Below are 112,400 nucleotides of genomic sequence, written 5' to 3'. Positions count from 1 at the left end.
CGTCAGCGGAAGTCGGCTGAGGAACTCGTCAGGAAGCTCCGCACCGACGTCGGTGGTGACGACCACCCAGACCCGGTCTGTGTCCTTGGCGAACGCGTCCAGCCGGTCGAGCACCGCAGCACGTGCGGAGTCAGTGAACAGCTCCACGTGACGGAATACTGCGGTGCCTCCAGAGAGGCCTCGGTCGGCGCGGCACCGAGCGGCCACGTCGTCGGTGGGCTCGATCACGGTGAACGCCTTTTCCGGCGCGTACCGGTAATGGACGGCGCGGGCAAGCGCCAGTTTGCCCGTTCCCGGCTCGCCCTCGAGAAGGACGTTGCTGAACGCCTGGCGGTGCATCGCCAACTCGGCGCAGACATCGGCGAACAAGGGTGAGGTACCCGCCAGCTTCAGATCGGCGGGCCTGATCCGCGATCGGGGACGCGTCCTGGACGTATCCATGACGGACAGTCTGACCACGGCGCTGTGCTCGTCCACTGGGTGGCAGCGAATCGTGACCGGTTCACCACCGGACAGCACGACATCAGTCGCGCGCTCCTTGCCTGCGCGCAACAACTCGGTTACCGCGTCGCGCACGATCGAGTGGTCGGACGGTCGCATGAACGAGGTGGCCCGCTGATTCGCGATGACAAGATCGTCCGCGACAGCCACGATCGCCTGACCGTGGTAACGCTCGGCAGTCCTGAACTCCTCGAGGAGCGTCCGCTGGCGCCTGGAGCCGAGTTCCATGAGCCGCACCTCGATGTCCGTGGCAGCACCGCAGACCACGGCGGACATCAGCGGGCCGTCACCAGGGGACCAGCACGTGATGTCCACAAGTCCCACCAGCCTGCCGCTTCTTCGATCCCTGATGGGAGCGGCGGCACACGACATCTCGTGCAACGGCGCGGTGAAGTGCTCACTTCCGTCCACGAAAGTGAGGCAGCGCGTCGCACGCGCGGTCCCGATGCCGTTGGTGCCGACATGCTCCTCGGCGTAGCTGAACCCTGGAAGCAGCCGAAGATGGTCGAGCGTTCGCTGGAGGGAACCGTAGGGCACTCGGCGATCGAGCACCCGAGCCCGGGCGTCGGTGAGGATCACGCTCACCGGAGCATCTGACAGTGTCTGCTCCAGCTGGTCCAGCACCGGCTTCGCGGCGCGCTCAAGGCTGCCTTCGGCGTCGATGTCGTCGAAGTAGGGCGGGTCGAGGTCGTCACAGCTGACTCCGGACCAGCGAGAACGGAGCCAGGACTGCACGATTCCATGACGCACCGGCACCACGGGCACGGCCCCGGTTTCCAGAAAGTACGTGCGTGCCCGCGCGATACACGCAGCCGCTCCTGCGCTGTTGGCCATCTCGCAACCTCCCTACGGGCTAGTTAGCGATATGGCACATACAGGATCCAGCCTACGCCGCCCCCCTGGTCCGCCTCAGTCAGCGCCGTCAGGCTTGATGCCGCCGTCCCGTCCCAGGCCGCATGACACTAGTGGCGCCGCTCGACGAGGGTGAGCAGGGCGTCGGCGACGCGTTCGCGGCCGTGGCCGTCGACCAGGCCGCGGGCGCGGCTGCCGAGGGCGGCGCGGGCGGTGGGGTCCGACAGCAGGTGGGCCAGCGTGGCGACGGCGGTGGTGTCGGGGGCCGGGCCGAGGCCGGCCGCGACCCCTCGGTCGACCAGTTCCTCGTAGCCGAGCAGCTGGTTGTCGGCCACCCAGCTCAGCGCCGTGGGCACGCCGAGGTGCAGCAGCTCCCACACGGACGAGCCGGCCGCGGTGACCACGAGATCGGCCCCCGCCATCAGCCGCGGCAGCCGGTCGGTGGGCCGGATCACCGTGATCGACCCGCCCCCCTCGAACGGCTCGGGGCTGACGACCGTGCCGCGGAACGGCCGCCCGGTCGCGCGCAGCGCCTCGGCCCAGGCCGGGACCACGCCGGCGCTGTCGGTGCCGCCGAAGAAGCACAGCACCCGTGGCACGCCGCCGTCCCGGGGCACACCACCGTCCCGTGGCACGCCCACGTCCCGTGGCGCCCGGGCGAGCGTGCGGACGCTGTCGCGCAGCAGCACGTAGCGGGCGCCCGCCAGCCAGTCGCGGGGCGGCGTGCGGCGCTCGGCGCCGAGGTTCTGGTCGAGATAGAGGTCGGCCTCCTGGCCCAGCGGATCGCCGTCGACGATCGCGAGCACCGCGAGACCCTGCTCCCTGAGCGTCGCCCCGGTGTGGCGCGGCAACGCGTACGAGTCGAGCACCACCGCGGCGAGGCGCAGCTCGCGGGCCAGCCCGGCGAGCCGCGACGGCTCGGCGGGCGCCGGCACCAACGGCAGCCCGCGCCGGCTCAGCTGCGCGGCGGCCCACGCCGAACCCCGGATCTCGCCGAGGAACACCACCTCGACGCCGCGGGCGCGCAGCTCCTCGGCCAGCGCCACGCAGCGCACCAGGTGGCCGACGCCGGCACGCACCCCGGCGTCGCACCGGAACCCGGCCCGCAGCACGGGCATCACGCCTCCTGCAAAGCCTTCTGCCGGACGTGGGCGTTGAGCCCGGACACCTCGGGCCGCTCGCGCAACCAGCCCACCAGAGTGCGGGCGGGGACGCAACGGTCGCCGAACGCGTCGGCCACCGCCTCGATGAGCCGCCAGTCGTCCTCGGTGTCGAGCGTGACCCGCAGGTCGTCGGCGACCGGCTGGTGGGCGAGGCCCAGCAGCCGCGCCTCGCCAGGATGCGCGTAGATGTGCGAGGTCACGTGGGTGCGGTGGAACGCGGTCGCCTCCTCGTCGGCCCGCAGCAGCGCGGCCCGGCCGGCGATCTCGACGTCGAGCCCGCGCGGCAGCGTACGGGCCAGGCTCGTGCTCAGGTAGTCGAGCCCGGGGACGGCGCGGTAGACCAGCGCCGCCTCCCTGATCAGGGCGGGGTCGAGCAGCGGGCAGTCGGCCGTGAACCGCATCATGGCGTCCCACCGCCTGCCCTCGAGCGCCTGCATGAACCTGGTGAGGACGTCGTCGACCGGCCCGCGGTGCCAGGTGACCCCGAGCCGCCGGCACTCGTCGACCACCGCGTCGTCGGCCGCCTCGGTGGTGGTGGCCACGAGCAGGTCGTCGAGCACGCCGGACTCCCGGGCGGCGCGGACCACCCAGCCCAGCACCGAACGGCCCCGCAGCTCGCGCAGCACCTTGCCCGGCAGCCTGGACGAACCCATACGGGCCTGAATGATTCCGACGATGCGCACCCGAAGCCCCAATCCCCCAGTGTGACCGAACGTGCACAACCGATCGCGCTATGCTACCGGCTGCTCGGACGACAACAGCGCGCATTTCTGCGCGATCTCAGGGGGCCACGTGAGCATTCTCAGTGGATCGTCGGTTCTGGTCACCGGGGGGACGGGGTCCTTCGGGAAAGCGTTCATCCGCCACGCGCTCGACTCCCTCGGGGTCCGGCGCCTGGTCGTCTTCTCCCGCGACGAGCTGAAACAGTACGAGACCCGCCAGCTGTTCGGCGACGACGAGCGGCTGCGCTGGTTCATCGGCGACGTGCGCGACCGCGACCGGCTGACCCGGGCCATGCACGGCGTCGACCACGTCGTCCACGCGGCGGCGCTCAAGCAGGTCGACACCGCCGAGTACAATCCGTTCGAGTACGTCCGCACCAACGTCGCCGGGTCGCAGAACGTCGTCGAGGCGGCCATCGACTGCGGCGTCCGCAAGGTGGTCGCGCTCTCCACCGACAAGGCCTCAAGCCCCATCAACCTGTACGGCGCCACGAAACTGGTCGCCGACAAGCTGTTCGTGTCGGCCAACCACTACGCCGCCGCCCACGAGACCCGCTTCGCCGTCGTCCGCTACGGCAACGTCGTCGGCAGCCGGGGCTCGGTGGTGCCGCTCTTCCAGCGGCTGGCCGAGCAGGGCGACAGCCTGCCGATCACCGACAAGCGCATGACCCGATTCTGGATCACCCTCGACCAGGCCGTCACGTTCGTGGTCGACTCGTTCGAGCTGATGCGGGGCGGCGAGCTGTACGTCCCGCGCATTCCCAGCATGCGCATCACCGACCTGGCCGAGGCCATCGCGCCGCACAGCCCGGTCTACGAGATCGGCGTACGGCCCGGCGAGAAGCTGCACGAGGAGATGATCGGCCCCGACGACGGCCGCAGGACGCTGCGGCTGGCCGACCGCTACGTCGTCCAGCCGACGATCGCCACCTGGGGATACGTGCCGCCCGACACCGGAGAGCTGCTGCCCGAGGGCTTCTGCTACCGGTCCGACACCAACGACCAGTGGCTCTCGGTCGACGACCTGCGCGCCATGGTGGCCGGCTGATGCTCCCCTACGGACGGCAGTCGGTCGACGAGTCCGACATCGAGGCGGTGACCGGAGTGCTGCGCGGCGACTGGCTGACGACCGGGCCGGCGGTGGCGGCTTTCGAGGCGGAGCTGGGGCGCTGGACGGGCGGCGTCCCGTGCGTGTCGGTCACCTCGGGCACCGCGGCGCTGCACGTCGCCTACGCGGCGGCCGGGGTGCGGGCGGGCGACGAGGTGGTGACGACGCCGCTGACGTTCGTGGCGACGGCGGCGACCGCGGCGCTGCTGGGCGCGAAGGTGGTCTTCGCCGACGTGCAGCCCGACACCGGCAACCTCGACCCCGATGCCGTCGCGGCGCTGGTCACACCGCGGACGCGGGTGATCACCGCGGTCGACTACGCGGGCCATCCCGCCGACCACGACGAGCTGCGCGAGGTCGCCGGCCGGGCCGGGGCGCTGCTGGTCGACGACGCGGCCCACGCGATCGGGTCGTCCTACAAGGACCGTCCCGTCGGGTGCCTCGCCGACCTGACGACGTTCTCGTTCTTCCCGACCAAGACCGTGACGACCGCCGAGGGCGGGGCCGTCGCGGTGGCCGACCCCGAGCGGCTGCGGCGCGCGGCCCGCCTGCGCAACCACGGCCTGGTGCGCGACTCCGCCGAGCAGCGTTTCCCCGACGAGGGGGGCTGGCACCAGGAGGTGCACGAGTTCGGGCTCAACTACCGGCTGCCCGACGTGCTGTGCGCGCTCGGCATCAGCCAGCTGCGCCGGCTCGACCGCTTCCGCGCGCGCCGCGCCGAGCTGGTCGCGCGCTACGACGCGCTGCTGCGCGACGTGCCCGGCCTGACGCTGCCCTCCCGGCGCGCCTACGTGCGGCCGAGCTGGCACCTTTATCCCGTACGCGTGCGTGACGGGCGGCGGCGCGAGGTCTACGAGCGCATGCGCGCCGCCGGCATCGGGGTGCAGGTCAACTACCTGCCGGCGTACTGGCACCCGGTGTTCGCGGACCTCGGCTACCGCCGCGGCCTGTGCCCGCGGGCCGAGGCGTACTACGGCGAGCAGCTGTCGCTGCCGCTGTTCCCCGGGCTGTCCGACGCCGAGCAGGATCGCGTCGTCGAGACGCTGGCGGGCATCCTGCGCTGACCGCCGTCCCGGATCACCGTTCGGCGACGAGCAGGCAGCCGTCCTCGCCACGGTCGACGAGGAAGCGTCGCTCGGCCACCGTCGTCACCGCCCGGTGGGTGCCGCGCACCAGCGGCCGGATCGCCGTGCCCTGGTCGATGAGCACCTCCCAGCACGACTCCCTGCCCACCCGCGCGTCGATGTCGGCGAGCGGCACGCGGGCCCGGAAGTCGTGGCCGGTGAGGGCGACGGGGAAGTACATCTCCTCGCCGTCGATCCTGCGGCGCAGCCGCACCACCGGCTCTTCGTCGCCCAGGTCGGACAGCACGCCCGCGAACACCAGGTCGCCGCCGTCCAGCTCGCACTCCCCGATCACCGCCCGCGCGTGGCGCAGGCGCAGCCCCCAGGCGCCCTTGACGTTGCGTACCGGCACCACCCACACGCTCGACCGCCGGCGCGGCGGCGGGATGAGCGGCGGCAGCCAGCGCTGGCCTGCGATCCGGGTCTCCAGCCGCAGCCCCTGGCCGCTGACCCCCACGTACATGTCCCACTGGCCGTGCCGGGCGAGCTGCGCCTTGGTCAGGGTCTCGAGGTCGAAGGCGAACCTGAACGGGAACACCTGCTCCTGCACCGAGGTGCCGTCCGCCTGCCTGACGTCCTCCACGACGGGGGCGCTGCCGTTCTCGCAGAGCGGGATGACCTCTCCCCTGCCGCGCTCGCGCAGCCACACACGCAGCCGCACCCGGCGCAGGTCGCCGATGTCGAACCTGCCGACGGCGGCCCGGCCGACCCCCGACAGCACGGTCTCGCGCCAGTCGAGGGTCAGCAGCCGGCTGTCCAGCTGCAGCTGGTGGGACACGTCCGACATGGCCGCCGGCAGCGCGGGGTGCCGGCCGCGCCAGCGCCTGCGCAGCAGCCCGGCGGTGGCGAGCTTGGGCCGCAGGCGGCCCGCCGCCGTGTCGGCGACGGCGCGCGCCAGCTCGTCCAGCCGGCGCCGGTGCAGCAGGTGGACCTGCAGGCGCTGCTCGTACGGGATGCTCTGCCACGCCTCGGACGACACGCCGTCGAGGTAGCGGACCGCCAGGTCGACCAGCTCGGGGTCGGCCGCGGAGCCCATGGCCGCCAGCGCCTCCACGGCCACGCTCATGTCGATGTCGAGGGTGTCGCGGTCGAAGTCGGCCCGGAGCTTCGGCGCGCCCTTGTCGAGGATCTCGGCCGTGAGCAGCACCGAGAGCAGGCGGTCGCGCAGGTTGCCCGGCTCCAGGCAGCGCTGCGTGATGGACGACTCCGGCTCGTCGCGCTGCCGCCAGTGGTAGACGACCCTGGCCACTACGTCGACCGAACGGGCTCCGACGTGGGCCGCCATGGCGACGGGCTGGTCCTCGTACATGCGCTCGGGGAAGCTCAGGCCGAGGCCGTCCCAGAAGGAGCGGCGGTAGATCTTGTTCCACAGCATGCGGTCGCGGATCAGCAGCGGGTGGCGGGTGATGTGCGTGCCCCGGAGCGGCTTGGTGAACGCCTCCTTGTGCGCCCACGACGGCAGCAGCGCGGTGCCGTACAGCCGCTTGACGTTGCCGCAGGCCAGGTCGGAGCCGGTGTCCTCCAGCGAGGACACCAGACGCTTGAACGCGTCGCGCGGCACGACGTCGTCGCCGTCGACGAAGGCGAGATAGCGGCCGGTGGCCAGGCCCACGCCGACGTTGCGGGCGTGGCCGACCCCCTGGTTGGCCTGCCTGACGAACCTGATCCGCGGGTCGGCGGCCACCTTGGCCTCGACGACGGCCGGGCCGCCGTCGGCGCTGCCGTCGTCGATGCAGATCACCTCCAGATCCGTCAGGGTCTGGGCGGTTATGGAGTCGAGGCAGGGTCCGATGTACTTCTCGACATTGTAGAACGGGACGATCACCGACAGGACCGGCACGAGCACTCCTCTTCGTTCCGTCAGCCGGACAGCAGGCGCATGACGCGGCGGGCGACCTTGCGGGGACGGGAGAGCCGGCGGGTGAGGCGGTATCCGAGCGACCTGCGGTAGGCGCCGGCCTTCCGCCGGCTCCTGCGCAGCCTCGCCTTGGTCTTGACCAGTTCCCGCTCACGATAGGTGAGCTTCGTCTCCAGGCGTGCGATCCGCGCCAGCGCGGCGGCGAGCTGGTCGGCCAGGCGGTCACGACCGCGCAGCAGGTCGCGGTACGTGGGCGTGTGCTCGGCCAGCTCGGCGGGCCGGCCCAGCTCGACGTCGAGCTTGCGGGCCTGGTCGACGTCCTTCTGGTCGCATTCGCGCCCCGCCATGGCGCAGAGCGTCAGCGTGAGCTGGTCGGCCTCCAGCGGCCACGGCCACGGGTGGTGGTGACCGGCCGCGAGCAGCCGCACCGCGAACCGCCGCAGGATCCGGCAGAGCGCGACCTTCGGGTCGGGTCGTTCCGGCAGGTCGGCCGGGCGGGCGATGGCGGCGAACCGCGCGCCGTCGTGGACCAGGCTGTCGGTGCCCGCGGACGGGTCGCCGTCCTCGTCCTCCAGCCAGGTGGCCAGGGCGGAGAGCAGTTCGCGGACGGTCGCGACGTCCTCGCGGGCGCAGGCGTCGACGAGGATCTCCTCGACCACCCGGCCCCCGGGGATCGGCTGCTCCTCGCCGTCGGGCAGCCGCCGTACGCCGGCGGGCAGGAGCTCGTACAGCCCCGCCCCTTCCTCGAAGAGGCCCAGCGGCAGCTCGGCCGCGCCTCCCGGCTCCTCAGCGGCACTCACCTCGGTCGCCGAGGAGGTGACCATCTCCTCGGCGGGCGGCTTCTCTGTGGCCGGAGGGCGGGTGGCGATGGCGAGCCACATCGGGGCCAGCTGGTCGCCCAGGCGGTGGCGGAAGACCAGGCGGGTGAGGCGGAGCGGGTCGGCCGCGAGCATGCGCTCGTCCTCCCTGGCGCTCAGCGTGAAGGTGAGCGCGTCCGGCAGGTCCTCCCGCAGCGCCTCCCTGGACATCAGCGCGCGCGGGGCCTGCCGGTCGGGGTAGGCGGCGTAGCAGCGGAGCAGGTTCAGCCCGGCCGCCTCCAGACCGCGGTCGAGGTCGTCGGGACCGCCGGGGTAGCTGGGGTCGAAGCCGTGCGGCGCCCACTGGTCGTCGCCGCACTCCCGGTCGGCGGGCCGCGCCTCCAGGGAGCGGTCGACGCCGAGGTCGTTGCGCACGCCCAGCACCAGCCGCCCGCCCGGCGCCACGAGGCCGGCCAGCGCCGCCAGTGACTGCCGCCACGCGGAGGCGGGCGCCTCGGCGGAGTGCGTCCGCATCAGCCCGTCGAGCGCGAGGACCAGGTCGTACGGCTCGCCCGCGTCGAACACCTCCAGCCGGCCGCAGTACACCGCGAGGTCCGGGTGGCGCTCGCCGAGCGCGCAGGCGTCGGGATAGGAACGCAGCAGCACGGCGGCCGTTCCCGCGGCCTCGGCCACCTCGTCCACCAGCGGCTGCGGGTGCGGGCCGACCAGCAGCACACGGCCGCCCGCCGGCATCAGCCGCCTGATCAGTTCCAGCGCCACGTCCCGCCAGTCCGTGACGCCCGCCACGGCGGACATGTCGGACCACAGCAGCATCTCGCCGCCGATCAGGCTCACGTTCCCTGGCGCCTCGTTCGTGCGTACGCTCACGGCCGCACTCCGCGTGGCTGGCCCTGCCGTACGGATGCCGCTCTGGGCGCCCGGTCGCCGCGCCGCTCGCGCGGCTGCGGGTCCGCGGGGTCGCGGCGGGCGGCCCTGTCCTGGCGTCTCGCGAGCGCCGTCCCCGAGCCGGACGGCGTCGCCGCCGCCCGCGCCCGTCTCCATCCGAACATTCGCCGTAGCTCCTCCGGTGTCGCCTGATACTCGAATCCCAGCTCGCGCCGCGTGATCTCGGCCGCCAGCCCGGGATCGACGCTCGTGCCGTGCAGCTCGGGCCACAGCCGCTTGCGGCGCTCGGTGCCGCCGTACTCGGGGCGTTCGTCCTCGAACTGCATCGGGTCTCCGTACACGGCCACGTCGCAGCCCACCGACGCGCCGTAGAACAGGGCGCTGCCGAGCCGATTGGAGGCCACCCTGCGGTGCCGCCGCAGCTCGACGAGCTGCTTGCGGAGGAAGTCGCGGCCCTTGCCGTCCCAGCGCGATCCGCGGTCGCCGTGGCAGATGACGCGAAAACCCCGCGACTTGTACGCCTGCCGAATGTCCGGGTTCGCGAATTCCAGCCAATACAGGCAGACCGTCACCGGGCCATTCTCGACATCTCGGATTTCGTCGGCGAGTCGCCCGTGATCCCCGCTTACGGAGGATTTCTCCCAGCCGTGGAAGGGATACCAGATCGTGCCCTTGCGCTCTGGACGGACGCCCAACTCCGGCTCCAGTTCGAGCAGATAGATCCAGGGGGCGCCGATCAGGTAGTGGCCCCGGCGGCCCATCGACCAGCCGCGGCGGCGCAGCACGTCCGACCAGATGAAACGGGGATAGCCGGGGCAGCACCACTGGTCGTTCGGGGGGAATCCGTGCAGGTAGTTCCACCCGTGCTGGAGGTAACCCTGGATGCGCCGAGGCGTTTCGTCCGGGATATCGCAATATCTTCCGAGTATGTGGGAGTGCCCGTACCAGTGATTGGATTCGTCCATCATTCCCCCCGTACGGCGGCCGTGTCGTTGCCGACGTTCTCAGTCGCCAACGCGGGGCACGCATCTTTATACGGTTCCATTACTCAGGACGGGTGCTTGGTTTCTCCTCTCGGTCGAATGCCGCTACACTTCGACGTGGTCCGAGCACAGAGAGTGAGTGATCATGAATCATCTCGATCGCCTGCGGGCCGTCTTCCGCATGGCGCTCAACCTTCCCGCCGACGCCGACGTCGACGGGCTGGAATATCGAGCCGTCCCGCAGTGGGACTCCTTGGCCCACATGGCGCTGATCGCGGCCATGGAGGACGAGTTCTCCGTGATGATCGACACCGACGAGATGATCGACATGGCCTCGTTCGCCAAGGCGGCCGAGCTGCTGGAGAAGCATGGCATCGGCGCCACCGCGCTCTGACCCCCGGATCGCGCTCGTCACGGGCTCGACGACCGGCATCGGCCGGGCCGTCGCCGAGACGCTGGCCGCGTCCGGCCACACGGTCGTGATCCACGGCCGCGACGAGGAGCGCGCCGCGAAGGCCGCCGCCGAGACGGCCGCCCTCAGCGGCTGCCCGGCCGACTCCGTCCACGGTGACGTGGCCGACCCCGCGCAGGTCTCCGCCATGATGCGGCAGGTCTTCCAGCGGCACGGCAGGCTCGACGCCCTCGTGGTCAACGCCGGGGTGCACGAGGCCGGGCTGCTCGGCATGACCGGCCACGCCGCCGTCACCCGGCTCTTCGAGGTCAACGCCATGGGGGCGGTCCACACGCTCCAGGGCGCGCTCCGGCTGCTGCGCCGGGGTTCGTCCCCCGCCGTGGTGCTCGTCTCCTCCGTCATGGGCCGCGCCGGAGGCGCCGGCCAGGCGGTCTACTCGGCGACCAAGGCCTCCGTCATCGGCCTCACCCGGGCCGCGGCCAAAGAACTCGGGCCCACGGGCGTCCGGGTCAACGCCGTGGCCCCCGGCTACATCGAGACCCGCATGCTCACCACACTCGACGACCAGTCGCGCGCCGCCACCGTGGCGGCCACCCCGCTCGGCCGCCTCGGCCGGCCCGACGACGTGGCCCACGCGGTCGCGTTCCTGCTGTCGCCCGCGGCGGCGTTCGTCACGGGGCAGGTCCTCGGCGTCGACGGCGGGCTGGTCCTGTGATGTTCCCGCACCCGCAGGCCCGGGTCTTCGCCGCAGGAACCGCCGACGACCTCACCGCGCAGGCCCTGACCGATCGCATCGAGCACGTGGCGGAACGACTCGCCACGCTGCCGCCTGGGCCGCTGTTCTGCGGCATGCGCAACGACCTGGTGTCCGTCCTGCGCTACCTCGGCGCGTGGCACTCCGGGCGGCCGGTCGCGCTGCTCGACCCCGAGCTGCCGGGCGCCGTGCTGGCCGACCTCGCGCGGCGGTTCCGTCCGGCCGCGCTGCTCGGTTTCGCGAACGCGCCCGACGGGCCGCTGCGCCGGCCCGCCGACGGGCCGGCACCGCATCCCGACCTCGCGCTGCTGCTGGCCACGTCGGGCTCGACGGGCGACCCGAAGCTCGTCCGCCTGTCGCGCCGGGCCGTGCTCGACAACGCCGCCGCCATCGCCTCGGCGCTGTCGATCGGGCCGGGCGTCGTCTCGCCCACGAGCCTGCCGATGCACTACAGCTACGGCCTGTCGGTGCTCAACAGCCACCTGATCGCGGGGGCGGCCGTGGTGCTGACCGACGACTCGCTGCTGCAGCGGTCGTTCTGGAACGACGTCGACGCCTATGCCTGCACGTCGCTGGCCGCGGTCCCCTACCAGTACACGATGCTCCAACGGCTGCGCTTCGACCGCGCGAACCACCCGACGCTCACGACCCTCACCCAGGCCGGGGGTCGGCTCGACGAGGCGCTGGTGAAGGAGTTCGCCGCCCAGGCCGACCGCTTCTACGTCATGTACGGGCAGACCGAGGCCACGGCCCGCATCGCCGTCCTGCCGCCCGACCGGCTCGCCGACAAGCCGGGCTCCGTCGGCGTGACCGTGCCGGGCGGGCGGCTCTCCGTCGAGGCCGGAGAGGTCGTCTACCACGGGTCCAACGTGATGATGGGGTACGCCCACACCGCCGCCGATCTTGCACTGGGCGACGAGCTGGGCGGGGTGCTGCGCACCGGCGACCTCGGCGAGCTCGACTCCGAGGGGTTCCTCACCATCACCGGCCGGCTGCGGCGGATCGCGAAGGTCTTCGGCATCCGGGTCAACCTCGACGACATCGAGCGGCTGCTGCACGACGCCGAGCCCGCGGCGGCCACCAGCGGCGACGACCGGGTCACGGTCTGGACGGAGGGGCTCGCCGCCGCCGACCGCGCGGCCCTCGCCCGCCGGCTGGGGGCCGAGCTGCGGGTGCACTGGAGCGCCTTCGACGTACGCAGCATCGACCGCCTGCCGCTCCTGTCCACCGGCAAGATCGACTATCGCGCCCTGGAGTCCCTCACATGACCCACCGAAGGACGCCCGCGGCATGACCGGGCACCGACCCGACCACGGCGGGGCAGCGTGCACAGACGCCACACCATGGCGCGAGACGACGAAGGGCGAGCACCGGCGGCGATGTGAGCGCGCGCGGGCGGCGTACACAGGCGCGCCACCGTGGCGCGAGGTGGCGAAGGGCGAGTGCCGGCGGCGATGTGAGCGCGCGCGGCCGGTGCGTGGTGGGGGTTGCAGGTGAGCGTGTTCCGTCTCACGGCGGCTGAGAAGGAGGCGGTGCTGCTGCCCGAGCTGGTGGAGTTGACCGAGCATCACCGGGCGGCGTGCCTGCCGTACCGGCGGATTCTCGACGCCGTCGGCGCGGCGCCGCCCTACGAGCGGGTCGCCGACCTGCCGTGGCTGCCCGTGCGGCTGTTCAAGACTCACGAGCTGCGCAGCGTCCCCGAGGACCAGGTGTTCCGGGTGCTGACGTCGAGCGGCACGACCGGTCAGCGGCCGAGCCGCGTCTACCTCGACCGGGCGGCGGCCGCCGCGCAGACCCGCATGCTGGCCGCCACGCTGCGCGAGGTGCTGGGCGAGCGGCGGCTGCCGATGCTGGTGGTCGACAGCCGCTCGGTCACGCGCGACCCGACGCTGAGTGCGCGGGGAGCCGGCGTGCTCGGCATGATGACGTTCGGCCGCGACCACACGTTCGTCCTCGACGAGCAGGGGCGGGTCGACGCCGAGGCGGTCAAGGGCTTCCTCGCCCGCCACGGGCACGAGCGGTTCCTGGTGTTCGGGTTCACATTCCTCGTCTGGGTGCACCTGCGCGCCCTCGGGGCCGACCTGTCGCGCGGGGTCCTCGTCCACTCGGGCGGCTGGAAACGGCTGGCCGACCAGGCGGTCGGCAACGCCGAGTTCCGGCGGCGGCTCGCGGACGAATGCGGGCTCACCCGGGTGCACAACTTCTACGGCATGGTCGAGCAGATCGGCACCGTCTTCCTCGAGGGCCCCGACGGCGACGGGCTCTACTGCCCCGACTTCGCCGACGTGGTGATCCGCGACCCCAACACCTGGCAGGAGGCCCCGACGAGCGTGCCCGGGCTGATCGAGGTGGTCAGCACGTTGCCGACGTCCTATCCGGGCCACGTCCTGCTGACCGAGGACCTCGGCGTGGTGCGCGGCGTCGACGACGGCGGCCTGCCGGGCAAGCGGTTCGAGGTCCTCGGCAGGCTGTCGCGCGCCGAGGCGCGCGGCTGCAGCGACACCGCCGGTGACACAGTGGGGCAGAGCTGATGCCGCACGACGCCACCACGCACGACGCCACCGGGCAGGACGCCACCACGCACAGCAACACCACGCACAGCAAGACCACGCACGACGTCACCAGGCACGACAGCGCCTTTCTCGACGACGCCATGCTCGACGTCAGGTTCCCTGCCGACGGCCGGGTGCCGGTCGCGGAGCTGCTCAGCCGGGTCAGGGGTTCGCTGGAGGTCGGCGACGAGCGCGTACGCGACTTCCTGACCGCGTTCGGGCGGCGGCTGCTGCGGCCCGCGCTGGCCCGCCGCCACCCCGAACTCGGCTCGCTCGGGTTCTTCCTGCGGCCCAGCGAGCTCGCCCGCACCGTCGAGAGCCTCGACCGCGAGCACGTACGCGTCCCGCGCGGGCTCGTCCTCCACATCCCGCCCGCCAACGTCGACACCGTCTTCGTCTACTCCTGGGCCCTGTCCGCCCTGATGGGGAACCGCAACGTCGTCCGCCTGTCGCCGCGTTCCGGCGCGGTGTCCGAGGTCATCGTGCGGACGCTGCGCGAGACGCTCGGCGATGCCGATCCCGTGGTCGCCGCGTCCCAGGCGATCGTCTCCTACGAGCGGTCCGACGCCGTCACCTCCGCCCTGTCGGCGGCCTGCGACCTGCGGGTGGTGTGGGGCGGCGACCGTACGGTGACCGAGATCAGGCGGCACCCGCTCGCGCCGCACGCGCGCGAGCTGACCTTCCCCGACCGCTCGTCGTTCGCGGTCGTACGCGCGGCGGCGTGGCTGTGCGCGCCGCGCCCGGCGCGGGTGACGACCGCGGAGGGCTTCGTCAACGACACCTACTGGTTCGACCAGGCCGCCTGCTCCTCGCCCCGCACCGTGTTCTGGGTCGGCGACGAGCGCGACTGCGAGTCGGCGCGGGCCGACTTCACCGACCACGTGGAGCGGGCGGTGACCGCGCGCGGGTGGGGGGTCGACGCGGCGATGGCCGTGGAGAAGCGGGTGTCCACCTACGGGCTGGCCGCCGACGGGCTGGCCGAGAGCGTCGAGTTCCGCGGCAACGCGCTGGCGAACGTGCGCCTGTCGGCAGCGGCGGCGGCCCCGCGGCGCTGGCTCGGCGCGGGGACGTTCGCGCACGCCCGGCTGGCGACGCTCGCCGAGCTCGCGCCGCTGGTGGAGCGGCGCGACCAGACGATGACCCACTTCGGCTTCGGCCGCGAAGAGCTGGAGGAGCTCGCCCGCGGCCTCGCCGGGCGCGGCGTCGACCGCATGGTGCCGGTCGGCAGCGCGCTGAGCTTCCACCGGGTGTGGGACGGCGTCGACCTGCCGGCCGAGTTCACCCGGTTGGTGACCGTCGTCCGATGAGGTTGCCCGCGGGGGTCGTCTGCGCGGTCGCCGTCGTCGCCTTCCTGTCGACCGGGGTCACGGCCCGTGACCTGGCCGTCTTCGCGGCCTACCTCGGGGTCGGGGTGATGCTGCCAGGGACGCTGCTGTGGCGGGCGTTGACCGGCGGACGGGCGCCCGGCGGCCTCGCGGCGGGGCTCGCGTTCGGCTACGCGGTCGAGGTGCTCGCCTACATCCCCGCCAGGGCTGCGGGGATGCCGATGCTCGTGCTCGTTCCGCCCGCCGCGGTGCTGGCGGCGTTCGCCTGCGTGCCGGGGCTGCGGCGGCACTGGCGGGGGGACGCCGGCCGCGACCGCATGCCGGTGTGGTGCGCGTGGACGGTCGCCGCGATCGTCGGCTACCTCGTCGTGTGGAGCACGCTGTTCCTCTACCGGGTGCCGGTCGCCAGGGCGTACGTGGACATGCCCTACCACCTGGCGCTGGTCGGCGAGCTGCGGCGGCACGTCCCGCCGACGCTGCCGTCGGTACTGGGCGAGCCGCTGCCGTACCACTGGTTCGTCTACGCCGAGATGGCCGCCACCAGCCGGGTGACCGGGATCGCCCCCGAGACGCTCGTCTACCGGCTGTCCACGCTGCCGATGGCGGCGGCGACGGCGGTGCTCGTCGTGCTGCTCGGACGGCGGCTGGGCGGGAGCTGGGGTGCGGGCGCGGCGGCGGCCGGGGTGACGTACTTCCTGTTCGGGCCGGTGCTGGTGGACGGCGTCGTGTTCAGCACGCGGTCGATGTTCACGGTGTGGGCCAGCCCCACGCAGACGTTCGGGGCGCTGCTGTTCGTCCCCGTGGTGCTGCTGCTCGGGGAGCGGACGCGGGGCGGCTGGGTGGCGCTCCTCGTGCTGCTGGCGGCGCTGAGCGGGGCCAAGGCGACGTACCTGCCGTTGCTGCTGGCCGGGCTGGTGCTGGTGGTGGCGGTACGCGGGCTGGTGGAGCGGCGGCTGCCCGGTGCGTGGCTGGGAGCGGCGGCGGTCACGCTGGGGTTCCTGGTGTTCGCGCAGGGCGTGCTGTTCGCGGGTGGGTCGCAGGGCACGGTCGTGGCGCCGTTCGCGACCGTGCGGCAGCTGTGGGGGGCGGTGGCGGGCGTACCGACCGCGGAGCTCGCGCCGCTCGTCGTGCTGGCGGGGGTGCATCTGTTCTGTCTGGCCTGCGTGTGGGGCGGGGTGGCGGGGCTCGGCCGACGGGCGCTGGAGCCGTCGATGCTGCTGGTGCTCGGCATCGGCGCGGCGGGGGTCGGCGCGGCGCTGCTGCTCGGGCATCCGGCGGGTTCGCAGCTCTACTTCCTCGAAGGGGCCCGCCCGTACCTGTCGATCGCCGCCGTGTGCGGAGTGCTCGCGGCGGCGCGGGTGTCGTGGGCGCGCGTGGCAGGAACGGTGGGCCTGGGGGTGGGGGCCGCGCTGCTCGTCCCCGTGTTCGGGATCGGTGGCGGGCCGCTGCCGCGGGTGGTGGCGCCGTACGCGGTGCTCGCGGCGCTCCTGGTCGCGGTGGTGGTTGCCGCCAGGTGGCGGCGCGGGGGCACGGTGGCGGTGGCGGTCGCGCTGCTCGCCGGGTACGCCGCGCCGTCGTCGGCCGTGGAGGTGGCCGGGCACGTGCTGCCGCTGGAGCGCAGCGAGCGGCTGATCCCTAAGGGGGCTCTCGCGGCGGCGCGGTGGCTGCGCAGGCACTCCGCGCCCCGCGACGTGGTGGCCACCGACCTGCACTGCCTGCATCCTCGCTGGATCGAGTGCGACAGCAGGCACTACTGGGTGTCGGCGTTCACGCAGCGGCGGGTGCTGGTGGAGGGCTGGGCGTACGCGGAGAGCACCCTCGGGCGCGCGCGGCTGTTCGGGACGCCGTACCTGACGCTGCCGTACGCGGACCCGGCGCGGTTGGCGGCGAACGACGCGGCGTTCCGCGAGCCGTCGGCGCACAACGTCCGGGAGCTCGCCGTGAAATATGGCGTGAAATGGCTGTTCACCCGGATAAATCCGGAGCTGGAGGTCTTTGCCCGGCTTCGGTATCGGAACGCGGCCTTCTCCGTGTACGAGATTCCGCTGGACCCCGCTGATACGCGCCCGGCTCTTTGACGGGTTCCGCGCCCCCTCCGCGACCGGGGTGACCCCGCGACCGACTCGGTGATCGGCACTGTGGTGGTTCCGTGGGTGGATCCGTGGTCACCACGGATGTCCGGGTGGTGCGCCGCGGGACACACTGTGCGTACACGTTGACGAGCACTTGAGGAGCACACCATGACCGGCTCCCCCACCCACGGGACGAGGCACCGATGAGCGCGGACCTCCCTCCGGCCCGCCCGATCGGCCGGCGCGTCCGCGACACGCTGGACCGGCTGGAGCGCGACGTCGACGCCTGGTTCGCCACCGCGGGCCAGGACGGATCGCCCTGCATGGTGCCGCTGTCGTTCCTGTGGGACGGTCGCACCCTGCTCATCTCCACGGCCAGGTCCAACCCGACGGCCAGGTTCCTGGAGGCCACCGGCAAGGTGCGGATCGCGCTCGGACCGACGCGCGACGTCGTCCTCATCGACGGCGAGCTGCGCGAGGTCACGCCGGCCGCCGAGATCCCGGCCGAGATCGGCGACGCCTTCGCCGCCAAGACCGGCTTCGACCCGCGCCGTCTGCGCACGTCGTACCCCTACTTCCGCATCGAGCCGCTCCAGGTGCAGGCCTGGCGCGAGGTGAACGAACTCGCCGGGCGCGACCTCATGGTCGACGGAACCTGGCTCGCCGACCCCCATCACGACTCCGAAGGAGACCTGTCATGAGCAACACCTACGAGGGATTCACGGCCGAGGAGCGGGCCGCCATGAAGGACCACGCCGAGGAGGGCAAGAAGGCGGCCCGCCGCAGCTCGCGCGCGGACAAGGCGGCGCAGGAGGCGCAGGACGTCCTCGCGAAGATCGCCGAGATGCCGGAGTCGGACCGGGTCATGGCCGAACGTGTCCACGCGGTCATCACCTCCGCCGCCCCGGAGCTGGCGCCGAGGCTCTGGTACGGGATGCCGGCCTACGCCAGGAACGGCAAGATCGTCTGCCACTTCCAGGCCGCGGCCAAGTTCAAGACCCGCTACGCCACCCTCGGCTTCAGCGACCAGGCGAACCTGGACGACGCCACCATGTGGCCGGTGGTCTTCGCCCTCGCCGAGGTCACCCCCGACGTCGAGGCGCGGATCGCCGCTCTGGTGAAGCAGGCGCTGGGCTGAGTCCCGAGGCGGGGCCCGGCGCCCTCAGGCAAAGCCTGGTCCTGCTTCGCGGAATATTGACGGGAAATCGTACGCGCCCCTCTGGACCCCGCCGTCACGATGCTCGGTGAACCCGCCCGTGCCGAGCATCCCAGGGGAGTCCATGGACACGCGTGTCGCCACCGAGCCGAGCCCCCGTCTCCCCGCTCCCCGCCTCGGGCTCGCCGACGTGGACATCGTGATCCCCGTGCTGAACGAGGAACGCGCCCTGCCGGGCTGCGTCCGTACGCTGACCGCGTTCCTCGACCGGGAGTTCCCGCTGCCGTGGCGGGTCACGATCGTCGACAACGGCAGCACCGACGCCACCTGGCCTGTCGCCGCCGCGCTGGCCCGCGAGCACGAGCAGGTGCACGCCCGCCGACTCGACGTCCGGGGGCGTGGCGCCGCACTGCGGGCGGCGTGGCGCGACAGCCCGGCCGACATCGTCGCGTACATGGACGTCGATCTGTCCACCGACCTCGGTGCGCTGTTCCCGCTGGTCGCCTCGGTGGCGAGCGGGCACTCCGAGATCGCGCTCGGCTCCCGGCTGGCGCACGGCGCGCGCACCCAGCGCACGCTGCGCCGCGAGATCGTCTCGCGCGCCTACAACCTCCTGCTCAGGTACGGCTTCGGCGCGCGCTTCAGCGACGCCCAGTGCGGCTTCAAGGCCGCGCGGGCCGACGTGGTCAGGCCGCTCATGGCCAGGGTCGAGGACGACTCCTGGTTCTTCGACACCGAGCTGCTGCTGCTGGCCGAGCACAACGGGCTGCGCGTGCACGAGGTGCCGGTCGACTGGATCGAGGACGCCGACTCGCGTGTCCGGATCTTCCGTACCGCCGTCGACGACCTGAAGGGGCTGGCACGGGTCGCCTGGTCGATGGCGAGAGGACGCGCCCGCGTCGCCGTGGCGCGGCCCGAGCCGATCCCGACGCATCCCGACGCGGTGCTCCCGCGACGGGGGACTGCGACGGCGGCGCGCGTGGCCTCGCTCGCCGCCGTCGGCACGCTGTCCGGCCTCCTGTGCGCTCTCGTCTACCTGCCGCTGCGTCAGCTGTGGCCGCCGTCGGTGACGAACCTCGGCGCGCTCGCCCTGGTCGGGCTGCTCCACGCCGGGGCCGGACGCCGGTGGCTGTCCCGGCCGCGCGCCACCCCGTACCTTCGCGCGGCGGCGCTCTTCGCGACCGGGCTGCTCCTCACCTCCGTGGCGGTGCTCGCGCTACCGCCCGGCGCGGGCCGCCCGGCGGAGGCCGGGGTGGTGGCGTTCGCGGTGGCCGCCGCGTACCTCCTGCTCACCCTTCTTCCCGCCCGTACGAGGAAGTGATCGATGGACGGCTCCGAGATCCGCCGCCTCACCGCGCTCGAAGGCACCCACTGGTGGTACCGCGAGCGGCGGGCCGTCCTGCGCCGGGAGCTACGGCGGCTGGGCCGTGCCGGACGGGCGCTGGACCTCGGCGCGGCCGGCGGCGGCAACACCCGGGTGCTGGTCGAGGAGGGCTGGGACGCCGCGGCGACCGACTTCTGCGAGACCGCGGTCGAGGTGGCCAGGGAGCGCGGGCTGAACGCGGTGCGCGCCGACGCGCGGGCGCTGCCGTTCGAGGCGGACAGCGTGGACCTGGTGACCGCGTTCGACGTGCTGGAGCACATCGAGGAGGACGACCTGGTCACCGCGGAGATCGCCCGCGTGCTCTCGCCGGGCGGGCACGCGCTGCTCGCCGTGCCGTGCGACATGGCGCTGTGGTCGGCTCACGACGACGCCGTCGGGCATGTACGCCGCTACGAGCGTGAGTCGCTGACCGTCGTGGTGGAGAAGGCGGGGCTGGAGGTGGAGCGGGTGTGGAGCTGGAACGTGCTCCTGCGCCCGGTCGTCGCCCTGCACCGCCGCCGCTCGCGGGGCAGCGACCTACGACGGACGTCGCCGCTGGTCAACACCGCCCTGACGGCGATCATCCGCACCGAACGCCACCTCCCCACCACCACGCTCAAAGGCGTCACCCTCTTCCTGCGAGCCCGCCTCCCCCACTGACCGAGGGGCAGGACCCCCGCTGACTGAAGGCCCTCTCCCGAAGAACCACCGCCTTCACGGGACACCCCGATCTTGACGAAAGCTTTGCCGTTAGGCTTCGCCTGTGGTTATTCATGCCCTTCTCGCGGCCACGCTGGCCCTGACCTCTGTCCCCGCCCAGGCGAGCACGACCGCCGCCACGGCGAGCGTCGACTGCAGCCGGGTGAAGTGCCTGGCCCTCACGTTCGACGACGGCCCGGGCCCGTACACGAACGCCCTGCTCAAGACCCTCGCCAAGGCGAAGGTCAAGGCGACGTTCTTCCTGGTCGGCAAGCGGGTCGACCAGCATCCCGAGATCGCGCGGCAGATCCTCGCGAAGGGCCACGCGATCGGCAACCACACCTACTCCCACGCCCGGCTCCTGTCGCTGCTCGACAGCGAGGTCCTCACCGAGCTGAAGGCCGGCCAGGAGTCGATCGAGAAGGCCACGGGCGTGCGGCCGAAGATGTACCGCCCGCCGTACGGGCACACCGACCAGCGCGTGCTCAGCATCGCCGACGGTCAGGAGCTGGCGGAGATCATGTGGACGGGCAGCACCCTCGACTGGGACCTGCGCGACACCAAGAAGATCAAGGCCGCGGTGATGCGGCTGGCCAAGCGCGACGGCGCCATCCTCATGCACGACGTGGTGCCGCAGACGGTGAAGGTCATGCCCGAGATCCTCAAGGAGCTCAAGAAGCAGGGCTACCATCTCGTCACGGTCCCCACGCTGCTGGGCGGCAAGGGCCCGAAGGCCGGCACGAGCTACTTCCACCGCTGAGGCGCCAGGAGCCACGCGGCCCGGCCGGGCCGTAGCCAGGACCCCAAGACGGGCAAAAAGGAGCGTCACGGGGGCCGCGTGGCTGCGCCGCTGACGGTACGGGCATGCGGCAGGCTGCCTGCCAGGACGTAGTACGCCGCCCGGCAGCCCGAGGTCGCAACCATGACGAGTGACAGCAGGCCCAGGGGCGCCCTCACGATCTTCCTGGTCGTCCAGGCGATCCTGGCAGTCTGGTGGGCGGCCTTCCACCCCGGCCTGTTCAGCCGCGACTCCGTCCTCTACCTGAGCCACACCATGGCCGGGCCGTGGGTGAGCGACCATTCGGTGGTCTACGACGCGCTGATGTGGCTGAGCTTCACCGTGACCGGCGACCTCGGGGCCGTCACGTTCGCGCAGACGACGGCCATGGCGGCCGCGCTGACGTATCTGGCGCAGTCGCTGAAGGCGCTGGGCGCGCCGCGCGCGCTGACCACCGTGGTGGCCCTGCTGATGCCGCTGGCTCCGCCCGTCGGCGCGTTCACGGTGACGCTGTGGAAGGACGTGCCGTTCACGATCTGCGCGGTCGCGGTGGCGGGAGTGTGCGCCCGCGTGGCGGCCCGCCGCGCCGTGACCGTGCCGGCGCTGCTCGCGCTCGGGGCGCTGTTCGCGGCGCTCGGGCTGTTCCGCGCCAACGGGTTCCTCGTGACGGGGCTCGCCGTGGCGGCGCTCGCGGTGGTCGTCCGTACGGCTCGGGTGCGGCTGCTGGTCGTCGGCGGGATCGCCGCCGCGCTCCCGCTCGCCCTCAACACCATGCTCTTCCCGCGCCTCGGCATCGCGCCCGCGTCGAACACGTACGTCTACCACACCGCGTACGGCGACATCGCGGTCGCCTACCGGGAGCGGCCCGAGCTGTTCACCGGCCCCGACCTCGCCCTGCTGGAGTCGGTGGCGCCGCTCGCCCACTGGCGCGACAGCGGCACGTGCCACACCGTCAGCCCGCTCATCTGGCGCAACGGCTTCAGCTGGACGCAGGCCGACATGCGCGCCTCCGAGCTGCTGGCCCTGTGGCGGCGGCTGCTGGTGACCGACCCGGCGACCGTCGTGGCGGCCCGGTGGTGCCGGGGCGCGATCGCGTGGCGTCCCGAGCAGAGCGGCGTGACCTACCGGTTCTCGCTGCAGCCGGACGCCGACGCGTACGTCGGGCCGGGCAAGGTGGCCGACTTCCCCGGCAGGGAGGTGTTCTCGCTCCGGCCGCTGAACGCGGAGCTGCACCGAGCGGCCGACAGGTGGCTGACCGCGACCCTGGAGCCCCGCTACGACTGGATGCTGTGGCGGGGGGCGTCGTGGGCGTACCTGTGCTACGCGGCCGCGGCGCTCGCGGCGTGGGCGCTGCGCGACCGCGTCGTGCTCGCGGTGGCGGCGGTGGTGGCGGGTCAGCAGGTGGCCGTGCTGGTCAACATCTCGGCGCAGGACTTCCGGTACATGGCCGCGCCGATCGTCATCGGGATGCTGATGGTGCCGCTGCTGCTGGGCAGTGCCGGCTCGCTGCTCGCGCAGGGCGTACGCGCGCTGTGGCGGCGGCTGCGGCCCGCGGCCACACCGCCGGCGGAACGCGAGGACGACCCCACGGACCCCCTGCCCGAGCCGGTGCCGGGTGTCGCGGATCCGGAGGACGAACCGACCCAACCGCTGGAGGAGATCACACAGCCGATCCCGGCGCTGCCGCACCCGCGGATCGACCAGGACGGCTAGGCGGTGGGCTCGTCACCACCGGCCGCGGAGACGCGACCCGGCAGGCGCACCACCGTGACGAAGAACTCGTCGATCTGCCGGATGACCGTCATGAACCGGTCGAGGTCGACGGGCTTGGTCACGTAAGCGTTGGCGTACAGCTTGTAGCTGCGCAAAATGTCCTCCTCGGCGGAGGACGTCGTGAGGACGACGACGGGGATCGCGCGCAGCTCGGGATCGCCCTTGATCTGCTCCAGCACCTGGCGGCCGTCGTACTTGGGCAGGTTGAGGTCGAGCAGGATGAGGTCGGGACGCGGCGCGCCGGCGTGGACGCCGCGCTGGTAGAGGAAGTCGAGCGCCTCGAGGCCGTCACGCACCACGTGGAGGTTGTTGCGGATCTTGTTGTCCTCGAACGCCTCGCGCGTGATGAGCTCGTCACCGGGATCGTCCTCGACGAGAAGCACTTCGATGGGATGCCCGGTCGTCATGGGTCGGTTCCTTCGTGGTCGGTGCCCGCAGGCTCGGGCCGGGACCGGTGAGTGCCGGCCGGCAGCGTGAAGCACAGGCGCGCGCCGCCGGTGCGGGCGGAGTCGAGCCAGATTCTGCCGTCGTGATTCTCGACGATTTTCTTGCACATCGCCAAGCCGATACCCGTTCCGCTGTAGGCCTCACGGCTGTGCAACCGCTGGAAGATCACAAAGATCTTGTCGGCGAACTCGGCCTCGATGCCGATGCCGTTGTCCTCGACCGAGAACAGCCAGCCGTCGTCGGCGGGCTCGCAGCCGACGCGGATCACCGGCGGGCGTTCCTGATCGCGGAACTTGATGGCGTTGCTGACGAGGTTCTGCCACAGCAGGCCCAGCATGGTGGGGTCGCCCATCACCTCCGGCAGCTCGTCGGGGCGCTCGATCGTGGCGCCCGACTCCTCGACCGCGGCCGACAGGTCGTCGATCACCTTGTCGAGGGTGCGGCCCAGGTCGACGGGACGGCGGTCGCCGTGCAGGCGGCCCACCCGCGAGAAGCTCAGCAGGTCGTTGATCAGCACCTGCATGCGGGTCGCGCCGTCGACCGCGAACCGGATGTACTGGGTGCCGCGTTCGTCCAGGGACGAGCCGTACCGCTTCTCGAGCAGCTGGCAGAATGTGGCGATCTTACGCAGCGGCTCCTGCAGGTCGTGCGAGGCGACGTACGCGAACTGCTCCAGCTCGGCGTTCGAGCGGCGCAACTCCACCGCCTGGGCGTCGAGGTCGTCGGCCTGCCGGCGCAGCTGGAGCTGCTGGCGGCGCGAGTCGTCCAGCGCATCGACGATCCTGACGCGCATCTGCTCGACGTCGCGCGCCACCTCGCGCAGGTCGGCGGGGCCGCGTTCGGGGATGGCGTAGGCGAAGTCGCCCGCGGAGATGCGGCGGGAGGCCCTGCGCAGCTCGTCGAGCGGCCGCCCGACCGCGCGCCGCAGCAGCACCGTCATCGACAGCGCGGCCAGCGGGAAGATCACGATCATGGCGATGAACGCGCCGTTACGGGTGCGCTCGGCCCCCTCCAGCTGCTCCTGGACCTGCGCGCGCTGCTCCGACAGCCGCTGCTGCTGCCGCTGCAGGAGCGCCCTGATGCCGTCGAAGGCCCGCTTGCCCGCCTCGACCTGCCCGGGGGGGACGGAGCCGTCTGTCCGGCGCCGCTCGGTCAGGGGCTCGGCGTAGTCCCTGCGCCAGGCCTGCGCCCGCTCCCTGATGGCGGCCAGGTCGGCGAGCAGCTCGGGGTTGCCGGACACGAGGGCGGTCAGCCGCGCGTCGCTGCGCTGCTCGGCGGCCAGGCCGTCGGCGTACGGCTGGAGGAACTCAGGGGTACCGGTCAGCAGGTAGCCGCGCACCCCGGTCTCCTGGTCGACCAGGGCCTTCTGCAGCTGGCCCGCCGCGATGCCGGCCGGCGAGACCCGCATGGTGAGCTCGTCGGTGAGCTGGTTCGTCCGGTCGAGGGTGACGGCGCCGACCCCCGCGCACACCACGACGAGGATCATGATGGCGGCGAAGACGACGACGAACCACCCGTGCACGGTCAGCCGCCGCCAGGAGCCCACTTCGTTCACGACCGTCCCTTCCAGCGCAGGTGGACCACGGCGAGGTCGTCGGCGGCGGCCTCGGGCGCGGTGACCGCCTCGACGTCGGCGAGCAGCGCGTCGAGGAACCCCTCGGCGTCGAGATGAGCATGGCGGCGGGCCAGGTCGGCCAGGCCGTCCTCGCCCAGCCATCGCGACCGGCCGCCGGGCAACCGGCGTTCGAAGAGCCCGTCGGTGTAGAGCGTGAGGCCGGCGCCTTCCGGCAGCTCCAGCACCTCCTGAGGCCAGTCGGCCTCGACGGGCAGCCCGAGCGCGAGGCTCGGCCCGAACTCGGCGAGGGTGACCTGATCGCCGTCGTGCAGCAGCAGGCCGGGATGCCCCGCCCGCCACAGCCTCACCGTACGCTGGTCGGGCTCCAGCAGCAGCGTGGTCATCGTCACGAAGATCTCGGCTCCCGGCCGCTCCGCCTCGTGAATGCGTTCGAGGCGGCGCAGCAGGGCGGCCCCGGTCACGCCGCTGAGCACCAGCGCCCGCCAGGCGATGCGCAGGCAGACGCCGAGCGCCGCCTCGTCGGGGCCGTGGCCGCACACGTCGCCGATCACCACGTGCACGCACTTGTCGTCGGACTCGACGACGTCGAAGAAGTCGCCGCCCAGCGTGGCGGAGCCCCTGCTCGCGCGGTAGCGGGTGGCGACCTCGATCGGCATCGACTGCAGCAGCGGCGTCGGCAGCAGGCCACGTTCGAGGCGGGCGTTCTCCTCGGCCCGCATCCGCGCGGCGTGCAGCGCCACGACCGCCTGCTCGGCCTGCTTGCGCTGCATGGCGTAGCGCAGCGTACGGCCCAGCCACTCGGGCTCGACCCGGCCCTTGACCAGGTAGTCCTGGGCTCCGGCGGTCACCGCCGCGAGCCCCGCGCGCTCCTCGGCCAGGCCGGTGAGCACCACCACGGCCGCGTCACCGGCCGCCTCCAGCACCGCCGACAGCGCCGAGAACCCGTGCGCGTCGGGCAGCCCGAGGTCGAGCAGGACGCACTGGGGGCGCAGGCGCGGCAACGCGCGCCTCGCCGCGTCGACCGACCGCACCCACTCCAGCCGTACGGAGAAGCCGCTGTCGGCCAGTAATTCCTCGACGATCAGCGCGTCCTGGGGGTCGTCCTCCACGAGCAGCACCAGTGGCCGCCCGCCGTCCTCACATCCGTGGGCCATGCGGGACCCGCCGCCCTTCAGGACCGTGCACGCCGAGCACCTGACCATCCTTCCGATTTCTCACCGTACGCGGTGTGCGCCGGCGACGGGGGACAGCCTCTCTTCCCCGCTTCGCAACCTCCATGCGTGGACGGGCGCGATCACGGAAGGGGTATGGCCGAGATCACTCCCACTCGATGGTGCCCGGGGGCTTGCTGGTCACGTCGACGACGACGCGGTTGACGTCGCGCACCTCGTTGGTGATGCGGGTGGAGATCTGCGACAGCACGTCGTACGGCACCCGCGCCCAGTCGGCCGTCATCGCGTCTTCTGAGGTCACCGGGCGCAGCACGATCGGGTGACCGTACGTGCGGCCGTCACCCTGCACGCCGACCGAGCGGACGTCGGCGAGCAGGACCACCGGGCACTGCCAGATCTGCCGGTCGAGACCGGCGCGGGTCAGCTCTTCGCGGGCGATCGCGTCGGCCTCGCGCAGGATCGCCAGGCGGTCGGCGGTGACCTCGCCGACGATGCGGATGGCCAGGCCGGGGCCGGGGAACGGCTGGCGCCAGACCATCGCGGGCGGCAGGCCGAGCTCTTCGCCGGCGCGGCGGACCTCGTCCTTGAACAGCGCGCGCAGCGGCTCGACCAGCGTGAACTCGATGTCGTCGGGCAGGCCGCCGACGTTGTGGTGCGACTTGATGTTGGCCGTGCCGGTGCCGCCGCCCGACTCGACCACGTCGGGGTAGAGGGTGCCCTGGACGAGGAACTGCACCGGGCCGTCGGCCATGATGGCGCGCTGCTCGTCCTCGAAGACGCGGATGAACTCGCGGCCGATGATCTTGCGCTTCTCCTCCGGGTCGGAGACGCCCGACAGGGCCTTCAGGAAGCGCTCCTCGGCGTCGACCACGCGCAGCTTGACCCCGGTGGCGGCCACGAAGTCGCGCTCGACCTGCTCGGCCTCGCCCTTGCGCAGCAGGCCGTGGTCGACGAAGACGCACGTCAGCCGGTCGCCGATGGCCCGCTGGACGATCGCCGCGGCGACCGCCGAGTCGACGCCGCCGGACAGGGCGCAGATGGCCCGCCCGTCGCCCACCTGGCGGCGCACGGCCTCGATGGAGTCTTCGACGATGTTGAGCATCGTCCACGACGGACGGCAACCGGCGACCTCGAGGAAGCGCTTGAGCACCGCCTGGCCGTGCTCGGTGTGGAGCACCTCGGGGTGGAACTGCACGCCGTACAGGCCGCGCTCGGGGCTCTCGAACGCGGCGACCGGCGTCTCGCGGGTGGACGCCGTGACCGCGAAGCCCTCGGGGGCCGCGGCGACGCTGTCGCCGTGGGACATCCAGACCGTCTGGCTGGCGGGCAGGCCGGTGAAGATGACGCCCTGGTCGAGCACCTCCAGCGGGGTGCCGCCGTACTCGGCCACGCCCGTGCGGGCGACCTCGCCGCCCAGCGCCAGCGCCATGGCCTGGAAGCCGTAGCAGATGCCGAACGTGGGCACGCCCGTGTCGAACAGCCCGTGGGGCACCGGCGGGGCGCCCTCGGCGTAGACGGACGACGGGCCGCCGGACAGGATGATCGCCTTGGGGTTCTTCGCCATCATCTCTTCGACCGGCATCGACGAGGGCACTATCTCGGAGTAGACATGGCACTCACGGACGCGCCGGGCGATGAGTTGCGCGTACTGAGCGCCAAAGTCGACCACGAGCACTGTGTCGAACTCAGACACGGAAGGACCCTCCCAAAGGCGAATGCGGTGGCCCCAGTCTATCGGGTCCCGCGTCTTGCACCTGGCCCGCCCGAGGGCTGACGTGCTAACACAGAACGATGGATCTTGTCTGGCCGGTCGCGGCGTGGGCGCTCTGGGTGGCCGCGCTGGTCGCCGCCTTCAAGCTGTCCGACCGCGGCGGCGACGCCGAGCCGGCCGCTGATCCCGCCGTACCGGCGCCGGTGGCGGAGTTCTTACGCGGCATGCGCGCCCAGGACGTGTTCCATTCCACCCTGCTCGACCTGGCCGGACGGGGCCGGCTGGCGATCGACGGCGACCTTCTCTCCCTGACCGGTGCGGAAGAACCGGCGCCGGCGCCGTACGAGGAGTGGGCGCTGGAACGCGTGCGCGCCAGGATGGCGGGGGCGCGGCAGGCGCCCGTGGTCGCGCTCATGCCGGGCGGCGCCGCCCTCGACGCCGACTTCGTGCCCCTGGTCAGGCAGGCCGCCATCGACCTCGGGCTGGCCCGGCGGCGCTGGCCGACCATGGCCGTGCCGCTGCTGCTCGCGGTCACGCTCGTCGTCCCCTGGTACTGCACCGTGGCGGCGTCCGGCATCGCCTGGCCCGGGATCATCGCGACGGCGGTGTCGCTGGTGGCCGGGATCGGCCTGCTCATGGGCGGCCGGGGCTTCCTGCTGACGGCGCGCGGGCGCGAGGTCAGCGCGCCGGGCCCGGTGCCGGCCGACCCCCAGCAGGAGTGGATCTTCACGGGCAGCGGCTGGCGGAGCGGCGAGATCGACCCCGCCGTGCCGCCCGCCACGGACCGGCTGGAGGTCACCGGGCACGTCGTCAAGCGCTGGGCCGACCTCGCGCCCGGATCAGCGCCCCGCTACTACGTCGCCCTGCACGACGGTGCCTCGGCGCGGGCCACCGCGTACGAGGTGGGGCCCGGCGTCTACCGCGACGTGCTGCCGGGTGACTCGGTCCGGCTGCTGGTCAAGCCCGGCAGGGGCGCGGCGGTGCGGGTGCTGGCCCACGACCGCCACTGGTAGCCGTCACCGGCGGCCCGGCAGGTCGCCGGCGAGCAGCGCCTCGGCCTGCTCGCGCAGCAGCGCCGCGTCCGAGTGGTCGGTCAGCACGAGGAACCGTTCCTCGCGGATGGCCCGCACCACGAGGTCGGCGACCTCGGACGGCTCCACGCCGTGCTCGGCCGCGCTGCTGATGGCCTGCCTGGAGGCGAGCTCGTCCTGCGTGGCCCGGCCGGCCGGGCCTGGCGGGCGGGCCCGGTCGGACTCGGCGATGCGCGTCCGTACGGGCCCCGGGCACAGCGCGGTCACCCGCAGCTTCGCTTCCGTCGCTGCCAGGTCCTGGGCGAGCGCCATGGACGCGGCCAGCGCGGCGTGCTTCGTGACGAGGTAACCGCCGGTGCCTGGCGTGGCGAGCAGCCCGGCCGCGGAGATCGTGTTCACGACGTGGCCCTCGGTGTCCTGCCCGATCATGCGCGGCACGAACTCGTGGACGGCGTGCAGCACGCCCCACAGGTTGACGCCGAGCAGCCAGGCGAAGTCGTCCTCGTCGCGCGTCCACATGTGGCCGCCCTGGAAGACGCCCGCGTTGTTGCAGAGCACGTGGACGGCCCGCAGCTCGCCGAAGCAGCGGTTGGCCAGGTGACGGACGGCCGAGGCGTCGGAGACGTCGGTGATCTGGGTGAGCACCTCGGCGTCGCCGGCCATGGCCGCCGTCTGCGCGAGCCCGCCGCGGTCGACGTCGGCGAGCATCAGCGTCATGCCCTCGGCCGCCAACCGCAGGGCCAGGGCGCGCCCGATGCCGCTGGCGGCGCCCGTCACCACCGCGACCTTGCCGGAGAGCTCGCGCACCGGCCACCTCCCTGGCGTGATCAGGCTGTCGTGAAGGACTTTCCCCGATCCGGCCGTGACCCTACAGAACCGCGCCGATCAGGCCGAGAGGCGGCGCGCCGAGGTCGAGCAGGGCCTTGTGGAAGCGCTGCACGGTGAAGCCGGCGCCCCACTGCGCACGGGCCTGCTCCCGCAGGTCCATGATGAGCAGCTTGCCCCAGGTGTAACGGCCGTACGTCGGGTCGAACGACGCCCGCCGGGCCTCCGACAGCGCCGCCGGGCCCGCGATGTGGGTGTCGGACGCGAAGCGCCGGGCGCCCTCCTCGACCGTCATCTGGCCGGTGTGCACGCCGATCGCGCACGCCAGGCGGGTGACGCGGATCAGCGCCTCCACCCAGACGCCGATCTCGAAGCGCGGGTCGTCGGCCTCGAAGCCCTCCTCGACGCACAGCTCCTCGGCGTAGTGGGCCCAGCCCTCGATGAACGCCGACGACTGCAGCAGCCTGCGGACGTCCGAAGGGGCCCGCCGCAGCGCCCTGGAGTGCGAGAAGTGGCCGGGGGCGACCTCGTGCACGTTGATGGCGGGCAGCGTCGCCCGGCTGAAGACCTCCAGCCACTCCTCCTGCTCCTCGCGCGGCCAGGAGGAGTCGGGCGGGGTCACGTGGTACCAGGACGGGCCCTCCGGCTCGCCGGGCGCGTTCCACGCCATCATGGCCATCGCCCAGCGGCGCGACTCGGGCGCGGGGCCGACCAGGCACTCGCCGTCGTGGTAGGGCACGAGGTCCTTCTCGCGGGTGAAGGCGATCGCCTTCTCGGTGCCGATGCGGGCCGCCTCGATCACGCCGTCGGCGTCGGGGTGGTCCTTGACCAGCTCACGTACGACGTCGAGCGGCGCGCGGTCCTTCTCGCCCAGCTTGGCGCACGACTCGGCGAGCAGCCCCATGAGCCGGTCGCGCTCGGCGTCGGCGCGCTCGGCCAGCCTGCCGAGGTCGACGGGCAGGCCCTCGGCGCTGCCCATGAGCCTCGCCAGCGCCTCGCCGCCGAGCGCCGCGTCGGGGTCACCTTCGGTCGTGGCCCGCTCGACGTGGGCGACGAGCCGCTCGTGCGCCTTCAGCGCGGCCTCGTCGGTGACGCCCGCCGACAGGCCCTTCACCGCTCCGATCAGGGACGTGGCGACCGGGGCAGGCACCTGGTCGAGCGAGGCGATCGCCTGGTCGACGGCTTCGGGCCAGAGCGCGAGATGGGCGGCCTTGGCGGCCACGCGCTCCTCCTCCGGCGCGTAGTCGCGGTCGTAGCAGGCCAGTTCGAGGTTGTTCAGGTGCACCATGGGGTTCTTGCGGTGCAGTTCGAGCTCGCCGAACTGGTAGCGCAGGCTCTCCTCGAACACCTCGAGGTGGCGGGCGTCGTGCGCGTCGCCGGGCAGCGGCCCGTCGCCGAGCCCGGCCAGCCCGGCGCGTACGCCGTCGGGCGACAGATCCTGGATCTTCCCATCGTACTCGTGCCTGCCACCGCCCTCACGGGCCTCGGCCGCGATCAGGTCGATGACGGCGCGCAGCCTCGCGTCAAGTTGTGTCATGCGCCGACGCTAGCGCACGTGCCTGCCGGTGAAACAGGGCATTTGTGCGGTCAGGACAGGGTGACGCTCTCCCCCGGCGACAGCAGGCTGAGGCGTTCGCCGAAGCCCTCGAAGGCCCGCTCCAGCGTCTCCCGGCCGTGGGTGAAGTGCGCCCAGTGCTCGAAGTGCAGCGGCACCACGTGCCGGGCCCCGAGGAGGTCGGCCGCGACCGCCGCGTCGTCGCTGGTGAGCGTCAGGTAGCCGTCGACCAGCGGGGTCCGCGCCCCGCCGGCGAACAGCACGGCCACGTCGATCCGGCCGAACCGCGCCGCCACCGTGCGGACGACGTCGAGCGAGGCGTTGTCGCCGCTGACGTACACGGTCGGCAGGCCCTCGCCCGACAGGACGAACCCGGTCACCTCGCCCACGAGGTGCTCGGTGCCGTCGGGCCCGTGCTGGGCGGGCACGCCCGTCACCCGTACGCCGCCGACCTCGACGGACTCGCCGTCGGGCAGCGCCCGCACCGGCGCGCCGAGCCGCTCGGCGGCGGCTCGTGTCGACAGCACCAGCGGCACGCCCGACAGGTACGCCCGCCCGGCCCTGTCGAGGTTGTCGGGGTGCTGGTCGTGCGACAGCAGCACGGCGTCGACCCGCCCCACCTCGGCGGCGCCGAACGCGGACACCCCGGTCTTCGTGAGCTTCCTGGAGCCGATCGGGTAGTCGCCCGGCTCGTCGAACGTCGGGTCGGTCAGCAGTCGCACTCCGCCGAGTTCCAGGACCGCCGTGGGCCCGCCGGCGTAACGAATCCTCATGCGCTGCAGGCTATTCCCCCGGTGTCCCGAGTGCGGCGGGGGCGTCCGGCGGCACGGCCGGGCTGCGCGGGGCGACCGCCTCGATCCGTACGTACGGCGAGCCCAGCGGCGGACGCGGGTCAGGGTCGCCGGCGTTGGGCCAGAACGACAGCGCCCGCTCCGCCTGGGCGGTGATGGTCAGTGACGGGTTCACCCCCAGGTTCGCCGACACCGCGGAACCGTCGACGACGTGCAGCCCCTCGTGGCCGTACACCCGGTGGTAGGCGTCGATCACGCCCGTGCGCGGCGAGTCGCCGATGGCGCAGCCGCCGAGGAAGTGGGCCGTGGTCGGGATGTCGAACAGGTCGAGCCACGTGCCCATCGGCACGCCGCCGATCTCCTCCGCGCCGAGACGCACGGCCTCGTGCGCGGCCGGGATCCACGTGGGGTTCGGCTCGCCGTGGCCCCGCGCCGCCCGCAGGCCCCACCGGGTGCGGCGTACGGTGATCGAGTTGTCCTTCGCCTGCATGACCAGGGCGATGAGGCTCCGCTCCGACCAACGGCGCACGTCGAGCAGCCGCAGCACCCGCCGCGGGTGCGCGGCCAGTTCGCGGGCGAAGCCGCGCAGGCGCGAGCCGCCGCCGTCGACCAGCAGGGTGCGCAGCAGCGCCATGGCGTTGGAGCCCGCGCCGTAACGGACGGGCTCGACGTGGGTCTCGTCGTCGGGATGGAAGGACGAGGTGATCGCCAGGCCCTCGTTGAGCCGCTCGCCCTCGACCGAGTCGCGCTCGAAACCGACCAGCGCCTCGGAGTTGGTACGGGTCAGCGCGCCCAGCCGCGGCGACAGGCGCGGCAGTGTGCCGTCGGCGCGCAGCCTGTGCAGCAGCCGCTGGGTGCCGTACGTGCCGGCCGCGAGGACCACCTGCCTGGCGGTGAACGTACGGCGCCGGTGCGGCGACCCCGTCCGGCCCGCGAGCACCTCGTAGCCGCCGGACGGCAGCGGACGCACCCGGGTGACCGTGCACTCGGCGTACACCTGCGCGCCGGCCCGCTCGGCGAGGTACAGGTAGTTCTCGGTGAGCATGTTCTTGGCGCCGTACCGGCAGCCGGTCATGCAGGCCCCGCACTCGACGCAGCCCCGCCGGGCGGGACCCGCGCCGCCGAAGTAGGGGTCGACGCCGTCCTCGCCGAAATAGACGCCCACGGGCGCGAGGCGGAACGTGCCGGCGACGCCCATACGTTCGGCGATCCTGCGCATGACGGCGTCGGCCGGGGTGACGGTCGGGTTGACGACCGCCCCCAGCATCCGCCTGGCCTGGTCGTAGTGGCCGGCGAGCTCAGCCTTCCAGTCGGTGATCGAGGCCCACTGCGGGTCGGCGAAGAACGGGTCGAGCGGCTCGTACAGCGTGTTGGCGTACACGAGGGAGCCGCCGCCGACCCCCGCGCCCGCCAGTACCAGCACGCGGGTGCCGCGCTCGCCGCGCAGCAAATGGATGCGCTGGATGCCCTTCAGCCCGAGGCGCGGCGCCCACAGGAAGTCGCGCAGCCGCCACGACGTGGCGGGCAGCGTGGCGGCGTCGAAGCGGCGGCCCGCCTCGAGGACGCCCACCCGGTAGCCCTTCTCGGCCAGCCGCAGCGCCGTGACGCTGCCGCCGAAGCCCGAGCCGATGACGATGACGTCGAAGCTCACAGGCGGTCACTCCTTGGCGTTACCGAGAGGTGCTTTTGACGCGGCCCGACCTGAGGCCAGAATCTTGGCATGCCGTCTTACGCTCCGCTCCGGCCAGGTGACCCGCGGCAACTGGGGGGCCTGGCGCTGCTCGGCCGGCTCGGCGAGGGCGGCCAGGGTGTCGTCTACCTCGCCGAAGACTCCTCCGGCGCCCGGGTCGCCGTCAAGTGGCTGCGGCCCGACCTGTCCGGCGACCGGGTGAGCGCCGAGCGGTTCCTGCGCGAGGTCCAGGTCGCCCGGCAGGTCGCGCCCTTCTGCACCGCCGCGGTCCTCGGCACCGGCGTCGAGGACGACCGGCCGTACATCGTGAGCGAGTTCATCGAGGGCCCGCCCATGAGCGTGGTCGTGCGGGACGAGGGCCCGCGCACGGGCTCGGCCCTGCACCGGCTGGCCATCGGCACGGCGACCGCGCTGGCCGCGATCCACCAGGCCGGCATCGTCCACCGCGACTTCAAGCCGGCCAACGTGATCCTCGGGGGCGACGGGGCCCGGGTGATCGACTTCGGCATCGCGCGGGCGCTCGACGCCAACGCCACGATCAGCGGCGCGATCGTGGGGACCCCGGCGTACATGGCCCCGGAACAGATCATGGGACGTCCGGCGGGGCCGGCGGCCGACATGTTCGCGTGGGCGGGCACGATGGTCTTCGCCGCCACGGGGCATGGGCCGTTCGGCGGCGACACGATGCCCGCGGTGCTCAACCGCGTCCTCAACGAGCAGCCCGACCTCGGCCCGCTCGACGGCGTCCTGCGTGACGTGGTGGCCGCCTGCCTGGCGAAGGACCCCGCGCTCAGGCCCACGGCCGAGCAGGTCATCAAGCGGCTGCTGCAGGGCTCGGCGTCCGGTTCCGGCATGCTCGCCGAGGCCGCCTCGTTCGCCTCCGCCACGGCGCCGGCGCCGCGCAGGAGGCGCGGGCCGCTGTCGGCCGGGCTCGCGGTGGCGGCCGCGCTGGTGGTGGTCGCCGGGGTGTTCGTGGCCACCCGTACGGGCCCCACCTCCGGTGCGGGGCCCACGGCGGCGGCGTCCGCGACGTCCGTCCGGCCGTCGGCGCAGCGGGCCGTGCCGTCCTCCGGCACCCGCGCGACTCTCCCCGGCGGCGCGCTCCACCTGTACGAGAACCCCGCCGACGCCATCACCCTGACCTCGTACGAGATCTACGACGAGGACACGAAGGACTGGGTCGACTACGCCAGGGACTCGCTGGACGGCGCGTTCCGGCGCTACGGCGACAACTTCGAGACGACCGTCTCGCCCGACGGCCGCTACCTGGCGGCGCGGAGCAAGAGCTACAGCTCCGACGACTTCGACTTCGTCGTCCTCACCGACCGGCGGACGGGCGACCGTACGACGGTGAAGACGGTCAAGAAGCCCCTGTCGGCCAGCATCCAGCGGTGGTCGCGGGACAGCTCCACGATCCTGCTGAACGTCGAGCGCAAGGACGGCGACGGGAAGTGGGTCAACCCCGGTTACGTGCTGGTCGACGTGGCGGCGCGGAAGGCGACCACCGTCAACGTGTCCGACACGGCCGTCCGTGCCAACACGTTCGGCTTCGACGACCGCGACGAGGGCGCGGTCAACTTCTTCGGCGACGAGGATCACCGGCGGCTGCGCTTCTTCGGCACCGACGGGCAGGCGAAGCGGTCCACGGCCGACATCGGCACGCTGCCGTCCGGCGCCCAGGACCTGTTCTCGCCGTCCGGGCGGATGTTCGTGAGCGACTGCCCGAACGGCGGTGACGGCACCCACTGCCTGTGGGACACCGCGACGGGCAAGCGGCTGCGGGAGTTCATCTCCGACTGCGACGAGGTTCTCGGCTTCTACGACGAGGACCACCTGTACTGCTGGGAGGAGGACAACGCGGCCGCCGACGAGATTCACGTCGTCGACTACAACGGCAGGTTCGTACGCAAGCTGCTGGAGAAGACGGATGACCTCGACGTGCTGCCGATCTTCACCCGCCACCGCGCCGGAGGCTCATGAGACCTTCCCGTAGCAGGATGGACAGTTGGGTTTTCCAGCATCCTTTATGGACTTTTCCGGACAAATGATGAAAACTTTACCGACAGGGAGCTGTCGAATCAGGCGGCGCACCTGCGCTCCCGCCTGCGACAAACCCTGAAAGCCATCCGGGAGCGGGCGGTCCGCGGACCCCGCAGCGCCGCGGGCCGCCCACACACTCACTCGGGTTGCTCCTCGGGGCCGACCACCGGGACGATCTCCGGGGCGCCCAGCCTGATCGCGTCGGCCTCCTGGTCGGAGTCCTGCTCCTGTGAGCGGCGTTCGGCCTCCACCCGCTTGGCGTAGTACTCGACCTCCCTCTTGACCTGCTCGCCGTCCCAGCCGAGCGGCTCGGCCATCAGCTCCGCCACCTCCTGCGCCACCGCGAGCCCGCGGTGGAAGGTCTCGATGGAGATCCGCGTACGCCGCGTCAGCACGTCGTTGAGGTGCCTGGCCCCCTCGTGGGTGGCCGCGTACACGATCTCGGCCCGCAGGTAGTCGTCGGCCCCCGACAGCGGCCGGCCCAGCGCCGGGTCGCGCTCGATCAGCTCCAGCACCTCGTCGATCAGCGAGCCGTGCCGCTGGAGCAGGTGCTCGATCCGCGCCACGTGCAGCCCGGAGCTCTGGGCGAGGCGGTGCCTGGAGTTCCACAGCGCCTGGTAACCCTCGGCGCCCACGAGCGGGACGCTGTCGGTGCACGAGTGCGGCACCCGCTGGTCGAGCCCGTGCGCGACGGCGTCCACGGCGTCCTTGGCCATGACCCGGTACGTCGTGTACTTCCCGCCCGCGATCATGACCAGGCCCGGGACGGGATGGGCCACCACGTGCTCGCGGGACAGCTTCGAGGTCTGGTCGGACTCCCCCGACAGCAGCGGACGCAGCCCCGCGTAGACGCCCTCCACGTCGTCGCGTGTCAGCGGCACCGACAGCACCGCGTTCACGTGGTCGAGCAGGTAGTCGATGTCCGCCCGGGAGGCGGCGGGGTGGCCCTTGTCGAGCTTCCAGTCGGTGTCGGTGGTGCCGATGATCCAGTGCCTGCCCCACGGGATCAGGAAGAGCACCGACTTCTCCGTACGCAGGATGATCCCGGTCAGCGAGTGGATCCGGTCGCGCGGCACCACCAGGTGGATGCCCTTCGAGGCGCGCACGTGGATCTGGCCCCGGCCGCCGACGAGCTCCTGGATGTCGTCGGTCCAGACGCCGGTGGCGTTGACCACCTGCCGGGCGCGCACCTCGAACTCGCCTCCCGCCTCCAGGTCGCGCACGCGGACGCCGGTGACCCGCTCGCCCTCGCGCAGGAACCCGACCACCTGCGCCCTGGGCGCGACGTGTGCCCCGTACGTGGCCGCGGTGCGCAGCAGCATCATCACGTAGCGGGCGTCGTCGACCTGGGCGTCCCAGTACTGGACCGCACCGGTGAAGGCCGACTTCTTCAGCGCCGGAGCCAGACGCAGCGCCCGCGACCTGGACATGTGCCGATGGCCTGGCACGCCCCGGCTGAGCCCGGTGGCGAAGCCGAGCGTGTCGTAGAGCGCCACCCCGGCGCCCACGTACGGGCGCTCCCAGGCGTAGTGGGTCAGCGGGAACAGGAACGGCACCGGCCTGACGAGGTGCGGCGCGATCCGCTTGAGCAGCAGCGCCCGCTCCTGGAGCGCCTCTCGTACGAGTTCGAAGTTGAGCTGCTCCAGGTAGCGCAACCCGCCGTGGATCAGCTTGGACGAGCGCGAGGAGGTTCCGGAGGCGAAGTCACGCGCCTCGACCAGCCCCACGTCGAGGCCGCGCGTCGCGGCGTCGAGGGCGATCCCCGCCCCCACCACGCCACCGCCGACGACGACCACGTCGAGTTCCTTCGCGACCATGCGCTCCAGCGCCTCGGCGCGCTGCGCGGGCCCGAGCCGGGCCGCGCCCCTTCCGGACGTCATAACTCCCCCTGGGACGGCAATGTCGCCTGCCCTCCCATACCTACCGCCAGAACCTCGACACGTAACGCCGGTTCCGTGACCTTACGTCCGAATTGCGGTTAGGCCCGTATGACCTTCACGCCCGCGTCGGCGAACCTGGCGGCCGACTCGTCCGGCAACCGCGCGTCGGTGACCAGCGTGTCGATCTCGTCGATCGGGCAGATCCGGGCGAACGCCCGCTTCCCCAGCTTGGACGAGTCGGCCACCACCACGACGTGCGCCGCCCTGCTGACCAGCTGATGGTTGACGCCGGCCTCCCCCTCGTGGTGGGCCGAGGCGCCCCACTCGACGTCGAGCGCGTCCACCCCGAGGAAGGCCACGTCCAGGGTCACCTGCTCCAGCACGCCGCCGGCCAGCGGCCCGATCAGCTCGTACGACTGCTGCCGCGCCACCCCGCCGGTCACCACGATCTTGACGTGCTGCCGGACGGTCAGCTCGGCGGCGATGTTGAGCGCGTTCGTGACGACCGTGAAGCCGCTCTCCAGCGTCGCCAGCGTGGCGAGCGCGCGGGCCAGCTCGGACGTCGTGGTGCCGCCGTTGAGCCCGACGACCGCTCCCGGTGTCACCAGTTCGGCCGCCGCGGCCGCGATGCGGTGCTTCTCGTCGGCGTGCCTGGCCGTCTTGTAGCGCAACGGCAGGTCGTAGCTGACGCTCTGCGCCACCGCGCCGCCCCGCGTACGCATGAGCATCTGCTGCTGGGCCAGCTGGTCGAGGTCGCGCCGGATCGTCGCCGTGGAGACCTCCAGCGCCCGCGCGGCCTCCTCCACCGACAGCCTGCCCTCCCGGACCAGCAGCTCCATGATGGCGTTCCAGCGGTCGTAGCGGGACACGTCGGCCTCCCTTGGGTCGAGGTCGAAGCAAGCGTGGCACAACCCCGCACACTGAGCGAAAACTGCCCATTTTTGCTCCTACATGCTATAAAAAGAGCAGAAACGCTCAAATATGCGGAGGTAAGCGGTGACCAGCCACACCGAGGCCGAGATCGCGTCCCAGCCGTCGTGCTGGCGGCGCGCCGTCGCGAACGTGCCGGCCGACGCGCTGCCCCGCCCCGGCGAGCGGGTCGCCGTCGTCGGCTGCGGCACCTCGTGGTTCATCGCGATGGCGTACGCCGTGCTGCGCGAGCGCGCCGGGCACGGCGAGACCGACGCCTTCGCCGCCTCCGAGTTCCCCGCCGGACGGCCGTACGACCGCGTGCTGGCCCTGTCGCGCTCGGGCACCACGACGGAGGTGCTGGAGCTGCTGGCCAGGACCACCACCAGGACCACGGCCATCACCGCCGACCCCGAGACGCCGATCATGACCGCCGCCGGCGAGGTCGTCGTCCTCGACTACGCCGACGAGCGCTCGGTCGTGCAGACCCGCTTCGCCACCACACAGCTCGCCCTGCTCCGCGCCGGCCTCGGCGAGGACCTCACCCGTGCCGTCGCCGACGCGGAACGGGCCGTGGCCGAGCCCCTTCCCGCCGAGCTCGTCGACGCCGAGCAGTTCAGCTTCCTCGGCACCGGGTGGTCGGTCGGCCTCGCCCAGGAGGCCGCGCTGAAGATGCGCGAGGCGTCCCGCTCGTGGACGGAGGCGTACCCGGCGATGGAGTACCGGCACGGCCCGATCAGCATCGCCGCCCCGGGACGCGTCACCTGGATGCTGGGCGCCGCGCCCGAAGGGCTGCGCGCCCAGGTCGAGCAGGCCGGCGGCACGTTCGTCGAGTCGGACCTCGACCCCATGGCCGAGCTGATCCGGGCCCAGCGGGTGGCCGTCGCCCGTGCCCACGCCCGCGGCCTCGACCCCGACCAGCCGATGCACCTCACGCGTTCGGTGATCCTCTCGCCCACCGAGTGATCCGAGTGAGCGGGACGCACCGATCACGTGTCACGGCACCGCCAGTATCCTGCGGCGCAGTGCCGCGTCACCTCCCCAAGGCTGTGGCCCGCGGTCTCCACGCACGAGGAGAATGAGATGAGCCTTACGCTTGCCGACGCCCGGCTCGTGACCCCCGCGGGGGTCCACGAGGGGTGGCTGACCATCGAGGACGGCCGCATCACCCACGTCGGCCACGGATCCGCTCCCGGCCCCGGCCTCAGCCTGGGCGGACGGCACGTCGTGCCCGGGTTCGTCGACATCCACAACCACGGCGGCGCCGGCGGCTCGTTCCCGACCGGCGACCTCGGCAAGGCGCGCGACGCCGTCGAGCTGCACCGCAGGCACGGCACCACCACGATGGTCGCCAGCCTCGTCACCGACTCGATCGACGGGCTGAAGAGCGCGGCCTCGTCGCTCGCGGAGCTGTGCGAGGAAGGGCTGCTGGCCGGCATCCACTTCGAGGGCCCGTACATCGCCAAGGCCCGCTGCGGGGCGCACGACCCGACGCTGCTGCGCGAGCCGACGCCCGGCGAGCTCGCCGAACTGCTGGAGGCAGGACGCGGGCACGTCCGCATGGTCACCATCGCGGCCGAGCTGTCCGGGGCGCTCGACACGATCCGGGCGGCGGTCGCCGAAGGCGTCATCGCGGCCATCGGCCACAGCGACGCCGACTACGACCAGACGATCGCCGGCATCGAGGCGGGCGCGAGCGTGGCCACCCACCTCTACAACGCGATGCCGCCGCTCGGCCACCGCGCGCCCGGCCCGATCGCGGCCCTGCTGGACGACGAGCGGGTGACGATCGAGCTGATCAACGACGGTGTCCACGTCCACCCGGCCATGCTGCGGCTGGCGTACGAGGTGACCGGTCCCGGCCGTACGGCGCTGATCACGGACGCCATGTCGGCCACCGGGCTCGGCGACGGCGACTACGTGCTCGGCCCCATGCGGGTGCGCGTCGAGGGCGGGGTGGCACGGCTCGTCGAGGGCGGCTCGATCGCGGGCTCCACGCTCACCATGGACGTCGCCTTCCGGCGTAGCGTGCGCGAGGTCGGCATGTCGCTGGCCGACGCCGTCCAGGTCGCCTCGCTGACGCCCGCGCGGGTGCTCGGCCTGGCCGACCGCATCGGCTCGATCGCCGCAGGAAAGGCGGCCGACCTGGTCGTCCTGTCGGACTCCCTGGAGGTGGACGGCGTGATGAAGGACGGCCACTGGATCACGGAGCCGCGTTGATCCTCACCGTGACGCTCAACCTCGCCCTCGACGTGACGTACGAGGTGCCGCGCGTCGACTGGGACGGCGTCAACCGCGTCGGCGCGGTGCACCGGCGCGCGGGCGGCAAGGGCGTCAACGTGGCCCGCGTCCTCGCGGCGCTCGGCCACGACACACTGGTGACCGGCCTCGCCGGCGGCCGGACCGGCCACGCCGTGGAAGCCGACCTCCGCTCGGCCCCCCTCCGCCACGCCCTGACCCCGGTGGCCGGTGACTCCCGCACCACCCTGACCATCACAGAACCCCACACCCACCCCCACGAACCGGGGCGCTCCGGGCGGACCGCGCTGTTCAACGAGCCGGGGCCCCACGTGACGTCCGGGGAGCTCACCGCCTTCACGCGGCGCTACGAGAAGCTGCTGTCCGGCGCCGGCGCGGTGGTGCTCGCGGGGAGCCTGCCGCGCGGCGTCCCCGCCGGGTTCTACGCCACCCTGGCCGCGATCGCCGCCGCCCGTGGCGTCCCGGCCGTCGTGGACGCCGACGGCGAGCCCCTGCGCCACGCCGCAGAGGGCCGCCCGGCCGTCGTCAAGCCGAACGCCGACGAGCTGGCCAGAGCCGTCCCCGGCGGCACCCTGACCGAGGCCGCCGGGGCACTGCGGGAGAGGGGCGCCGGAGCCGTCGTGGTCTCCATGGGAGCCGACGGCCTACTGGCGGTCACCGGCGAGGGAACGTTCAGGGCACGGATGCCGTACACCGTGCACGGCAACCCCACCGGCGCGGGCGACGCGCTCGTGGCCGGGCTCGCGCTGGCCCTGGTCGAACGGACCCCGTGGCCCGACACGCTCCGCCGCGCCGCGGCGCTCGGCGCGGCGGCCGTCGCCACGCCCGTCGCCGGGGAGATCGACCCGGACGTGTACGCCGACATCCACCCCCAGATCACCGTCTCGTAAGGAGCCGCGCCATGCCTTTGACCGCCATCGGCGACATCGTCCGGCAGTCCCCCGGCGGGGTGGGCGCGTTCAACGTGATCCAGCTGGAGCACGCCACCGCCGTCGTCACCGGCGCCGAGGCGGCAGGCCGGCCGGTCGTCCTGCAGATCAGCGAGAACTGCGTGCGCTACCACGGCGCGCTGGAGCCCCTCGCGCTCGCCTGCCTGGCCGTCGCCCGCCGCGCCGAGGTGCCGGTCGCCGTCCACCTCGACCACGCCACCGGCCGCGCGCTCGTCGAGGAGGCGGTGGCGCTGGGCATCGGCTCGGTGATGTACGACGCCTCCGCCCTGCCCGACGAGGACAACGTCCGCGCGACCGCCGAGGTGGCGGCGTACTGCCACGAGCGCGGGGTGTGGGTGGAGGCGGAGCTGGGCGAGGTCGGCGGCAAGGACGGCGTGCACGCGCCCGGCGCCAGGACCAGGCCGCACGAGGCCGTCGACTACGTGGCCAGGACCGGCGTGGACGCGCTGGCCGTGGCGGTCGGCACCTCGCACGCGATGACGACGAAGGACGCGGTGCTCGACCTCGACCTCGTCGCCGGCCTGCGGGCGGCCGTACCGGTGCCGCTGGTGCTGCACGGGTCGTCCGGCGTGCCGGACGACGTGCTGCGCGAGGCCGTACGCCGGGGCATGAAGAAGATCAACATCGCCACCCACCTGAACCAGGCGTTCACCGGCGCGATCCGCGACTACCTGACCGGCGACGAACGCGTGGTGGACCCCCGCAAGTACGTCGCGGCGGGCCGCGACGCGATCGCCCGCGAGGTCACCCACCTGCTCGGGGTCCTCACCGGCTGAACCTCACCCCAGGACGGCGAGGGTGCGCTCGACCTGGCGCCGGAAGGTCCCCGGCGGGTTGCGCGGCCCCTCGTGCGACAGCAGGAACAGCCAGACGAGCGCCTGCAGCCTGCGGCACTCCAGCAGGCGGCGGCTCTCCAGGGGGTCCAGCTCGAACAGCTCGGCGATCCCCACCTCGCCGTCCACCCACATCGACACGTGCTCGGCCAGCTCGGCGAGCTCCCACGCCCGGTCGCTGCTCCCTGAGTCCTCGAAGTCGACGACACGGACGCGGAACCCGTCCCACAAGAAGTTGGAGAGGTTGCCGTCACCGGCCCCGAACACCGGCGTGACGCCCGCCTCACCCGGCCTCCAGCTCTCCAGCCACCGCAGCCCTTCCCGCACCGCCCGGTCGGCCTCCGGGTCACGCGGCAGCCAGCCGGCCGCCCGCTCCCGCACCCACACGGCCACGGCGTCGACCTGCCACGGCCGTACGGGGAGAGTGCTCAGCACCTCGGACGGCACCGCCGCGTGCAGCTCGGCCAGGGCCTCGGCCAGCGCCGTCAGCGGGACCTTCAGCGGCGACAGCCCGCGCAACGACTCCCCCGGAAGCCGCGACATGGTCACCGCGCCGCCGTCGAAGGCGATCGGTTCTGGCGCCAGCCCGGGCGCGTACCGGGCCAGCAGGCCGAGCGCGCGCCACTCGCGCTCGGCCGCGCCCGCCTTGCCGTCCACGAACCGCTTGACGACCCGCGACCCGACGTACGTCAGCTCGTGCGTGTGCTGAAGATCGGCCATCCCGGCATGCTAGACGCAAACAGACCGCCGTCCGCGAGGACGGCGGCCTGGAGCGAGCAGAGCGTCAGCGCTGGGTCGGCGCGACGACGACCTCGACGCGCTGGAACTCCTTGATGTCGGAGTAGCCGGTCGAGGCCATGGTGCGCTTGAGCGCGCCCATGAGGTTCATCGAGCCGTCGGCCACGCTGGACGGCCCGTGCAGGATCTGCTCCAGCGTGCCGACCGAGCCGAACTCGACCCGCCGGCCCCTCGGCAGGTCGGGGTGGTGGGCCTCAGAACCCCAGTGGAACCCGCGGCCAGGCGCCTCGACCGCGCGGGCCAGCGGCGAGCCCACCATCACGGCGTCGGCGCCACAGGCGATGGCCTTGGCGATGTCGCCGGACGTGCCCATGCCACCGTCGGCGATCACGTGCACGTAGCGGCCGCCGGACTCGTCCATGTAGTCGCGCCGCGCCGCCGCGACGTCGGAGATCGCGGTGGCCATCGGCACGGCCACGCCGAGGACGTTGCGCGTCGTGTGCGACGCGCCGCCGCCGAAGCCCACCAGCACGCCCGCCGCGCCGGTGCGCATGAGGTGGAGGGCCGCGGTGTACGTGGCGCACCCGCCCACGATGACCGGGACGTCGAGCTCGTAGATGAACTGCTTGAGGTTGAGCGGCTCGGCCCGCCCCGACACGTGCTCGGCGGAGACCGTGGTGCCGCGGATGACGAAGATGTCGACACCCGCGTCGATCACGGCCTTGTGGTACTGGACCGTACGCTGCGGCGACAGACGCACGGCGGTGGTCACGCCGGCGGCGCGGATCTCCTCGATGCGCCGGCCGATCAGGTCTTCCTGGATCGGCGCGGCATAGATCTCCTGCAGCCGCTTGGTGGCCGCCTGCTGGTCGAGCGCCGCGCACTCCTCCAGCAGCGGCTGCGGGTCCTCGTAGCGCGTCCAGAGCCCTTCGAGGTCGAGCGGGGCCAGGCCGCCGAGCCGGCCGATCGCGATGGCGGTGGCCGGCGAGACCACGCTGTCCATAGGAGCGACGACCACGGGCAGCTCGAACCGGTAGGCGTCGATCTGCCAGGCGATCGAGACCTCTTCAGGATCACGGGTACGCCGCGAGGGCACCAGACCGATCTCGTCAAGCGAATACGCCCGCCGCCCGGTCTTCCCCCGGCCGATCTCCACCTGCTGAGTCATGAACTTACCTTCTGTGATAGTTCGGAGATTCCACGGTCATCTGGATGTCGTGGGGGTGACTCTCCTTGAGGCCTGCCGCCGTGATGGGCATGAGCTCGCAGTCGGTGTGCATCTGCTCGATGGTGCGGCAGCCCGCGTACCACATGCCCTGGCGCAGACCGCCGACGAGCTGGTGAGCGACGGCCGCGACCGGGCCACGGAAGGGCACCTGACCCTCGATGCCCTCGGGGATGTACTTGTCCTCGCCGCCGACGTCGGCCTGGGCGTAGCGGTCCTTGCTGAAGGACTCGCCACCGCGCTCGCGGTTGCGTACGGCGCCCAGCGACCCCATGCCGCGGTAGGACTTGAACTGCTTGCCGTTGATGAAGATGAGCTCACCGGGCGACTCCTCGCATCCGGCCAGCAGCGAGCCGAGCATGACGGTGTCGGCGCCGGCCGCGATGGCCTTGACGATGTCGCCGGAGTACTGCAGGCCGCCGTCGCCGATCACCGGCACCCCGGCGGGAGCACACGCCTTCGAGGCCTCGTAGATGGCGGTCACCTGCGGCGCGCCGACCCCGGCCACGACCCTGGTGGTGCAGATCGAGCCCGGCCCGACGCCCACCTTGACCGCGTCGGCGCCCGCGTCGACCAGCATCTGCGCGCCCGCCCTGGTGGCGATGTTGCCGCCGATGACGTCGACCTTGGCGTTGGCCTTGATCTTGGCGATCATGTCGGCCAGACCCCGGGAGTGACCGTGGGCGACGTCGACCACCACCACGTCGACCCCCGCCTCGATCAGCGCCTTGGCGCGCAGCTCGGCGTCACCGCCGACGCCCACGGCCGCGCCGACGATGAGCCGGCCGTCGGCGTCCTTGGTGGACAGCGGGTACTGCTCGCTCTTGGTGAAGTCCTTGACGGTGATCAGACCGCGCAGCCGGCCGTCGTCGTCGACGAGCGGCAGCTTCTCGATCTTGTTCTTGCGCAGAAGGGAGAAGGCGTCGTCGCGCGAGACCCCGACCGGCGCGGTGACGAGCGGCATCCTCGTCATGACCTCACGCACGGGCCTGCTGTGATCGGTCTCGAAGCGCATGTCGCGGTTGGTCACGATGCCGACCAGCTTGCCCGACTCGTCGGTCACGGGAACCCCAGAGATCCGGTACGTCGCACACAGCCGCTCGACGTCGGCCAGCGTGTCGTCGGGGCTGCACGTCACCGGGTTGGTCACCATGCCGGCCTCGGACCGCTTCACGAGGTCGACCTGCTGGGCCTGCTCCTCGATCGACAGGTTGCGGTGCAGGATGCCGATGCCGCCCTGGCGGGCCATGGCGACCGCCATGCGGGCCTCGGTCACGGTGTCCATGGCGGCGGAGATCAGCGGGATGGACAGCGTGATGCCGCGTGACAGCCGGGACCCGGTGTCGGCCTCGCCTGGTTGCAAGTCTGAATATGCGGGCACCAACAGCACATCGTCAAAGGTCAGACCCATCTCGGTGAACTTGGACATGCTGCGGCCCCCTCCTGCCGTTGCGCTGAATGCCCCTAAGTCTAGGGCCTGCCTCCAAAACCGAACCCGCGCCCCACCCGCGCTCATCCCAGCACTCGTCCAGCGCAGATCCAGGCCCTCATGCGGCGCTCACCCCGCCGCTCGCTCGGCGCTCATCCTGGCGCTCGCTCGGCGCTCGTCCCGGCGCGCGTTCGGCGCGCGGTCGGCGCGTGTTCGGTGGTGGCGGGGGCGACCCCGGCGCCCGGCGCCGGAGTCGGTGCCGTGGGCGGTGCCGGGGGCACAACGACCCCCACGGTCCGTCGTGGCCCCCGGCACGAGAAAGCGCCGGGGGACGAGACCGTCGGTGATCAGTCTCGTCCCCCGGCCACCGGCATCGGGCGCGGCGGCGTGGCGCCACCGAACCCCCCTCCGCGTCCGGATGGACCGCGGCCGCGCCCTCGATGCCGACGCTGGGTAAAGCGTGCGTCACTCAACGACGTCGCACAAGGTGCAAACGTGCAGTTGCACCAAGTTGCACCTCCGCGAACCCCCGTCCGGGGAAGCGAACGAGTCCCCGAAAGTGAGGGACAGCGGCCTGAAGCGGAGTTATCCTCGCGACACGCCCGTGTCCCCCCGACGGAGCCGCCCGCATGCGCAACGAGCCGCACATCGCGTCCGATCCCTTCGAGATCCTGGGCCTCGATCCGGCACAGACCGCGCTCTACTCGGCGGTCCTCCGCCTGCACCGAGCGACGCGCAAAGAGCTCGCACAGGCGATGGACGGATCCGTCGAGACGGTGGGCCGGCAGCTCGACGACCTCGTCAGGCTGGGCGTCGTCGACGAGCAGTCCGGCCACTACCAGCCCCGCCACCCCGCCGCCGCGCTCGGGCGGCTGATCGCCCGGCGTCTCGACCGGCTCGCCGAGGAGAGCCGCAGGATCGACTCGGCGCTCGGCTCGATCCGCAACCTGATCCGCGACTACGACGCCGGCCGCGACTACCGCAGCGGCCCCTTCACGGTGGAGATGGCGAGCGGCGCCGACGTCCTGTACGAGAGCGTGCTGGGCATCGCGGTGCAGGCGCCGCCGATGCGCTTGGTCACCGCGGTCCCGGACGAGCGCACGCTGATCGACTTTGTGCGGAAATTTGCGGATCCGTGGATCGACGCGCAGGAGCGCGGCCTGCTGAGCGTCCACGTGATCGTCCCGGTCTCCACGCTCTCCCTGCCCGGCGTACGCGACCAGCTGACCCGCATGGCCGAGACCGGCGGACGGGTGCGCACCCTCGACCGGTTGCCGAGCTGGTTCATGGCCGCGGGCGACGAGGTGGCCGGCCTGCCCGCGCACTGGGGCGGCAACCTGCCCGACCACGCCTACAACTTCTACCTGGTCCGCACCCCTGTCGTGGTGGGCATGCTGCGCACGCTCTTCGAGGAGCTGTGGTCCCGCGCCGTACCGATCATGCACGGCCGCAGGGGCGAGGGCATGCTGCAGGTGCTGCGACTGGCCGCGCAGGGCATGAGCGACGAGTCCATCGCCCGCCAGCTCGGCGTGTCGGTACGCACGGTCCGCGGCCGTTTCGCCGACGCGATGACCGAGTTCGGCGCCCAGTCCCGCTTCCACGCGGGCGTGGAGGCGGCCCGCCGCGGCTGGCTCACCTGAGCGCGCCCCACAGCCACAGAGCCACGCGCGGCCTGCCGCGCTTCCGAAGAGGCGCAGAACTGCCCCAACCACGCCCTCAGGCAACCACCGCCACTCCGGCCCCCGCGTTCACACAGGCGTGAAACCCGCCCGCCATGGTCGGCAGAGGTAATACCCGCCACGCGGGCCGCTTCGGTCATATGGTGGGAAGGTGCTGGAAGACGTCCCCCGCGATCCGTTCGCGGACGACCCCAACGACCCCTCGTCGGCGATGGGGGATCTCGACGACGCCGAGCCGCTCACCGCGGCCGAGCGCGACGAGGCCATCACCGATCTCGCCGATGTGGAGGTCTTCCGTACCCTGCTCGAACCGCAGGGCGTGCTGGGGCTCGTACTCGACTGCCCCGAGTGCGGCGAGCAGCACTTCTTCGACTGGGAGCTGCTGCGCGGCAACCTCAAACAGATGATCGAGAAGGGCCGGCCCCAGGTGCACGAGCCGGCTTTCCAGCCCGACCCGGCAGACTACGTGAGCTGGGACTACGCGAGGGGCTACGTCGACGGCGTCATCGACACCGAAGAACGCCACTGACTCACGTCGTCGAGCAACGCGGCCAGCAGCCGCGCGGCCGGATCGAACGCATCAGTCATCTCGCCACGGCCGAGCGCGTCGAGCAGCGCGTCGGTCTCCTCCTCAGGAGTCAAGCCGACTCCAGCTCGGCCATCTGCCGCAACCTCGCCAGCGCCCGATGCTGGGCGACGCGAACCGCTCCTGGTGACATGCCGAGTACATTACCGGTCTCCTCCGCCGACAGCCCCGACACCACCCGCAACAGCAGCAACTCGCGCTGGTTGTCGGGCAGCTTGGCCAGCAGCCGCCGCGCGTGCTCCACCTCGATGTAGCGGACCACCGTCTCCTCGGGCCCGGGGCCCTCGTCGGGCCCGTCGGGCAGATCCTGAGTCGGTACGGCCGAGCGCACGGAACTCCGCAGCGCGTCGGCCACCTTGTGCGAGGCGATCCCGAACACGAACGACGCGAAAGGCCGCCCCATGTCGCGGTATCGCGGCAGCGCGGACAACACCGCGATGCACACCTCCTGGGCGACGTCATCAGCAATGTGATATTGCCCTGAAACCCTGCCCAGCCGGGCGCGACAATAGCGCACCACCATCGGACGCAACTCCCCGAGCAGGGATTCGATCGCACTGCGATCTCCCTGCACGGCGAGGCTCGTCAGTTCCCTAAGGTCGGAGTCATCCGTCCGTGCCGGAAGTCTCGACGCGAGCCTTACCCCAATTTTGGCGTCGGCGACGCTTCCCTCGCTCACGATAGGCATGATGCCCGCACTGATCCGGCCTGTCGTCATAGCGAACGGCTACGGATTGGTCACATTGACGCTTCGATAACCAGGCGTAATCGGATGACCACACTAAGGCTGATGCACTGACATAATGTTTCAGCCCTTTACCCTGAATGCGCGATATATGCCAGACCTCGGACGCTTATCACCTCGCCACGGTTTACCGCCATAAATCCAACTTTTCCCCCACATCCACTCACCACCCGAATCCCCCACGAACGAGCCCCTCAGGCCGTGGCCCGCCCACCACGCTCCCCAGGACGAGAACCTGGAGGCTGGAGGCGCGCCATCTGCCGCGCTCCCCGAGGGCGAGCGCCTGGAGCCTCTGGGCATCTGCCGCGCGGACTACTCGCCCCGTACGTCGAGAAGGTCCAGGTAGCCCTGCACGGCCTCCCACAGATGGTGCTCGGGGTGGCGGGACAGCCCGCGGTGCTCACGCCGCCATTTCCGGTCCCAGTACGCCGCGTGCACGGCACGCAGGTGCTCCAGAGCCGTACGCAACTCCCCCTCGACGTCGGCGGGCTCCGCGGGGGTCTCCGTGGCGGGCCGGCGAAGGTCCTCCTGGCGTCGGTGCTCCAGCGCCTCCAGCACGGACTCGTCGATGCCCTCCAGCGACCAGAAGCGCACCGGGTCATGGATGCGGTGATTCGCCACCGGGTCACGACGCGAACGCCACCGGTACGCCACCCCGCCCTTGTCCAGCTCCAGGAAGTCGACCAGCCACGCGGTGCCGGGCGGCTGCGTCCCCCAGGACACCTCCTCCGGTGGCAGATTCAGCACGAGGACGACCTCGATCTGCTCGACCGGGTCGGCCCCCGCCACAAGATCGCCGAAGACGTACGCCTCCCGCAGGAACGGCTCGTCCACCGGGACACGCCTCGTCTGATCGCACGCCCGGGCCAGCATCCGAAGCCGCTCCACCGCCCGCCGGTACCGCACCGGCCCACCTCCCGCCCGTCGTCCGCGCCCAGGGTACGACCGTCCCGGCCCGGACGCTCACCCGCGGTGATCCTCCATCCGCCGCACAAGAAATCTATTGCCGCCGCAGTAGACATTCGCCGCCGCGGGCGCTACGGTTTCTCACATCGCAAGGAACGGATCCGCCGGGCAGCAGAAGCAGTTACTGGCATGACGACGAACTGCCCGGAGCACGCTGAAGTTGGAGGCAGAAGGTCGGACGTGACGGGCCATCGCAGTAGTCAGAGGCCCTGACCGTGGACGCGCTGCCGAAGGTGAAGTTGGACAAGAGGTCCGGAAGAAAAAGATGAAGGGAGTGCTGACGCCATCAGGATCGCCCGTTGCCGGCTGAGTCTCGCCGCTCGGGTACCGCAGCTCCACAGATAGGAAGGTGGTCTACGGTCACGCATCCGCGATCCACGCATCATCGCCGCTCAGTACGGCGGGTGCGGAAAACAGTAAGCCGGCCGGATGGCCGGTAGATGGTGTTGAACTCTTCGGGGCCCCGGCGCACAGGCGCCGGGGCCCCCTGTGGCGTGATGAGAAAGGAATGTATGGATCAACGTCGCTCGGCTGCCGAGGGTGACTCGCTCACTCGTGGCAGGATCAAGGAAACGGCCGGGCTCACGGCCGAGGACCGGTTCGACGATGAGGACTATCCCGCCTACAGCATGGGCGCGGCCGCCGAGATGCTCGGCGTCACCCCCACGTTCCTGCGGGCGCTGGGCGCCGCCCATCTGATCGAGCCGAAACGTTCCAGCGGCGGCCACCGCCGCTACTCCCGCTACCAGCTCCGCCTGGCGGCGCGTGCCAGGGAACTCGTCGACCAGGGCACCCCCGTGGAAGCTGCCTGCCGGATCATCATCCTGGAGGACCAGCTCGCAGAAGCGCTGCGCATCAACGCCGAATACGAACGCGAGAGCGCGGCAGGGCATTGACACCGGCGGCCTGGTCCACGCGGTCAGGACCAGGCCACACCGCTTCCGGAAACCACCTACGGAGTCCGCGCAGCGTGCGGATGCGGGCTCCCCGCCGCTGGAACGTCAGGCGCGACACGCCGCGGCGCATGCGCAGCAGGCTGACGGTGTGCTACCTTGAACAAGTTGCAGTTGTGGTACCCATAAGAACTTGTGTGCACCTGACGGTATGTAGCCTCGGGTGCACTTTTTGTTTTCCGGTTTCCTCCGGGTGTGGTCCTATCGCGCAGCGACGCGAAATTCGTCCGATGCGGATTTCGGCTATGCACCTATCTAGAGGAGATCAACATGGCTTCCGGCACCGTGAAGTGGTTCAACGCGGAAAAGGGCTTCGGCTTCATCGAGCAGGACGGCGGCGGCGCCGACGTCTTCGCGCACTACTCCAACATCGTCTCCCAGGGCGGCTACCGCGAGCTGCACGAGGGCCAGAAGGTCGCCTTCGACGTCACGCAGGGCCAGAAGGGCCCGCAGGCCGAGAACATCGTTCCCGCCTGACCAAGCACCGCCACTGATCAGGGCTCGCACCTTCACGGGTGCGGGCCCTGATTCGTTCCCGGCCGCCGCCTCGCGCACGTGCGCGAGGCGGCGGTCAGGTAGACGGCCACGCGGAAGTCCTCCGGCAACGAGCGCAGGTTCATCAGGACGCTGTCAGGCAGCCGGTCGAGCGCCTCGATCTCGGCGCAGCCTGCGTGGCTGGGAAGCCGCAGGCGCCGCGCCGGCGCGGGCTTCGCCCATGACCTCAGTCGGGCGCTCCGCTTGCGCCTGCTTCGCCCGTCCCGGCCGCTGATGGCTGTGAAGCGAAACACTCATCCGCCCGCAGGACGGACGGCCTCAGGAAAGCCGAACGGCCCGCACCCTTCGTGGGGGCGGGCCGATGCGGTCGAACCAGCGAGGGGTCAGTGGCCGTGGCCGTGACCGTGGCCCTGGCCGGCGGCCGGGGCCTCCTCCTCGGGCTTGTCGACGACGAGCGCCTCGGTGGTGAGGAGCATGCCCGCGATCGAAGCCGCGTTCTGCACGGCCGAGCGGGTGACCTTCACCGGGTCGATGACGCCCTGCGCGATCAGGTCGCCGTACTCGCCGGTGGCGGCGTTGAGGCCATGACCGGCGGACAGCTCGGTGACCTTGTGCGTCACCACGTAGCCCTCGAGACCGGCGTTCTCGGCGATCCAGCGGGCCGGCTCGACGAGGGCGCGGCGCACGATGCCGACACCGGTGGCCTCGTCGCCCGACAGACCGAGGTCGTCGAGGTCCTTGGAGACGTGGATGAGCGCGGAGCCACCGCCGGAGACGATGCCCTCCTCGATCGCGGCGCGGGTCGCGGAGATCGCGTCCTCGAGGCGGTGCTTCTTCTCCTTCAGCTCCACCTCGGTGGCGGCGCCGACGCGCAGCACGCACACACCGCCGGCGAGCTTGGCCAGACGCTCCTGCAGCTTCTCGCGGTCCCAGTCGGAGTCGGACTGCTCGATGGCAATCTTGATCTCCTTGACGCGGTCCTCGATCGCCTGCGCGTCACCGGCGCCGTCGACGATGGTCGTGGCGTCCTTGGTGACGACGACGCGGCGGGCCGTGCCGAGCACCTCGAGACCGACGTGCTCGAGCTTGAGGCCGACCTCCTCGCTGACGACCTGGCCGCCGGTGAGGATGGCCATGTCCTGCAGCATCGCCTTGCGGCGGTCACCGAAGCCGGGAGCCTTGACGGCCACGGAGGTGAAGGTGCCGCGGATCTTGTTGGTGACCAGGACGGCCAGGGCCTCGCCCTCGACGTCCTCGGCGACCACGAGCAGCGGCTTCTTGGTCTGCGCGATCTTCTCCAGCAGCGGCAGGAAGTCGGCGATGGAGGAGATCTTGCCCTGGGTGAGCAGGATGTAGGCGTCCTCGAGGACGGACTCCATCCGCTCGGGGTCGGTCACCATGTAGGCCGACAGGTAACCCTTGTCGAACTGCATGCCCTCGGTGAACTCGAGCTCCATGCCCATGGCGTTGGACTCTTCGACGGTGAGGACACCGTCCTTGCCGACCTTGTCGAACGCCTCGGCGATCAGGCCGCCGATCTGGGCGTCCTGAGCGGAGATCGTGGCGACGTTGGCGATCTCGTCCTTGCCCTCGACCGGACGGGCGCTGGCGAGCAGGCGGTCGCTGACCTCCTTGGCGGCCTTGTCGATGCCGCGCTTGAGCGACAGCGGCGAGGCGCCGGCGGCGACGTTGCGCAGGCCCTCGCGGACCATGGCCTGGGCCAGGACGGTCGCAGTGGTGGTGCCGTCACCCGCGACGTCGTTGGTCTTGGTCGCCACTTCCTTGGCGAGCTGGGCGCCGAGGTTCTCGTAGCGCTCCTCCAGCTCGATCTCACGGGCGATGGTCACACCATCGTTCGTGATCGTCGGAGCACCGAACTTCTTGTCGATGACGACGTTGCGGCCACGCGGGCCGAGGGTAACCTTCACGGCGTCCGCGAGAGCGTTCACACCGCGCTCGAGCGCGCGGCGGGCGTTCTCGTCGAACTCCAGGATCTTCGCCATTTTGCTGAAAGTCCTCTCTAGCGTCAAAGGCCCCGGCCGCCCCTAAGAGCGCCCGGGGCCCGACACGTCCGGCCTACTTCTCGATGATCGCGAGAACGTCGCGGGCGGAGAGCACGAGGTACTCCTCGCCGCCGTACTTGACCTCGGTGCCGCCGTACTTGCTGTAGAGGACGATGTCGCCCTCGGAGACGTCGAGCGGAATCCGCTTGTCGCCGTCCTCGTCCCAGTTGCCGGGGCCCACCGCGAGGACCTTGCCCTCCTGCGGCTTCTCCTTGGCGGTGTCCGGGATGACCAGGCCGGAAGCGGTGGTCTGCTCGGCCTCAAGCGGCTGAACCACAATGCGGTCGCCGAGCGGCTTAACGGGAACCTTGGTGGCGGTCGTCACGATCGGACCTCCCCTTCAGATTTGAATGATCAGAAGAGGCGACCAGCTGGGCCTGCCGTCGCGGGTGTCAGACCTGCCTCGTCGCACGTTGGCACTCTCAAGGGGAGAGTGCCAACAGGAAACATATGCAAGCGGGGCTTGACAGTCAACACGAACGCGTTTGCTGTGAGCGATCAGACCCGTGTTCGCGGCTCGATCAGCGACGATGTCCCCGTCCCCGTAGGCTCTTGCGTGCCCGGTGGCCTTCCGCACGAAACCTGGAGGAAACCGGGCGCGGCGTCCCGGCATCGCGAACGCGGCCACAGCGCGGGGCCACAGAGGCGACCACGGCCACGGACGCGGGCCGACGCCCGGAGGGATCGCTGGGGGCGCTAACGTCGGGTGGCGTGGACCTTGACGCCTTCACCGAGCTGCTGACACCGCGCGGGCAGCGGGCACTCGCGGAGGCCGGGGAGCTCACCGGCGCCGACCCGGTCGCCGCCGCCACGAAACTGCGCAGGTCGTACGACGCCGCCCTCACCTCCGCCGCCCTCACCCAGGCCGCGCTCAGGGAACGGGCCAAGGCGAAGTTCGGCGCGGACGCCGCCCTCATGTACTTCACCCCGCACGGCCTGGAGCAGTCCACCCGGGCGGAGGTCGCCGCCCACCGCGCCAACCGGCTCCTGGCGCTCCACCGCGAGACCACCGGAGCCGCGGACCCGCCGCGCGTGGCGGACGCCTGCTGCGGCGTCGGCGGCGACCTGCTCGCGCTCGCCCGCGCCGGCTGCGCGGTGGACGCCGTCGACACCGACCCGCTGACCGTGGCCGTGGCGCGGGCCAACGCCGAGGCGCTCGGGCTGGCCGACCTGGTGACGGTGACCGTCGCCGACGCGGCAGGCGTCCGTCCCGAGGACTACGACGTGCTGTTCGCCGACCCGGCCCGCCGCTCGGGCAAGGGACGGACGTTCGACCCCATGGCCTACTCGCCGCCGTGGCCGGTGGTGCTCGACCTGGTCTCCAGGTCGAGCCTGGCGTGCCTGAAGGTCGCCCCCGGCATCCCGTACGAGTTCATCCCCGAAGGGGCGCAGGCGGAGTGGGTGTCGTACAAGGGCGAGGTCAAGGAGGCCACGCTCTGGACCGGGGGCGGCGGCGGACGGCGGGCCACGCTGCTGCCCGGCGGGCACACCCTCACCGCCACCGGCGCGGTGGCCCCGGTCGGCCGGCCCGGCCGCTACGTGTACGAACCCGACGGCGCGGCCGTTCGCGCCCATCTGGTGGGCGAGGTGGCCGAACTGGTCGGCGGCCGCCTGCTCGACCCCATGATCGCCTACATCACCGCGGACGACCCGGCGGAGACCCCGTGGGCGACGAGATATGAGATCGAGGACGTTCTTCCGTTCTCACTGAAAAAGCTGCGCGCCGCTCTCCGCGCACGGGACATCGGCAATGTGACCGTCAAGAAGCGCGGCTCTGCTGTCGATATCGAGCGTCTCCGCACCGATTTGCGGCTCAACGGCCGAAATTCGGCTGTCGTCATTCTTACCAGGGTCGGCGACAGGCCTCTTGCCCTGATCTGCCACCCCCTCTCACCTGCCTGAACCCACGAATACGGGCAATTAACCCGTTAACCGTGACCTTTCACTTCGCGGCTGTCCGACCTTGTTTCAAGGGCTAAGGTGGGCGGGCGGGAGTTCTCCCCCTAATGCGGTTACCCGCGTTCTCGCTCTTTCATCAGCAAACCGGACCTACCCCACCGCTGCGCGGCAGACCGTCGGCGAGCGAAGGAGCTTTCGGTGGACCATTCCAACCACACCACCCTTCTTCAGGCAGGCGGGCATTCCGCCATCTCCGAGAGGATGCGCGACCTGCTCGCGCGCGCCGCGCAGGACCATGTGTACGAACAGCGCACGCAGGGCGCCGTCCTCGACGAGATCCGCCAGCGGCTCGAGGGCATGGAATGGCTGCTGCGCGAGGTACGCGAGCGGGAGCTGGGCGGCCTCAGCGGCACGCTCGAGTCGGTCAGCGGACGGCTCGACGAGATCTCCGTCAAGCCGCCGATGTGGGCCGAGAGCCTGGCCCAGCACGTCGAGGCCGTACGCGACCACGTCGACTCCGTGGGCGACAAGGTCGGCGAGATCGACAGCCAGGTGTCCCCGGTCAGCGAGCTGCCCGCCCTGCAGGCCGATCTCGGCACCGTGGGCGAGAACGTCGACAAGGCGCTCAAACGCCTGCAGTCGGTGCTCGACAGCACCGACGGCATCACCAGGAACATGTCCGACTTCGCGGCCAAGCTGGCCGTACTCAACTCGAGCATGGAGGCCGCCGCGGGCCGGTTCACCCGGCTCGACAAGTCGGTGGCCGACCTCGCGACCCGTACCGACCGGGTGGAGGACGTCGTCACCGGGCTGTCGGAAGGCGTCGGCGAGCAGGTGTCCGACGCGGTCGGGGCCGCCGAGCAGCGCTTCACCACCAGGCTCGACGAGACCGACAGGCGCGTCACGGCCCGGCTCGACGAGACCGACCAGCGGCTCGCCACCGCGCTGGTCGAGGCCGACGAACGCCTCGTACGCCGCCTCAAGGACGCCGACGAGCAGCTCACCGGCCGCCTGTCGGCCGTCGAGCAGCGCCTCGCGAGCCGGCTCGACGAGACCGACCAGCACCTGTCCGTCCAGCTCGGCGAGAGCGAGCAGCGCCTGACGGCCCGGCTCAGCGGCGTGGACGCCCGCCTCGAGCGGGCCGAGGGCCGGCTCGCCGCCCTCGACACGCGGCTCACCGGCTTCGACAGCCGGCTCGAGTCCGCCGACGAGTGCCTGGCCGACATCGACACCCGGCTCGACGGCGTCGACGGCCACCTGGGCGGCGTCGACAAGCGGCTCTCGTCCGTCGACCACCAGCTCGGCGCGGTCGACAAGCGCCTCGGCGCCCTCGACGGTCACCTGGGCCGCCACGACGACCGCTTCGACGCGCTCCACTCCCGCATCGACAGCCGCTTCAACGCGCTCGACGAGCGCGTCACCGCCACCGACCAGCGCGTCGGCGACAGCGCCGTCCGCGGCGAGGGCCGCTTCAACAAGCTCGACAGCCAGATGGACGCCATCGACGAGCGGCTGACCGAGGCCGAAGAGCACATCAGCAGCCGCTTCGACACGATCGACAACCGCTTCGACGGCCTCGACACCCGCGTGAACGGCCTCGCCACCCGCACCGAGCAGGCCGGCACACATCTGGAGGCGGTCGACGAGCGCATCGAGGCCGTCAGCCGGAGCGTCGACGAGCTGCCCGCCGCTCTGGCCCTGCCCGAGAAGGTCGACGAGCTGATCCGGTCGCACACCGGCGAGCAGGCCGAGCGGCTCGCCACGGCCGCCGACGCGCTCGGCGACCTGGTACGGGCGCGCCCCGACCGCGACGAGCTGGTCGAGACGGTCACCGAGATCGTCGAGCCCGCCACCCACGACCTCACCAAGCGGCTGGGCGCGCTGGAAGAGACCATGCTGGCTCTCGCCGAGGCCCTCCTGCGTCCCGCCCGTACCAAAGACTGATACACCGGCCGTGCGGCGGGTAGACGACAGGGATGCCGCTGACGGCGGGAGCCCTGCGCGAGATGCGGCGGCTGGCGGAAGAGACGCCGGCCCGTCGTGATCGCCATGTCGACCTGCTGCGCGCCGTCGCGATCGGCGCCGTGGTCCTCGGGCACTGGCTCGTGACACACGTCGCCTACGACGGCCGCCTGCACGGCGGCAACGCGCTCGACCTGGTGTCCTGGACAGCGCCGTTCACCTGGCTGTTCCAGGTGATGCCGCTGTTCTTCCTGGTCGGCGGCTACTCCAACGCGTCGTCGCTGGCCTCCCACCGCGGCCGTGGCGGTGACACCGCCGCCTGGATGCTGCGGCGCACCGACCGGCTGCTCCGGCCGACCACGCTGCTGCTGGCGGTGCTGACCGCGGTCGCGGTGTCGGGCAACGTCGCCGGCGGCGATCCCGGCATGGTGGGCATGGCGGTGTGGCTTGCCGGGATACCGCTGTGGTTCCTGGCCGCGTACCTGGCGGTGGTGGTGCTCACGCCGGTGACGCACGCCGTCCACCGCCGGTACGGGCTCGCGGTGCCGGTCGTGCTGGCCGTCCTGGTCTGCGTGGGCGACGCGGCCCGGCTCACCGGGTGGGCCCCGGCCCTGGGACAGGCCAACTACCTGTTCGCCTGGCTCGCCATGCACCAGGTGGGCTTCGCCTGGCAGGACGGACGCCTGCCCGCCCGGCCGCGGGTGGGGCTGCCGCTGGCGGCCGTCGGGGCGACGCTCCTGGTGCTGCTCACCGTGCTCGGCCCCTACCCGCTCAGCATGGTGGGGGCGAACACCTCGCCGCCGACCCTGGCGCTGCTGGCGCTGGCCACCACGCAGATCGGGCTGGGACTGGCCGTGCACGACGCCTCCTGCCGGTGGCTGCGGCGGCTGCGCCCGTGGACCGTCGTCGTGGCGGTCAACGCGGTGATCATGACGATCTTCCTGTGGCACATGACGGCGGCCCTGATCGGCGCGGTGCTGCTGTACCCGTCGGGGATGCTGGCCGCTCCGCCGCCGGGCACGCCCCTGTGGCTGCTGCTGCGCCTGCCCTGGCTGGTGGCGCTGGCCCTCGTCCTGCTCGGCCTGGTGGCCGTGTTCGGGCCCGTGGAGCGGCGCTCCGGCCCCTGCCCCGCGGCGGGGGCGCGCGCGGGGACCGTCGCGGGCGTCCTCGCCTGCTCCGGCATGGCCGTCGCGCTCGCGGGGCTGCTCGGCATCGCCATGGCCGGGCCCGGGGACCACGGCGTCACGGGCATGCCCGTCGTGGCGGTGGCCGGCTATTTCGCGGGTGCCACGACGCTGCGTCTCACGCGTGCCCGGTCTAGACGTGCACAGTCGTGATCGGCAGCGAGGAGTCGGCGGGGATCTCCAGCGTCGACGGCGTCACACCGGCCGCCACGAGGTCGGAGCCGAGGGCCGCGACCATGGCGCCGTTGTCGGTGCACAGGCCAGGACGGGGCACCCGCAGCCGCACGCCGGCCGCGTCGCAGCGTTCCTGGGCCAGGGCGCGCAGCCGCGAGTTCGCCGCCACGCCGCCGCCGATCAGCAGGTCGTGCACGTCGTACTTGCGGCAGGCCTGCAGCGCCTTGCGGGTCAGCACGTCGACCACGGCCTCCTGGAAGGACGCGGCGACGTCGGGCACGTGGATCGACTCGCCCTGCGCCTCGCGGGCCTCGACCCAGCGGGCCACGGCCGTCTTCAGGCCGGAGAAGGAGAAGTCGAGCGTGCCGTCGTCGATCTTGCCGCGCGGGAACGTGATCGACGTGCCGGAGCCGTCGCGGGCGGCCCGGTCGATGTGGGGGCCGCCGGGGAACGGCAGCCCGAGCACCCGCGCCACCTTGTCGAAGGCCTCACCGGCCGCGTCGTCGACGGTGGAGCCGAGCGAGACGACGTCGGAGGCGACGTCGGGCACGAGCAGGAGCGAGGAGTGGCCGCCGGAGACGAGCAGGGCCACGCACGGCTTGGGCAGCGGCCCGTGCTCCAGCTGGTCGACCGCGACGTGCGCGGCCAGGTGGTTGACGCCGTAGAGCGGCACACCGAGGCCCAGCGCGTACGACTTGGCCGCGGCCACTCCGACCAGCAGCGCCCCGGCGAGCCCAGGACCGGCGGTCACGGCGACGGCGTCGATGTCGGAGAACGTCAGCCCGGCAGCGGCCAGCGCCGCCTCCACCGTGGGTGTCATGGCCTCCAGGTGGGCGCGCGAGGCGACCTCGGGCACGACCCCGCCGAAGCGCGCGTGCTCGTCCATGCTGGAGGCGATGGTGTTGGCCAGCAGCGTGTGGCCCCTGACGATGCCGATGCCGGTCTCGTCGCAGGACGTCTCGATGCCGAGGACCAAAGGTGCGTCAGCCATCAGATCCTCCCGAGGGGACCGTCGCCTTGAGGCGACGGGGGAATCGGGAGCGGGAGGGCCGTCAAGGCCCGAGCGTGCAGTGACAGAACCTCGGAAATTGTCGCCACCTCCGGATACGATTGCTTTCGTGCTTTCGGGCATCGGTCAGGGCTTGGCCGTCGTCTCCCGCGCGAGCGGGGCGAGAAGCCGCTCTCTTCAGGGAGCGGAGGAGTCACCCAGTTTCCTTCTCATGATGATCGCGTCGGTGCCGTCGTCGTAGTAGCGGCGGCGCAGGCCGATCTCCTCGAACCCGAAATGCAGGTAGACCGCCTGCGCGTGCGGGTTGTCGGCGCGCACCTCGAGGAAGATCTCGCGGGCGCCGCGCCGGCCGGCCTCGGCGAGCAGCGCGTTGAGCATCGCGCTGCCGACGCCGGTGCCGCGGTGATTCTCCAGCACCGCGATCGTCTGCACGTCGGCCTGGTCGGCAGCGGCGGCGATACCGGCGTAGCCGACGATCCGGTCGTCGATCAGGGCCACCACGTAGTGGCGGGTACGGGGCATGTCGGCGAGCTCGCCGCGCATCATGCCCTCGCTCCAGGCGTCGAGCGGGAACGTGGAACGCTCGATGTCCATGACGGCAGGCAGGTCGTCGCCGGTCATCGGCCGCAGCTTCACGCCGTCACCCTCTTCGGCGCGCCCGGCACGACGGCGTCGGGCCTGCGCAGGTAGATGGGCCGCGGCGGGTCGAGCGGCGTGCCCGCGGCCAGCCGCTCGGCCGCCAGGGCCGCGAGAGCGCCCGCGTACGGGTAGGGCGGCGCGCCGTGGCCGTCGCCGAGGAGGTCGGGGTAGAGCTCGGCGCCCGCGCCCACGACCGGCAGCCCCTGCACGGGCACGTCGGCGGGACGGTCGACGGACGGCCCCGCCACGCGGGTGCGCAGGTCGGAATACCGCGCCCAGAACACCTCTTTACGGCGGGCGTCGGTGGCCGCGATGAACGGCCCGGTGCGCCCGCTGCCGTACGCGACCGCGTCGAGGCTGCAGATGCCGTACGCGGGGACACCGAGCGTGGTGGCGAGCCCCTGCGCGGTCATCAACCCGACGCGCAGGCCGGTGTAGGGGCCGGGGCCGCTGCCGGCCACGATGGCTGTCACGTCGCGCAGCGGGACTCCTGCCTCGCCGAGGACGTGCTCGATCGTCGGGACGAGCAGCTCGCCGTGACGCCGGGCGTCGATGGTCGTGCGCTCGGCGAGCACCCGCGTTCCGTCGTGGAGCGCGGCGGTGACGGCGGGCGTCGCGGTGTCAAAGGCCAGGACCAGCACGACTGGTTAGCCTACCCGCCGCCGGGGTCAGGCCCAGCCGGTACGCCGCTTCAGCCAGTCGAGGGCCACGACACCCTGAGCCCGCTGGAAGGCGCGTACCGTGGGCAGGCCGGGCGGATCGGGCAGGCGCGACTGCCGCAGGAAGTAGCCGCAGAAGGCGGCGATCACGGCGGTAGCGCCCAGGTCGGGGTCGGCGAACAGCTCGTGCGGCGGCGGCCCGCCCTGCATCCCGACCGACGGCAGCATGGCCAGCCGGTCGAACCAGGCAGCGCCGAGGCACGCGTACGGCCAGTCGACGAAGAACACGCGGTCGCCGGCGAGCAGCACGTTGTCGGCCCGCATGTCGCCGTGCACCAGGCTGTCGCCCGCGGCGGCCTCCGCCCATCCCGACTCCAGCTCGGCGAGCGCGCCCAGGTGGCGCAGCGCCCACGGGTCGAGGCCGGTCGTGTCCTCGTCGAGCAGCCGCCGCCAGCCGCGGAAGGAGTCACCGAACATCTCGCCCACGGTCGGCACCGCGAGCGGCGACGGGGTGAGCGCCGCTGCCTTCTGGTCGAGGGCCGCGAACACCAGGTCGAGCTGGTCGCGCCGCCACGGCTGCGCGGGGTGCTCGCCTTCGACGTCCTCGAAGACCAGGGTGACCCAGCCCTCCGTCTCGAAGCCGGTGAGCAATTTGGGTGCGGGCACGTGATCGGGCAGGGCGGCGGCGACCCGCAGCTCGTCGCGGTAGAGGGTGACGCTCAGCGGGTTGGGCTCGGGGCCGACGGTCTTGACGAAGGCGCGCCTGCCGTTGCCGGCGCGCAGCCGGGCGGCGCACGCGGGGGAGAAACCGCCGGTCTGTGTGACGGCCTCGACCACCTGCCCGCCGAGGAAGCCCTCCACCTCCGCGCGTACCTTGGGGTGCACCGCGTGCCAGGGCACGCGGACCCCGCTCGCGGGCGGGTTGTCGACGCTCATCCCGTCTCCTTGGGTCAGACCAGCAGTGTCAGGCCAGCAGGAGGACGCCGCCCGCCACGAGGGCGAGCACCTTGACCAGCTCCAACGCCAGGTACGCCAGATGCGCCCGCGACCGGGGCACGTCGGCTCCGGCCAGCACGGCGTCGGAGCGCCTGGTCAGCAGGGGCCGTACCAGGGCCAGCTGGGCCAGCAGCACCGCGATCGCGACGGCCGTGGCCGCAGACGCCGGCGCGCCCGGCCCGCCGGCGACGGTCGACACCGCCAGCACTGCCGCGAGCACCAGCTCACAGCCGTTGAGGGCGCGGAACACCAGCCGGCCGATGCCCAGACCCAGCGGCACCGTGATGCCAGGGGCCCGGAACTTCAGCGGCGCCTCCATGAACGAGATCGCCAGCACCATGCCGAGCCAGACGAACGTCACGGCGACGGCGACCGAGAGCCACCATCCCATCAGACCGCTCCCTCCGCCGCGACACCTTTTCCACCACCCCAGGCGCTTGCCCGTGAAGCGGCCCGCTCAGACCTGCGAGGCGTACACGATGATGTTGTCGAGGTATTCGCCCTTGGCGTAGTCGAACTTGCCGCCACACGTCACCAGCTTCAGCCCCTCGTCCACGTACACCCGCTTGGTGGGGAAGTGGTCCTTGTGCACCTGTTCGATGGATTCGACCTTGTACTTCACCACCTTGCCGTCGCTGCGCTCGACCTTGACGGTCTCGCCCTTGCGTAACTGGCGCAGCCGGTAGAACACGGCGGGTGCGGTCTTGGTGTCGACGTGCCCGATGATCACCGAGGCGCCCTTCTCACCGGGCACCGCGCTGCCCGCGTACCAGCCGGCCAGCTCGGGCTTCTCGTACGGCGGCAGCTCGACCTCGCCGTTCTTGAGCAGGCTGAGCTTCATCAACGAGGCCGTGACGTCGATCGACGGGATGTCGATGCTCTGCGGCACGACGCTCTTGGCGGCCGTGGTGGTCTTCTGGGTCTGCTGCAGACTGTTGCCGAACATGACGAGGGCGAGCCCCGTCAGCGCCCCGGCGAGCACGACCCGTCCTGGACGGGCCATCGCCTATGCCCGCGAACGCCGCTTGATCGCGATGCCCACCCCGGCCGCCAGCGCCAGCGCGATGAGTGCGCCCGCCGGGCCGAGCGGGATGGACGACTCGTCTGCGGCGTCCTGCGCGTACGTGCCGCCGCCGCCCGCCCGCGGCGCCCTGCTGGGCAGGCCGGTGGGCACGTCGTCGTCGTCGCGAGGCGGCGCGACGACGCGGAGCGTGGCGCGGCCCAGGTCGTTGGTGCCGTCGCACTTGACGTCGACCCGGTAGCTGCCGCGCCGCACGGTGCCGGACACCTGGGCCTCGCCGCGGACCCACGGCGAGGCGCCTGCGGGCGAGGCCGTCGGCGACGGCGTGACCGAGGCCGCGGGCACCGGGTCGAGCGTCACGCCGTTGACGAACGCCTTGGACGTGGCCGTACCGGTGTGGTCTGGCCCGCCGGTCGGCACCGGGCAGTGGGCGAGGATCCACACGCCCGTCGTCTCACCGGCGGGGACGCGGTCGGGGTTGAGCTGCACCGAGATGGTGGGCCTGGAGGCTGCCGGGTCGGGGCTTCCCGTGCCGCTCGCGGTGGCGGTGGGGACCGCCGTGCCGCTCGCGGCGGGGGTGGGGGACGCTGACGGGTCGGACTCGGCCGAGGCTGTGCACCCGGTCAGACCGACCATGACGATGGCTCCCGCGTACGCGACTCGCCTGACCCTGAGCACCGGCCGCACCCCACTTTGCCGTCGTACACCCAGCATCCACCGAATCGTGGATGTCGCCCTCGGTGATACCCAGAAAATCTGGGCGAATCCCTGACCAACGATCATGTTTCAGATCGCCGTCCGGTTACGTCAAGGGTGCCAGCTCGACCAGTGCTTTACCGTCCTTTTACTCTTCGCGCGGATCAGACGGCGTGTCGGCCCACCGCGCGCCCACGCCCCGCAGGGTCACGACGCGGGCGTCGTCGCCGCCCTCGCGGTCGATGTGGATCTCCAGGCGGTCTTCGGCCAGGCCCTCCACCAGCCCCTCGCCCCACTCGACGACGGTGACCGACTCGTCCAGTGAGGCGTCGAGGTCGAGGTCGTCGACCTCGAGATCGCCGCCCAGCCGGTAGGCGTCGGCGTGCACGAGCGCCGGCCCCTGGCCCAGCGACGGGTGCACGCGGGCGATGACGAACGTCGGCGAGGTGATCGGGCCGCGTACCTTCAGGCCCTCGGCGATGCCCTGCACCAGCGTGGTCTTGCCCGCTCCGAGCGGGCCCGACAGGATCACCAGGTCTCCGGCGCGCAGCGTGGCCGCCAGGCGGGCGCCGTAGGCCCTCATGTCGTCGGGAGTCGCGAGCCTCGTCACAGGTCCACCCTCTTCACCAGGTCGCGCAGTGCGTCGTTGACCACGCCAGGCCGTTCGAGCTGGATGAGGTGCGAGGTGTCGGGCACCTCGGTGAGCTGCGCCTTGGGCAGCGCGGCGGCCATGGCCTTGCTGTGGTCGGGCGGGGTCAGCCAGTCGCTGTCGCCGACCAGGATCGCGGTGGGCACGGGGTCGAGGATGTGCAGAGCGGCGAGCTTGTCGTGGTTCATCAGCGCGGGGTAGAAGTCGGCGACCACCTCGGTGGGGGTCTGCCTGATCATCGACTCGGCGAAGTCGACCACGGTGGGGCTGACGTTGCTGGAGTCGCCGAAGCCGAAGTAGCGGGTGACGAGGAAGGCGATGTCGCTGCCGGCGTTGCGGGTGCGGTCGATCAGCGCGCCGCGCTTGCCGAGCATCGAGACCGTGGTGGGGGCCAGCTTGTGGACGACCTTGGAGAGCATCGCGGGCAGGCCCAGGGTGAGTTCGGCGAGCTTGCCCGCCGAGGTGGCGATGAGCGCCACCGCGCGGATCTTGTCGCCGAACAGCTGCGGGTGGCCGTCGGCCAGCGCCATGATCGTCATGCCGCCCATGGAGTGGCCGACCAGCACGCACGGCCCCGGCACGAACTCCGCGATCACCTCGGCGAGGTCCTCGCCGAGCCGGTCGATCGTGCTGCCGTCGGCTCCGGCCCGCTGCGAGCGGCCGTGGGAGCGCTGGTCCCACAGCACGAGACGGTAGTTCTCGCGCAGGTCCTTGCGCTGGTAGTGCCACGATTCGAGGCTCAGGCAGTAGCCGTGACAGAGCACGACGGTCAGGGGGGCGTCGTCGGGCCCGTCGACCACGACGTGCAGCGCCTTGCCGTCGGAGGTGACGAGCGTGTGCTCCCTGCCCCCGAGTTCGCCGAACGGCTCGCTGACCTCGGGGTCGTGGCGCAGCCTGATGCGGCCGACGGCGTACCGCTTGGCCAGTGCCACCGCCGCCACACCGGCGGAGGCCGCACCGACGAGCGCTCCGGCGATGCCGACCCTGCGCCGTGTTGTCGTCGTCATCTCCCCGATCCTCTTACCGCTCATGGCCGCCGCGCGCCTGCCGTCACTCCGTGCTCCTCTGCTCGTGGACCCGCGGCACCCGCGAGCCGATCCTGGTCACGATTTCATGCGTGATCGTGCCGAGGGTATCCGCCCACTCCTGCGCGGTAGGTTCGCCCTGGTCGCCGGGGCCGAACAGCACCACCTCGTCGCCCGCCGACAGCTTGTCGTCACCCATGTCGATCATGAACTGGTCCATGCACACCCGGCCGGTGACGCGCCTGCGGCGTCCGCCCGCCAGCACCTCGGCCCGGTCGGTCGCGTGCCGCAGGACACCGTCGGCGTAGCCCAGCGGGACGACGGCGACCGTCGTCTCGCGGTCACAGACGTGCAGGTGGCCGTAGGAGACGCCGGACCCCTCGGCGACGCGCTTGACGAGCGCGGCCCTGGCGACCAGCGTCATCGCCTGGCGCAGGCCGAAGTCGCCCAGCTCGGGGATGGGGCTCAGGCCGTACATGCCGATGCCGGCCCTGACCATGTCGTAGCGCGCCTCGGGGAGCGTCACGATCGCGGCCGAGTTGGAGATGTGCCTGATCACGTGCGAACCGGCCGCTCCGGCCTGCTCGGCCAGCTTCAACGCCGATTCGTACGCCTCCAGCTGCCGCCGGATCGACGGATGGCCCGGGATGTCGGCGCAGGCGAAGTGGGACCAGATGCCGGTGATCTCGATGGCGCCCTCGGCCTGCAGCTTCATGGCTCTGTCGAGCAGCCCGGGCCAGTCGGTCGCCGGCGCGCCGCCCCGGCTCATGCCGGTGTCGGCCTCGAGGTGGGTCTTCGCGGTGCGGCCGGTGCGGCGCGCGGCCTCGGCGATCTCGTCGAGCAGCCGTACGTCGGAAGCCGACAGCTCGATGTCGCGGGTCAGCGCCTCGTCGAGCGGCTCGTCCGGGGTGATGAGCCAGGTCAGGATCGGCGCGGTCACCCCGCCGTCACGCAGCGCCAGGGCCTCGCTGATCACCGCGGTGCCCAGCATGGCGGCCCCGCCCTGGAGCACGGCCTGCGCGGTGGGCAGCAGGCCGTGACCGTAGGCGTCGGCCTTGACCGCGCCCAGGAGCTCCGTGCCGCCCGCCAGCTCTCTGAGCCGCGCCACGTTGCTCCTGACGGCGGCGAGGTCTACACGTGCCTGCGCGGGGGTGGCCATCGAGGAGTACATCCTTCCAGTCTGGCAGCTGACACACGTGGTCGAGCGCGGTTCTCACCGCTCGCGGCTCCGCGAAGGAAGATTTTCCGCGAGTGTGGATCCGCTGGTCACCGTACGGATGGCGGCCGGAACCGCCGTCGCCACCCCTGCCGCGGTGAGGGGCGCGCCGTCGGCGGCGAGCCGCCCGGCCAGCCCGTGCACGTACGCGCCGCACGAGGCCGCGTCGTACGTGCTTAGCCCCTGGGCGAGCAGCGCGCCCGCGATGCCGGACAGCACGTCGCCGGTGCCGCCGGTCGCGAGCCACGAGCTGCCGGTGACGTTGACCCGCGCCGCGCCCGACGGCTCGGCGACGAGTGTGGTGGAGCCTTTCAGCAGCACGGTCACGCCGAGTTCTGCCGCCGCCGCGCGTACGTGCCGCAGCCGGTCGGCCTCGATGTCGGCGCGGTCGGCGCCGGTCAGCCGGGCGAGCTCGCCGGCGTGCGGGGTGAGCAGCACCGGCGCCGTACGCCGCAGCAGGGCGCTGTCGAGGGCGAGGAGCGTCAGCCCGTCGGCGTCGACGAGCACGGGCACGTCGGAGGCGAGCACCGAGGCCGCGAGCTCGTGCGCCCACTCGTCGGTGCCGAGCCCCGGCCCGAGCACCCATGCCTGCACCCGGCCCACGTCGTCGACGGACGGCCGCCGCAGCTGCGTGATGACCGCCTCCGGCCAGTGCGCGCGTACCTGCGCGACGGGCTCCTCTGCGCCGGCGTAGCGGACCATGCCGGCGCCGGCGCGCAGCGCGCCGCCCACGGCCAGCACGGCCGCGCCCGTGTAGAGGTGGCTGCCCGCCGCGACGCCGAGCACTCCCCTGCGGTACTTGTCGGACTCGGCGCCCGGCCGGGGCAGGAGCCCGGCCACGTCGTCGCGGCCGAGCGCGGCCACGTCGGGTTCCGGCAGGTACGGCGCCAGCCCGATGTCCACCAGCTCGACCCGCCCGGCGAACTTCGCCCCCGGATCGACCAGCAACCCCGTCTTGTACGCCCCCATGGTCACGGTGACCGTGGCGCGCGCGGCCGCCCCTTCGACCCGTCCGGTGGAGGCGTCGACCCCGCTCGGGACGTCGACGGCCACCACGAGCCCTGGAGCGGCCCCGGCCTGCTCGGCGAGCCGCGCGTACGGCTCACGCAGCGCTCCAGACGCCCCGATGCCGACGAGCCCGTCGAGGATCAGGTCGGCCGCGTCGATCTCTCGTGTGTCGCCCGGCCCGGCGACCCGCCCGCCCGCGTCGAGCAGCGCGCGCAGCCCCGCCTCGTGCGTCTTCGACCCGGCGAGGACGGCCACCACCCGGGCGCCGCGCCTGGCCAGCCGCTGCCCCGCGTACAGGGCGTCGCCGCCGTTGTCGCCGCTGCCGACGAGCAGCACGACGCGGCTGCCGTAGACCTGGCCGAGCAGGTGGGCGCAGACGGAGGCGAGCCCGGCCGCGGCCCGCTGCATGAGCGTGCCCTCGGGCAGCCGCGCCATGAGCGTCCGTTCCGCGCCGCGGATCTGGTCAGCGGTGTAGGCGGTGCGCATGATCCGACGCTATCCCTCCGCGATCACATAGGCCACGGCGACGCCCGCGTCGTGGCTGAGTGACACATGCCAGCGCTTGACCCCGAGGCCGTCGGCGGCCTCGGCCGCGCGGCCCGACACCCGCAGCCTGGGCCGGCCCAGCTCGTCGCGGCACACCTCGGCCTCGCGGTGCCCGAGGCCGGCCGGCGCGCCGAGCGCCTTGGCCACGGCCTCCTTGGCGGCGAACCTGGCGGCCAGCGACTGCACCGGAAGTTCCCGTTCGGCGTCGGTGAACAGGCGGTCCCTGAGGCCGGGGGTGCGTTGCAGCGCGGTCTCGAAGCGGGCGATGTCCACGACGTCGACGCCGATGCCTAGGATCATCGCCCCAGCGTACTCAGGGAGTCCGTCCACAGGGTGTGGACGCACGGGACCCGATCGACGTCCGGTATGTGATACATCGCTACGCTGCCCAAGTGAACAACGGCTACGTGGAACTGAGCAGGGAGCAGTGGAGTGAGCTCCGCAAGAACACGCCCTTGACTCTCACCGCAGACGAGCTGGAAGAGCTGCGCGGCGTCGACGACCCCATCGACCTGACCGAGGTCACCGACATCTACCTCCCCCTGGCCCGGCTGCTCAACCTGCACTTCACCGGGTCGAAGCAGCGCAGCAGCGTACTGAGAGCGTTCCTCGGCAAATCCGAGCGGCGCGTGCCGTACGTGCTGGGTCTGGCGGGCAGCGTCGCGGTCGGCAAGTCGACCACGGCGCGGCTGCTGCACACCCTGCTGGCTCGCTGGCCCGAACATCCGCACGTGGAGCTGGTCACCACCGACAGCTTCCTCTACCCCAACGCCGTCCTCGAGTCCAAGAAGATCATGCACCGCAAGGGCTTCCCCGAGAGCTACGACCGGCGGGCGCTGGTCAGGTTCGTGGCGGCGGTCAAGGCGGGGACGGCCGAGGTGTGCGCGCCGGTGTACAGCCACCTCGAGTACGACATCGTCCCCGGCGCTGCACAAGTAGTGAAAAGTCCGGACATCTTGATTCTCGAAGGGCTCAACGTCCTCCAGCCCGCCCCACCCACCTCCCTCGCCGTCAACGACTACTTCGACTTCTCCATCTACGTCGACGCCAAGGTGGAGGACATCCGTAGCTGGTACGTCGAACGCTTCCACAAACTCCGACGCACGGCCTTCGAGGACCCGAAGTCGTACTTCCGGCACATCGCCGCCATGTCGTACGACGAGGCCACGAAGTTCGCGGTCAACGTCTGGCGCGACATCAACGAACGCAACCTCGTCGAGAACATCGCCCCCACCCGAGGCCGCGCCGATCTCGTCCTCAAGAAGGGTGCGGACCACTCGGTGCAGAAGGTGCTGCTCCGCCAGAGCTGAACGCCTCCTCGAACAGGAACCGGGCGAACCTGCCCCGGCACTCCTGGTCGTCCACGGCGGCGAACCAGCAATCCTCGCCGTGGTCGTGGCACATGAACCCCATCATGAGCGGAAGTTTCGCGCTTTCCGGTCAAAGTGCCATCAACGTCCGATCGACAACAATGACCTAGTGCTGCACCTACGACTGATCGTTCCTCCGGCGCGCACCGGGGAGGCGATGACGGTCCTGGCCGACTGCCCCGGCGTCACCAACATCGTCGTCCTCCCCGGAGCCGCCCGCGAGCCCGCGGGTGACGTCGTCCTGTGCGACGCGGCCAGGGAGTCGGCCAACGAACTGCTCGGACGGCTCGGCTGGCTGCGGACCGAGGGCTCCATCGCGGTCGAGCAGGTCGACCTGTCGATGTCCGAGGTCGCTGCCGACGCGATCGAGGCCGCCCCTGGAGAACCCGACGACGCGGTGGTCTGGGAGGAGCTCGCCCAGCGCCTCCACGCCGAGACACGCGTCACCTGGGCCTACCTCGTCTTCTTGATCATCGCCACCCAGCTCAGCGGCATCGCCGTAGTGCTGGACTCCCCCGTCCTGATCGTCGGGGCGATGGTGCTCGGCCCCGAGTTCGGCGCGGTCGCCGCCGTCTGCTTCGGCCTGCTGCACCGCAAATGGGACCTGATCGCCACCGCGTTCCGGACGCTGGCCGTCGGGTTCGCCGTCGCCGTCGCCGTCACGTTCGCGTGCGCGTTCGTCGCCGCCCTGCTCGGCTGGATCGGCGACGCCAACCTCGCCACCAACGAGGAGATGCAGTTCATCGTCAAACCCGACCGCTGGTCGTTCATCGTGGCGCTGCTGGCCGGCGCGGCGGGCGTGCTGTCGATCACGGCCGGCAAGTCGTCGGCCCTCGTCGGCGTCTTCATCTCGGTGACCACCGTGCCCGCCGCCGGGTACGCCGCCGTCGCGCTGGCACTGGGCCAATGGTCGGAGGTCGGACACGCCGCCCTGCAGCTCGCCGTCAACGTTCTCGGGATGGTCGTCTCCGGCACCGTCGTCCTCACGGTCCAGCGCGCATTCTGGCCTCAGGTCGGACGTCGTTCATCCTCGTGGACGAGGCCACCGCGGCACCCCTACGGGTAGGGTCCGGCACATGCACATCCTCGCCACCGAGGGGCTGACCAAACGCTTCCCCACCGTCACCGCGGTCGACCAGCTCACGGTCGCCGTGGAGCCCGGCGTCACCGGGCTCGTCGGGGCGAACGGCGCCGGCAAGTCCACGCTCATCAAGATGCTGCTCGGCCTGCTGCCGCCGAGCGGCGGCCGGGCGCGGGTGCTCGACCTCGACATCGTCTCCCAGGGCGCCGAGATCCGCCGTTTCGTCGGCTACATGCCCGAGCACGAATCCCTGCCGCCCGACGTCTCGGCCACCGAACTGGTCGTCCACCTGGCGCGGATGTCCGGCCTGCCACGCGTCGCCGCCCGCGAACGGGCCGCCGACGTGCTGCGCCACGTGGGCCTCGCCGAAGAGCGCTACCGGCCGATCGGCGGCTACTCCACCGGCATGAAGCAGCGGGTCAAGCTGGCCCAGGCCCTCGTCCACGACCCCAAGCTGATCTTCCTGGACGAGCCCACCAACGGCCTCGACCCCCGCGGCCGTGACGAGATGCTCACCCTGATCAGGCGCATCGGCACCGAGTTCGGCATCAGCGTCCTCGTCACCTCCCACCTGCTGGGCGAGCTCGAACGCGTCTGCGACCACGTGATCGTCATCGACGGCGGCCGGCTGCTGCGCTCCTCGGCGATCGGCGAGTTCACCCAGGCCACGCAGACCGTCACGGTCGAGGTCGACGAAGGCCTCGACGACCTGGCCGAGCGGCTCACCGCCGGTGGGCAGACCGTCTCGCCGCAGGGCCGCATGCTGGTGGTCAAGGTCCTCGGGCCCGAGACGTACGACGCCGTCCGCGACGCCGCCGCCGACCTCGGGCTCTGCCTGATCCGCCTCGAACAGAACCGTCACCGCATCGAGGACGTCTTCAGGGAGGAGGCGAGCACCCGTGTCTGAGATCTACGACATCGGTTACCGCCATTACGACGGCCCCCGGCTCGGCCGGGGCCACACCGTCCTCGCGCTGACCGCGCACAGCCTGCGCGGCGTCTTCGGTCTCGGCCGCCCGGCGCGCAGCAAGATCGTGCCGTTCGCGCTGGCCGGAATCATGCTGCTGCCCGCGATCGTGACCGTCGCGATGATGGCCCTGATCGGCCAGCGCGGCATGGAGTACAGCGGGTTCGCGGTCGTCATGCAGGCCGTCGTCGCGATCTTCCTCGCCGCGCAGGCCCCCACGGTCGTCGCGCCCGACCTACGCCACCGGGTCCTGCCGCTCTACCTGTCGCGCCCGCTCACGATCGTCGAGTACGTCGGCGCGAAGGTCGCGGCCATGACCGTGGCGGTGTTCGCACTGGTGGCGACCCCGCTCGTGGTGATGTACCTGGGCGAGCTGGTCGTCGACATGCCGGGGCCGCCCGCCACCGGCGAGTTCCTCGGCAGCCTGCTCATGGCGCTGGTGCTGGCGGTGCTGCTGTCGGCGTTCGGGCTGGCCCTCGCGTCGTTCACGCCGCGGCGCGGGCTGGGGGTGGCCTCGGTGATCACCGTGTACCTGCTGTCGTCGGCGTCCGTGCCCCTGCTCTACGGGATGATGGTCAACACCGGCAACGACGCGATCGCGCCGTGGGCCTGGGTGCTCAACCCGTTCTGGCTGGTCGACTCCGTGCAGTCGTGGCTGTTCGGCACACCGCCCCACTCCATCGAGAGCGCCGCCTACCCCAGCGGCGCGGGCTCCACGGCGTTCCTGCTGGTGCTCATCGCCGTCGGCCTCGGCGCGCTCGCCCTGCGCTACAGGAAGGCGGCCGCGCAGTGAAGATCGAACTGTCGGAGGTCTCCCGCTGGTACGGCAACGTGGTCGCCGTCAACGACGTCACCATGACCATCAGCGCCGGCGTCACGGGCCTGCTCGGCCCCAACGGCGCCGGCAAGTCGACGCTGCTGCACATGATGGCCGGCTTCCTCGCCCCGTCGAACGGCACGGTCACGCTGAACGGCTCCCCCGTCTGGAAGAACCACCGCGTCTACCGCGACATCGGCCTCGTCCCGGAACGCGAGGGCGTGTACGGCTTCCTGACGGGCTGGCAGTTCGTGCTCTCGGCCGCTCGCCTGCACGGCCTGAGCGACCCCGAGGAGGCCGCGCGCAAGGCCCTGGCCACCGTCGAGATGGAGGAGCCGAAGGACCGCCGCGTCGAGACGTACTCGAAGGGCATGCGCCAGCGAGTGAAGGTCGCGGCGGCGCTCGTCCACGACCCGGCGGTGCTGCTGCTCGACGAGCCGTTCAACGGCATGGACCCGCGCCAGCGGCTGCACCTGATGGACCTCATCCGCGGGATGGGCGCCGCGGGCAAGACGATCCTGTTCAGCTCCCACATCCTGGAGGAGGTCGAACGGGTGGCCCAGCACATCGAGGTGCTGGTCGCGGGACGGCACGCGGCGTCCGGCAACTTCCGCGAGATCCGGCGGCTGATGACCGACCGCCCCCACCTGTTCATGATCCGCTCCAGCGACGACCGCAAGCTCGCCGCCGCCCTCGTGCGCGACGCGTCCACCGGCGGCATCACCCTGCGCCCTGACAGTCTGGAGGTGCAGGCGACCGAGTTCCGCCGCTTCGCCACGCTGCTGCCCCAGGTCGCCCGCGAAGAAGGCGTACGCCTCCACCAGATCTCCCCCGCCGACGAAGACCTCGAAAGCGTCTTCTCCTACCTCATCAACCGGAGCGGCGCATGAACCACCACCGGCCGCGGCACGACAGCGACGACCGCGCCCGCCTCGCCCGGCGGGGCCATGAGCAGGGAGCGTGGCGATGAACGCCGTCGTGGCCGGCATCACCTACCGGGCCCTGCTCGGCCGCCGCCGGATCATCCTGCTCCTGTTGCTGCCCCTCGCCCTCATCGGGCTCGCGGTGCTGCTGCGCATCTTCGACGGCGACGACCAGGCCACGACCGTCACGCTGATGCAGACCTTCGCCATCAGCACGATGCTCCCGCTGCTCGGCCTGATCGCGGGCACCGGTGTCATCGCCCCCGAGATCGACGACGGCACGATCATCCACCTGATGTCGAAGCCGATCTCCCGACCGGTCATCGCCCTGACGAAGTTCGTGGTGGCGGTCACGCTGCTCGCGGTCTTCGCCGCGCTGCCCACGTACGTCGCCGCCTGGATCCTGGTCGGCAACGAGGACAACATCGCGGCCGGCTTCGCCGTGGGGTCGCTGGCGGCCGGCGTCGCGTACGCCGCCGTGTTCCTGCTGCTCGGCGTGGTCACCCGGCACGCGGTCACGATCGGCATCCTCTACGCCCTGGTCTGGGAGAGCCTGGTGGGCAACCTCATCACGGGCGCCCGTACGTACTCGATCCAGCGCTGGGGGCAGGCGATCGCCGACCAGATCTCCACCTCGGCGTTCTTCGAGTCGGACGTCAGTCTGAGTTTCGCCGTCCCTGCCCTGATCGTCGTCACGATCGCCGCCGTCCTCTACGCCGGCCGCCGCCTGCGGGCCTTTTCTCTCACCGGGGACGAATAAATCCCTGTTTGTTTTGCCGGAAAATAACGACAACAAAGCCCCCACCCGAACGGGTGGGGGCTCGTCCGGCGAAAATCAGGAGCAGGTGTACGTGCTGGGAGCCTTGTCGAACTTGACAGGCCAGCTGGTCTTGCCCCGCAGAATCACGGACTTGCTGGTCTTCACCGCGAGCACGACGCCCGAGGAACCGGCGCGGACCTTGTTGTCACCGACAACGAGAGCCTGCTTGCGACGACCCGACTGGTAGTAGTACCGGACGCCGGTGGCCGCCGGGACCTCGATGTGCGCGTCCTTGTCGGTGCAGCGCGGCTGCTTGAACGTCGGAGCCTGGGTGCGCGAGCTGCAGAAGGTCTTCACGTCCACCGTCACCGGGGCGAGGAACCACCTCTGCTCGGGGCCCTGCTGCAGCCAGTACGACACCTTGTGCGTGCCGGACATCGCGCGGAACGGCACCTCGACGGTCTTGGAGCTCTTGGCGGCCACCTTGACCTGGTTGTAGCGCCAGCCGAACTTCTTGCCCTCGTACGGGCCTTCCTTGATCACCTGGTTGGACACCGGCGGGTACTTGGCCCGCTGGTTGTCGACGCGGTAGTCGAAGGTGTGCTCCCAGTTGGTGGGGTTGGTGAAGGTCAGGGTGACCTTGCCGCACTCCGCCGTGTGCTGCGCGGTCGGCACCGTGGAGACCGGCGCCTTGGCCGCCTCCTGCTGCTGCTCCTGCGAGGCCGCAGGGGTGGTGGTGGCGGCGGGCTCGGGGGTGTCCGCGACAGCGGCCTGAGCCGTCGCGGTGAGGGTCGCGATCGCGAGAATGCCCGCGGCCACGACAGTCTTGGTCTTCAAGGGACTGGCCTTTCTGAGGGTTTGGCTACGGAAACGAATACGCGCCGCTCAAACGAGAAAAGGCTGCGGCGCGCTGACCAGTTATACACCAATAGCCACACATAGGCGCCATTTTCGCTGACGTTGTATTTGGTAACTCACATACCGTTATTTACCAATCGACTCTGACTTCTTGTCAGATACTCGTGTGCGTCAGCATTTGTCGGCATTTTCGTACCTAGGCAGGAAGATAAACCGCACGCCATTCCCCACCCCGCCCTACCAGGGAAAACGCGGAACACCCCGCGGATCCGCACCAGGCGCGGTCCCGCGCACCACCCGGGATCCGCACGCCCCCACCCGCCGACCGGACCACCGGAAGGCGCGCCGTACCCGGACACGCTCGTCACGGACGGCGACCCCCCGCACCACCACGCGGGCACAAAAAAAGATCGGGTACGACGCCACCCGGCGCCGTACCCGATCCGGTGAACTCTCTAGATGCAGGCCTTGCGCACCACGTCGGCCAGCCGGCCCGCCACCTGGGTGGCGTGCTCCTCCGACGCGGCCTCGACCATGACCCGGATCATCGGCTCGGTGCCGCTCGGCCTGATCAGGACGCGCCCGGTCTCACCCAGCTCCGCCTCCGCCTCGGCGACGGCGGCGAGCAGTTCGGGAACCGTGGCCTTGCCCTTGTCGACGTCCTTGACGTTGATCAGGATCTGCGGCAGCGGCGTCATCACCGAGGCGAGTTCCTTCAGCGACACGCCCGACTTGGCGATCACGCCCAGCAGGTGCAGCGAGGTGAGCAGGCCGTCACCCGTGGTGGCGTGGTCGAGCATGATCACATGCCCCGACTGCTCGCCCCCGAGGTTGTAGCCGTCCGCCTTCATCCGCTCCAGCACGTAGCGGTCGCCCACCGCGGTCTCGACCACGGTGATGCCCGCCTCGCGCATCGCGAGCTTGAAGCCCAGGTTGGACATCACGGTCGCGACCACGGTCTCCTTGACCAGCCGGCCCTCGCCGTGCATGGCCGCGGCCAGGATGGCCATGATGTGGTCGCCGTCGATGATCGCGCCCGTGTGGTCGACCGCGAGGCAGCGGTCGGCGTCGCCGTCATAGGCCACGCCCAGGTCGGCCCCGCGCGACACGACGATCTGCTGGAGCTTGTCCAGGTGCGTCGAGCCGTGCTCCGCGTTGATGTTCAGGCCGTCGGGACGCGCCCCGATGGCCTCCACCCGGGCCCCCGCGCGCAGCAGCGCCTCCGGAGCGACCATGTGGGCCGCGCCGTGAGCGCAGTCGACCACGATGTTCAGCCCGTCGAGCGAGTGGTCCATCGTGGTCAGCACGTGCGAGATGTACCGGTCGGCCTCACCGTAGGCGTCACGTACGCGACCGACGCCCGAGCCCACGGGGAAGCTCCACTGCTCACCCAGCCGCCGTTCGATCTCGTCCTCGACCGAGTCGGACAGCTTGAAGCCGCCGCGGGCCAGGAACTTGATGCCGTTGTCGGGCGCCGGGTTGTGCGACGCCGACAGCATCACCCCGAGATCGGCGCCGAGCGCCGCGGTGAGGTGGGCGACGGCCGGGGTGGGCAGTACGCCGAGGCGCAGCACATCCACACCAGACGCCGCAAGGCCGGCGACCACAGCGGCCTCCAGGAATTCACCTGAGGCACGCGGGTCCCGGCCTACGACCGCCACCGGACGGCGTCCGGTGGCGGAGAAAGCGCCTGCATCGCCGAGGACGTGCGCAGCCGCCACGGACAGGTCCATGGCGAGCTCCGCCGTGAGGTCGCGACCAGCGACCCCACGTACCCCGTCGGTGCCGAAAAGGCGCCCCAATTTAGCGCTTGCTGTACTGCGGAGCCTTGCGGGCCTTCTTGAGGCCGTACTTCTTCCGCTCCGTGGCGCGGGCGTCACGGGTGAGGAAGCCGGCCTTCTTCAGCGGCGGCCGGTTGACCTCGACGTCCAGCGTCGCGAGGGCGCGGGACAGACCCATGCGCAGCGCGCCGGCCTGGCCGGTCACGCCGCCGCCGTCGATGCGCGCGATGACGTCGAACGCCTCTTCGGCACCCAGCACGACGAACGGCTCGTTGACGATCTGCTGGTGGACCTTGTTCGGGAAGTACGTGTCCAGCGAACGACCGTTGATCGTCCACTTGCCGCTGCCCGGGACGATGCGCACGCGGGCGATCGCCTCCTTACGGCGGCCCGTGCCGTACGAGTTGCCCGTGGTGACGGGCTTCCGCACGGGAGCGTCGGCGCTGGCGGCGGACTCGGTGGTGTACTCGGACGGGAAGTCCTCGCCGGAGTACTCCTCCAGCTCGGCCTCGACGACCGTCTCGACACCGGTGGGCTCAGCCACGGTTCTCCTCTAACTCTTTCGAACTACTACTGGGCGATCTGGGTGATCTGGAAGGGCACCGGCTGCTGGGCCTGGTGCGGGTGCTCGCTACCCGCGTAGACCTTCAGCTTCTTGGCCATCTTCCGGCCGAGGGAGTTCTTGGGAAGCATGCCCTTGACGGCCTTCTCGACGGCCTTGTCCGGCCGCTTCTCCATGAGCTCGCCGTACGAGACGGAACGCAGACCGCCCGGGTAGCCCGAGTGGCGGTACGCCCTCTTCTGCTCAAGCTTGTTGCCAGTCAGCGCGATCTTGTCCGCGTTGATGACGATGACGAAGTCACCGGTGTCGACGTGGTTGGCGAAGATCGGCTTGTGCTTGCCGCGGAGCAGGGTCGCGACGTGGCTGGCCAGCCGGCCCAGCACGACATCGGTCGCGTCGATGACGTACCACTGACGCTGGACGTCGGCGGGCTTCGGTGAGTACGTGCGCACGGTCGTAGCCTTCTTTATGCTCGCGTCTTCGGCGCTGTCGGATGCGACAGCTACATGGGTTCGGTCGGTGCGGGCACACGACGGCCCGGACCTTCCGTCTCCGCAGCATGGGAGATGACGCCGGACGCGCCGCGCATTGGTCACGGGGACCTATGCACACACGAAACGAGAGGCTACCCGCCCGAAGGCGTCCTGGTCAAAAGACCGGTAACCTCGAACGATCCTACCTGATCGCAGAACGGTTCCATTTCGTTTCCCTGCGGCCCCTTCAATCCCACGGCTCCCGATCCCTATCGTTGATTTCGGCATGTGGCAGAGCTTTCACTCCCTGCGGTCCCAGCGGGGTCCTCGGCGCCGGGGTCACCTGGGTGTGCTGGGCTGCCTCACGCTGGCGGCGCTGTTCACCGGCGTGCTCATCGGCCGCCTGGACCACGACCCCGGGCAGGCCCGCCGCGTCTACCTCGAAGAGACCGTCCCGCCCCCCGCCGCGGCGACCCGGCCCGCGCCACCGTCCGAGCGCAAGTCCCGGCCGCTGGCCGAGAAGATCCCCCGGCAGACCACGCCCGAGAAGGCCGCCCGCGCCACCCCCGGGACGGTCCGGACACCGTCCGGCCTGGTGCAGGGCTTCGACGTGCCCGAGGACCCACTGCTCGGCGACCACAGCGAAGGCGTGCGCGTGCTCGCCGGCATGGCCGGCCGGGTCGTCTCGCTGACCAACGCCGCGCGCTCGCGTCACGGCTGCCGTCCGTTGCGGGTCGACGACGGTCTCACGCGCTCCGCCCGCAGGCACTCCCTGGAGATGGCCCGTACCGGCAAGCTGGTCCACAACTCGCCGAACGGCTCCTCGCCCTGGGCCCGGATGGAACGTGCCGGTTATTTCTGGGGGGCCGCCGAGAACATCGGCGCCGGCTACACCACCCCGGAAGCGGCCGTCGACGGCTGGCTCGACCGACGTGACCACCGCAGGAACATCCTCAACTGCCGGCTCAAGGCCATCGGCGTGGGCGTCGCCTCCGGCCCAGGAGGCCCGTGGTGGACGCAGGACTTCGGAACCCGATGACGCGCGTCACGGTAATGTCGCCGCATGGGTTTTCCCGACGAACGTGAAAACGGCATGGGCGGCGCGCCGTTCGGCGGCGCCCCCTACGGGATGGCGCCCGCCCCCAAGACCGCCGGCGACCCTTTCGCTCCTTTCGGTGAGCAGCCTCTCGGTCAGCAGCCTCCCGGTCAGCAGCCTCCCGGTCAGCAGCCTCCTGGTGAGCCGCCGGCACCCGCGCCGGAGGGCCGCGCGCCCCGCCGTTCCCGCAAGCAGCGCAACGCCTCGCCCGACCCGGCGGCACCGGGCGAGCCCGACGCCTCCCCCGAGATCGAGTACGTGCCGCAGAGCAGGGTCGGGTGGAGCCCGTACGACGAGGGTCCACGCTCGCGCGCCCCGATGTGGGCCGCGATCGGCGGCGTGCTGGTGCTCGGGCTGTTCGGCGGGGGCCTCGCCGTGATGTGGAACGCCGACGCCCCCACCCCCGACCAGACCACCACGGCCCGCCAGACCTCGGCGCCGCTGCCGTCGGTGCCGTCCGGCAAGTACGGCTTCGCCGCCGACCGCACCACCGACCCCGACTCGATCTCGGTCAAGGAGATCTTCGGTACGAACAAGAAGTTCTCCGTCTCCGGCCGCGACTACGAGATGACGATCACCAGCAAGGACAAGAAGTGCACCGACGGCGCCCAGGGCGACAAGCTCCAGAAGGCGCTCAAAGCGGCCAAGTGCACCCAGTTCGTCCGTGCCAGCTTCCGTGACAAGGACGGCAAGGTGATCGGCACGGTCGGCGTGGGCAACCTCAACACCAGCAAGTCGGCCGGCAAGGTGGCCAAGGCGGGCAACACCGAGAACTACGTCAAACCACTGGCCGGGAAGGACGAGGTCACCAAGCACCTCGGCGCGGGCAGCGGCGGCGCGAAGATCCTGACGTGGGGCCACTACGCGGTGCTGGTCTGGTTCCAGAACAAGGACGGCACGAAGCCCGACTCCAAGGGCTCCAAGCGCATCAGCCAGGCGATCGACGACATCACCAAGGCCACGGTGTTCAAAGCCATGGACCACCGTTCCCTGACGGGAAGCAGGCTGAGCTGAGTCGCTTTGTGTGACAAGTGGCCACAAAAAGGACGCCTGATGCGTCCGGGAACACCCATACCGGCCTAACGATCTCGATCCTCTCGCTAGGCTCCAGCTATGCGTGGCCAGGAACCCGGGTCTGAGCACGATCGCAGGGCGGCCGACAGCTCGGCCGCTCCGGCGGCCCCACCGCCGAGCTTCGGCCAGACCGACAGCCAGGACGTACCACCGGCGTTCCCCCGAACCCACGGGGCGGCCGAGGCCGAGCCACGGCCCGCCGCCCCCGTCTTCGGCGACTCCCCGATCGCCCCACCACCAGGCGCGCAACCCTGGGAAGTCCCCGCCGACGACACCTACGACTGGTACGCCGACCCCACCAACCCCCCGGCCATCGTCGACGGCGTGATCGGCACCGCGCAGGCCGGCACCACCGACCTGTCCGGCGCCAACGGCCCGCGGCCTGGCGGCCCGGTCGGAACCGACGGGCTGATCGGTGCGGGCGACCCGATCGGGCCCGGCGGCCTGATCGGAGCCGACCGTCCGACCGGAGCCGACGGGCTGATCGCGACCGACGGCCCGTACACGAGCACCGACGCCAGCGCCACCGCCGTCCACCACACCCAAGCCGTCACTGCGCCCGCCCCCCAACGCATCTCCCCCCAGAACCCCACCGCGCCGCCCACCCACCCGGACACCCCCCACATCCACACGTCCGGCACCCCCGCCCACCCGCACGGGCCCGGCTCCCAAACGGCAGGCACCAGCCCGGCACATCCGCACGCCTTCGGCTCCCCAGCGCCCGGCGCCAGTCCGGCGCCGCCCGGCTCCGGGCACGCGTTCGCCGGGCCGCCCCCGCTCGGCGCGCCGAGCGGCCCGCACCCGAGCGCCCACCCGCACGACGCAGCCGTCCCCCCTGCCTACGCGCACGGCACGGCCGTTCCTCCGGAGCACCAGGCCGCCACCGACCCGAACGGCACGGTCGTCCACCCGGGCATGACCAGCACCGACCCGCACGGCACCGCCGTCCACCCGGCGTCTCCGTACGGTTCGAGCCACTCGGCTCCTGGCCCCGCCGGATACCCCGACGCTTCGAGCACCGCCGACCCCACGGCCCCCCACCCAGGAGCGTTCGGCGCACCGACCGCCCAGGGCCACCCCGGCGCGCAGGGCGACCACCAGCAGCCGTGGAACGACCAGAACCCCCACGGCCGGCCCTGGGGCCGGCAGAGCCATCACGAACAGCCGTGGAACCACCAGAACCAGCACGGCCGGCCCCGGAACCAGCAGAGCAACCAGGACCAGCCCCCGCCCCCACACGCCCAACCATGGGACGGCCAGGGGCACGGACAGCACTGGAACAGCCCCGCACCCGGCCAGGGACAGCCCTGGGACGGCCGGCAGCACGGGCAGCGCCGGGAGGGCCAGGGGCACGGGCAGCAGCCTGGTCACTGGACCGGGCAGCCGGTGGTGCCGGGTGCGCCGCCATGGGAGCCGCCGCCCGCGTTCACCGCCGCCGCGGCGGGCATGCCGGTGTGGCCCGTGCCCGTCTCCGACCCGACCGCCCTGCCCCCGTGGCCGGCCGCGACCGGGGAACTCGTCGCCGAGCCTGACGAGCCGAACCGCCTCCCGCCGTTCGACCCGAACGCCACCAACCCGGAAGGCATGACCCGTCCGGCACGTTCGCACCCCACGGACAACGGCCCGCAGCCGCCGGCTCATGGCCCGGCCCACGCCGGTCCTGGTACGTCAGCGCCGAACGAGCCGGCCCCAGGCGCCCCGGACGACACCCGCCCCGTGCCCGCCTCCGACCTTGGCGCCCTCCACCCGAACGCCGACCACGGACGCGCCACCCAACCGGACCAGGGCCCGCACCCGGCCACCCCGAACACCGGCCACCCGCCTACGGCTCACGGGACCACCCACCCGCACGCCGCCCAGGGAACCCCGTACACGGACGCCGGCCACACAGCCGCCCACCCGGACATCGCGCACGTGGGTTCCGCGCACGGCACCGCGCCGGTCGACGGCATCCCCACTCCCCCTGACCCACCGGGCGGCCACCGTCCCGACGCCGTCCCCGGCGACCACCTCGGACCCGCCACGGACCCGACGGCCCAGGCCGTAGAAGCCGTGTCGCGGCCCGCGCCGGAGCACCAGGAGGCGGCCCAGCCGTACGAGGAGGCAGCGCCCGGCGTCCTCGCCGCCCCGGTGGACCAGCTGGAGCACACCGCCCTCACGACCCCCCACCAGAGGCCGGAAGACCTCGGCACACAGCCGTTCGCCGTGGAGGACGACACCCCGGGCGCCGCTCACGGAGCGCCGCAAGGCACCGCTCACGACGCAACACAAGAGCCCGCTCACGGCGCGACGCACGACACCGCACCCGACGCGACCCCCGACACCGAAGCCACCCCTGACGGCACGCCCACCCCGCCCCACGAGCCCGGCGACGTCCCCGTATGGCCCCCCACGCCCCCAGCCGGTGAGAAGCTGCCGGACCTCCCGTTCGCCAAGGACACCTGGGGCCAGAAACCCCCGATGAACCTGCCGGTCCCCCGTCAGGGCACGCCCATGTTCCCCCCAGGGGCGTTCAAGCAGCCTCCGTTCCAGACCCCGCCCCCACCACCGCCACCTCCCAAGAGCAAGCGAGCCCTGTTCGTGACGCTCGGCGCGCTGGCGCTGGCCGGCGTGGCGACCGGCGGCTTCTTCGCCTACCAGGCGGTGAGCGCCCAGGGCCCGTCCACGGCCGCCGCCGGACTCCCGAGCGCGTCCCAGCCCCCCGTCTCCGCCGAGGCGGCCCCGTCCGCCGACGCGCCCAGCACGTCCGCCCTCGACTCCGAGCAGAGCGACCCGCAGAAGATGGCCCTGTCGGAAGCGTTCCCGAAGAAGAAGGTGACGGCGTCGGGCGCCACCTTCACCCGGGTCAAGGCCACCCTGGAGACGTCCTGCGACAAGGCGGCGACGGGCGCGTTCGCCACGGCCCTGAAGGAGCACGGCTGCAGCCGCGTGCTGCGGGCCACGTACGTCGACGGCAAACGCCGCTACGCGGTCACGACCGGCATCGCGGTCTTTCCCGACAAGGACTCCGCGTCGGCGGCCGACCAGGCGAAGGACCTGTCGCGCAACGTGTGGTTCCGTCCGCTGCCGGGCGCGGAGGGCTCGGGCAGCGAGAAGGTGCACATCGCGGGCGGTTACGCGGCCGGGCTCGCGTGGGGACGCTACATCGTCTTCAGCTACGCCACCCACGCCGACGGCCGCACGCCGGGTTCCGACGAGAAGACGCTGCCCGAGGTCAGCGGCGCGTTCCGCGACGAGACGTCACTGGTCCTGGAGCGTCGCGCCACCAGCGACTGACCCAGGAGCCGGCAGGGTGCGGACTCGCCGCGTGGCCTCGGCCCGCGCGGCGAGTTCCGCCTCCGCCGGGTAGCCGACCTCCTCCAGGCACAGCCCGTGCGCGGGCGCCACGTGCACCCCTGAGTCGCGTACGGCGCGGGTCAGCACCTCGCCGGGCCACTCCGCCGTCCGCCGTCCGTCTCCGGCCGCGAGCAGCGACCCCACCAGCGCCCGCACCATCGAGTGGCAGAACGCGTCCGCGACGACGGTGGCCACAAGCACGCCGTCCGCCTCGCGCGCCCACTCGAGCCGCTGCAGTTCCCTGATCGTCGTGGCGCCTTCGCGTTTCTTGCAGAACGCCGCGAAGTCGTGCTCGCCGAGCAGCCGCGCGGCCGCCACGTTCATCCGGTCGAGGTCGAGCGGCCGGTTGTGCCAGACGATCTCGCGCCGTCGCAGCGGGTCGACGCCACCGGCCGCGTCGCACACCCGGTACGCGTAACGCCGGTACAGCGCCGAGAAACGGGCGTCAAAGCCCTCAGGAGCCACGCTGACCCGCCGAACCCGTACATCCAGCGGCAAGACCCCACCAAGCCGTCTCACGAGCGCAGCGAGCCGCTCGTCGACGCTCAGCGGCCCACGGTTGCTGTCGAGCTCGGCCAGCGTCTCGTCCGTCACGTCCACGTGCGCGACCTGCCCGCGCGCGTGCACGCCGGCGTCGGTACGTCCCGCCACGGTGAGGGTGGGAGGCGTGGCCATGCGCAGGATGCGGCCGAGCGCCTGCTCGATCTCCCCCTGGACCGTACGCCGCCCGGGCTGGCCGGCCCAGCCGGAGAAGTCGGTCCCGTCGTAGGCGAGATCGAGACGGAGCCGTACCACGATGATCCTCCTTGTACGAAAACGGGCCCGGACCCCCGTGAGGGGGCCGGGCCCGGCTTCAACCAGCCTGAGAGATCAGGCCTCGTCCTTCTTCGCCTCGGCGGCCGGAGCCTCTTCGGCAGCAGCCTCCGGAGCCGTCTCCTCGGCCTTCGGCTCCGCGGCCTCGACCTCGGCGGCCTCGGTCGCGGGCGCCTCGGTCTCCTCGGCGGCCGGCGCCGGAGCGGCGGCAGCGGCGGGAGCCGCGGTGCGGGTGGTGACGGCGTTCAGCGGCTCGGCCACCAGCTCGATGACCGCCATCGGGGCGTTGTCGCCCTTCCGGGCACCGATCTTGGTGATGCGCGTGTAGCCACCGGGACGCTCGGCGAACGTCGGAGCGATCTCCGTGAACAGGTGGTGCACGACGCCCTTGTCCCGGACGACGGTCAGCACCTGGCGACGGTTGTGGATGTCGCCCTTCTTCGCCTTGGTGATCAGGCGCTCGGCCAGCGGGCGCAGGCGCTTGGCCTTCGCGACCGTCGTACGGATCTTGCCGTGGCGGAACAGATCGGTGGCGAGGTTCGCCAGGATCAGCCGCTCGTGCGCCGGGCTACCGCCAAGGCGTGCACCCTTGGTGGGCTTGGGCATGGTCTGTCTCCTCCAGGGTTAACCCGCCCCGGCCGTACCAGGTACCGGAGTCGGGCCGGCGCCGCGGATGCGCGGCGCCGTTACGTTGCCCCGCGGACACCCGCGGGGACGATCTCAGTACTGCTCGGTCTCGACGTACGCGCTGTCGTCGTCGTCGTAGCCGCCGCCGGCCACCGCGCTCGGGTCGAACCCGGGCGGGGAGTCCTTCAGCGCCAGCGACATCTCGTGCAGCTTCTGCTTGACCTCTTCGATCGACTTGGCGCCGAAGTTGCGGATGTCGAGCAGGTCCTGCTCACTGCGGGCGACGAGCTCACCCACGGTGTGGATGCCCTCGCGCTTGAGGCAGTTGTAGGAGCGGACGGTGAGGTTGAGCTCCTCGATCGGCAGCGCCAGGTCGGCCGCCAGGGCGGCGTCGGTGGGCGACGGGCCGATGTCGATGCCCTCGGCCTCGACGTTGAGCTCACGGGCCAGGCCGAACAGCTCGACGAGAGTCTTGCCGGCGGAGGCCACCGCGTCGCGGGGCTTCATCGCGGGCTTGGTCTCGACGTCGAGGATGAGCCGGTCGAAGTCGGTGCGCTGCTCGACTCGGGTGGCCTCGACCTTGTACGTGACCTTGAGCACCGGGGAGTAGATCGAGTCGATCGGGATGCGCCCGATCTCCTGGCCCGGCTGCTTGTTCTGCGCGGCGGACACGTAGCCGCGACCGCGCTCGACGGTCAGCTCCATCTCGAGCTTCGCCTTGCTGTTGAGCGTGGCGATGCGCAGCTCGGGGTTGTGCACCTCGACACCGGCCGGCGGCGCGATGTCGGCGGCGGTGACCTCACCCGGGCCCTGCTTGCGCAGGTACATCACGACAGGCTCGTCGTGCTCGGAGGAGACGACGAGTTCCTTGAGGTTGAGGATGATGTCGGTGACGTCTTCCTTGACCCCGGGAACCGTCGAGAACTCGTGCAGCACGCCCTCGATACGGATGCTCGTCACGGCCGCGCCCGGAATGGACGACAGCAGTGTGCGGCGCAGCGAGTTGCCGATGGTGTAGCCGAAGCCCGGCTCCAGCGGCTCGATGACGAACCGGGACCTGGTGTCGTCGATCGACTCTTCGAGAAGAGTCGGACGCTGAGCGATCAGCATGTGTGGGTTCTCCCCTTTTTCGTGTGGCGCCCGCTATATGACGCCACTCCGATAAACAGCCTAGTCCGGGTACGGCATGCCGTACCCGGACCGAGCGAGTGACTACTTACTTCGAGTAGTACTCGACGATGAGCTGCTCCTGGACCTGGGTGTCGATCTGCTGCCGAACCGGCAGCTGGTGCACCAGGACGCGGAGCTTCTCCGGCACGACGCCGAGCCAGGCGGGAACCGTGCGCTCACCGGCGGTGGCGCGGGCCACCTCGTACGGCAGCATGTTGCGCTTGGTCTCGCGGACCTCGACGATGTCGTGCTCGCGAACGCGGTACGACGGGATGTCGACCTTCTTGCCGTTCACCAGGATATGGCCGTGGCGCACCTGCTGGCGGGCGGCGTCACGCGACTGGGCGAAGCCGGCGCGGTAGACGACGTTGTCGAGACGGCTCTCCAGGATCTGGAGGAGCACCTCACCCGACTTGCCGCTCTTGCTGGCGGCTTCCTCGTAGTAGTTGCGGAACTGCTTCTCGAGGACGCCGTAGATACGACGAGTCTTCTGCTTCTCGCGAAGCTGAAGCTGGTACTCGGACTCCTTGGGGCGTCCGCGGCCGTGCTCACCCGGCGGGTAAGGACGGATCTCGATGGGGCACTTGGCGGACTCACACTTGCTGCCCTTGAGGAAGAGCTTGGTCTTCTCGCGACGGCAGAGCTTGCAGTCCGCGCCCGTGTAACGAGCCATTTCTCTCTATCTCCTGGGCTTGGTCAGACGCGGCGGCGCTTGGGCGGACGGCAACCGTTGTGCGGAACCGGGGTGACGTCCTGGATCGAGCCCACCTCGAGGCCGGTGGCCTGCAGCGAGCGGATCGCGGTCTCACGGCCGGAGCCGGGACCCTTGACGAAGACGTCAACCTTGCGCATGCCGTGCTCCATGGCGCGGCGGGCGGCGTTCTCAGCGGCCATCTGCGCGGCGAACGGGGTGGACTTACGAGAGCCCTTGAAACCCACGTGGCCGGCGCTGGCCCAGGAGATCACGTTCCCGTTCGGGTCGGTGATCGAGACGATCGTGTTGTTGAACGTGCTCTTGATATGGGCGTGCCCGTGAGCGACGTTCTTCTTCTCCTTGCGGCGCACCTTCTTCGGCGCACCCTGACGGCTCTTAGGAGGCATTCTGTGCCTTCACTCCTGAGGTCTTCGGTCCCGCGGCTGCGTGGACTACTTCTTACCGGGCTTCTTCTTGCCGGCGACGGTCTTCTTCTTGCCCTTACGGGTACGCGCGTTGGTCTGCGTGCGCTGACCGTGGACCGGCAGGCCCTTGCGGTGTCGGATGCCCTGGTAGCAGCCGATTTCGATCTTGCGACGAATGTCGGCCTGGACCTCGCGGCGCAGGTCTCCTTCGATCTTGTAGTTCGCCTCGATGTAGTCACGCATCGGGACGAGCTCAGTGTCGGAGAGCTGGTGGACGCGGAGGTCGCCGCTCACGCCGGTCGCCTCGAGGATCTCGAGGGCGCGGGTGCGGCCGATTCCGTAGATGTAGGTGAGAGCGATCTCCAGCCGCTTTTCGCGGGGGAGGTCGACGCCAACCAGGCGAGCCATGGTCGGGCATTCTCCTTCGTTGTGGCGGAGGTCTTGCGCCCCACTACCCCTCCCCAATGCCCGGGGTGAGGGCCCCGGCCTCCGACCGGGGGTCGCCCGAGTGGTTCACGCCTCGACGAGACGCGCCTGCCCGGGTGTGGGACACGACTACTGTTTCGAGGCTCCTCATGCGTCGAGTCCGCTCCCTACTGGGGCGGACTCGGAGGAGCCTTGCGGCGACTAGCCCTGGCGCTGCTTGTGGCGCAGGTTGTCGCAGATCACCATGACGCGACCGTGCCGGCGGATCACCTTGCACTTGTCGCAGATCTTCTTGACGCTCGGCTTTACCTTCATTGTCCCTTGTGTCCTCAGACGTTCTTACTTGTATCGGTAGACGATCCGCCCACGACTGAGGTCGTAGGGGCTCAGTTCAACGACAACCCGGTCGTCCGGCAGGATTCGGATGTAGTGCATCCGCATCCGTCCGCTGATGTGGGCCAGGACCTTATGGCCGTTGTCGAGCTGCACCCGGAACATGGCGTTCGGGAGCGACTCGACCACAGTGCCCTCGATCTCGATGGCGCCGTCTTTCTTGGCCAAAATTCCTCGCGTTTCACTGATCGGTCGTCTGAGGCTCCGGTTCACTACGCAGCCGCGACCTTCACGCTTCGAAGAGAGCGACAGCCGGCATCGGCCGTCGACGCGTGATAGTCATAGTGAGCCGACTAAGGAGTGTACGACACCCTGGCACAAAACGCGAAACGCGTGCCAGGTGTCCTGACACAACCACGCAGCAGTTTACCTCACGTGGCGAATGCCGGGGTCACCCTACGGGCGCTTCCCCCCGTTGCCGCCGAAGACCGTGCTCATCAGCAGGATCACGCCCCACGGCCCCATGACCCACAGCGGCCAGGGATGGACCTCGCCATCGGAGGTGAGGCTCACGATGAACCAGACCACCCAGTTGATGCTGCTGGCGACCGCCCAGACACCCCACGCCGCGCGCATGCCGGAGTGCATCCCCGCGCGCTTCGCGGGCTCCTCACTCTTCTTGGCGGGCAGGTTGCGCAGGTCGACGTCGGGCAGGTCGGAGGTCAGCTTGGCGAGCTCACCGTAGGTGCGGCTCTCGTAGAGCCGCTCCAACCGCTCGTGGAACTCGTCCATGGTGATACGGCCCTGAGCGGTGTGCTCACGCAGGACGGCGGCGACGCGATCGCGGTCCGCATCGGAGGCTCGCATCTCTGGGCTGTTCGCCATCCCACCCACTCCCGGGGGTTAGTTAAGCAGCTGGGCCAAGCGCTCCTTGCCCCCATCGAGGGCGGTAAGCACCCAAGGTCCATTATGTGTCACAGCGACGCTGTGTTCGAAGTGTGCGGAATGTTTGCCATCAACCGTGACAACGGTCCACTCGTCGGCCAGCACGCGCGTGCGCTCGGTGCCGAGGTTGACCATGGGCTCGACGGCCACGCACATGCCGACCTCGAGCACCGGCCCCCGGCCGGGCTTGCCGTGGTTGGCGATCCACGGGTCCATGTGCATCTCGGTGCCGATGCCGTGCCCGCCGTACTCCGGCGGGATGCCGAAGCGACCCTGCGACTTGACGTAGCGCTCCACCTCGTGGCCGATGTCGGACAGGTGCCGGCCGGGCGTCAGCGCGGCGATGCCGCGCCACATGGACTCCTCCGTGACGCGCATCAGCTCGATGAGCTTCGCGTCGACCTCCCCCACCGGCACCGTGACGGCCGAGTCGCCGTGCCAGCCGTCGAGGATCGCGCCGCAGTCGATCGAGATGATGTCGCCCTCTTGGAGCTTTCTGGCGGCGGTCGGGATGCCGTGCACCACCTCGTTGTTGACCGACGCGCAGATCGTGGCAGGGAACCCCTGGTAGCCCTTGAACGACGGGATCGCACCCTCGTCCCTGATCGCCTTCTCGGCGATGCCGTCGAGGTCGAGCGGCGTCATCCCCGGCTCCACCGACCGCTTGAGCAGGTCGAGCGTGCGCCCCACCACCAGGCCCGCCGCACGCATCTTCTCGAGCTGCTCCGGGCTCTTGATCTGGATCCCGTGCTTGTTGCGTTTGAACATTCCGCCCCCCTGGGTCTCAACGGGCCGCTCTGGGGGCCCAATCTCCCCCACAATAGCCGCGAGGTGGCACGGAAACCCGTGCCACCTCCGCAAATAGGTCAAAAGGCGTTAAGCCATGTACGGCCTGATCGCGTCCATCGCCCGCCGCGTGACTTCTTCGACCGGACCGGTCGCGTCCACGCCCACGAGAATCTGCTCGGCGGCGTAGTAGGAGACCAGCGGCGCAGTCTGCTGCTGGTAGACCTCCAGCCGGTGCCGGACGGTCTCCTCCTTGTCGTCGTCACGCTGGAAGAGCGTGCCTCCGCACGCGTCGCACCTGTCGTCCTTCTTGTCGTCGAAGTCGACGTGCCAGATGCGACCGCACTGGCTGCAGGTGCGGCGGCCGGCCAGCCGCCTGACCACCTCGTCGTCGTCGACCACGAGTTCGAGGACGAGATCGAGGGCGAGGCCCCAGTCCTTGAGCATGTCGCGCAGGATCTCCGCCTGCGCGACATTCCTCGGGAAGCCGTCGAGCAGGAAGCCGTCCTGCGCGTCGTCTTCGGACAGACGGTCGCGGACCATGGCGATGGTGACCTCGTCGGGCACCAGGTCGCCGCGGTCCATGTACGTCTTGGCCAGCTTGCCAAGGTCCGTGCCACCCGAGACGTTGGCACGGAAGATGTCCCCTGTCGAAATCTTCGGGATCGACAGGTTCGATGCGATGAACTGGGCCTGAGTCCCCTTACCCGCTCCGGGGGGCCCGACGAGAACGAGACGCACTACCGCAGGAAGCCTTCGTAATTACGCTGCTGCAGCTGGCTCTCGATCTGCTTCACCGTGTCAAGTCCGACACCAACCATGATCAGAATGCTCGTCCCTCCGAACGGGAAGTTCTGGCTCGCGCCCGACACCGCCAGCGCGACGATCGGGACCATGGAGATGAGACCCAGATACAGCGCGCCGGGCGCCGTCAGACGGTTGAGCACGAAGCTCAGGTATTCAGCCGTCGGACGGCCGGGGCGAATGCCCGGAATGAATCCACCGTACTTCTTCATGTTGTCGGCGACCTCAGGGGGGTTGAACGTGATGCCGACGTAGAAGTACGTGAAGAAGATGATCAGGAGGAAGAACGTCCCCATGTAGATGGGGGTGTCGCCGGTGGCGAGGTGCTGCGCGATCCAGGTGATCACGGTGTTGTCGCTCGTCTGGAACAGCGAGGTGAGCAACTGCGGCAGATACAGCAGCGACGAGGCGAAGATGACCGGGATGATGCCGGCCTGGTTGACCTTCAGCGGGATGTAGGTGGAGGTGCCGCCGTACATCCGGCGTCCGACCATGCGCTTGGCGTACTGGACGGGGATGCGGCGCTGAGCCTGCTCCACGAAGACCACGGCCGCGATCATGAAGATGCCGACGACCATGACGACCACGAAGGTGAACTTGTTCGCCTGGAAGATGTTGGCCAGCTCGGACGGGAAGACCGCCACGACCTGGGTGAAGATCAGGATGGACATGCCGTTGCCGACGCCGCGGTCGGTGATGAGCTCACCGAGCCACATGATGACGGACGTGCCGGCCGTCATGATGATGACCATCGTGACGATGCCGAAGATGTCGTCGGGGTCGAGCAGCACGTTCTGCTGACAGTTCGGGAACAGCTGACCGGTACGGGCCAGGGCGATGAAGGCCGTCGACTGCAGCACCGCGAGACCGATGGTGAGGTAACGCGTATACTGCGTGATCTTGGTCTGTCCCGCCTGGCCTTCCTTCTTGAGAGCCTCGAGCCGCGGGATCACGACGACGAGCAACTGCAGAATGATGCTCGCGGTGATGTACGGCATGATGCCCAGAGCGAACACCGACAACTTCAGCAGCGCACCGCCGCTGAACAGCTGGACCATTCCGTAGATGTTGCCGGTCTGGCCTTGGCGGGCCTGGTCGAAACAGGCGGCCAGGTTCTGGACGTGGACTCCCGGGGTCGGAAGAACCGAGCCGAGACGGAACAGCGCGATGATGCCCAGGGTGAAGAGCAACTTCTTGCGCAGGTCCGGTGTCCGGAACGCCCGGGTAAACGCGGTCAGCACGGTCCCTCCTGCGCGCCTTTACGGCGGTGTGAGTAAGCGATGGTGCGGGGATCTGCCATCTGAAGTCTCATGTCAAACGAGCCGGACAGAATCCTGCCGTCTCGCGAACTCTAACGCACTACGGGCGTGGGGGCATTTGTCAAAGCCCCCACGCCTCGTCATAGCGTCTTTACAGCTCGGTAACGGATCCACCGGCAGCGGCGATCTTCTCCTTCGCGGACGACGAGAAGGCGTGAGCCTGCACGTTCACCGCGACGGAGATCTCGCCGGTGCCGAGCACCTTGACGAGCTGGTTCTTACGGACAGCACCCTTGGCGACCAGCGCCTCGACGGTGACCTCGCCACCCTCGGGGAACAGCTCGCCGAGCCTGTCGAGGTTGACGACCTGGTAGGTCGTCTTGAACAGGGCGTTCGAGAAGCCCTTGAGCTTCGGCAGACGCCTCTGCAGCGGCACCTGGCCACCCTCGAAACCGAGGGGGACCGTCGTACGGGCGCGGCTGCCCTTCGTACCGCGACCGGCCGTCTTGCCCTTGGACGCCTCGCCGCGACCCTTGCGGACCTTGGCCTTGTTGGCACCGGGGGCGGGACGCAGGTCGTGAATCTTCAGCGGAGCCTTGTCAGTCATGACTAGTCGACCTCTTCCACCTCGACGAGGTGCGTCACCACGGAGACCATGCCGCGAATCTCGGGCCGGTCCTCCTTGACGACGACATCGCCGATTCGCTTCAGGCCAAGCGAACGCAGCGAGTCGCGCTGGTTCTGCTTGCCACCGATCTTCGAGCGAACCTGAGTGATCTTCAGGCGTGCCATGACTAGCTCACCGCCTTCACGGCCGCCGCCTCGGCGAGACCCTCACGCTGAGCCTTCAGCATCCGGGCCGGGGCGACGTCCTCGATCGGCAGGCCACGGCGGGCGGCGATCTCCTCGGGACGCGAGAGCCCCTTCAGAGCAGCCACGGTGGCGTGCACGATGTTGATCGGGTTGTCGGAGCCGAGCGACTTCGAGAGCACGTCGTGGATGCCGGCGCACTCCAGGACCGCGCGCACCGGGCCACCGGCGATGACGCCGGTACCGGCCGAGGCCGGACGCAGGAAGACGACACCGGCCGCCTCCTCGCCCTGCACGGTGTGCGGGATCGTGCCCTGGATGCGAGGCACCTTGAAGAAGTGCTTCTTCGCCTCTTCGACGCCCTTGGCGATGGCCGCGGGCACTTCCTTGGCCTTGCCGTAGCCGACGCCGACCAGGCCGTTGCCGTCACCGACGATGACGAGGGCGGTGAAGCTGAAGCGACGACCACCCTTCACGACCTTGGCCACTCGGTTGATCTTCACTACGCGCTCGATGTACGAGACGCCCTTGTCGGCGGCGCCACCGCGGCGATCGTCACGACGGTCCCGCCGCTCGCCACCGGTGCCGCCACCGCGACGCGGAGCTGCAGCCATCAGTGGTTCCTCATCTCAGCATTTGCGGTCATCAGAATTCGAGCCCACCTTCGCGGGCGCTGTCCGCCAGCGCGGCGATGCGCCCCGCGTAGCGGTTGCCACCGCGGTCGAAGACGACCTTGGTGATACCGGCTTCCTTGGCCCGCTGAGCGAGGAGCTCGCCGACCTTCTTCGCCTTCTCGGTCTTGTCCGCCTCGAGGGCGCGCAGCGAGGGGTCCATGGTGGACGCGCTCACCAGCGTGTGGCCGACAGTGTCGTCGACGATCTGGACGAACATGTGACGCGTCGATCGGTTGACGACCAAGCGCGGACGCTCGACCGTACCGAAGACGAACTTGCGGACGCGGCGGTGACGGCGGGCCCGCGAGACGGTGCGGGCAGCCGTGTGCTTGCCGAACGCAGTCTTCGGAGCCATGCCTACTTACCAGCCTTTCCGACCTTGCGGCGGATCTGTTCGCCCTGGTAGCGCACGCCCTTGCCCTTGTACGGGTCGGGCTTGCGCAGCTTGCGGATGTTGGCCGCGACCTCGCCGACCTTCTGCTTGTCGATGCCGTCCACGTGGAACAGGGTCGGCTTCTCGACGCGGAAGGAGACGCCCTCGGGGGCGTCGACGATGACCGGGTGGCTGAAGCCCAGGGAGAACTCCAGCTGGTTCGGCCCCTTGGCCTGGACGCGGTAACCGACGCCGACGATCTCAAGGCTCTTGGAGTAGCCCTGCGTGACGCCCTGCACCATGTTGGCGATCAGCGTCCGCGACAGGCCGTGCAGCGCACGCACCTTGTTCTCGTCGTTCGGCCGGGTGACGGCGACGGCGCCGTCGTCGTCGCGCGCGACCTTGATGGGTTCGGCGACCGTGTGAGTGAGCGTGCCCTTCGGGCCCTTGACCTGGACATCCTGGCCGGTGATCGTGATGTCTACGCCACTGGGCACAGGGATGGGCAGCCGTCCGATTCTCGACATGCTGTGTTCCTCCCCTCTACCAGACGTAGGCGAGGACTTCCCCGCCCACGCCACGCTTGCCGGCCTGCTTGTCGGTCATGAGGCCGTGGGACGTCGAGATGATCGCGACGCCCAGTCCGCCCAGGACTCGAGGCAGGTTGTCCTTCTTCGCATAAACCCGCAGACCGGGCTTGGAAACCCGGCGCAGGCCCGCGAGCGACCGCTCACGGGTAGGCCCGAACTTGAGCTCCACCACGAGGTTCTTTCCAACCTTGGCGTCTTCGACGGTCCAGGACTGGATGTAACCCTCCTGCTGGAGGATCTCGGCGATGTGCGCCTTGATCTTCGAGTACGGCATCGACACGCTGTCGTGGTACGCCGAATTCGCGTTTCGCAGACGCGTCAGCATGTCTGCGATCGGATCGGTCATCGTCATGGCCAGTGGCCTTCCTCGCCGCGGTTTCCAGTCGGCCAAGCTGAGCTCTACCGGTGGACCTTCGGCGCGGTCATGGACGCGAACGCGTCCTGCTTTTACCTGAAATATGTGTGGCCGGGTAATCACCCAGGGGACGACACGTGGCCGTCCCCCAGGGTATCTACCAGCTCGACTTGGTGATGCCGGGCAGCTCGCCCCGGTGCGCCATCTCACGGAAGCACACGCGGCAGAGGCCGAACTTGCGGTAGACCGCGCGCGGACGGCCGCAGCGCGTGCACCGCGTGTAGGCCCGGACCTCGAACTTCTGCTTGCGCCCCGCCTTGGCGATCAGCGACTTCTTCGCCATTGGATCAGGCCTCCTTGAAGGGGAACCCGAGGAGCTTCAGCAGCGCCCGGCCCTGTTCGTCGTTCTTCGCGGTGGTCACGATCGTGATGTCCATGCCCCGCGGCCGGTCGACCTTGTCCTGGTCGACCTCGTGGAACATGACCTGCTCGGTCAGACCGAACGTGTAGTTGCCGTTGCCGTCGAACTGCTTCGGCGACAGACCACGGAAGTCCCGGATACGGGGCAGCGCGAGCGCCAGCAGCCGGTCGAGGAACTCCCACATGCGGTCGCCGCGCAGCGTGACGTGCGCGCCGATCGGCATGCCCTCACGCAGCTTGAACTGCGCGATGGACTTGCGGGCCCGGACGACGGCCGGCTTCTGGCCGGTGATCGCGGTGAGGTCGCGGACAGCACCCTCGATGAGCTTGGAGTCACGAGCCGCCTCGCCCACACCCATGTTGACCTTGATCTTGGTCAGGGCCGGGATCAGCATGACGTTCTCGATGCCGAACTGCTCGCGAAGCTGGGCCGCGATCTCCTCGCGGTACTTCGTCTTGAGTCGCGGCGTCGGGCGCTCGGTCTCAGTGGTCGTGGCAGTCATCAGCTGTCCTCACCCGTCTCGTCGGCCTTCTTGACGTCGGCCTTCTTCTCGGCGGGCTTGTCGTCCTTGAGCTTCTTCACGTTCGAGACGTGGATCGGGCCCTCGAGGGTCTGCACGCCGCCGGTCTTGGCGCCGCGCGGGCCCTGCAGGGTCTCCTTCGAGTGCTTCTTGATCATGTTGATGCCCTCGACCACCACGCGGTCCTCGCGCGGCAGCGTGGCGATCACACGGCCCTTGGCACCCTTGTCCTTGCCCGCGATGACCTGAACCAGGTCACCCTTCTTCACATGCAGCTTCGGCATCACAGCACCTCCGGAGCGAGCGAAATGATGCGCATGAACTTCTTGTCGCGCAGCTCGCGGCCGACCGGGCCGAAGATACGAGTGCCACGAGGGTCACCGCTGTCCTTGATGATGACGGCGGCGTTCTCGTCGAAGCGGATGTAGGAGCCGTCGGGCCGGCGGCGCTCCTTGACCGTGCGGACGACGACGGCCTTGACCACGTCGCCCTTCTTGACGCCCGTGCTGCCCGGCAGCGCGTCCTTGACAGTGGCGACGATGATGTCGCCGATACCGGCGTAGCGTCGGCCAGAGCCACCGAGAACACGGATGCAAAGGATCTCCTTGGCACCCGTGTTGTCGGCGACCTTGAGCCGCGACTCCTGCTGGATCACGTATAACTCCTGTTAGTCGCGCCGGTTCTCATCGCTGAGCCTGGCGGAACCTGTCGTTGTCTTGTTCCCACGGCCACAACTCCGCGAGGAGCCGCACCACAGGCGACACGAGGCCGAAGCCGGCCTCGTGTCCTTGGACACCGTCATGGGGGCTCTCAGAGCCCCCACGAGGCGCGTAATAGCCGCAGGCCTACTTGGCCTTCTCCAGGATCTCCACGACCCTCCACCGCTTGGTGGCGGAGAGGGGGCGGGTCTCCATCAGGAGCACGCGGTCGCCGACGCCGCAGGCGTTGGCCTCGTCGTGCGCCTTGTACTTGGTCGTACGGCGGATGACCTTGCCGTACAGACGGTGCTTGACGCGGTCCTCGACGGCGACGACGACGGTCTTGTCCATCTTGTCGCTGACGACGAGGCCCTCACGCACCTTGCGGAAGTGCCGCTGCTCGGCGGTCGTCTCGTTGGTCTCGGTCTCAGCCATCGCTCGACTCCTTCTCAACCGTGACGATGCCAAGCTCACGCTCGCGCATCACGGTGTAGATACGGGCGATCTCGCGGCGGACGGCGCGCAGCCGCCCGTGGCTCTCCAACTGACCGGTCGCCGACTGGAAGCGAAGGTTGAACAGTTCCTCCTTCGCCTCCTTCAGCTTCTGGACGAGGGTGGCCTCGTCCTCGAGCCGCAGCTCCCCGGCGGTCAGGCCCTTAGCCATCACGCCTCACCCACTTCACGCTTAACGATCTTGCACTTCATCGGGAGCTTGTGGATCGCGCGCTGAAGCGCCTCGCGCGCGATCGGCTCCGCCACGCCGGACAGCTCGAACATGACGCGTCCGGGCTTGACGTTGGCGATCCACCACTCGGTCGAACCCTTACCGGAACCCATGCGGGTCTCGGCCGGCTTCTTGGTGAGCGGACGGTCGGGGTAGATGTTGATCCACACCTTGCCGCCACGGCGGATGTGACGGGTCATCGCGATACGAGCCGACTCGATCTGGCGGTTGGTCACGTAGGAGTGCTCAATCGCCTGGATGCCGAACTCGCCGAACACGACCCGGGTGCCGCCCTTGGCGGCTCCGCTGCGGTCAGGCCGGTGCTGCTTGCGGTGCTTGACCCTGCGCGGGATCAGCATGGTCAGCTCCCTTCAGCACCCGGCTGCGCAGCCGGGCCGGTCTCAGGGGCCGCCTGCGTGGCGGCCTCGGTACGGGGGGCGCGGTCACGGCCGCCGCCACGGCGAGCGCCACCGGCGCCACCACGACGGGGACGGTCACCGCCACCACGGCGGTCGTCACGCTCGCGACGCTGGCCGGCGCGGGCACCGGCAGCGGCGGCCTCACGCTCGGCGCGGCTCGTCGGAGCCTCACCCTTGTAGATCCAGACCTTCACGCCGATGCGGCCGAAGGTCGTACGGGCCTCGTAGAAGCCGTAGTCGATGTCCGCGCGGAGCGTGTGCAGCGGCACGCGACCCTCACGGTAGAACTCCGACCGCGACATCTCGGCGCCGCCCAGACGACCGGAGCACTGGACACGGATGCCCTTGGCGCCGGACTTCATGGCCGACTGCATCGCCTTGCGCATGGCGCGGCGGAACGAGACACGGCTGGACAGCTGCTCGGCCACGCCCTGCGCGACGAGCTGGGCGTCGATCTCGGGGTTCTTGACCTCGAGGATGTTCAGCTGGACCTGCTTCTTGGTCAGCTTCTCGAGGTCGCCGCGGATGCGGTCAGCCTCGGCGCCGCGCCGGCCGATCACGATGCCCGGACGCGCGGTGTGGATGTCCACCTGCACGCGGTCGGTCGTGCGCTCGATCTCGACCTTGGAGATGCCGGCCCGCTCCATGCCCTTCTGGAGCATGCGGCGGATCGCGACGTCCTCGGCGACGTACGACTTGTACAGCTTGTCGGCGTACCACCGGCTCTTGAAGTCGGTCGTGATGCCGAGGCGGAACCCGTGCGGGTTAACCTTCTGGCCCACTATCGGGTCCTTCCCTTCGGCTCGCGGGACTCCACGATCACGGTGATGTGGCTCGTCCGCTTGTTGATCCGATAGGCGCGACCCTGTGCACGCGGGCGGAACCGCTTCAGCGTCGGGCCCTCGTCGACCCACGCACGGCTCACGACGAGCGTGTTCGGGTCGAGGTTGAAGTTGTGCTCAGCGTTCGCCATGGCGCTGCTGAGCACCTTGTAGATCGGCTCGCTCGCAGACTGGGGAGCGAACTGCAGCACGGCCTGCGCCTCCGAAGCGGGCAGCCCGCGAATAAGGTCCACCACGCGGCGGGCCTTCATGGGCGTGACACGGACGAACCGCGCCTGGGCCCTGGCTTCCATCGCTTACTCCTCTTGATGCTTCTGAAGGCGTCTATCGCCGGCTGCGCCGGTCTTCCTTGACGTGGCTGCGGAACGTCCGCGTGGGGGCGAACTCTCCGAGCTTGTGGCCGATCATCGACTCGGTGACGAACACCGGGACGTGCTTGCGGCCGTCGTGCACGGCGATCGTGTGCCCGAGCATGTCGGGAACGATCATGGAGCGCCGTGACCACGTCTTGATGACGTTCTTGGTGCCCTTCTCGTTCTGGGCGTCCACCTTCTTCTGAAGGTGGTCGTCCACGAAAGGACCCTTCTTAAGGCTACGTGGCATCTCGGCTGCTCCTACCGCTTCTTCCTCTTGCTCCGACGACGAATGATCAGCCGGTCGCTGGCCTTGTTGGCCTGGCGGGTGCGGCCCTCGGGCTTGCCCTTCGGGTTCACCGGGTGGCGACCGCCGGAGGTCTTGCCCTCACCACCACCGTGCGGGTGATCGACGGGGTTCATCGCGACACCGCGAACGGTCGGGCGCTTGCCCTTCCACCGCATACGGCCGGCCTTACCCCAGTTGATGTTGGCCTGCTCGGCGTTGCCGACCTGGCCGACCGACGCCCGGCAGCGCACGTCAACCATGCGCATTTCACCGGACGGCATACGCAGGGTGGCGTACTGGCCTTCCTTGGCGAGCAGCTGGATCTGGGCTCCCGCGGAGCGGCCGAGCTTGGCGCCGCCACCCGGACGGAGCTCCACCGCGTGGATGAAGGTACCGGTCGGGATGTTGCGCAGCGGCAGGCAGTTGCCCGGCTTGATGTCGGCGGCGGGGCCGTTCTCGATTCGGTCGCCCTGCTTGAGGCCGGTCGGCGCGATGATGTAGCGCTTCTCGCCGTCGGCGTAGTGCAGCAGAGCAATGTTGGCGGTGCGGTTCGGGTCGTACTCGATGTGAGCGACCTTGGCCGGGATGCCGTCCTTGTCATGCCTACGGAAGTCGATGATCCGGTAGGCGCGCTTGTGACCGCCGCCCTGGTGGCGCGCGGTGACTCGGCCGTGTACGTTGCGGCCGCCCTTGCTGTGAAGGGGCGCAAGCAGCGACTTCTCGGGCGTGCTGCGGGTGATCTCGGAGAAGTCCGAGACACTCGACCCGCGGCGACCCGGGGTCGTCGGCTTGTACTTACGGATGCCCATCTTTTTCGTTCATCCTTCGTCGGTTACATGGGTGAGCCCGCCGCACCGAAATGCGACGGTCTCACCCCGCGGGCCTCGCGGCCCGCTCCGTTCTATGGCTGCTAGCCGATCTGACCGAAGATGTCGATCCGATCGCCCTCGACCAGGCTCACAATCGCGCGCTTGGTGTCGGGACGCTTGCCGTAACCGGTGCGGGTGCGCTTGCGCTTACCCTGCCGGTTGATGGTGTTCACGCTGGTGACCTTGACCCCGAAGATCTGCTCAACAGCAATCTTGACCTGGGTCTTGTTCGCGGTCTTCTTCACCAGGAACGTGTACTTGTTGTTCTCATCGATCAGGCCGTAGCTCTTCTCAGAGACGACCGGCTTGATGATGATGTCGCGCGGGTCGGCGATCTTCTCCATCAGGCGTCTTCCTTCCCGCCACTCAGCCGCGACACGACCTGGTCGTACGCCTCCTGGGTGAAGACCACGTCGTCGTGCACGAGCACGTCGTAGGTGTTGAGCTGCCCGGCGTCCAGCAGGTGGACCTCGGGAGCGTTACGCAGGCTCATCCAGGTCAGCTCGTCGTCCGCGTCGACAACGACGAGAACGCGCGGAGCCTGGGTGATCTTGCGCAGGGCCTCCAGGGTGGCCTTGGTCTTGGGCGTCTCACCCGTGACCAGCGAGCTCACCACGTGGACGCGACCGCCGCCGGCCCGGTCGGACAGGGCGCCACGGAGCGCGGCGGCCTTCATCTTCTTGGGCGTGCGCTGCGAGTAGTCACGCGGCACCGGGCCGTGGACGACGCCACCGCCGGCGAACTGCGGCGCGCGGGTCGAGCCCTGACGGGCGCGGCCGGTGCCCTTCTGGCGGTACGGCTTCTTGCCGCCGCCGGAGACCTCACCACGGGTCTTGGCCTTGTGGGTGCCCTGCCGGCGAGCGGCGAGCTGAGCCACGACCACCTGGTGGATCAGAGGAACGTTGACCTTGGCGCCGAAGATGTCTTCGGGCAGGTCAACAGTGCCGGTCTTCGCGCCGCTGGCGTCGAGGACGTCAATAGTGGTGCTCACTTGGCAGCCCCCTTCTTGGCAGCGGTGCGAACGAGGACCAGACTGCCGTTGGCGCCGGGGATCGCACCCTTGATGAGGATGAGCCCATTCTCGGCGTCCACGGCGTGAACCTTGAGGCTCTGCACAGTGGTGCGGACGTTACCCATCCGACCAGCCATGCGCAGACCCTTGAAAACGCGGCCCGGGGTGGCGCAGCCACCGATGGAACCCGGCGAGCGGTGCTTGCGCTGCGTACCGTGCGACGCGCCCAGACCACCGAAGCCGTGCCGCTTCATGACACCGGCGAAGCCCTTGCCCTTGCTCTTGCCCGTCACGTCGACGAACTGGCCGGCCTCGAAGGTGTCGGCCTGCAGCTCCTGGCCGAGGGTGTAGTCGTTCGCGTCGTCAGTGCGGATCTCCGCGAAGTAACGGCGCGGGGTGATGTCGTGCTTACGCAGGTAGTCGCCGAGCGGCTTGTTGACCTTCCTGGGGTCGACCTGCCCGAAGCCGAGCTGGATGGCGGAGTAGCCGTCCTTCTCCGGCGTGCGGACGCGGGTCACCACGCACGGACCGGCCTCGACCACGGTGACCGGAACCATCCGGTTGTCCGCGTCGAAGACCTGGGTCATGCCGAGCTTCTTGCCCAGGACGCCCTTGATCGTCTTAGCCATGTCAGTGCGTTCCCTCAGAGCTTGATCGAAATGTCGACACCCGCGGGAAGGTCGAGCCGCATGAGCGAGTCAACCGTCTTGGGGGTCGGGTCGATGATGTCAATCAGCCGCTTGTGCGTGCGCATCTCGAAGTGCTCGCGGCTGTCCTTGTACTTGTGCGGCGAGCGGATGACGCAGTACACGTTCTTCTCGGTCGGCAGCGGCACCGGGCCCGCGACCTTCGCGCCAGTCCGCGTCACCGTCTCGACGATCTTCTTGGCCGAGCTGTCGATGACCTCGTGGTCATAGGCCTTGAGCCGAATGCGGATCTTCTGTCCCGCCATAGTGGCCTCGGTGTCCTTCGCTGTCGTCTGAAAAAGTATCGTGCGGCCTGTTGCCGCTGTGCTAGTTGCAGGTCTGAACCTGCGTGACCCCACGAGGCAGACGTTGACGATCTGCCTACTTCTTCCGTGATCCGGCAGTGACTTCGGTCACCTGGCCGAAGCTACTGCTGGATCACGGCGTTCGCCGTGGAGCCTTGACGCGGTACGGCGGTCGGACCCGGGTCCCGGGGCCGACCGCCGCCCCGACGGTCTTGCTACTTGATGATCTTCGTGACCCGACCGGCGCCGACGGTGCGGCCACCCTCACGGATCGCGAACTTGAGGCCTTCCTCCATGGCGATGGGCTGGATCAGCTCAACGCGCATTTCGGTGTTGTCGCCCGGCATGACCATCTCGGTGCCCTCGGGGAGGTTCACCACACCGGTCACGTCAGTCGTACGGAAGTAGAACTGCGGACGGTAGTTGTTGAAGAACGGCGTGTGGCGGCCGCCCTCGTCCTTGGACAGGATGTAGACCTGGCCCTCGAACTCGGTGTGCGGGGTGGTCGTGCCCGGCTTGATGATGCACTGGCCGCGCTCGACGTCGTCGCGCTTGATGCCGCGGAGCAGGAGGGCCGCGTTGTCGCCGGCGTGACCCTCGTCGAGCATCTTGTTGAACATCTCGATGCTGGTGACGGTGGTCGTCGTCTTCTCCGGCCGGATGCCGATGATGTCGACCTGCTCGTTGACCTTGACGATGCCGCGCTCGATACGACCGGTGACGACGGTGCCGCGACCGGTGATCGAGAAGACGTCCTCGACCGGCATGAGGAACGGCTTCTCCGTCTCACGCGGGGGCTCGGGAACGTTCTCGTCGACGGCGTTCATCAGCTCGATGATGCTGTCGGCCCACTTCTCGTCGCCCTCGAGAGCCTTGAGAGCGGAGACGCGGACGACGGGCAGGTCGTCGCCGGGGAACTCCTGAGCGGAGAGGAGCTCACGGACCTCGAGCTCGACGAGCTCCAGGATCTCCTCGTCGTCGACCATGTCGGCCTTGTTCAGGGCCACGACGATGTAGGGAACGCCGACCTGGCGGGCCAGGAGGACGTGCTCCTTCGTCTGCGGCATCGGGCCGTCGGTGGCGGCGACCACCAGGATGGCGCCGTCCATCTGGGCGGCACCGGTGATCATGTTCTTGACGTAGTCGGCGTGGCCGGGGCAGTCAACGTGAGCGTAGTGACGCTTCTCCGTCTGGTACTCGACGTGCGCGATGGAGATCGTGATACCACGAGCCTTCTCCTCCGGCGCCTTGTCGATCTTGTCGAACGGCGTCGCGGCGTTCAGGTCGGGGTAACGGTCGTGGAGCACCTTGGTGATCGCCGCGGTCAGCGTGGTCTTGCCGTGGTCGATGTGCCCAATGGTGCCGATGTTCATGTGCGGCTTGGTCCGCTCGAACTTGGCCTTAGCCACTGGTTCTCTCCTTGAGAATCTGACTGACTTTCGTCTACACACTCGGGCCCGGGAACACCCGAACCCCTTGGCGGTGGGGTGGCTCGCACCACCCCACCAGGGACCAGGACCAAAGTCCTGGCCCGGCCCCGTACGGGACCGGACCGGAAACTATTCGCCCCGGGCCTTCGCGACGATCTCCTTGGCGATGCCCGGAGGCACCTCCGAGTAGGAGTCGAACTGCATGCTGTAGCTCGCGCGCCCCTGCGTCTTGCTACGCAGGTCACCCACGTAGCCGAACATCTCAGACAGCGGCACGAGCGCCTGGACGACACGGGCGCCGGCCCGCTCGTCCATCGCCTGGATCTGCCCCCGGCGACCGTTGAGGTCACCGATGACGTCACCCATGTAGTCCTCGGGCGTGGTGACCTCGACGGCCATCATCGGCTCGAGGAGCACGGCGTCCGCCTTGCGCGCGGCCTCCTTGAAGGCCATCGAGCCGGCGATCTTGAAGGCCATTTCCGAGGAGTCCACGTCGTGGGCCGCACCGTCGGTCAGCGTAACCTTCACGCCGACCATCGGGTAACCGGCCAGCACGCCGAACTCGGCGGCCTCCTGGGCGCCCGCGTCGACCGACGGGATGTACTCCCGCGGGACACGACCACCGGTGACCTTGTTCTCGAACTCGTAGCCGTCGTTGCCCTCGCCCAGCGGCTCCAGATTGATGATCACCCGCGCGAACTGACCGGAACCACCGGTCTGCTTCTTGTGGGTGTAGTCAATCTTCTCCACCTTGCGGCGGATGGTCTCGCGGTAGGCGACCTGCGGACGGCCGACGTTGGCCTCGACCTTGAACTCGCGACGCATACGGTCGACGAGGATCTCGAGGTGAAGCTCGCCCATGCCCCAGATGACCGTCTGACCGGTCTCTTCGTCACGGCGGACCTGGAAGGACGGGTCCTCCTCGGCCAGCCGCTGGATCGCGGTGGACAGCTTCTCCTGGTCGCCCTTGGTCTTGGGCTCGATCGCGACGTTGATCACCGGAGCCGGGAACGTCATCGACTCGAGCACGACCTGGTGCGTCGGGTCGGACAGCGTGTCGCCGGTCGTGGTGTCCTTCAGACCCATGACCGCGACGATCTGGCCGGCGATCGCCGTCGGGCGCTCTTCACGCTTGTTGGCGTGCATCTGGTAGATCTTGCCGATCCGCTCCTTCTTGCCCTTCACAGAGTTGATGACCTGTGAACCGGCCTCGAGCGTGCCCGAGTAGATGCGGATGTAGGTGATCTTGCCCAGGTGCGGGTCGCTGGCGATCTTGAAGGCCAGAGCGGAGAAAGGCTCGGTCGGGTCGGCGTGACGCTCGACGACCTTCTCCTCGTTGCCGACCGCATGGCCCTTGAAGGCCGGGATGTCGGTCGGGGCGGGCAGGTAGGCGACGATCGCGTCGAGCAGGGGCTGCACACCCTTGTTCTTGAACGCGGTGCCGCAGAGCACCGGGTTGATGGCGCTGCTCAGCGTGGCGCGGCGGATGGCCGCGACCAGCTGCTCCTTGGTGGGCTCGGTGCCCTCAAGGAAGAGCTCCATCAGCTCGTCGTCGTTCTCCGCCACGGTCTCGATGAGCCGGTCGCGCCACTCCCTGGCGGCGTCGGCGTGGTCGGCCGGGATGTCGACGGTGTCGTACATCTCGCCCTTGGCCGCCTCGGCGCTCCAGATGAGCGCCTTCATCTCGATGAGGTCGATGACGCCCTTGAAGTCAGCCTCAACGCCCCAGGGCAGCTGGATGACCGCGGGGGTCGCGCCCAGGCGGCTGACCATCATCTCGACGCAGCGGTGGAACTCCGCGCCGACCCGGTCCATCTTGTTCACGAAGCAGATGCGGGGGACGTTGTAGCGGTCAGCCTGGCGCCACACCGTCTCTGACTGCGGCTCAACACCCGCGACACCGTCGAACACGGCGACGGCACCGTCGAGGACGCGGAGCGAACGCTCCACCTCGATGGTGAAGTCGACGTGACCCGGAGTGTCGATGATGTTGATCGTGTGACCGGTCCACTCACAGGTCGTCGCGGCAGACGTAATCGTGATGCCGCGCTCCTGCTCCTGCTCCATCCAGTCCATCGTGGCAGCGCCCTCGTGGACTTCACCGATCTTGTAGTTGATGCCGGTGTAGAACAGGATGCGCTCGGTCGTGGTGGTCTTGCCCGCGTCGATATGGGCCATGATCCCGATGTTGCGGACCTTGGCCAGGTCAAGAGCGGTCGTGGTGGCCACTTCTCTCGCGTCCTCGTCGTCTCGTCGAACCCGCCGGGGTTACCAGCGGTAGTGGGCGAAGGCCTTGTTGGACTCGGCCATCTTGTGGGTGTCCTCGCGCTTCTTCACGCTCGCCCCGAGGCCGTTGCTGGCGTCGAGGAGCTCGTTCATGAGGCGCTCGGTCATGGTCTTCTCGCGGCGGGCGCGGGAGTACTGCACCAGCCAGCGCAGAGCCAGGGTGGTGCTGCGCGCGGCGCGCACCTCGACGGGCACCTGATAGGTGGCGCCACCGACACGACGGCTGCGGACCTCCAGGGTGGGCTTGACGTTGTCAAGCGCGCGCTTGAGGGTGACGACCGGGTCGTTGCCGGTCTTCTCCCTGCAACCCTCGAGGGCGCCGTAGACGATGGACTGCGCGATGGAGCGCTTACCGTCCAGAAGCACCTTGTTGATAAGGGCGGTCACCAGGGGCGAGCTGTAAACCGGGTCAGCCATGAGCTGACGACGGCCAGGAGAACCCTTACGAGGCATTGTTAGCTCTTCTCCTTCTTCGCGCCGTAGCGGCTACGGGCCTGCTTGCGGTTGCGGACACCCTGGGTGTCGAGCGAACCGCGGATGATCTTGTAGCGAACACCAGGCAGGTCCTTCACACGACCGCCACGCACGAGCACGATGGAGTGCTCCTGAAGGTTGTGGCCGACACCGGGGATGTAGGCCGTGACCTCGATGCCGTTCGTCAGCCGAACACGGGCCACCTTGCGCAGTGCCGAGTTGGGCTTCTTCGGGGTCGTGGTGTAAACGCGCTGGCACACGCCGCGCCGCTGCGGACTCCCCTTGAGGGCAGGAGTCTTGGTCTTGGAGACCTTGTCCTGCCGGCCCTTGCGGACCAACTGCTGAATAGTGGGCACTGCCACTCCGTTTCGTGCCTTGGCCGGTGTTACGTACTGGGTCGTGCATTCGCAGGTACTGCCGGTGTCATGACCTGCTGATTGTCCGTGTCTCGGCGCCCCCGCGCTCGGGCGTGTCGCGCACTTCGCAGGACACACCCGGAGGGATTTCGAGCCAGGAGGCCGTCCTGCACTCGTATGAGCGCACGGCCGAGAGCCCGTTAGAAGTCGGGCACGATGCTCAAGACTACCCAGGCCCATGCGACACGTCAAAACGGCGCGGCAAAGCGGACAGTCCTTGCCACTCCGTGTCGCCGGGGCCTATTTCATCCAGCCCATCTACAGCTCCACCCGCAATGATAACGGCCCAGCATGGCTTCCCGCACCCGATCCCCCGAACCACCCGGCGTCCAAACACTCCCAAACCACCATCAGCCATCCCACCCACCCCAGCCTCAACATCAGTCCCACGCCACTGAGTCACCTCCCCCAACAAGCCCTAACCCGACCACCCCACCAAGCAGTTCCACCCCTGGCCACCTGCCGCCAACATCCCCCACCGCTTCGCCACCCCCAACGGCCCCACCCCTCGCCACCCGCGCGACCGCTCCAGAACAGGTCCCATCCCCAACCAGCCGAACGAGTGCCCCCGGCCCATTCCTCGATCCCGAGCAGCAATGGCGGCAGCTGCACCCGCCTAACACCTCGACGAAGCCTGAGCCCGGGGCGCCATAACGCCGCCTCTACTCGAGGGTGCTCACACCGGGCATGACCCCGCTGTGCACCCCCACGCCTTGAACCAACATTCGCCGGCCCTTCCCACCGCCGCCACCCAGCCGTAACCGCCGATCCCCTGACCAGCAACGGAGCCATCCGGACCCAGCGGACTGGGCACCATGGCCAGCCGGGATGCGCACCGGAACCGCCCGCCCCCGGACCTTGCTCACCACTAGGGCAGCGGTGTCCACAGCACCTCCCGCTTCGCCGAGCGGAAGGTACTGCCTTGCCAGCGACCGAGCACGGCCAGCGTTGCGACGACTCGATCGCAGGTATGGAGCCAGCCGCGCAGAGCGGACTGGACCGCCAGGGCAGCTCGTGGCAGGCATCGCCCCCCTCCAACTCTCCCCCGGCGCGGGGCCTTGCACCTCGGTAGGGCCGCCGTACCCATGGAGCCGCCCATGCCCACCCCGGCGAAAGATGCTGCCCTGCCAGCGAAAACGCAGGGCCAGCGGCACCCACCTCACGTACGACTCGATCAGGAGAATAGAACCAGCCACGCTCAGCGCACCGACCACCACGGAACGCCTCGGCAGGCACTGGAACCGCCAGCCCGGCGCCGAGCCTTGATAGCCGATAACGACGGGGCGTCCACAGGGCCACCTGCTCCGCCGCGCCGAGGGGTGCCGCCCTCCCAGCGAAACAGCACAGCCAGCGGAGCCCAACCTGCGACTCGATCGCACCAATGAAGCCAGCCGCGCCAAGGGAACCGGCGACCACGGCATGCCGCGACGGGCACCGAAACCACCAGCTCGGACCGACGCAGGACCTTGATCGCCGGCAGCGGCGAGGTGTCGACAGGGCCACCCATCCCCCTCGGCGGAAGATGCCGCCCTGTTGGCGAAAGGGGCGGGACCGGCGGCGGCCTCGCAAGCGCCTCGATCGAGGGAATCGTGTCGCACCTACGGGTTGCGGCAAGACGGTGCTGGGCGGGAGTCATGCAGACGCCCGACCGTTCCTGGCGCCCGGTCGATCAAGACGGCAATACGCCAGGCAACCACGCACGAACCCGACCACCCCGACGACCACCTCGCCTCGCAGGCCCGCGTTCGCCGGCCCGATGTCGACGTCGTCATGGACCGTGGGGGCATGAACAGCGGGTCGTCAGGGTCCTGGAACCAGGCGAAAAAGCGGTGACCGCGTTAGCCGCCTAGGCCACCTAGACGCCCGACTGCACTGGGCGACCGAGCCGGTCAAGACGGCGACGGGTGAGGGGCTGCGCCAGCTGTCGACCAGGTTAAGGTGATCAAGCCGCGGGTGGGCGCGGGCCTCGTGGGGGCGGTTGCACGGCGGATTCAGTACACACTAGCAACCGCCCAACCACCGAGACGGGCCACGAGACGGCGCTGCGATGGTGAACCGGTGACAGGTCAGCAGCCGCCCCCGCAAGACCCTCAACCACATACCGCAGATGAGCGCAGGCACGGCGGAGGCGGTACGCACTAGCGACCACCTATCGACCACCGAGACGGACCGCTGGACGGCGTTCCGGGGGTGAGCCGGTGATGGGTCAGCGGGCGTCTCCCTGGAAGGTCCTCGGCCACGTGCGGTGGGTGGGGGCGGCTTGGCTTGGCCTTACAGGCTGGAAAAACGAGAGCGCCCGGGCCCCTCGGACGAGGGACCCGGGCGCTTCACCTACAGGCGATCAGTAAGTCACCGGTTGTACTGACCGAAGTCGTACTCCTCCAGCGGAACGGCCTCGCCGCTGCCGGTGCCGAACGTGTACTCGGCCGCGGTGCCGTCGTACCCGCCGACGGTGTACATGGCGGCCTTGGCCTCCTCGGTGGGCTCCACCCGGATGTTGCGGTACTGCGGCATACCGGTACCGGCCGGGATGAGCTTACCGATGATGACGTTCTCCTTCAGGCCCAGGAGCGAGTCGGACTTGGCGTGGATCGCCGCGTCCGTCAGGACCCTGGTCGTCTCCTGGAAGGAGGCCGCCGACAGCCACGACTCGGTGGCGAGCGACGCCTTCGTGATGCCCATGAGCACCGGACGACCGGCGGCCGGCGAGCCGCCCTCCGCCACCGTCTCGCGGTTCATCTGCTCGAAGCGCGGACGCTCGACGAGCTCGCCGGGCAGCAGGTCGGTGTCACCGGACTCCAGCACGTTCACGCGCTTGAGCATCTGCCGCACGATGATCTCGATGTGCTTGTCGTGGATCGACACACCCTGCGACCGGTAGACCTGCTGGACCTCGGCCACCAGGTGCAGCTGCACGGCCCGCGGGCCGAGGATGCGCAGCACCTCGTTGGGGTTGACCGCACCGGCGACCAGCTGCTGGCCGACCGAGACGCGCTGGCTTTCCTGCACGAGCAGGCGCGAGCGCATCGACACCGGGTACGCGATCTCCTCCGACCCGTCGTCCGGGACGATGACGATCTTCCGGGTCTTGTCGGTCTCGTCGATCCGGACGCGACCCTCGGCCTCGGAGATCGGGGCGACACCCTTGGGGATGCGCGCCTCGAAGAGCTCCGTGACACGGGGCAGACCGTGGGTGATGTCGGCGCCGGCCACACCACCGGTGTGGAACGTACGCATGGTCAGCTGGGTGCCGGGCTCACCGATCGACTGGGCGGCGATGATGCCGACCGCCTCGCCGACGTCGACGAGCTTGCCGGTGGCCAGCGAGCGGCCGTAGCACTTGGCGCAGACACCGATCTTGGCCTCGCAGACGAGCGCGCTGCGCGTCCGCACGGTCTCGATGCCGGCCTCGACCAGCTTCGTCACGTGGATGTCGTTGATGTCGACACCCTCGGGGACGATGACCTTGCCGTCGACCACGACGTCCTCGGCCAGGATGCGGCCGTGCACGTTGGACTCGGCGTTCTCCGCCTTGACCAGGTTGCCCGCGGAGTCGCGGTCGGCCACGTGGAGCGGGACCGCGCGGTCGGTGCCGCAGTCGATCTCACGCACGATGACGTCCTGGGCCACGTCCACCAGTCGACGGGTCAGGTAACCCGAGTCGGCGGTACGCAGGGCGGTGTCGGCCAGACCCTTTCGCTGACCGTGGGTGGAGATGAAGTACTCCAGCACCGACAGGCCCTCGCGGAACGAGGCCTTGATCGGCCGCGGGATCGTCTCACCCTTGGTGTTGGACACCAGACCACGGATACCGGCGATCTGCCGGACCTGCATCTTGTTACCACGGGCACCGGAGTTGACCATCATCCAGACCGGGTTGGTCGCCGGGAAGGCGTTGACCATGTCGGTCTCGACGTCGGCCGTCGCGTGCGTCCAGATCTCGATGAGCTCCTGACGGCGCTCCTCGTCGGTGATCAGACCGCGCTCGTACTCGCGCTGGACCTTGTCGGCCCGGCGCTCGTAGTTCTCCATGATCTCGGTCTTGTTCGGGGGCGCGACGACGTCCTCGATCGAGATCGTGACACCGGAGCGGGTCGCCCAGCGGAAGCCGGCGTCCTTGAGCGCGTCGAGCGCGGCGGCGACCTCGATCTTCGGGTACGTCTCCGCCAGCTCGTTCACGATCTGCGACAGCTGCTTCTTGCCGACCTGGAAGTCGACGAAGGGGTAGCTGTCGGGCAGCGTCAGGTTGAACAGGCACCGCCCGAACGTGGTCTCGAGCCGGATCGGGTCGCCCGGCTCCCAACCCTCGGGAGCAACCCACTCGCGCGGCGGCAGGGTGTCCTTGAGCCGGATCTGGACCCGGGCCTGGATCTCCAGCTCGCGACGGTCGAAGGCCATCTGCGCCTCGGCGATCGAGCCGAACACGCGACCCTCGCCCTGCGCGCCCTCCTTCATCGTCGTCAGCCAGTAGAGGCCGATGACCATGTCCTGGGTGGGCATCGTGACGGGCTTGCCGTCGGCCGGCTTGAGGATGTTGTTGGTCGAGAGCATCAGGATGCGTGCCTCGGCCTGGGCCTCAGCCGACAGCGGCAGGTGCACGGCCATCTGGTCGCCGTCGAAGTCCGCGTTGAACGCGGTGCAGACGAGCGGGTGGATCTGGATGGCCTTGCCCTCGACCAGCTGCGGCTCGAACGCCTGGATGCCCAGACGGTGGAGCGTCGGAGCACGGTTGAGCAGCACCGGGTGCTCGGTGATGACCTCTTCGAGCACGTCCCACACCACGGGGCGGGCGCGCTCGACCATCCGCTTGGCCGACTTGATGTTCTGGGCGTGGTTGAGATCGACCAGCCTCTTCATCACGAACGGCTTGAACAGCTCCAGCGCCATCTGCTTGGGCAGACCGCACTGGTGCAGCTTGAGCTGCGGGCCGACGACGATGACCGAACGGCCGGAGTAGTCGACTCGCTTGCCCAGCAGGTTCTGACGGAAACGACCCTGCTTACCCTTCAGCATGTCGCTGAGGGACTTGAGCGGACGGTTACCGGGACCGGTGACCGGGCGACCGCGGCGGCCGTTGTCGAACAGCGCGTCGACGGCCTCCTGGAGCATCCGCTTCTCGTTGTTCACGATGATCTCGGGCGCGCCGAGGTCGAGCAGACGCTTGAGACGGTTGTTCCGGTTGATGACCCGGCGGTACAGGTCGTTCAGGTCGGACGTCGCGAACCGGCCACCGTCGAGCTGCACCATCGGGCGCAGGTCCGGCGGGATGACCGGGATGCAGTCGAGGACCATGCCGCGCGGCGAGTTGGTCGTGTTGAGGAACGCCGACACGACCTTGAGCCGCTTGAGGGCGCGGGCCTTCTTCTGGCCCTTGCCGCTGCGGATGGTCTCGCGCAGGTTCTCGGCCTCGGCGTCGAGGTCGAAGCTGATCAGGCGGTCCTGGATCGCCTGCGCGCCCATGCCGCCCTTGAAGTAACGGCCGAAGCGGTCACGCATCTCGCGGTAGAGCAGCTCGTCGCCCTCGAGGTCCTGGACCTTGAGGTTCTTGAAGCGGCTCCAGACCTCGTCGAGGCGGTCGAGCTCGCGCTGGGCGCGGTCGCGCAGCTGGCGCATCTCGCGCTCGGCGCCCTCACGAACCTTGCGGCGCTGGTCACCCTTGGCGCCGGCGGCCTCGAGCTCGGCCAGGTCGGCCTCGAGCTTCTTCTGCCGGGCCTCGATGTCGGCGTCGCGGCGCTGCTCGATGTGCTGCCGCTCGACGGAGATCTTCGCCTCCAGCGACGGCAGGTCACGCTCACGCAGCTCGGTGTCGACGTGCGTGATCATGTACGCCGCGAAGTAGATGACCTTCTCGAGGTCCTTCGGGGCGAGGTCGAGCAGGTAACCGAGGCGCGAAGGGACGCCCTTGAAGTACCAGATGTGCGTGACGGGCGCGGCCAGCTCGATGTGGCCCATCCGCTCACGGCGCACCTTGGCGCGGGTGACCTCGACGCCACACCGCTCACAGATGATGCCCTTGAAGCGAACGCGCTTGTACTTGCCGCAGTAGCACTCCCAGTCGCGGGTCGGACCGAAGATCTTCTCGCAGAAGAGCCCGTCCTTTTCCGGCTTGAGAGTCCGGTAGTTGATCGTCTCCGGCTTCTTGACCTCGCCGTGCGACCACTGACGAATGTCGTCGGCCGTCGCCAGCCCGATCCGAAGCTCGTCGAAGAAGTTGACGTCTAGCATGGTGTGCGATCTCCCCCTCAGACTTCTTCCACGCTGCTCGGCTCACGCCGGGACAGGTCGATTCCGAGCTCTTCCGCGGCGCGGAAGACGTCCTCGTCGGTGTCACGCATCTCGATCGAC

At 70.4% G+C, this 112,400-nt stretch carries 114 protein-coding genes and 1 pseudogene (1 of these 115 running past the window's edge); 36 read left to right on the top strand and 79 right to left on the bottom strand.

What is annotated here, in order from left to right:
* From BLR04_RS25610 to BLR04_RS25600, 3 genes are all read right to left on the bottom strand, one after another.
* Positions 1-1,335: the 5' portion of a sigma-54-dependent Fis family transcriptional regulator gene (locus BLR04_RS25610; protein WP_090769856.1), read on the bottom strand. The gene continues 408 nt to the left of window position 1, outside the view; 1,335 of the gene's 1,743 nt are visible here — the first part of the coding sequence; the start codon lies at positions 1,333-1,335; its stop codon lies beyond the left edge, outside the window.
* Between the two features lie 128 nt (positions 1,336-1,463).
* Complete coding sequence (locus BLR04_RS25605) at positions 1,464-2,471, bottom strand: PseG/SpsG family protein (RefSeq protein ID WP_090769854.1); 1,008 nt, start codon at positions 2,469-2,471, stop codon at positions 1,464-1,466.
* Positions 2,471-3,199, bottom strand: coding sequence for a cytidylyltransferase domain-containing protein (locus BLR04_RS25600; protein ID WP_090769852.1), 729 nt, complete (start codon positions 3,197-3,199; stop codon positions 2,471-2,473). Before BLR04_RS25600 ends, BLR04_RS25605 begins: the two co-directional genes overlap by 1 nt.
* Positions 3,200-3,308: 109 nt before the next feature.
* Here BLR04_RS25600 and pseB point away from each other — a divergent pair, with 109 nt between their 5' ends.
* Positions 3,309-4,286 (top strand): UDP-N-acetylglucosamine 4,6-dehydratase (inverting), encoded by a 978-nt coding sequence (gene pseB / locus BLR04_RS25595; RefSeq protein ID WP_090769851.1) that lies wholly within the window; start codon positions 3,309-3,311, stop codon positions 4,284-4,286.
* Complete coding sequence (locus BLR04_RS25590; protein WP_090769849.1) at positions 4,286-5,410, top strand: aminotransferase class V-fold PLP-dependent enzyme; 1,125 nt, start codon at positions 4,286-4,288, stop codon at positions 5,408-5,410. Before pseB ends, BLR04_RS25590 begins: the two co-directional genes overlap by 1 nt.
* A gap of 13 nt (positions 5,411-5,423) precedes the next feature.
* On the opposite strand, the gene BLR04_RS25585 is transcribed toward BLR04_RS25590, so the two are convergent.
* The 3 genes from BLR04_RS25585 to BLR04_RS25575 are packed head-to-tail and all read right to left on the bottom strand — an operon-like array spanning position 5,424 to position 9,999.
* A complete protein-coding gene (locus BLR04_RS25585) occupies positions 5,424-7,310 on the bottom strand; it encodes a glycosyltransferase family 2 protein (protein WP_143022193.1) in 1,887 nt (628 codons plus the stop codon).
* 20 nt (positions 7,311-7,330) lie between these two features.
* A complete protein-coding gene (locus tag BLR04_RS25580; RefSeq protein WP_090769845.1) occupies positions 7,331-9,013 on the bottom strand; it encodes a class I SAM-dependent methyltransferase in 1,683 nt (560 codons plus the stop codon).
* Positions 9,010-9,999, bottom strand: a complete 990-nt coding sequence (locus BLR04_RS25575; RefSeq protein ID WP_245740494.1) for a hypothetical protein — start codon at positions 9,997-9,999, stop codon at positions 9,010-9,012. The genes BLR04_RS25580 and BLR04_RS25575 overlap by 4 nt, the downstream gene beginning before the upstream one ends.
* Positions 10,000-10,159: 160 nt before the next feature.
* Here BLR04_RS25575 and BLR04_RS25570 point away from each other — a divergent pair, with 160 nt between their 5' ends.
* The 12 genes from BLR04_RS25570 to BLR04_RS25515 all read left to right on the top strand — a co-directional run bounded on the left by BLR04_RS25570 (position 10,160) and on the right by BLR04_RS25515 (position 22,838).
* Complete coding sequence (locus BLR04_RS25570) at positions 10,160-10,408, top strand: acyl carrier protein (protein WP_090769937.1); 249 nt, start codon at positions 10,160-10,162, stop codon at positions 10,406-10,408.
* A complete protein-coding gene (locus tag BLR04_RS25565; RefSeq protein ID WP_090769843.1) occupies positions 10,383-11,141 on the top strand; it encodes an SDR family NAD(P)-dependent oxidoreductase in 759 nt (252 codons plus the stop codon). Before BLR04_RS25570 ends, BLR04_RS25565 begins: the two co-directional genes overlap by 26 nt.
* Positions 11,141-12,448: an AMP-binding protein gene (locus BLR04_RS25560; protein WP_090769841.1), complete on the top strand. Its 1,308-nt coding sequence runs from the start codon at positions 11,141-11,143 to the stop codon at positions 12,446-12,448. The genes BLR04_RS25565 and BLR04_RS25560 overlap by 1 nt, the downstream gene beginning before the upstream one ends.
* A 225-nt stretch (positions 12,449-12,673) precedes the next feature.
* Positions 12,674-13,711, top strand: a complete 1,038-nt coding sequence (locus BLR04_RS25555) for a LuxE/PaaK family acyltransferase (protein WP_090769935.1) — start codon at positions 12,674-12,676, stop codon at positions 13,709-13,711.
* A complete protein-coding gene (locus BLR04_RS25550; RefSeq protein WP_218129149.1) occupies positions 13,711-15,039 on the top strand; it encodes an acyl-CoA reductase in 1,329 nt (442 codons plus the stop codon). The genes BLR04_RS25555 and BLR04_RS25550 overlap by 1 nt, the downstream gene beginning before the upstream one ends.
* The gene (locus tag BLR04_RS25545; RefSeq protein ID WP_143022192.1) at positions 15,036-17,135 is read left to right on the top strand and encodes a hypothetical protein; all 2,100 of its coding nucleotides are present in this window, start codon (positions 15,036-15,038) and stop codon (positions 17,133-17,135) included. The genes BLR04_RS25550 and BLR04_RS25545 overlap by 4 nt, the downstream gene beginning before the upstream one ends.
* A 197-nt stretch (positions 17,136-17,332) precedes the next feature.
* Positions 17,333-17,830 carry a pyridoxamine 5'-phosphate oxidase family protein gene (locus tag BLR04_RS25540; RefSeq protein ID WP_090769837.1) on the top strand — a complete coding sequence of 166 codons (498 nt, stop codon included), beginning with the start codon at positions 17,333-17,335 and terminating at the stop codon, positions 17,828-17,830.
* Positions 17,827-18,267, top strand: a complete 441-nt coding sequence (locus BLR04_RS25535) for an iron chaperone (RefSeq protein ID WP_090769835.1) — start codon at positions 17,827-17,829, stop codon at positions 18,265-18,267. Before BLR04_RS25540 ends, BLR04_RS25535 begins: the two co-directional genes overlap by 4 nt.
* A gap of 142 nt (positions 18,268-18,409) precedes the next feature.
* Complete coding sequence (locus BLR04_RS25530; RefSeq protein WP_090769833.1) at positions 18,410-19,606, top strand: glycosyltransferase; 1,197 nt, start codon at positions 18,410-18,412, stop codon at positions 19,604-19,606.
* A 3-nt stretch (positions 19,607-19,609) separates the two neighbouring features.
* Entirely contained in the window at positions 19,610-20,308 is a 699-nt protein-coding gene (locus BLR04_RS25525; protein WP_090769831.1) for a class I SAM-dependent methyltransferase, read from the top strand.
* 103 nt (positions 20,309-20,411) lie between these two features.
* Positions 20,412-21,107, top strand: coding sequence for a polysaccharide deacetylase family protein (locus tag BLR04_RS25520; protein ID WP_090769830.1), 696 nt, complete (start codon positions 20,412-20,414; stop codon positions 21,105-21,107).
* Positions 21,108-21,269: 162 nt separating this feature from the next.
* The gene (locus tag BLR04_RS25515) at positions 21,270-22,838 is read left to right on the top strand and encodes a hypothetical protein (RefSeq protein WP_090769828.1); all 1,569 of its coding nucleotides are present in this window, start codon (positions 21,270-21,272) and stop codon (positions 22,836-22,838) included.
* On the opposite strand, the gene BLR04_RS25510 is transcribed toward BLR04_RS25515, so the two are convergent.
* The 4 genes from BLR04_RS25510 to guaA all read right to left on the bottom strand — a co-directional run bounded on the left by BLR04_RS25510 (position 22,835) and on the right by guaA (position 27,810).
* On the bottom strand, positions 22,835-23,305 hold the full coding sequence (locus BLR04_RS25510; RefSeq protein ID WP_090769826.1) for a response regulator: 471 nt from the start codon (positions 23,303-23,305) through the stop codon (positions 22,835-22,837). The two genes, BLR04_RS25515 and BLR04_RS25510, sit on opposite strands and share 4 nt — an antisense overlap.
* Positions 23,302-24,900 (bottom strand): sensor histidine kinase, encoded by a 1,599-nt coding sequence (locus tag BLR04_RS25505; RefSeq protein WP_218129148.1) that lies wholly within the window; start codon positions 24,898-24,900, stop codon positions 23,302-23,304. Before BLR04_RS25505 ends, BLR04_RS25510 begins: the two co-directional genes overlap by 4 nt.
* Positions 24,897-26,075: a PP2C family protein-serine/threonine phosphatase gene (locus tag BLR04_RS25500; RefSeq protein ID WP_090769929.1), complete on the bottom strand. Its 1,179-nt coding sequence runs from the start codon at positions 26,073-26,075 to the stop codon at positions 24,897-24,899. The genes BLR04_RS25505 and BLR04_RS25500 overlap by 4 nt, the downstream gene beginning before the upstream one ends.
* Before the next feature lie 163 nt (positions 26,076-26,238).
* Positions 26,239-27,810 (bottom strand): glutamine-hydrolyzing GMP synthase, encoded by a 1,572-nt coding sequence (gene guaA, locus BLR04_RS25495; RefSeq protein ID WP_393502256.1) that lies wholly within the window; start codon positions 27,808-27,810, stop codon positions 26,239-26,241.
* 74 nt (positions 27,811-27,884) lie between these two features.
* Here guaA and BLR04_RS25490 point away from each other — a divergent pair, with 74 nt between their 5' ends.
* Entirely contained in the window at positions 27,885-28,817 is a 933-nt protein-coding gene (locus BLR04_RS25490) for a DUF2207 domain-containing protein (RefSeq protein WP_090769823.1), read from the top strand.
* A gap of 3 nt (positions 28,818-28,820) precedes the next feature.
* Here the strand turns inward: BLR04_RS25490 and BLR04_RS25485 are convergent, their stop codons facing one another.
* From BLR04_RS25485 to BLR04_RS25470, 4 genes are all read right to left on the bottom strand, one after another.
* Positions 28,821-29,642, bottom strand: coding sequence for an SDR family NAD(P)-dependent oxidoreductase (locus BLR04_RS25485; protein WP_090769821.1), 822 nt, complete (start codon positions 29,640-29,642; stop codon positions 28,821-28,823).
* Between the two features lie 61 nt (positions 29,643-29,703).
* The gene (locus BLR04_RS25480) at positions 29,704-31,197 is read right to left on the bottom strand and encodes a DUF885 family protein (RefSeq protein ID WP_090769819.1); all 1,494 of its coding nucleotides are present in this window, start codon (positions 31,195-31,197) and stop codon (positions 29,704-29,706) included.
* A gap of 50 nt (positions 31,198-31,247) precedes the next feature.
* Positions 31,248-31,988: an MBL fold metallo-hydrolase gene (locus tag BLR04_RS25475; protein ID WP_090769817.1), complete on the bottom strand. Its 741-nt coding sequence runs from the start codon at positions 31,986-31,988 to the stop codon at positions 31,248-31,250.
* A gap of 10 nt (positions 31,989-31,998) precedes the next feature.
* Entirely contained in the window at positions 31,999-33,657 is a 1,659-nt protein-coding gene (locus tag BLR04_RS25470) for an FAD-dependent oxidoreductase (protein ID WP_090769815.1), read from the bottom strand.
* A gap of 69 nt (positions 33,658-33,726) precedes the next feature.
* Here BLR04_RS25470 and BLR04_RS25465 point away from each other — a divergent pair, with 69 nt between their 5' ends.
* Positions 33,727-35,676 carry a serine/threonine protein kinase gene (locus BLR04_RS25465; protein ID WP_090769813.1) on the top strand — a complete coding sequence of 650 codons (1,950 nt, stop codon included), beginning with the start codon at positions 33,727-33,729 and terminating at the stop codon, positions 35,674-35,676.
* A 197-nt stretch (positions 35,677-35,873) separates the two neighbouring features.
* On the opposite strand, the gene BLR04_RS25460 is transcribed toward BLR04_RS25465, so the two are convergent.
* Together BLR04_RS25460 and BLR04_RS25455 are read right to left on the bottom strand one after the other, a co-directional pair.
* Complete coding sequence (locus BLR04_RS25460) at positions 35,874-37,616, bottom strand: glycerol-3-phosphate dehydrogenase/oxidase (protein WP_090769811.1); 1,743 nt, start codon at positions 37,614-37,616, stop codon at positions 35,874-35,876.
* Positions 37,617-37,714: 98 nt separating this feature from the next.
* Entirely contained in the window at positions 37,715-38,485 is a 771-nt protein-coding gene (locus BLR04_RS25455) for a DeoR/GlpR family DNA-binding transcription regulator (protein ID WP_090769809.1), read from the bottom strand.
* A gap of 127 nt (positions 38,486-38,612) precedes the next feature.
* On the opposite strand from BLR04_RS25455, the gene BLR04_RS25450 reads away from it, so the two are divergent.
* The 4 genes from BLR04_RS25450 (at position 38,613) to BLR04_RS25435 (ending at position 42,510) form a co-directional block, all read left to right on the top strand.
* A complete protein-coding gene (locus tag BLR04_RS25450) occupies positions 38,613-39,491 on the top strand; it encodes an SIS domain-containing protein (protein ID WP_090769808.1) in 879 nt (292 codons plus the stop codon).
* Between the two features lie 117 nt (positions 39,492-39,608).
* Positions 39,609-40,745, top strand: a complete 1,137-nt coding sequence (gene nagA / locus BLR04_RS25445; protein WP_090769806.1) for an N-acetylglucosamine-6-phosphate deacetylase — start codon at positions 39,609-39,611, stop codon at positions 40,743-40,745.
* Entirely contained in the window at positions 40,742-41,674 is a 933-nt protein-coding gene (locus BLR04_RS25440) for a 1-phosphofructokinase family hexose kinase (protein ID WP_090769804.1), read from the top strand. Before nagA ends, BLR04_RS25440 begins: the two co-directional genes overlap by 4 nt.
* An 11-nt stretch (positions 41,675-41,685) precedes the next feature.
* A complete protein-coding gene (locus tag BLR04_RS25435; protein ID WP_090769803.1) occupies positions 41,686-42,510 on the top strand; it encodes a class II fructose-bisphosphate aldolase in 825 nt (274 codons plus the stop codon).
* Between the two features lie 3 nt (positions 42,511-42,513).
* Here BLR04_RS25435 and BLR04_RS25430 read toward each other — a convergent pair whose 3' ends face one another.
* The 3 genes from BLR04_RS25430 to guaB form a co-directional block, all read right to left on the bottom strand.
* A complete protein-coding gene (locus tag BLR04_RS25430; protein ID WP_090769801.1) occupies positions 42,514-43,287 on the bottom strand; it encodes a phosphotransferase family protein in 774 nt (257 codons plus the stop codon).
* 64 nt (positions 43,288-43,351) lie between these two features.
* Complete coding sequence (locus BLR04_RS25425) at positions 43,352-44,461, bottom strand: GuaB3 family IMP dehydrogenase-related protein (protein WP_090769798.1); 1,110 nt, start codon at positions 44,459-44,461, stop codon at positions 43,352-43,354.
* A gap of 16 nt (positions 44,462-44,477) precedes the next feature.
* Positions 44,478-45,959 carry an IMP dehydrogenase gene (gene guaB / locus BLR04_RS25420; protein ID WP_090769796.1) on the bottom strand — a complete coding sequence of 494 codons (1,482 nt, stop codon included), beginning with the start codon at positions 45,957-45,959 and terminating at the stop codon, positions 44,478-44,480.
* Between the two features lie 629 nt (positions 45,960-46,588).
* Here guaB and BLR04_RS25415 point away from each other — a divergent pair.
* Positions 46,589-47,599, top strand: coding sequence for a helix-turn-helix transcriptional regulator (locus BLR04_RS25415; RefSeq protein ID WP_090769794.1), 1,011 nt, complete (start codon positions 46,589-46,591; stop codon positions 47,597-47,599).
* A 190-nt stretch (positions 47,600-47,789) separates the two neighbouring features.
* Positions 47,790-48,167, top strand: coding sequence for a DUF5319 domain-containing protein (locus tag BLR04_RS25410; protein WP_090769793.1), 378 nt, complete (start codon positions 47,790-47,792; stop codon positions 48,165-48,167).
* On the opposite strand, the gene BLR04_RS39900 is transcribed toward BLR04_RS25410, so the two are convergent.
* The 3 genes from BLR04_RS39900 to BLR04_RS25400 all read right to left on the bottom strand — a co-directional run bounded on the left by BLR04_RS39900 (position 48,128) and on the right by BLR04_RS25400 (position 49,875).
* A complete protein-coding gene (locus BLR04_RS39900; protein WP_143022190.1) occupies positions 48,128-48,280 on the bottom strand; it encodes an anti-sigma-D factor RsdA in 153 nt (50 codons plus the stop codon). The genes BLR04_RS25410 and BLR04_RS39900 overlap by 40 nt on opposite strands.
* Entirely contained in the window at positions 48,277-48,912 is a 636-nt protein-coding gene (locus tag BLR04_RS25405; RefSeq protein ID WP_090769927.1) for a sigma-70 family RNA polymerase sigma factor, read from the bottom strand. Before BLR04_RS25405 ends, BLR04_RS39900 begins: the two co-directional genes overlap by 4 nt.
* Positions 48,913-49,281: 369 nt before the next feature.
* Positions 49,282-49,875 carry a DUF7711 family protein gene (locus tag BLR04_RS25400; RefSeq protein ID WP_425413450.1) on the bottom strand — a complete coding sequence of 198 codons (594 nt, stop codon included), beginning with the start codon at positions 49,873-49,875 and terminating at the stop codon, positions 49,282-49,284.
* A 689-nt stretch (positions 49,876-50,564) separates the two neighbouring features.
* On the opposite strand from BLR04_RS25400, the gene BLR04_RS25395 reads away from it, so the two are divergent.
* Both BLR04_RS25395 and BLR04_RS25390 read left to right on the top strand, forming a co-directional pair.
* Positions 50,565-50,831 (top strand): helix-turn-helix domain-containing protein, encoded by a 267-nt coding sequence (locus BLR04_RS25395; RefSeq protein ID WP_245740513.1) that lies wholly within the window; start codon positions 50,565-50,567, stop codon positions 50,829-50,831.
* Between the two features lie 327 nt (positions 50,832-51,158).
* A complete protein-coding gene (locus BLR04_RS25390; RefSeq protein WP_090769787.1) occupies positions 51,159-51,365 on the top strand; it encodes a cold-shock protein in 207 nt (68 codons plus the stop codon).
* Positions 51,366-51,460: 95 nt separating this feature from the next.
* Here BLR04_RS25390 and BLR04_RS41920 read toward each other — a convergent pair.
* The 3 genes and pseudogenes from BLR04_RS41920 to groES form a co-directional block, all read right to left on the bottom strand.
* Positions 51,461-51,550, bottom strand: a pseudogene (locus BLR04_RS41920) (sigma-70 family RNA polymerase sigma factor); the annotation flags it as partial.
* A gap of 216 nt (positions 51,551-51,766) precedes the next feature.
* Positions 51,767-53,386, bottom strand: a complete 1,620-nt coding sequence (groL, locus tag BLR04_RS25380; protein WP_090769783.1) for a chaperonin GroEL — start codon at positions 53,384-53,386, stop codon at positions 51,767-51,769.
* Positions 53,387-53,459: 73 nt separating this feature from the next.
* On the bottom strand, positions 53,460-53,771 hold the full coding sequence (groES, locus tag BLR04_RS25375) for a co-chaperone GroES (RefSeq protein ID WP_043623565.1): 312 nt from the start codon (positions 53,769-53,771) through the stop codon (positions 53,460-53,462).
* Between the two features lie 386 nt (positions 53,772-54,157).
* Here groES and BLR04_RS25370 point away from each other — a divergent pair, with 386 nt between their 5' ends.
* The 3 genes from BLR04_RS25370 (at position 54,158) to BLR04_RS25360 (ending at position 58,644) form a co-directional block, all read left to right on the top strand.
* Positions 54,158-55,348 (top strand): class I SAM-dependent methyltransferase, encoded by a 1,191-nt coding sequence (locus BLR04_RS25370; RefSeq protein ID WP_245740490.1) that lies wholly within the window; start codon positions 54,158-54,160, stop codon positions 55,346-55,348.
* 195 nt (positions 55,349-55,543) lie between these two features.
* Entirely contained in the window at positions 55,544-57,289 is a 1,746-nt protein-coding gene (locus BLR04_RS25365) for a hypothetical protein (RefSeq protein ID WP_090769779.1), read from the top strand.
* A gap of 32 nt (positions 57,290-57,321) precedes the next feature.
* Positions 57,322-58,644 (top strand): acyltransferase family protein, encoded by a 1,323-nt coding sequence (locus BLR04_RS25360; RefSeq protein ID WP_218129147.1) that lies wholly within the window; start codon positions 57,322-57,324, stop codon positions 58,642-58,644.
* Here BLR04_RS25360 and tsaD read toward each other — a convergent pair.
* The 12 genes from tsaD to BLR04_RS25300 all read right to left on the bottom strand — a co-directional run bounded on the left by tsaD (position 58,625) and on the right by BLR04_RS25300 (position 68,429).
* Positions 58,625-59,656, bottom strand: coding sequence for a tRNA (adenosine(37)-N6)-threonylcarbamoyltransferase complex transferase subunit TsaD (tsaD, locus tag BLR04_RS25355; RefSeq protein ID WP_090769777.1), 1,032 nt, complete (start codon positions 59,654-59,656; stop codon positions 58,625-58,627). The two genes, BLR04_RS25360 and tsaD, sit on opposite strands and share 20 nt — an antisense overlap.
* A 195-nt stretch (positions 59,657-59,851) precedes the next feature.
* Positions 59,852-60,295 (bottom strand): ribosomal protein S18-alanine N-acetyltransferase, encoded by a 444-nt coding sequence (gene rimI / locus BLR04_RS25350; RefSeq protein WP_090769922.1) that lies wholly within the window; start codon positions 60,293-60,295, stop codon positions 59,852-59,854.
* Positions 60,296-60,306: 11 nt separating this feature from the next.
* Positions 60,307-60,954, bottom strand: a complete 648-nt coding sequence (gene tsaB / locus BLR04_RS25345; protein WP_090769775.1) for a tRNA (adenosine(37)-N6)-threonylcarbamoyltransferase complex dimerization subunit type 1 TsaB — start codon at positions 60,952-60,954, stop codon at positions 60,307-60,309.
* 27 nt (positions 60,955-60,981) lie between these two features.
* Positions 60,982-61,908, bottom strand: a complete 927-nt coding sequence (locus tag BLR04_RS25340; protein ID WP_090769773.1) for a phosphotransferase family protein — start codon at positions 61,906-61,908, stop codon at positions 60,982-60,984.
* 28 nt (positions 61,909-61,936) lie between these two features.
* Positions 61,937-62,359: a hypothetical protein gene (locus BLR04_RS25335; RefSeq protein ID WP_090769771.1), complete on the bottom strand. Its 423-nt coding sequence runs from the start codon at positions 62,357-62,359 to the stop codon at positions 61,937-61,939.
* Between the two features lie 66 nt (positions 62,360-62,425).
* Positions 62,426-62,971 carry a class F sortase gene (locus BLR04_RS25330; protein ID WP_090769769.1) on the bottom strand — a complete coding sequence of 182 codons (546 nt, stop codon included), beginning with the start codon at positions 62,969-62,971 and terminating at the stop codon, positions 62,426-62,428.
* A 3-nt stretch (positions 62,972-62,974) separates the two neighbouring features.
* On the bottom strand, positions 62,975-63,703 hold the full coding sequence (locus BLR04_RS25325) for a hypothetical protein (RefSeq protein ID WP_143022189.1): 729 nt from the start codon (positions 63,701-63,703) through the stop codon (positions 62,975-62,977).
* A gap of 130 nt (positions 63,704-63,833) precedes the next feature.
* On the bottom strand, positions 63,834-64,295 hold the full coding sequence (gene tsaE / locus BLR04_RS25320) for a tRNA (adenosine(37)-N6)-threonylcarbamoyltransferase complex ATPase subunit type 1 TsaE (RefSeq protein WP_425413449.1): 462 nt from the start codon (positions 64,293-64,295) through the stop codon (positions 63,834-63,836).
* Entirely contained in the window at positions 64,292-65,341 is a 1,050-nt protein-coding gene (locus tag BLR04_RS25315; protein ID WP_090769767.1) for an alpha/beta fold hydrolase, read from the bottom strand. The genes tsaE and BLR04_RS25315 overlap by 4 nt, the downstream gene beginning before the upstream one ends.
* A 43-nt stretch (positions 65,342-65,384) precedes the next feature.
* Entirely contained in the window at positions 65,385-66,518 is a 1,134-nt protein-coding gene (alr, locus tag BLR04_RS25310) for an alanine racemase (RefSeq protein WP_090769918.1), read from the bottom strand.
* 54 nt (positions 66,519-66,572) lie between these two features.
* Entirely contained in the window at positions 66,573-68,069 is a 1,497-nt protein-coding gene (locus tag BLR04_RS25305) for an NAD(P)H-hydrate dehydratase (protein ID WP_090769765.1), read from the bottom strand.
* A gap of 9 nt (positions 68,070-68,078) precedes the next feature.
* On the bottom strand, positions 68,079-68,429 hold the full coding sequence (locus BLR04_RS25300) for a holo-ACP synthase (RefSeq protein ID WP_090769763.1): 351 nt from the start codon (positions 68,427-68,429) through the stop codon (positions 68,079-68,081).
* 107 nt (positions 68,430-68,536) lie between these two features.
* Here BLR04_RS25300 and coaA point away from each other — a divergent pair, with 107 nt between their 5' ends.
* From coaA to BLR04_RS25270, 6 genes are all read left to right on the top strand, one after another.
* Positions 68,537-69,439, top strand: coding sequence for a type I pantothenate kinase (coaA, locus tag BLR04_RS25295; protein WP_218129153.1), 903 nt, complete (start codon positions 68,537-68,539; stop codon positions 69,437-69,439).
* 169 nt (positions 69,440-69,608) lie between these two features.
* A complete protein-coding gene (locus BLR04_RS25290) occupies positions 69,609-70,565 on the top strand; it encodes a DUF389 domain-containing protein (RefSeq protein ID WP_090769759.1) in 957 nt (318 codons plus the stop codon).
* Between the two features lie 10 nt (positions 70,566-70,575).
* A complete protein-coding gene (locus BLR04_RS42445; protein ID WP_090769757.1) occupies positions 70,576-71,487 on the top strand; it encodes an ABC transporter ATP-binding protein in 912 nt (303 codons plus the stop codon).
* Positions 71,480-72,340: an ABC transporter permease gene (locus BLR04_RS25280; protein ID WP_090769755.1), complete on the top strand. Its 861-nt coding sequence runs from the start codon at positions 71,480-71,482 to the stop codon at positions 72,338-72,340. The genes BLR04_RS42445 and BLR04_RS25280 overlap by 8 nt, the downstream gene beginning before the upstream one ends.
* Entirely contained in the window at positions 72,337-73,254 is a 918-nt protein-coding gene (locus BLR04_RS25275; RefSeq protein ID WP_090769753.1) for an ABC transporter ATP-binding protein, read from the top strand. Before BLR04_RS25280 ends, BLR04_RS25275 begins: the two co-directional genes overlap by 4 nt.
* A 76-nt stretch (positions 73,255-73,330) precedes the next feature.
* A complete protein-coding gene (locus BLR04_RS25270; RefSeq protein ID WP_090769917.1) occupies positions 73,331-74,047 on the top strand; it encodes an ABC transporter permease subunit in 717 nt (238 codons plus the stop codon).
* Positions 74,048-74,122: 75 nt separating this feature from the next.
* On the opposite strand, the gene BLR04_RS25265 is transcribed toward BLR04_RS25270, so the two are convergent.
* The 4 genes from BLR04_RS25265 to rplM all read right to left on the bottom strand — a co-directional run bounded on the left by BLR04_RS25265 (position 74,123) and on the right by rplM (position 77,700).
* Entirely contained in the window at positions 74,123-74,884 is a 762-nt protein-coding gene (locus BLR04_RS25265) for a hypothetical protein (protein ID WP_143022188.1), read from the bottom strand.
* Between the two features lie 476 nt (positions 74,885-75,360).
* Positions 75,361-76,707 (bottom strand): phosphoglucosamine mutase, encoded by a 1,347-nt coding sequence (gene glmM / locus BLR04_RS25260; RefSeq protein ID WP_090769748.1) that lies wholly within the window; start codon positions 76,705-76,707, stop codon positions 75,361-75,363.
* Position 76,708: 1 nt separating this feature from the next.
* Positions 76,709-77,230 (bottom strand): 30S ribosomal protein S9, encoded by a 522-nt coding sequence (gene rpsI / locus BLR04_RS25255; RefSeq protein ID WP_090769746.1) that lies wholly within the window; start codon positions 77,228-77,230, stop codon positions 76,709-76,711.
* 26 nt (positions 77,231-77,256) lie between these two features.
* Positions 77,257-77,700, bottom strand: a complete 444-nt coding sequence (gene rplM / locus BLR04_RS25250) for a 50S ribosomal protein L13 (protein ID WP_090769743.1) — start codon at positions 77,698-77,700, stop codon at positions 77,257-77,259.
* 370 nt (positions 77,701-78,070) lie between these two features.
* Here rplM and BLR04_RS25245 point away from each other — a divergent pair, with 370 nt between their 5' ends.
* The 3 genes from BLR04_RS25245 to BLR04_RS40860 all read left to right on the top strand — a co-directional run bounded on the left by BLR04_RS25245 (position 78,071) and on the right by BLR04_RS40860 (position 83,167).
* Positions 78,071-78,760 (top strand): CAP domain-containing protein, encoded by a 690-nt coding sequence (locus tag BLR04_RS25245; protein WP_090769741.1) that lies wholly within the window; start codon positions 78,071-78,073, stop codon positions 78,758-78,760.
* A gap of 24 nt (positions 78,761-78,784) precedes the next feature.
* Positions 78,785-79,831, top strand: a complete 1,047-nt coding sequence (locus tag BLR04_RS25240) for a hypothetical protein (RefSeq protein WP_143022187.1) — start codon at positions 78,785-78,787, stop codon at positions 79,829-79,831.
* Between the two features lie 99 nt (positions 79,832-79,930).
* Positions 79,931-83,167: a hypothetical protein gene (locus tag BLR04_RS40860; RefSeq protein ID WP_090769738.1), complete on the top strand. Its 3,237-nt coding sequence runs from the start codon at positions 79,931-79,933 to the stop codon at positions 83,165-83,167.
* On the opposite strand, the gene truA is transcribed toward BLR04_RS40860, so the two are convergent.
* The 38 genes from truA to BLR04_RS25045 all read right to left on the bottom strand — a co-directional run bounded on the left by truA (position 83,132) and on the right by BLR04_RS25045 (position 112,280).
* A complete protein-coding gene (truA, locus tag BLR04_RS25230; protein WP_090769736.1) occupies positions 83,132-84,022 on the bottom strand; it encodes a tRNA pseudouridine(38-40) synthase TruA in 891 nt (296 codons plus the stop codon). The two genes, BLR04_RS40860 and truA, sit on opposite strands and share 36 nt — an antisense overlap.
* A 75-nt stretch (positions 84,023-84,097) precedes the next feature.
* On the bottom strand, positions 84,098-84,646 hold the full coding sequence (gene rplQ / locus BLR04_RS25225; RefSeq protein ID WP_090769734.1) for a 50S ribosomal protein L17: 549 nt from the start codon (positions 84,644-84,646) through the stop codon (positions 84,098-84,100).
* A 114-nt stretch (positions 84,647-84,760) separates the two neighbouring features.
* Positions 84,761-85,777, bottom strand: coding sequence for a DNA-directed RNA polymerase subunit alpha (locus BLR04_RS25220; RefSeq protein WP_090769732.1), 1,017 nt, complete (start codon positions 85,775-85,777; stop codon positions 84,761-84,763).
* A gap of 106 nt (positions 85,778-85,883) precedes the next feature.
* Positions 85,884-86,510: a 30S ribosomal protein S4 gene (gene rpsD / locus BLR04_RS25215; RefSeq protein ID WP_090769730.1), complete on the bottom strand. Its 627-nt coding sequence runs from the start codon at positions 86,508-86,510 to the stop codon at positions 85,884-85,886.
* Between the two features lie 23 nt (positions 86,511-86,533).
* The gene (gene rpsK / locus BLR04_RS25210) at positions 86,534-86,938 is read right to left on the bottom strand and encodes a 30S ribosomal protein S11 (RefSeq protein ID WP_020542285.1); all 405 of its coding nucleotides are present in this window, start codon (positions 86,936-86,938) and stop codon (positions 86,534-86,536) included.
* Positions 86,939-86,983: 45 nt separating this feature from the next.
* Positions 86,984-87,364 (bottom strand): 30S ribosomal protein S13, encoded by a 381-nt coding sequence (gene rpsM, locus BLR04_RS25205; protein ID WP_090769728.1) that lies wholly within the window; start codon positions 87,362-87,364, stop codon positions 86,984-86,986.
* Between the two features lie 219 nt (positions 87,365-87,583).
* Positions 87,584-87,697, bottom strand: a complete 114-nt coding sequence (gene rpmJ / locus BLR04_RS25200; RefSeq protein WP_003956441.1) for a 50S ribosomal protein L36 — start codon at positions 87,695-87,697, stop codon at positions 87,584-87,586.
* A 24-nt stretch (positions 87,698-87,721) separates the two neighbouring features.
* Positions 87,722-87,943, bottom strand: coding sequence for a translation initiation factor IF-1 (infA, locus tag BLR04_RS25195; RefSeq protein WP_012887858.1), 222 nt, complete (start codon positions 87,941-87,943; stop codon positions 87,722-87,724).
* Positions 87,944-88,171: 228 nt separating this feature from the next.
* Positions 88,172-88,582 (bottom strand): DUF1707 SHOCT-like domain-containing protein, encoded by a 411-nt coding sequence (locus tag BLR04_RS25190; RefSeq protein ID WP_245740489.1) that lies wholly within the window; start codon positions 88,580-88,582, stop codon positions 88,172-88,174.
* A gap of 36 nt (positions 88,583-88,618) precedes the next feature.
* Positions 88,619-89,428 carry a type I methionyl aminopeptidase gene (gene map, locus BLR04_RS25185; RefSeq protein WP_090769724.1) on the bottom strand — a complete coding sequence of 270 codons (810 nt, stop codon included), beginning with the start codon at positions 89,426-89,428 and terminating at the stop codon, positions 88,619-88,621.
* Positions 89,429-89,536: 108 nt separating this feature from the next.
* Positions 89,537-90,187: an adenylate kinase gene (locus BLR04_RS25180; protein ID WP_090769722.1), complete on the bottom strand. Its 651-nt coding sequence runs from the start codon at positions 90,185-90,187 to the stop codon at positions 89,537-89,539.
* On the bottom strand, positions 90,187-91,491 hold the full coding sequence (gene secY, locus BLR04_RS25175) for a preprotein translocase subunit SecY (protein WP_090769720.1): 1,305 nt from the start codon (positions 91,489-91,491) through the stop codon (positions 90,187-90,189). The genes BLR04_RS25180 and secY overlap by 1 nt, the downstream gene beginning before the upstream one ends.
* Positions 91,492-91,660: 169 nt before the next feature.
* Positions 91,661-92,116, bottom strand: coding sequence for a 50S ribosomal protein L15 (gene rplO, locus BLR04_RS25170; protein ID WP_090769718.1), 456 nt, complete (start codon positions 92,114-92,116; stop codon positions 91,661-91,663).
* Between the two features lie 2 nt (positions 92,117-92,118).
* The gene (rpmD, locus tag BLR04_RS25165) at positions 92,119-92,301 is read right to left on the bottom strand and encodes a 50S ribosomal protein L30 (protein ID WP_080043226.1); all 183 of its coding nucleotides are present in this window, start codon (positions 92,299-92,301) and stop codon (positions 92,119-92,121) included.
* Positions 92,302-92,303: 2 nt separating this feature from the next.
* Positions 92,304-92,933 carry a 30S ribosomal protein S5 gene (gene rpsE, locus BLR04_RS25160; RefSeq protein ID WP_090769715.1) on the bottom strand — a complete coding sequence of 210 codons (630 nt, stop codon included), beginning with the start codon at positions 92,931-92,933 and terminating at the stop codon, positions 92,304-92,306.
* Between the two features lie 31 nt (positions 92,934-92,964).
* Complete coding sequence (gene rplR / locus BLR04_RS25155) at positions 92,965-93,348, bottom strand: 50S ribosomal protein L18 (protein ID WP_090769713.1); 384 nt, start codon at positions 93,346-93,348, stop codon at positions 92,965-92,967.
* Between the two features lie 2 nt (positions 93,349-93,350).
* Positions 93,351-93,893, bottom strand: a complete 543-nt coding sequence (rplF, locus tag BLR04_RS25150) for a 50S ribosomal protein L6 (protein ID WP_090769711.1) — start codon at positions 93,891-93,893, stop codon at positions 93,351-93,353.
* 16 nt (positions 93,894-93,909) lie between these two features.
* A complete protein-coding gene (gene rpsH / locus BLR04_RS25145) occupies positions 93,910-94,308 on the bottom strand; it encodes a 30S ribosomal protein S8 (RefSeq protein WP_090769709.1) in 399 nt (132 codons plus the stop codon).
* Positions 94,309-94,468: 160 nt separating this feature from the next.
* The gene (locus BLR04_RS25140; RefSeq protein ID WP_090769707.1) at positions 94,469-94,654 is read right to left on the bottom strand and encodes a type Z 30S ribosomal protein S14; all 186 of its coding nucleotides are present in this window, start codon (positions 94,652-94,654) and stop codon (positions 94,469-94,471) included.
* Between the two features lie 4 nt (positions 94,655-94,658).
* The gene (gene rplE, locus BLR04_RS25135) at positions 94,659-95,234 is read right to left on the bottom strand and encodes a 50S ribosomal protein L5 (protein ID WP_090769702.1); all 576 of its coding nucleotides are present in this window, start codon (positions 95,232-95,234) and stop codon (positions 94,659-94,661) included.
* A complete protein-coding gene (gene rplX / locus BLR04_RS25130; protein WP_245740511.1) occupies positions 95,234-95,527 on the bottom strand; it encodes a 50S ribosomal protein L24 in 294 nt (97 codons plus the stop codon). Before rplX ends, rplE begins: the two co-directional genes overlap by 1 nt.
* Before the next feature lie 8 nt (positions 95,528-95,535).
* Complete coding sequence (gene rplN, locus BLR04_RS25125) at positions 95,536-95,907, bottom strand: 50S ribosomal protein L14 (protein WP_090769698.1); 372 nt, start codon at positions 95,905-95,907, stop codon at positions 95,536-95,538.
* Between the two features lie 190 nt (positions 95,908-96,097).
* The gene (rpsQ, locus tag BLR04_RS25120) at positions 96,098-96,385 is read right to left on the bottom strand and encodes a 30S ribosomal protein S17 (protein ID WP_090769696.1); all 288 of its coding nucleotides are present in this window, start codon (positions 96,383-96,385) and stop codon (positions 96,098-96,100) included.
* Positions 96,378-96,614, bottom strand: a complete 237-nt coding sequence (gene rpmC / locus BLR04_RS25115) for a 50S ribosomal protein L29 (RefSeq protein WP_090769914.1) — start codon at positions 96,612-96,614, stop codon at positions 96,378-96,380. The genes rpsQ and rpmC overlap by 8 nt, the downstream gene beginning before the upstream one ends.
* Positions 96,614-97,033 (bottom strand): 50S ribosomal protein L16, encoded by a 420-nt coding sequence (rplP, locus tag BLR04_RS25110; RefSeq protein WP_090769694.1) that lies wholly within the window; start codon positions 97,031-97,033, stop codon positions 96,614-96,616. The genes rpmC and rplP overlap by 1 nt, the downstream gene beginning before the upstream one ends.
* A gap of 2 nt (positions 97,034-97,035) precedes the next feature.
* Positions 97,036-97,875, bottom strand: coding sequence for a 30S ribosomal protein S3 (gene rpsC, locus BLR04_RS25105; RefSeq protein WP_090769692.1), 840 nt, complete (start codon positions 97,873-97,875; stop codon positions 97,036-97,038).
* A complete protein-coding gene (rplV, locus tag BLR04_RS25100) occupies positions 97,875-98,228 on the bottom strand; it encodes a 50S ribosomal protein L22 (protein WP_090769690.1) in 354 nt (117 codons plus the stop codon). Before rplV ends, rpsC begins: the two co-directional genes overlap by 1 nt.
* Before the next feature lie 31 nt (positions 98,229-98,259).
* Complete coding sequence (gene rpsS / locus BLR04_RS25095) at positions 98,260-98,538, bottom strand: 30S ribosomal protein S19 (RefSeq protein WP_030451498.1); 279 nt, start codon at positions 98,536-98,538, stop codon at positions 98,260-98,262.
* Between the two features lie 11 nt (positions 98,539-98,549).
* Positions 98,550-99,386 (bottom strand): 50S ribosomal protein L2, encoded by an 837-nt coding sequence (gene rplB / locus BLR04_RS25090; protein WP_090769688.1) that lies wholly within the window; start codon positions 99,384-99,386, stop codon positions 98,550-98,552.
* Positions 99,387-99,487: 101 nt separating this feature from the next.
* Positions 99,488-99,790, bottom strand: coding sequence for a 50S ribosomal protein L23 (gene rplW / locus BLR04_RS25085; protein ID WP_080043238.1), 303 nt, complete (start codon positions 99,788-99,790; stop codon positions 99,488-99,490).
* Complete coding sequence (gene rplD, locus BLR04_RS25080) at positions 99,790-100,437, bottom strand: 50S ribosomal protein L4 (RefSeq protein WP_090769686.1); 648 nt, start codon at positions 100,435-100,437, stop codon at positions 99,790-99,792. The genes rplW and rplD overlap by 1 nt, the downstream gene beginning before the upstream one ends.
* Positions 100,434-101,087 carry a 50S ribosomal protein L3 gene (gene rplC, locus BLR04_RS25075; protein WP_090769683.1) on the bottom strand — a complete coding sequence of 218 codons (654 nt, stop codon included), beginning with the start codon at positions 101,085-101,087 and terminating at the stop codon, positions 100,434-100,436. Before rplC ends, rplD begins: the two co-directional genes overlap by 4 nt.
* A gap of 14 nt (positions 101,088-101,101) precedes the next feature.
* Positions 101,102-101,410 carry a 30S ribosomal protein S10 gene (gene rpsJ / locus BLR04_RS25070; RefSeq protein ID WP_012887830.1) on the bottom strand — a complete coding sequence of 103 codons (309 nt, stop codon included), beginning with the start codon at positions 101,408-101,410 and terminating at the stop codon, positions 101,102-101,104.
* A 254-nt stretch (positions 101,411-101,664) separates the two neighbouring features.
* On the bottom strand, positions 101,665-102,858 hold the full coding sequence (gene tuf, locus BLR04_RS25065; RefSeq protein ID WP_090769681.1) for an elongation factor Tu: 1,194 nt from the start codon (positions 102,856-102,858) through the stop codon (positions 101,665-101,667).
* A 150-nt stretch (positions 102,859-103,008) separates the two neighbouring features.
* On the bottom strand, positions 103,009-105,057 hold the full coding sequence (gene fusA / locus BLR04_RS25060) for an elongation factor G (RefSeq protein ID WP_245740509.1): 2,049 nt from the start codon (positions 105,055-105,057) through the stop codon (positions 103,009-103,011).
* A gap of 90 nt (positions 105,058-105,147) precedes the next feature.
* On the bottom strand, positions 105,148-105,618 hold the full coding sequence (rpsG, locus tag BLR04_RS25055) for a 30S ribosomal protein S7 (RefSeq protein WP_020542314.1): 471 nt from the start codon (positions 105,616-105,618) through the stop codon (positions 105,148-105,150).
* A 2-nt stretch (positions 105,619-105,620) separates the two neighbouring features.
* Positions 105,621-105,995, bottom strand: coding sequence for a 30S ribosomal protein S12 (gene rpsL, locus BLR04_RS25050; RefSeq protein WP_020542315.1), 375 nt, complete (start codon positions 105,993-105,995; stop codon positions 105,621-105,623).
* Between the two features lie 2,409 nt (positions 105,996-108,404).
* On the bottom strand, positions 108,405-112,280 hold the full coding sequence (locus BLR04_RS25045; RefSeq protein WP_090769677.1) for a DNA-directed RNA polymerase subunit beta': 3,876 nt from the start codon (positions 112,278-112,280) through the stop codon (positions 108,405-108,407).
* Between the last annotated feature and the right edge of the window lie 120 nt (positions 112,281-112,400).

Source organism: Nonomuraea maritima (assembly GCF_900100395.1).
Taxonomy (GTDB): Bacteria; Actinomycetota; Actinomycetes; order Streptosporangiales; family Streptosporangiaceae; genus Nonomuraea; species Nonomuraea maritima.
Note: the sequence above shows the minus strand (reverse complement) of the source record. Positions and strands in the feature narration are given on the sequence as shown.

Excerpts from the sequence above, each read along its gene's own strand:
- BLR04_RS25605 (WP_090769854.1), bottom strand. The coding sequence starts at position 2,471 with ATGCCCGTGCTGCGGGCCGGGTTCCGGTGCGACGCCGGGGTGCGTGCC.
- BLR04_RS25590 (WP_090769849.1), top strand. The coding sequence starts at position 4,286 with ATGCTCCCCTACGGACGGCAGTCGGTCGACGAGTCCGACATCGAGGCG.
- BLR04_RS25575 (WP_245740494.1), bottom strand. The coding sequence starts at position 9,999 with ATGATGGACGAATCCAATCACTGGTACGGGCACTCCCACATACTCGGA.
- BLR04_RS25570 (WP_090769937.1), top strand. The coding sequence starts at position 10,160 with ATGAATCATCTCGATCGCCTGCGGGCCGTCTTCCGCATGGCGCTCAAC.
- BLR04_RS25565 (WP_090769843.1), top strand. The coding sequence starts at position 10,383 with ATGGCATCGGCGCCACCGCGCTCTGACCCCCGGATCGCGCTCGTCACG.
- BLR04_RS25560 (WP_090769841.1), top strand. The coding sequence starts at position 11,141 with ATGTTCCCGCACCCGCAGGCCCGGGTCTTCGCCGCAGGAACCGCCGAC.
- BLR04_RS25550 (WP_218129149.1), top strand. The coding sequence starts at position 13,711 with ATGCCGCACGACGCCACCACGCACGACGCCACCGGGCAGGACGCCACC.
- BLR04_RS25545 (WP_143022192.1), top strand. The coding sequence starts at position 15,036 with ATGAGGTTGCCCGCGGGGGTCGTCTGCGCGGTCGCCGTCGTCGCCTTC.
- BLR04_RS25540 (WP_090769837.1), top strand. The coding sequence starts at position 17,333 with ATGAGCGCGGACCTCCCTCCGGCCCGCCCGATCGGCCGGCGCGTCCGC.
- BLR04_RS25535 (WP_090769835.1), top strand. The coding sequence starts at position 17,827 with ATGAGCAACACCTACGAGGGATTCACGGCCGAGGAGCGGGCCGCCATG.
- BLR04_RS25530 (WP_090769833.1), top strand. The coding sequence starts at position 18,410 with ATGGACACGCGTGTCGCCACCGAGCCGAGCCCCCGTCTCCCCGCTCCC.
- BLR04_RS25525 (WP_090769831.1), top strand. The coding sequence starts at position 19,610 with ATGGACGGCTCCGAGATCCGCCGCCTCACCGCGCTCGAAGGCACCCAC.
- BLR04_RS25515 (WP_090769828.1), top strand. The coding sequence starts at position 21,270 with ATGACGAGTGACAGCAGGCCCAGGGGCGCCCTCACGATCTTCCTGGTC.
- BLR04_RS25510 (WP_090769826.1), bottom strand. The coding sequence starts at position 23,305 with ATGACGACCGGGCATCCCATCGAAGTGCTTCTCGTCGAGGACGATCCC.
- BLR04_RS25500 (WP_090769929.1), bottom strand. The coding sequence starts at position 26,075 with ATGGCCCACGGATGTGAGGACGGCGGGCGGCCACTGGTGCTGCTCGTG.
- BLR04_RS25490 (WP_090769823.1), top strand. The coding sequence starts at position 27,885 with ATGGATCTTGTCTGGCCGGTCGCGGCGTGGGCGCTCTGGGTGGCCGCG.
- BLR04_RS25480 (WP_090769819.1), bottom strand. The coding sequence starts at position 31,197 with ATGACACAACTTGACGCGAGGCTGCGCGCCGTCATCGACCTGATCGCG.
- BLR04_RS25475 (WP_090769817.1), bottom strand. The coding sequence starts at position 31,988 with ATGAGGATTCGTTACGCCGGCGGGCCCACGGCGGTCCTGGAACTCGGC.
- BLR04_RS25465 (WP_090769813.1), top strand. The coding sequence starts at position 33,727 with ATGCCGTCTTACGCTCCGCTCCGGCCAGGTGACCCGCGGCAACTGGGG.
- BLR04_RS25460 (WP_090769811.1), bottom strand. The coding sequence starts at position 37,616 with ATGACGTCCGGAAGGGGCGCGGCCCGGCTCGGGCCCGCGCAGCGCGCC.
- nagA (WP_090769806.1), top strand. The coding sequence starts at position 39,609 with ATGAGCCTTACGCTTGCCGACGCCCGGCTCGTGACCCCCGCGGGGGTC.
- BLR04_RS25435 (WP_090769803.1), top strand. The coding sequence starts at position 41,686 with ATGCCTTTGACCGCCATCGGCGACATCGTCCGGCAGTCCCCCGGCGGG.
- BLR04_RS25430 (WP_090769801.1), bottom strand. The coding sequence starts at position 43,287 with ATGGCCGATCTTCAGCACACGCACGAGCTGACGTACGTCGGGTCGCGG.
- guaB (WP_090769796.1), bottom strand. The coding sequence starts at position 45,959 with ATGTCCAAGTTCACCGAGATGGGTCTGACCTTTGACGATGTGCTGTTG.
- BLR04_RS25415 (WP_090769794.1), top strand. The coding sequence starts at position 46,589 with ATGCGCAACGAGCCGCACATCGCGTCCGATCCCTTCGAGATCCTGGGC.
- BLR04_RS25405 (WP_090769927.1), bottom strand. The coding sequence starts at position 48,912 with ATGCCTATCGTGAGCGAGGGAAGCGTCGCCGACGCCAAAATTGGGGTA.
- BLR04_RS25395 (WP_245740513.1), top strand. The coding sequence starts at position 50,565 with ATGGGCGCGGCCGCCGAGATGCTCGGCGTCACCCCCACGTTCCTGCGG.
- BLR04_RS25390 (WP_090769787.1), top strand. The coding sequence starts at position 51,159 with ATGGCTTCCGGCACCGTGAAGTGGTTCAACGCGGAAAAGGGCTTCGGC.
- groL (WP_090769783.1), bottom strand. The coding sequence starts at position 53,386 with ATGGCGAAGATCCTGGAGTTCGACGAGAACGCCCGCCGCGCGCTCGAG.
- BLR04_RS25360 (WP_218129147.1), top strand. The coding sequence starts at position 57,322 with ATGCCGCTGACGGCGGGAGCCCTGCGCGAGATGCGGCGGCTGGCGGAA.
- tsaD (WP_090769777.1), bottom strand. The coding sequence starts at position 59,656 with ATGGCTGACGCACCTTTGGTCCTCGGCATCGAGACGTCCTGCGACGAG.
- rimI (WP_090769922.1), bottom strand. The coding sequence starts at position 60,295 with ATGACCGGCGACGACCTGCCTGCCGTCATGGACATCGAGCGTTCCACG.
- BLR04_RS25340 (WP_090769773.1), bottom strand. The coding sequence starts at position 61,908 with ATGAGCGTCGACAACCCGCCCGCGAGCGGGGTCCGCGTGCCCTGGCAC.
- BLR04_RS25335 (WP_090769771.1), bottom strand. The coding sequence starts at position 62,359 with ATGGGATGGTGGCTCTCGGTCGCCGTCGCCGTGACGTTCGTCTGGCTC.
- BLR04_RS25330 (WP_090769769.1), bottom strand. The coding sequence starts at position 62,971 with ATGGCCCGTCCAGGACGGGTCGTGCTCGCCGGGGCGCTGACGGGGCTC.
- BLR04_RS25325 (WP_143022189.1), bottom strand. The coding sequence starts at position 63,703 with ATGCTGGGTGTACGACGGCAAAGTGGGGTGCGGCCGGTGCTCAGGGTC.
- BLR04_RS25315 (WP_090769767.1), bottom strand. The coding sequence starts at position 65,341 with ATGACGACGACAACACGGCGCAGGGTCGGCATCGCCGGAGCGCTCGTC.
- alr (WP_090769918.1), bottom strand. The coding sequence starts at position 66,518 with ATGGCCACCCCCGCGCAGGCACGTGTAGACCTCGCCGCCGTCAGGAGC.
- BLR04_RS25305 (WP_090769765.1), bottom strand. The coding sequence starts at position 68,069 with ATGCGCACCGCCTACACCGCTGACCAGATCCGCGGCGCGGAACGGACG.
- BLR04_RS25300 (WP_090769763.1), bottom strand. The coding sequence starts at position 68,429 with ATGATCCTAGGCATCGGCGTCGACGTCGTGGACATCGCCCGCTTCGAG.
- BLR04_RS42445 (WP_090769757.1), top strand. The coding sequence starts at position 70,576 with ATGCACATCCTCGCCACCGAGGGGCTGACCAAACGCTTCCCCACCGTC.
- BLR04_RS25270 (WP_090769917.1), top strand. The coding sequence starts at position 73,331 with ATGAACGCCGTCGTGGCCGGCATCACCTACCGGGCCCTGCTCGGCCGC.
- BLR04_RS25240 (WP_143022187.1), top strand. The coding sequence starts at position 78,785 with ATGGGTTTTCCCGACGAACGTGAAAACGGCATGGGCGGCGCGCCGTTC.
- BLR04_RS40860 (WP_090769738.1), top strand. The coding sequence starts at position 79,931 with ATGCGTGGCCAGGAACCCGGGTCTGAGCACGATCGCAGGGCGGCCGAC.
- rplQ (WP_090769734.1), bottom strand. The coding sequence starts at position 84,646 with ATGCCCAAGCCCACCAAGGGTGCACGCCTTGGCGGTAGCCCGGCGCAC.
- BLR04_RS25220 (WP_090769732.1), bottom strand. The coding sequence starts at position 85,777 with ATGCTGATCGCTCAGCGTCCGACTCTTCTCGAAGAGTCGATCGACGAC.
- rpsD (WP_090769730.1), bottom strand. The coding sequence starts at position 86,510 with ATGGCTCGTTACACGGGCGCGGACTGCAAGCTCTGCCGTCGCGAGAAG.
- rpsK (WP_020542285.1), bottom strand. The coding sequence starts at position 86,938 with ATGCCTCCTAAGAGCCGTCAGGGTGCGCCGAAGAAGGTGCGCCGCAAG.
- rpsM (WP_090769728.1), bottom strand. The coding sequence starts at position 87,364 with ATGGCTCGCCTGGTTGGCGTCGACCTCCCCCGCGAAAAGCGGCTGGAG.
- rpmJ (WP_003956441.1), bottom strand. The coding sequence starts at position 87,697 with ATGAAGGTAAAGCCGAGCGTCAAGAAGATCTGCGACAAGTGCAAGGTG.
- BLR04_RS25190 (WP_245740489.1), bottom strand. The coding sequence starts at position 88,582 with ATGCGAGCCTCCGATGCGGACCGCGATCGCGTCGCCGCCGTCCTGCGT.
- map (WP_090769724.1), bottom strand. The coding sequence starts at position 89,428 with ATGTTCAAACGCAACAAGCACGGGATCCAGATCAAGAGCCCGGAGCAG.
- rplO (WP_090769718.1), bottom strand. The coding sequence starts at position 92,116 with ATGACTGACAAGGCTCCGCTGAAGATTCACGACCTGCGTCCCGCCCCC.
- rpmD (WP_080043226.1), bottom strand. The coding sequence starts at position 92,301 with ATGGCACGCCTGAAGATCACTCAGGTTCGCTCGAAGATCGGTGGCAAG.
- rpsE (WP_090769715.1), bottom strand. The coding sequence starts at position 92,933 with ATGGCTGCAGCTCCGCGTCGCGGTGGCGGCACCGGTGGCGAGCGGCGG.
- rplR (WP_090769713.1), bottom strand. The coding sequence starts at position 93,348 with ATGGCTCCGAAGACTGCGTTCGGCAAGCACACGGCTGCCCGCACCGTC.
- rplF (WP_090769711.1), bottom strand. The coding sequence starts at position 93,893 with ATGTCGAGAATCGGACGGCTGCCCATCCCTGTGCCCAGTGGCGTAGAC.
- rpsH (WP_090769709.1), bottom strand. The coding sequence starts at position 94,308 with ATGACGATGACCGATCCGATCGCAGACATGCTGACGCGTCTGCGAAAC.
- BLR04_RS25140 (WP_090769707.1), bottom strand. The coding sequence starts at position 94,654 with ATGGCGAAGAAGTCGCTGATCGCCAAGGCGGGGCGCAAGCAGAAGTTC.
- rplE (WP_090769702.1), bottom strand. The coding sequence starts at position 95,234 with ATGACTGCCACGACCACTGAGACCGAGCGCCCGACGCCGCGACTCAAG.
- rpsQ (WP_090769696.1), bottom strand. The coding sequence starts at position 96,385 with ATGGCTGAGACCGAGACCAACGAGACGACCGCCGAGCAGCGGCACTTC.
- rpmC (WP_090769914.1), bottom strand. The coding sequence starts at position 96,614 with ATGGCTAAGGGCCTGACCGCCGGGGAGCTGCGGCTCGAGGACGAGGCC.
- rplP (WP_090769694.1), bottom strand. The coding sequence starts at position 97,033 with ATGCTGATCCCGCGCAGGGTCAAGCACCGCAAGCAGCACCGGCCTGAC.
- rplV (WP_090769690.1), bottom strand. The coding sequence starts at position 98,228 with ATGGAAGCCAGGGCCCAGGCGCGGTTCGTCCGTGTCACGCCCATGAAG.
- rpsS (WP_030451498.1), bottom strand. The coding sequence starts at position 98,538 with ATGCCACGTAGCCTTAAGAAGGGTCCTTTCGTGGACGACCACCTTCAG.
- rplB (WP_090769688.1), bottom strand. The coding sequence starts at position 99,386 with ATGGGCATCCGTAAGTACAAGCCGACGACCCCGGGTCGCCGCGGGTCG.
- rplW (WP_080043238.1), bottom strand. The coding sequence starts at position 99,790 with ATGGAGAAGATCGCCGACCCGCGCGACATCATCATCAAGCCGGTCGTC.
- rplC (WP_090769683.1), bottom strand. The coding sequence starts at position 101,087 with ATGGCTAAGACGATCAAGGGCGTCCTGGGCAAGAAGCTCGGCATGACC.
- rpsJ (WP_012887830.1), bottom strand. The coding sequence starts at position 101,410 with ATGGCGGGACAGAAGATCCGCATTCGGCTCAAGGCCTATGACCACGAG.
- fusA (WP_245740509.1), bottom strand. The coding sequence starts at position 105,057 with ATGGCCCATATCGACGCGGGCAAGACCACCACGACCGAGCGCATCCTG.
- rpsG (WP_020542314.1), bottom strand. The coding sequence starts at position 105,618 with ATGCCTCGTAAGGGTTCTCCTGGCCGTCGTCAGCTCATGGCTGACCCG.
- BLR04_RS25045 (WP_090769677.1), bottom strand. The coding sequence starts at position 112,280 with ATGCTAGACGTCAACTTCTTCGACGAGCTTCGGATCGGGCTGGCGACG.